General features: G+C 34.5%; 100 protein-coding genes and 1 pseudogene (1 of these 101 running past the window's edge). 50 read left to right on the top strand and 51 right to left on the bottom strand.

Features of this window, described 5'->3' with window-relative positions:
• Positions 1 to 249: pseudogene (locus tag NHE85_RS13990) on the top strand (hypothetical protein); the annotation flags it as partial.
• 308 nt (positions 250 to 557) lie between these two features.
• Here NHE85_RS13990 and NHE85_RS13995 read toward each other — a convergent pair.
• The 10 genes from NHE85_RS13995 to NHE85_RS14040 all read right to left on the bottom strand — a co-directional run bounded on the left by NHE85_RS13995 (position 558) and on the right by NHE85_RS14040 (position 10,959).
• Entirely contained in the window at positions 558 to 1,562 is a 1,005-nt protein-coding gene (locus NHE85_RS13995; RefSeq protein ID WP_252812764.1) for a type I glyceraldehyde-3-phosphate dehydrogenase, read from the bottom strand.
• Positions 1,563 to 1,564: 2 nt separating this feature from the next.
• Positions 1,565 to 2,731, bottom strand: coding sequence for an MFS transporter (locus tag NHE85_RS14000; protein ID WP_252812765.1), 1,167 nt, complete (start codon positions 2,729 to 2,731; stop codon positions 1,565 to 1,567).
• Between the two features lie 36 nt (positions 2,732 to 2,767).
• Positions 2,768 to 3,082: a phosphoribosylpyrophosphate synthetase gene (locus NHE85_RS14005; RefSeq protein ID WP_252812766.1), complete on the bottom strand. Its 315-nt coding sequence runs from the start codon at positions 3,080 to 3,082 to the stop codon at positions 2,768 to 2,770.
• Entirely contained in the window at positions 3,082 to 4,095 is a 1,014-nt protein-coding gene (locus NHE85_RS14010) for an alpha/beta fold hydrolase (RefSeq protein WP_252812767.1), read from the bottom strand. The genes NHE85_RS14005 and NHE85_RS14010 overlap by 1 nt, the downstream gene beginning before the upstream one ends.
• Before the next feature lie 157 nt (positions 4,096 to 4,252).
• Positions 4,253 to 5,830, bottom strand: coding sequence for a sigma 54-interacting transcriptional regulator (locus NHE85_RS14015; RefSeq protein ID WP_252812768.1), 1,578 nt, complete (start codon positions 5,828 to 5,830; stop codon positions 4,253 to 4,255).
• A 42-nt stretch (positions 5,831 to 5,872) separates the two neighbouring features.
• Positions 5,873 to 6,175 (bottom strand): GNAT family N-acetyltransferase, encoded by a 303-nt coding sequence (locus tag NHE85_RS14020; protein ID WP_252812769.1) that lies wholly within the window; start codon positions 6,173 to 6,175, stop codon positions 5,873 to 5,875.
• A 17-nt stretch (positions 6,176 to 6,192) separates the two neighbouring features.
• Complete coding sequence (locus tag NHE85_RS14025) at positions 6,193 to 7,563, bottom strand: sigma-54 dependent transcriptional regulator (RefSeq protein ID WP_252812770.1); 1,371 nt, start codon at positions 7,561 to 7,563, stop codon at positions 6,193 to 6,195.
• An 11-nt stretch (positions 7,564 to 7,574) separates the two neighbouring features.
• A complete protein-coding gene (locus tag NHE85_RS14030) occupies positions 7,575 to 9,803 on the bottom strand; it encodes a histidine kinase dimerization/phosphoacceptor domain -containing protein (protein ID WP_252812771.1) in 2,229 nt (742 codons plus the stop codon).
• A 4-nt stretch (positions 9,804 to 9,807) separates the two neighbouring features.
• Positions 9,808 to 10,479, bottom strand: coding sequence for a YoaK family protein (locus tag NHE85_RS14035; protein WP_252812772.1), 672 nt, complete (start codon positions 10,477 to 10,479; stop codon positions 9,808 to 9,810).
• A 6-nt stretch (positions 10,480 to 10,485) separates the two neighbouring features.
• Complete coding sequence (locus NHE85_RS14040) at positions 10,486 to 10,959, bottom strand: Dps family protein (RefSeq protein WP_252812773.1); 474 nt, start codon at positions 10,957 to 10,959, stop codon at positions 10,486 to 10,488.
• A 272-nt stretch (positions 10,960 to 11,231) separates the two neighbouring features.
• On the opposite strand from NHE85_RS14040, the gene NHE85_RS14045 reads away from it, so the two are divergent.
• Positions 11,232 to 13,043, top strand: coding sequence for a hypothetical protein (locus NHE85_RS14045; RefSeq protein WP_252812774.1), 1,812 nt, complete (start codon positions 11,232 to 11,234; stop codon positions 13,041 to 13,043).
• On the opposite strand, the gene NHE85_RS14050 is transcribed toward NHE85_RS14045, so the two are convergent.
• Complete coding sequence (locus NHE85_RS14050; RefSeq protein WP_252813313.1) at positions 13,027 to 13,707, bottom strand: Crp/Fnr family transcriptional regulator; 681 nt, start codon at positions 13,705 to 13,707, stop codon at positions 13,027 to 13,029. The two genes, NHE85_RS14045 and NHE85_RS14050, sit on opposite strands and share 17 nt — an antisense overlap.
• Before the next feature lie 105 nt (positions 13,708 to 13,812).
• Between NHE85_RS14050 and NHE85_RS14055 the strand changes: the two genes are divergently transcribed.
• The 8 genes from NHE85_RS14055 to NHE85_RS14090 all read left to right on the top strand — a co-directional run bounded on the left by NHE85_RS14055 (position 13,813) and on the right by NHE85_RS14090 (position 22,397).
• The gene (locus tag NHE85_RS14055) at positions 13,813 to 16,185 is read left to right on the top strand and encodes a heavy metal translocating P-type ATPase metal-binding domain-containing protein (protein WP_252812775.1); all 2,373 of its coding nucleotides are present in this window, start codon (positions 13,813 to 13,815) and stop codon (positions 16,183 to 16,185) included.
• 79 nt (positions 16,186 to 16,264) lie between these two features.
• The gene (gene ccoS, locus NHE85_RS14060; protein WP_252812776.1) at positions 16,265 to 16,438 is read left to right on the top strand and encodes a cbb3-type cytochrome oxidase assembly protein CcoS; all 174 of its coding nucleotides are present in this window, start codon (positions 16,265 to 16,267) and stop codon (positions 16,436 to 16,438) included.
• Between the two features lie 2 nt (positions 16,439 to 16,440).
• On the top strand, positions 16,441 to 18,633 hold the full coding sequence (gene ccoN, locus NHE85_RS14065) for a cytochrome-c oxidase, cbb3-type subunit I (protein WP_252812777.1): 2,193 nt from the start codon (positions 16,441 to 16,443) through the stop codon (positions 18,631 to 18,633).
• A 5-nt stretch (positions 18,634 to 18,638) separates the two neighbouring features.
• Positions 18,639 to 18,827: a CcoQ/FixQ family Cbb3-type cytochrome c oxidase assembly chaperone gene (locus NHE85_RS14070; protein ID WP_252812778.1), complete on the top strand. Its 189-nt coding sequence runs from the start codon at positions 18,639 to 18,641 to the stop codon at positions 18,825 to 18,827.
• A gap of 19 nt (positions 18,828 to 18,846) precedes the next feature.
• Positions 18,847 to 19,752: a cbb3-type cytochrome c oxidase N-terminal domain-containing protein gene (locus NHE85_RS14075; protein ID WP_252812779.1), complete on the top strand. Its 906-nt coding sequence runs from the start codon at positions 18,847 to 18,849 to the stop codon at positions 19,750 to 19,752.
• A 6-nt stretch (positions 19,753 to 19,758) separates the two neighbouring features.
• Positions 19,759 to 21,180, top strand: coding sequence for a cytochrome c oxidase accessory protein CcoG (ccoG, locus tag NHE85_RS14080; protein ID WP_252812780.1), 1,422 nt, complete (start codon positions 19,759 to 19,761; stop codon positions 21,178 to 21,180).
• 11 nt (positions 21,181 to 21,191) lie between these two features.
• The gene (locus NHE85_RS14085) at positions 21,192 to 21,641 is read left to right on the top strand and encodes a FixH family protein (RefSeq protein WP_252812781.1); all 450 of its coding nucleotides are present in this window, start codon (positions 21,192 to 21,194) and stop codon (positions 21,639 to 21,641) included.
• 54 nt (positions 21,642 to 21,695) lie between these two features.
• On the top strand, positions 21,696 to 22,397 hold the full coding sequence (locus NHE85_RS14090; RefSeq protein WP_252812782.1) for a sulfite exporter TauE/SafE family protein: 702 nt from the start codon (positions 21,696 to 21,698) through the stop codon (positions 22,395 to 22,397).
• 75 nt (positions 22,398 to 22,472) lie between these two features.
• Here NHE85_RS14090 and hemN read toward each other — a convergent pair whose 3' ends face one another.
• Positions 22,473 to 23,837: an oxygen-independent coproporphyrinogen III oxidase gene (gene hemN, locus NHE85_RS14095; RefSeq protein ID WP_252812783.1), complete on the bottom strand. Its 1,365-nt coding sequence runs from the start codon at positions 23,835 to 23,837 to the stop codon at positions 22,473 to 22,475.
• A gap of 222 nt (positions 23,838 to 24,059) precedes the next feature.
• On the opposite strand from hemN, the gene NHE85_RS14100 reads away from it, so the two are divergent.
• The 7 genes from NHE85_RS14100 to NHE85_RS14130 all read left to right on the top strand — a co-directional run bounded on the left by NHE85_RS14100 (position 24,060) and on the right by NHE85_RS14130 (position 38,813).
• Positions 24,060 to 28,250 (top strand): two-component regulator propeller domain-containing protein, encoded by a 4,191-nt coding sequence (locus NHE85_RS14100; RefSeq protein ID WP_252812784.1) that lies wholly within the window; start codon positions 24,060 to 24,062, stop codon positions 28,248 to 28,250.
• Between the two features lie 238 nt (positions 28,251 to 28,488).
• Positions 28,489 to 31,509, top strand: a complete 3,021-nt coding sequence (locus NHE85_RS14105) for a TonB-dependent receptor (RefSeq protein WP_252812785.1) — start codon at positions 28,489 to 28,491, stop codon at positions 31,507 to 31,509.
• Between the two features lie 10 nt (positions 31,510 to 31,519).
• Entirely contained in the window at positions 31,520 to 32,995 is a 1,476-nt protein-coding gene (locus NHE85_RS14110; RefSeq protein WP_252812786.1) for a RagB/SusD family nutrient uptake outer membrane protein, read from the top strand.
• 78 nt (positions 32,996 to 33,073) lie between these two features.
• Positions 33,074 to 34,132, top strand: coding sequence for a glycoside hydrolase family 130 protein (locus tag NHE85_RS14115; RefSeq protein ID WP_252812787.1), 1,059 nt, complete (start codon positions 33,074 to 33,076; stop codon positions 34,130 to 34,132).
• Positions 34,132 to 35,424: an MFS transporter gene (locus tag NHE85_RS14120; RefSeq protein WP_374676565.1), complete on the top strand. Its 1,293-nt coding sequence runs from the start codon at positions 34,132 to 34,134 to the stop codon at positions 35,422 to 35,424. The genes NHE85_RS14115 and NHE85_RS14120 overlap by 1 nt, the downstream gene beginning before the upstream one ends.
• Positions 35,425 to 35,442: 18 nt before the next feature.
• On the top strand, positions 35,443 to 37,164 hold the full coding sequence (locus tag NHE85_RS14125; protein ID WP_252812789.1) for a hypothetical protein: 1,722 nt from the start codon (positions 35,443 to 35,445) through the stop codon (positions 37,162 to 37,164).
• Positions 37,165 to 37,235: 71 nt separating this feature from the next.
• Positions 37,236 to 38,813, top strand: a complete 1,578-nt coding sequence (locus tag NHE85_RS14130) for an alpha-amylase family glycosyl hydrolase (RefSeq protein WP_252812790.1) — start codon at positions 37,236 to 37,238, stop codon at positions 38,811 to 38,813.
• A gap of 101 nt (positions 38,814 to 38,914) precedes the next feature.
• Here NHE85_RS14130 and pdeM read toward each other — a convergent pair whose 3' ends face one another.
• The 4 genes from pdeM to NHE85_RS14150 are packed head-to-tail and all read right to left on the bottom strand — an operon-like array spanning position 38,915 to position 44,736.
• Positions 38,915 to 39,565, bottom strand: coding sequence for a ligase-associated DNA damage response endonuclease PdeM (gene pdeM / locus NHE85_RS14135; protein WP_252812791.1), 651 nt, complete (start codon positions 39,563 to 39,565; stop codon positions 38,915 to 38,917).
• 52 nt (positions 39,566 to 39,617) lie between these two features.
• Complete coding sequence (locus NHE85_RS14140) at positions 39,618 to 42,077, bottom strand: ligase-associated DNA damage response DEXH box helicase (RefSeq protein ID WP_252812792.1); 2,460 nt, start codon at positions 42,075 to 42,077, stop codon at positions 39,618 to 39,620.
• Between the two features lie 20 nt (positions 42,078 to 42,097).
• Positions 42,098 to 43,702 (bottom strand): ATP-dependent DNA ligase, encoded by a 1,605-nt coding sequence (locus NHE85_RS14145; RefSeq protein WP_252812793.1) that lies wholly within the window; start codon positions 43,700 to 43,702, stop codon positions 42,098 to 42,100.
• Positions 43,699 to 44,736, bottom strand: coding sequence for a ligase-associated DNA damage response exonuclease (locus NHE85_RS14150; protein ID WP_252812794.1), 1,038 nt, complete (start codon positions 44,734 to 44,736; stop codon positions 43,699 to 43,701). The genes NHE85_RS14145 and NHE85_RS14150 overlap by 4 nt, the downstream gene beginning before the upstream one ends.
• Before the next feature lie 376 nt (positions 44,737 to 45,112).
• Here NHE85_RS14150 and NHE85_RS14155 point away from each other — a divergent pair, with 376 nt between their 5' ends.
• The 6 genes from NHE85_RS14155 (at position 45,113) to NHE85_RS14180 (ending at position 53,809) form a co-directional block, all read left to right on the top strand.
• The gene (locus NHE85_RS14155) at positions 45,113 to 46,156 is read left to right on the top strand and encodes an acyl-CoA desaturase (protein ID WP_252812795.1); all 1,044 of its coding nucleotides are present in this window, start codon (positions 45,113 to 45,115) and stop codon (positions 46,154 to 46,156) included.
• Between the two features lie 261 nt (positions 46,157 to 46,417).
• The gene (locus NHE85_RS14160; protein ID WP_252812796.1) at positions 46,418 to 46,837 is read left to right on the top strand and encodes a hypothetical protein; all 420 of its coding nucleotides are present in this window, start codon (positions 46,418 to 46,420) and stop codon (positions 46,835 to 46,837) included.
• 146 nt (positions 46,838 to 46,983) lie between these two features.
• Complete coding sequence (locus NHE85_RS14165; RefSeq protein ID WP_252812797.1) at positions 46,984 to 48,069, top strand: efflux RND transporter periplasmic adaptor subunit; 1,086 nt, start codon at positions 46,984 to 46,986, stop codon at positions 48,067 to 48,069.
• A 24-nt stretch (positions 48,070 to 48,093) separates the two neighbouring features.
• A complete protein-coding gene (locus tag NHE85_RS14170; protein ID WP_252812798.1) occupies positions 48,094 to 51,288 on the top strand; it encodes an efflux RND transporter permease subunit in 3,195 nt (1,064 codons plus the stop codon).
• Positions 51,281 to 52,720, top strand: coding sequence for a TolC family protein (locus NHE85_RS14175; RefSeq protein WP_252812799.1), 1,440 nt, complete (start codon positions 51,281 to 51,283; stop codon positions 52,718 to 52,720). Before NHE85_RS14170 ends, NHE85_RS14175 begins: the two co-directional genes overlap by 8 nt.
• A 102-nt stretch (positions 52,721 to 52,822) precedes the next feature.
• Positions 52,823 to 53,809, top strand: coding sequence for a phosphotransferase (locus tag NHE85_RS14180; RefSeq protein ID WP_252812800.1), 987 nt, complete (start codon positions 52,823 to 52,825; stop codon positions 53,807 to 53,809).
• On the opposite strand, the gene NHE85_RS14185 is transcribed toward NHE85_RS14180, so the two are convergent.
• The 5 genes from NHE85_RS14185 to NHE85_RS14205 form a co-directional block, all read right to left on the bottom strand.
• The gene (locus NHE85_RS14185) at positions 53,806 to 54,633 is read right to left on the bottom strand and encodes a sulfite exporter TauE/SafE family protein (protein ID WP_252812801.1); all 828 of its coding nucleotides are present in this window, start codon (positions 54,631 to 54,633) and stop codon (positions 53,806 to 53,808) included. The genes NHE85_RS14180 and NHE85_RS14185 overlap by 4 nt on opposite strands.
• Positions 54,634 to 54,645: 12 nt before the next feature.
• Positions 54,646 to 55,845 (bottom strand): alanine dehydrogenase, encoded by a 1,200-nt coding sequence (locus NHE85_RS14190; protein WP_252812802.1) that lies wholly within the window; start codon positions 55,843 to 55,845, stop codon positions 54,646 to 54,648.
• A 55-nt stretch (positions 55,846 to 55,900) separates the two neighbouring features.
• Positions 55,901 to 56,308, bottom strand: coding sequence for a tRNA (adenosine(37)-N6)-threonylcarbamoyltransferase complex ATPase subunit type 1 TsaE (tsaE, locus tag NHE85_RS14195; protein ID WP_252812803.1), 408 nt, complete (start codon positions 56,306 to 56,308; stop codon positions 55,901 to 55,903).
• Between the two features lie 13 nt (positions 56,309 to 56,321).
• Positions 56,322 to 57,872, bottom strand: coding sequence for a PglZ domain-containing protein (locus NHE85_RS14200; protein ID WP_252812804.1), 1,551 nt, complete (start codon positions 57,870 to 57,872; stop codon positions 56,322 to 56,324).
• A gap of 261 nt (positions 57,873 to 58,133) precedes the next feature.
• Positions 58,134 to 58,415, bottom strand: coding sequence for a hypothetical protein (locus tag NHE85_RS14205; RefSeq protein ID WP_252812805.1), 282 nt, complete (start codon positions 58,413 to 58,415; stop codon positions 58,134 to 58,136).
• 198 nt (positions 58,416 to 58,613) lie between these two features.
• On the opposite strand from NHE85_RS14205, the gene NHE85_RS14210 reads away from it, so the two are divergent.
• The 8 genes from NHE85_RS14210 to sucD all read left to right on the top strand — a co-directional run bounded on the left by NHE85_RS14210 (position 58,614) and on the right by sucD (position 66,099).
• Positions 58,614 to 59,858, top strand: coding sequence for an HD domain-containing protein (locus NHE85_RS14210; RefSeq protein ID WP_252812806.1), 1,245 nt, complete (start codon positions 58,614 to 58,616; stop codon positions 59,856 to 59,858).
• Positions 59,859 to 59,881: 23 nt separating this feature from the next.
• Complete coding sequence (lpxD, locus tag NHE85_RS14215) at positions 59,882 to 60,904, top strand: UDP-3-O-(3-hydroxymyristoyl)glucosamine N-acyltransferase (RefSeq protein ID WP_252812807.1); 1,023 nt, start codon at positions 59,882 to 59,884, stop codon at positions 60,902 to 60,904.
• Between the two features lie 11 nt (positions 60,905 to 60,915).
• The gene (locus NHE85_RS14220; RefSeq protein ID WP_252812808.1) at positions 60,916 to 62,304 is read left to right on the top strand and encodes a bifunctional UDP-3-O-[3-hydroxymyristoyl] N-acetylglucosamine deacetylase/3-hydroxyacyl-ACP dehydratase; all 1,389 of its coding nucleotides are present in this window, start codon (positions 60,916 to 60,918) and stop codon (positions 62,302 to 62,304) included.
• Positions 62,305 to 62,315: 11 nt separating this feature from the next.
• Positions 62,316 to 63,101, top strand: a complete 786-nt coding sequence (gene lpxA / locus NHE85_RS14225) for an acyl-ACP--UDP-N-acetylglucosamine O-acyltransferase (protein ID WP_252812809.1) — start codon at positions 62,316 to 62,318, stop codon at positions 63,099 to 63,101.
• A 92-nt stretch (positions 63,102 to 63,193) separates the two neighbouring features.
• The gene (gene efp / locus NHE85_RS14230) at positions 63,194 to 63,760 is read left to right on the top strand and encodes an elongation factor P (RefSeq protein ID WP_252812810.1); all 567 of its coding nucleotides are present in this window, start codon (positions 63,194 to 63,196) and stop codon (positions 63,758 to 63,760) included.
• Between the two features lie 55 nt (positions 63,761 to 63,815).
• Positions 63,816 to 64,745, top strand: coding sequence for a UDP-3-O-(3-hydroxymyristoyl)glucosamine N-acyltransferase (locus NHE85_RS14235; RefSeq protein WP_252812811.1), 930 nt, complete (start codon positions 63,816 to 63,818; stop codon positions 64,743 to 64,745).
• Positions 64,746 to 64,747: 2 nt separating this feature from the next.
• Complete coding sequence (locus NHE85_RS14240) at positions 64,748 to 65,110, top strand: nuclear transport factor 2 family protein (protein ID WP_252812812.1); 363 nt, start codon at positions 64,748 to 64,750, stop codon at positions 65,108 to 65,110.
• 116 nt (positions 65,111 to 65,226) lie between these two features.
• Positions 65,227 to 66,099: a succinate--CoA ligase subunit alpha gene (gene sucD, locus NHE85_RS14245; RefSeq protein WP_252812813.1), complete on the top strand. Its 873-nt coding sequence runs from the start codon at positions 65,227 to 65,229 to the stop codon at positions 66,097 to 66,099.
• 51 nt (positions 66,100 to 66,150) lie between these two features.
• Here the strand turns inward: sucD and ligD are convergent, their stop codons facing one another.
• The 3 genes from ligD to NHE85_RS14260 form a co-directional block, all read right to left on the bottom strand.
• Positions 66,151 to 68,724 carry a DNA ligase D gene (ligD, locus tag NHE85_RS14250; protein ID WP_252812814.1) on the bottom strand — a complete coding sequence of 858 codons (2,574 nt, stop codon included), beginning with the start codon at positions 68,722 to 68,724 and terminating at the stop codon, positions 66,151 to 66,153.
• A 5-nt stretch (positions 68,725 to 68,729) separates the two neighbouring features.
• Complete coding sequence (locus NHE85_RS14255) at positions 68,730 to 69,512, bottom strand: Ku protein (RefSeq protein WP_252812815.1); 783 nt, start codon at positions 69,510 to 69,512, stop codon at positions 68,730 to 68,732.
• Positions 69,513 to 69,573: 61 nt separating this feature from the next.
• Complete coding sequence (locus tag NHE85_RS14260) at positions 69,574 to 70,161, bottom strand: ferritin-like domain-containing protein (RefSeq protein WP_252812816.1); 588 nt, start codon at positions 70,159 to 70,161, stop codon at positions 69,574 to 69,576.
• A 149-nt stretch (positions 70,162 to 70,310) separates the two neighbouring features.
• Here NHE85_RS14260 and NHE85_RS14265 point away from each other — a divergent pair, with 149 nt between their 5' ends.
• Positions 70,311 to 70,799 carry a DNA-deoxyinosine glycosylase gene (locus NHE85_RS14265; protein ID WP_252812817.1) on the top strand — a complete coding sequence of 163 codons (489 nt, stop codon included), beginning with the start codon at positions 70,311 to 70,313 and terminating at the stop codon, positions 70,797 to 70,799.
• A 489-nt stretch (positions 70,800 to 71,288) separates the two neighbouring features.
• Positions 71,289 to 71,513, top strand: coding sequence for a hypothetical protein (locus NHE85_RS14270; RefSeq protein ID WP_252812818.1), 225 nt, complete (start codon positions 71,289 to 71,291; stop codon positions 71,511 to 71,513).
• 30 nt (positions 71,514 to 71,543) lie between these two features.
• On the opposite strand, the gene NHE85_RS14275 is transcribed toward NHE85_RS14270, so the two are convergent.
• From NHE85_RS14275 to NHE85_RS14300, 6 genes are read right to left on the bottom strand one after another with little or no spacing between them, the layout of a single operon-like run.
• A complete protein-coding gene (locus NHE85_RS14275) occupies positions 71,544 to 72,320 on the bottom strand; it encodes a TerC family protein (protein WP_252812819.1) in 777 nt (258 codons plus the stop codon).
• Between the two features lie 13 nt (positions 72,321 to 72,333).
• Positions 72,334 to 72,708: a DNA topoisomerase IV gene (locus NHE85_RS14280; RefSeq protein WP_252812820.1), complete on the bottom strand. Its 375-nt coding sequence runs from the start codon at positions 72,706 to 72,708 to the stop codon at positions 72,334 to 72,336.
• A 2-nt stretch (positions 72,709 to 72,710) separates the two neighbouring features.
• Positions 72,711 to 72,929: a DUF6095 family protein gene (locus tag NHE85_RS14285; protein WP_252812821.1), complete on the bottom strand. Its 219-nt coding sequence runs from the start codon at positions 72,927 to 72,929 to the stop codon at positions 72,711 to 72,713.
• Positions 72,916 to 73,731: an N-acetylmuramic acid 6-phosphate etherase gene (gene murQ, locus NHE85_RS14290; protein ID WP_252812822.1), complete on the bottom strand. Its 816-nt coding sequence runs from the start codon at positions 73,729 to 73,731 to the stop codon at positions 72,916 to 72,918. The genes NHE85_RS14285 and murQ overlap by 14 nt, the downstream gene beginning before the upstream one ends.
• Before the next feature lie 10 nt (positions 73,732 to 73,741).
• A complete protein-coding gene (locus NHE85_RS14295) occupies positions 73,742 to 74,458 on the bottom strand; it encodes a ZIP family metal transporter (protein ID WP_252812823.1) in 717 nt (238 codons plus the stop codon).
• Positions 74,458 to 75,189: a cyclopropane-fatty-acyl-phospholipid synthase family protein gene (locus tag NHE85_RS14300; RefSeq protein ID WP_252812824.1), complete on the bottom strand. Its 732-nt coding sequence runs from the start codon at positions 75,187 to 75,189 to the stop codon at positions 74,458 to 74,460. The genes NHE85_RS14295 and NHE85_RS14300 overlap by 1 nt, the downstream gene beginning before the upstream one ends.
• Positions 75,190 to 75,247: 58 nt before the next feature.
• Here NHE85_RS14300 and NHE85_RS14305 point away from each other — a divergent pair, with 58 nt between their 5' ends.
• A complete protein-coding gene (locus NHE85_RS14305; RefSeq protein ID WP_252812825.1) occupies positions 75,248 to 76,420 on the top strand; it encodes a class I SAM-dependent RNA methyltransferase in 1,173 nt (390 codons plus the stop codon).
• Between the two features lie 11 nt (positions 76,421 to 76,431).
• The gene (locus NHE85_RS14310) at positions 76,432 to 76,665 is read left to right on the top strand and encodes a hypothetical protein (protein WP_252812826.1); all 234 of its coding nucleotides are present in this window, start codon (positions 76,432 to 76,434) and stop codon (positions 76,663 to 76,665) included.
• Positions 76,666 to 76,697: 32 nt separating this feature from the next.
• On the opposite strand, the gene NHE85_RS14315 is transcribed toward NHE85_RS14310, so the two are convergent.
• The 3 genes from NHE85_RS14315 to NHE85_RS14325 all read right to left on the bottom strand — a co-directional run bounded on the left by NHE85_RS14315 (position 76,698) and on the right by NHE85_RS14325 (position 80,906).
• Positions 76,698 to 77,324, bottom strand: coding sequence for a hypothetical protein (locus NHE85_RS14315; RefSeq protein ID WP_252812827.1), 627 nt, complete (start codon positions 77,322 to 77,324; stop codon positions 76,698 to 76,700).
• 53 nt (positions 77,325 to 77,377) lie between these two features.
• Entirely contained in the window at positions 77,378 to 79,552 is a 2,175-nt protein-coding gene (locus NHE85_RS14320; protein WP_252812828.1) for a S9 family peptidase, read from the bottom strand.
• 151 nt (positions 79,553 to 79,703) lie between these two features.
• Complete coding sequence (locus tag NHE85_RS14325; RefSeq protein WP_252813314.1) at positions 79,704 to 80,906, bottom strand: aminotransferase class I/II-fold pyridoxal phosphate-dependent enzyme; 1,203 nt, start codon at positions 80,904 to 80,906, stop codon at positions 79,704 to 79,706.
• Positions 80,907 to 81,095: 189 nt separating this feature from the next.
• Between NHE85_RS14325 and NHE85_RS14330 the strand changes: the two genes are divergently transcribed.
• From NHE85_RS14330 to NHE85_RS14355, 6 genes are all read left to right on the top strand, one after another.
• Complete coding sequence (locus NHE85_RS14330) at positions 81,096 to 81,548, top strand: Lrp/AsnC family transcriptional regulator (RefSeq protein ID WP_252812829.1); 453 nt, start codon at positions 81,096 to 81,098, stop codon at positions 81,546 to 81,548.
• Positions 81,549 to 81,586: 38 nt separating this feature from the next.
• A complete protein-coding gene (locus NHE85_RS14335) occupies positions 81,587 to 83,218 on the top strand; it encodes a carboxylesterase/lipase family protein (protein ID WP_252812830.1) in 1,632 nt (543 codons plus the stop codon).
• A 127-nt stretch (positions 83,219 to 83,345) separates the two neighbouring features.
• Positions 83,346 to 84,752, top strand: a complete 1,407-nt coding sequence (gene lpdA, locus NHE85_RS14340; protein WP_252812831.1) for a dihydrolipoyl dehydrogenase — start codon at positions 83,346 to 83,348, stop codon at positions 84,750 to 84,752.
• Between the two features lie 98 nt (positions 84,753 to 84,850).
• On the top strand, positions 84,851 to 86,155 hold the full coding sequence (locus NHE85_RS14345) for an anthranilate synthase component I family protein (protein ID WP_252812832.1): 1,305 nt from the start codon (positions 84,851 to 84,853) through the stop codon (positions 86,153 to 86,155).
• A gap of 30 nt (positions 86,156 to 86,185) precedes the next feature.
• The gene (tilS, locus tag NHE85_RS14350; RefSeq protein WP_252812833.1) at positions 86,186 to 87,496 is read left to right on the top strand and encodes a tRNA lysidine(34) synthetase TilS; all 1,311 of its coding nucleotides are present in this window, start codon (positions 86,186 to 86,188) and stop codon (positions 87,494 to 87,496) included.
• A 1-nt stretch (position 87,497) separates the two neighbouring features.
• On the top strand, positions 87,498 to 89,486 hold the full coding sequence (locus tag NHE85_RS14355; RefSeq protein ID WP_252812834.1) for a thioredoxin family protein: 1,989 nt from the start codon (positions 87,498 to 87,500) through the stop codon (positions 89,484 to 89,486).
• A 32-nt stretch (positions 89,487 to 89,518) separates the two neighbouring features.
• On the opposite strand, the gene NHE85_RS14360 is transcribed toward NHE85_RS14355, so the two are convergent.
• Complete coding sequence (locus NHE85_RS14360) at positions 89,519 to 90,874, bottom strand: FAD-dependent oxidoreductase (protein ID WP_252812835.1); 1,356 nt, start codon at positions 90,872 to 90,874, stop codon at positions 89,519 to 89,521.
• A 247-nt stretch (positions 90,875 to 91,121) separates the two neighbouring features.
• Here NHE85_RS14360 and NHE85_RS14365 point away from each other — a divergent pair, with 247 nt between their 5' ends.
• Both NHE85_RS14365 and NHE85_RS14370 read left to right on the top strand, forming a co-directional pair.
• Positions 91,122 to 92,657 (top strand): YifB family Mg chelatase-like AAA ATPase, encoded by a 1,536-nt coding sequence (locus tag NHE85_RS14365; protein WP_252812836.1) that lies wholly within the window; start codon positions 91,122 to 91,124, stop codon positions 92,655 to 92,657.
• A 14-nt stretch (positions 92,658 to 92,671) separates the two neighbouring features.
• Entirely contained in the window at positions 92,672 to 92,902 is a 231-nt protein-coding gene (locus NHE85_RS14370) for a hypothetical protein (protein ID WP_252812837.1), read from the top strand.
• Between the two features lie 3 nt (positions 92,903 to 92,905).
• Here the strand turns inward: NHE85_RS14370 and NHE85_RS14375 are convergent, their stop codons facing one another.
• The 4 genes from NHE85_RS14375 to panB form a co-directional block, all read right to left on the bottom strand.
• Positions 92,906 to 93,760: a neutral zinc metallopeptidase gene (locus tag NHE85_RS14375; RefSeq protein WP_252812838.1), complete on the bottom strand. Its 855-nt coding sequence runs from the start codon at positions 93,758 to 93,760 to the stop codon at positions 92,906 to 92,908.
• Positions 93,761 to 93,877: 117 nt separating this feature from the next.
• Positions 93,878 to 95,236, bottom strand: coding sequence for a hypothetical protein (locus NHE85_RS14380; protein ID WP_252812839.1), 1,359 nt, complete (start codon positions 95,234 to 95,236; stop codon positions 93,878 to 93,880).
• 197 nt (positions 95,237 to 95,433) lie between these two features.
• Positions 95,434 to 96,123 carry an RluA family pseudouridine synthase gene (locus NHE85_RS14385; protein ID WP_252812840.1) on the bottom strand — a complete coding sequence of 230 codons (690 nt, stop codon included), beginning with the start codon at positions 96,121 to 96,123 and terminating at the stop codon, positions 95,434 to 95,436.
• A gap of 25 nt (positions 96,124 to 96,148) precedes the next feature.
• Entirely contained in the window at positions 96,149 to 96,967 is an 819-nt protein-coding gene (panB, locus tag NHE85_RS14390) for a 3-methyl-2-oxobutanoate hydroxymethyltransferase (RefSeq protein WP_252812841.1), read from the bottom strand.
• Between the two features lie 132 nt (positions 96,968 to 97,099).
• Between panB and NHE85_RS14395 the strand changes: the two genes are divergently transcribed.
• Entirely contained in the window at positions 97,100 to 97,531 is a 432-nt protein-coding gene (locus NHE85_RS14395) for a nuclear transport factor 2 family protein (RefSeq protein ID WP_252812842.1), read from the top strand.
• Between the two features lie 33 nt (positions 97,532 to 97,564).
• Here NHE85_RS14395 and NHE85_RS14400 read toward each other — a convergent pair whose 3' ends face one another.
• The 5 genes from NHE85_RS14400 to NHE85_RS14420 form a co-directional block, all read right to left on the bottom strand.
• On the bottom strand, positions 97,565 to 98,992 hold the full coding sequence (locus tag NHE85_RS14400) for an L-serine ammonia-lyase (protein ID WP_252812843.1): 1,428 nt from the start codon (positions 98,990 to 98,992) through the stop codon (positions 97,565 to 97,567).
• A 243-nt stretch (positions 98,993 to 99,235) separates the two neighbouring features.
• Positions 99,236 to 99,703, bottom strand: a complete 468-nt coding sequence (locus tag NHE85_RS14405; protein WP_252812844.1) for a thioesterase family protein — start codon at positions 99,701 to 99,703, stop codon at positions 99,236 to 99,238.
• Between the two features lie 68 nt (positions 99,704 to 99,771).
• A complete protein-coding gene (locus NHE85_RS14410; protein ID WP_252812845.1) occupies positions 99,772 to 100,356 on the bottom strand; it encodes a Crp/Fnr family transcriptional regulator in 585 nt (194 codons plus the stop codon).
• Positions 100,357 to 100,405: 49 nt separating this feature from the next.
• Positions 100,406 to 101,623 carry an RsmB/NOP family class I SAM-dependent RNA methyltransferase gene (locus tag NHE85_RS14415; protein ID WP_252812846.1) on the bottom strand — a complete coding sequence of 406 codons (1,218 nt, stop codon included), beginning with the start codon at positions 101,621 to 101,623 and terminating at the stop codon, positions 100,406 to 100,408.
• 66 nt (positions 101,624 to 101,689) lie between these two features.
• The gene (locus NHE85_RS14420; protein ID WP_252812847.1) at positions 101,690 to 102,562 is read right to left on the bottom strand and encodes an AraC family transcriptional regulator; all 873 of its coding nucleotides are present in this window, start codon (positions 102,560 to 102,562) and stop codon (positions 101,690 to 101,692) included.
• A gap of 93 nt (positions 102,563 to 102,655) precedes the next feature.
• On the opposite strand from NHE85_RS14420, the gene NHE85_RS14425 reads away from it, so the two are divergent.
• Positions 102,656 to 103,015: a DUF983 domain-containing protein gene (locus NHE85_RS14425; RefSeq protein WP_252812848.1), complete on the top strand. Its 360-nt coding sequence runs from the start codon at positions 102,656 to 102,658 to the stop codon at positions 103,013 to 103,015.
• A gap of 184 nt (positions 103,016 to 103,199) precedes the next feature.
• Positions 103,200 to 104,252 carry an oxidoreductase gene (locus NHE85_RS14430; RefSeq protein ID WP_308219360.1) on the top strand — a complete coding sequence of 351 codons (1,053 nt, stop codon included), beginning with the start codon at positions 103,200 to 103,202 and terminating at the stop codon, positions 104,250 to 104,252.
• 217 nt (positions 104,253 to 104,469) lie between these two features.
• Here NHE85_RS14430 and NHE85_RS14435 read toward each other — a convergent pair whose 3' ends face one another.
• From NHE85_RS14435 to NHE85_RS14445, 3 genes are read right to left on the bottom strand one after another with little or no spacing between them, the layout of a single operon-like run.
• Positions 104,470 to 104,907 carry a sensor of ECF-type sigma factor gene (locus tag NHE85_RS14435; protein WP_252812849.1) on the bottom strand — a complete coding sequence of 146 codons (438 nt, stop codon included), beginning with the start codon at positions 104,905 to 104,907 and terminating at the stop codon, positions 104,470 to 104,472.
• Between the two features lie 4 nt (positions 104,908 to 104,911).
• Entirely contained in the window at positions 104,912 to 105,316 is a 405-nt protein-coding gene (locus NHE85_RS14440; protein ID WP_252812850.1) for a hypothetical protein, read from the bottom strand.
• Between the two features lie 30 nt (positions 105,317 to 105,346).
• Positions 105,347 to 105,889: an RNA polymerase sigma factor gene (locus NHE85_RS14445; protein ID WP_252812851.1), complete on the bottom strand. Its 543-nt coding sequence runs from the start codon at positions 105,887 to 105,889 to the stop codon at positions 105,347 to 105,349.
• Between the two features lie 159 nt (positions 105,890 to 106,048).
• Between NHE85_RS14445 and NHE85_RS14450 the strand changes: the two genes are divergently transcribed.
• From NHE85_RS14450 to NHE85_RS14460, 3 genes are all read left to right on the top strand, one after another.
• Positions 106,049 to 106,363 (top strand): four-helix bundle copper-binding protein, encoded by a 315-nt coding sequence (locus tag NHE85_RS14450; RefSeq protein ID WP_252812852.1) that lies wholly within the window; start codon positions 106,049 to 106,051, stop codon positions 106,361 to 106,363.
• Between the two features lie 73 nt (positions 106,364 to 106,436).
• Positions 106,437 to 107,093: an HAD family phosphatase gene (locus tag NHE85_RS14455; RefSeq protein WP_252812853.1), complete on the top strand. Its 657-nt coding sequence runs from the start codon at positions 106,437 to 106,439 to the stop codon at positions 107,091 to 107,093.
• A 13-nt stretch (positions 107,094 to 107,106) separates the two neighbouring features.
• Positions 107,107 to 107,763, top strand: coding sequence for an HAD family phosphatase (locus tag NHE85_RS14460; RefSeq protein WP_252812854.1), 657 nt, complete (start codon positions 107,107 to 107,109; stop codon positions 107,761 to 107,763).
• Between the two features lies 1 nt (position 107,764).
• Here NHE85_RS14460 and NHE85_RS14465 read toward each other — a convergent pair whose 3' ends face one another.
• Both NHE85_RS14465 and NHE85_RS14470 read right to left on the bottom strand, forming a co-directional pair.
• Positions 107,765 to 109,048, bottom strand: a complete 1,284-nt coding sequence (locus NHE85_RS14465) for a deoxyribodipyrimidine photo-lyase (protein ID WP_252812855.1) — start codon at positions 109,046 to 109,048, stop codon at positions 107,765 to 107,767.
• Positions 109,049 to 109,060: 12 nt separating this feature from the next.
• Positions 109,061 to 109,522, bottom strand: coding sequence for an SRPBCC family protein (locus NHE85_RS14470; protein WP_252812856.1), 462 nt, complete (start codon positions 109,520 to 109,522; stop codon positions 109,061 to 109,063).
• Positions 109,523 to 109,669: 147 nt separating this feature from the next.
• On the opposite strand from NHE85_RS14470, the gene NHE85_RS14475 reads away from it, so the two are divergent.
• Positions 109,670 to 110,521 (top strand): DUF2911 domain-containing protein, encoded by an 852-nt coding sequence (locus tag NHE85_RS14475; RefSeq protein WP_252812857.1) that lies wholly within the window; start codon positions 109,670 to 109,672, stop codon positions 110,519 to 110,521.
• 71 nt (positions 110,522 to 110,592) lie between these two features.
• Here NHE85_RS14475 and NHE85_RS14480 read toward each other — a convergent pair whose 3' ends face one another.
• The 3 genes from NHE85_RS14480 to NHE85_RS14490 all read right to left on the bottom strand — a co-directional run.
• Positions 110,593 to 112,293, bottom strand: coding sequence for a sodium:solute symporter (locus NHE85_RS14480; protein WP_252812858.1), 1,701 nt, complete (start codon positions 112,291 to 112,293; stop codon positions 110,593 to 110,595).
• A gap of 165 nt (positions 112,294 to 112,458) precedes the next feature.
• Positions 112,459 to 114,945, bottom strand: a complete 2,487-nt coding sequence (locus NHE85_RS14485; RefSeq protein ID WP_252812859.1) for a PIG-L family deacetylase — start codon at positions 114,943 to 114,945, stop codon at positions 112,459 to 112,461.
• Positions 114,946 to 115,000: 55 nt separating this feature from the next.
• Positions 115,001 to 115,343, bottom strand: the 3' portion of a protein-coding gene (locus NHE85_RS14490; protein ID WP_252812860.1) for a Maf-like protein. 251 nt of this gene lie beyond the right edge of the window; only the last 343 of its 594 coding nucleotides appear in the window; its start codon lies beyond the right edge, outside the window — the gene reads right to left on this strand; its stop codon occupies positions 115,001 to 115,003.

A 115,343-nucleotide genomic window follows, 5' to 3' on the forward strand; every position in this document is an offset into this window, starting at 1 on the left:
GGGGGGGCAAATGATTATATTGCTTTAAGGATAGGCACAGGTATATCTCCCGATAACCAGACCAACAATGTTTTTTATAATTCAGCCAATTATAAATTAAAAACGAATAACATTGCGTTGGAGTATAGGCGGACAATTAAAAACAATATTATTCTTTTTGCTCAGGCTTCACTTGATAATCAGGAATATGCAAAAGATACAAGGGGTAACCAGATATCTTTTGGGGTAGGTGGAATTAAAAAATTTTAACTTAATAAGAAAAGAGGAGTTTCACATCTTTAGGTTTCCAAATGAATTTATTTAGTTAAATACTGATAATTAAACAAGTACATGCTTAATTTCATTACCTTACAAATAACAATACTTAAATTGTATAATTATGTCGAAAAGCCAGGATACTAAGAAGGGGAGTAAAAAAGAACCTCTTAAGACTGCTAAAGAAAAGAAGGAAGCTAAAAGAGAAAAGAAAAACACTAAACACTCTGAATAACTTTAATAAATCCCTGTAATTACAGGGATTTATGCATTTAAAAGGAACTGATAAACGGTAAAACAGATTATATACGTTTAAAAATATAGTCTGCAGTTTCGGCAAGTCGGTTTGAAAAACCCCATTCGTTGTCATACCATGCCGCAACCGATAATAAATTACCTTCTTTGGTTGTAAGAGGCAGATCGATAAGCGAAGAATGCGGATCGCCCACTATTCTTGCAGAAGTCCATTCTTCTTCCAATACATCAAGCACTCCTTTAAGCTGTTCGGTTTTGGCTGCTTTTCTGAAAGCTTCATTTACCTCTTCTACAGTACAATCTTTTTCGGTAATAAGGTTAAGTTCAGCAATACTTCCTGTTTTAGTAGGTATTCGGTATGCTTTACCTGTTATTTTAAGATCTTTCCATATAAACTGTAACGCTCTTGCTGCTCCGGATGATGACGGAATAATATTTTCTGCTGCTGCCCATGAATCTCTTCTGTCTTTCATTGGCTGATCTGTTAGCGACTGGCTATTTGTATAAGAATGCACAGTAGAGAATAAACCGTATTGTATTCCGAAATTTTCAAGTATTACTTTAACAACAACGGCCAAAGCATTGGTTGTACAGCTACCCATGCTTATTATCTTATGGTCAGTTGGGCTAAATTGCTCTAAATTAATACCTTTTAAAAGTACTGCATCGCAATCCGCCAGCGATTTGCTTGGTGCGCTTATCAGCACATATTTAGCACCTCGGTCTATGTGCGCCTGAGCTCCGGCTCTTGTAGAGGCACGACCTGAACAGTCTACCACCATATCAACACCCAAAGCTCCCCAATCCGGTATTTCGGTTTTAGAGTTCACGTAATTTATAGCGTGGTTTCCAATTTTAAGAACAGAATCCCCCTCAGTGGAAACAGATTCTTCCCAACGGCCATAGTTAGTATCAACACTTAAAAGGGCTGCCAAGGTTGGTAGCGGCTGTATGTCTGCAATATACGAAGGAAGTACGCTGTTATTTTTAACAGCTATCTTAAGAAACTGTCTGCCGATACGTCCAAATCCATAAAGTGCAATTTTTTTCATAATTATTTATTTTGGTTATTATTAATATTTAATGTGGTGATAACTGCAAGTACTATAAAGATAATCATTTGCAATAAAACTACATTCCATCCTCCATGTTTCCATGCTATTATACCTGCAAATGCTCCTAAAGAACCTCCTATAAAAAAAGAGGTCATATAAACGGTGTTTATCCTGCTGTTTGCTTTAGTATCCAGAGTATATATAAGTGCTATATTAGTTGTTTGTACTGCCTGAACCCCAACATCAATTAAAAGCACAGTAAGTATTAGAGCTATATTGGAAGCAGGGAATAAGTACAGTAGTATTATACTAACTACAATAAGAGTTAATGCAAGCAATAAAACTTTTTTGGGACTTTCGCCTTTATCAGAAATTTTCCCGATTAACGGAGCCATTAACGCGCCGCCTGCTGCAAGCAAGCCATACAAGCCAATAATATCCGGTTTATAATTAAACGGGGCTCCACTAAGGTAAAATGTAAGTGTTACCCAAAAAGAACTCAATGCTCCAAAAACCAGCGCACCTAATAATGCTGAAAGTCTTAATGTACGGAAACGCTTAAGCTGATGTATAACAGATGATAGCAGTTTTAAATAACTACCCTCAAACCTGTCTTCTACCGATGGAAAATCTGTTTGCATTAATATAGCTGTTACACCAACTATAGCAGCCGATATTAAATATACATATTTCCAGCCAATCCATTCGGTTATAAAACCGCTAAAGACCCTTGCAGTTAATATACCAATTAATATTCCTGTAAAAATTATACCTACTACTTTTCCACGGTTTTCTGTTACTAAACTTGCTGCCATTGGCAATATAACCTGAGCCGTAACAGCAAACAGACCTATTGCCAGACTGGCTGCATAAAGGCTAAGTAAACTTGTGGAAAATGACATGCCTATTAACGCAGCAATAAGTAATAATTGCAAATAAAGTATAAGCCGCTTTCTGTCAATTTTATCACCCAACGGAGTAATAAAAAGTAGTCCTAAACCATATCCTGCCTGAGATAAAGGAGCTATTATACCTACATCATCTCCATTTAGATTAAGAGATCTGGCTATCTCATTAAGAATAGGCTGGCAATAGTATATATTAGCTACGCAAACTCCGGCAGTTATTGCCATAATTAGAATTTGTATAGAGGATAATTTTTTCATGGTATAAATTTTAGATGATTGTTTTCAGCTAAGTTTTTAATGCACGGAAAGCTTTTTTATCATTTCGGAAGAAAGCGAATCTGCGTATGGGCCAAAAGCACTAGTGAGTACACCTTTAATGTTGTGAACATCTGAAGTTATACCATATACAATATCTTCATCTCCGGGATCTGTTTCACCTTCAAAACGAAAAACATACTCAATAGTAAATTCTTCAGGCGACATTGATTGCTGATTGTTATTAAAGCGGATGCAATTCTCGTCAAGATTAAAATTATAGGTAAATCCTTTTTCAGTAAGCCATGAAAGCGCTTCGGTCACAGTGTCAAAAGCAGGTTGTTGCGTATTCATTATTCTTTTATGAATTTTATTAATTCTTCGTTGAATTTATCTTTTTCTTCCACAAAAGAAGCATGACCGCTTTTTTCAAAAGGAACCAATTTAGAGCCTGCAATGCCTTTATTCATTTGTTCTGCAAGAGCATAAGCTACTATCTTATCTTGTATAGCATGAAGGATCAGGGTAGGTATTTTAATTTTTGGAAGATCACCTCTTAAATCCTCATCTCTTAATGCAATAAGCGCCTGTTCCATAGCATAAGGAGATGATTGCATTTCTATTCCGCCAAGCCAAGCCGCTATTCCCGGGGACAATGAAGTTGGAGATAGTGTGAAACGCTCACCTATAGCTGCTAATAGTGCAGGTCTGTCATTATTATTTAATTCTACCCATTGTGTAATATCTTCTTTGGTAAAGAATGGATAAGGGTAATCAGGCTTTTTAGTATGGCATGGTGCTGCTGCCGAAAAGAGAGCCATTTTGCTTACATGTTCACTGTTATATTTGGCAACATAATGTAACACAATAGCACCTCCCATAGAATGTCCGCCTATTACTGCATCTTTAATATCCAGCTTATCTAATACAACTTTAATATCATCAGCAAACTGATCATAGTTATACTTACCATAAGGTTTGTCAGATTGTCCAAAACCTCTAAGTGTAATACCAATAACCCTGTAACCTTCTTTTAAAAGAGCATTGTATTGGTATTCCCAGCAGGCATCACTAACTGGGTATCCGTGTATTAAAACTACGGGTTTTCCTTCACCCATATCAGTAACATGTAGCCTTACATTTGGCTCAACTTCAATATATTCTGCCCTGGCTCCGATTTTTTGTGCAATACTTTCAGCAACAACATTTTCTTTATTTTCTGTGGTTTTACTACAAGAAGTAACAATAATGAACATTCCTGCAATTAATAAATTTAAAGTAAGTTTTAAGACTGAAAGGTGCTCGGCTTTTTTTGAAATTACCCTATTTAGAGATAAAAGGGTTTTCTTGATAAATTCTGTTTTCATGTTTTAAGGTTTTAAATTAATATTATTACTTAAACATGAAGCGAAGAATATGCCTTGGATTTAAAATACTGATTATTAGTTATTTATTTGGTTCGTTGTGAATTTTAATTTACGATATTTCGTAATTACAGCAATACAATAGTATAGATCTAAAAAATTATTGGGAGAGATAATGTGTCTTTTTTATTCCTAACCGTATCATTCTTGATTGCAGAGTAGTAGGAGGCATACCCAAAAGTGCAGCAGCACCATTTGGCCCTGAAATTCTTCCGCTGCACTTAGATAATACCCAGATAATATATTCTTTTTCAAATTCAGTGAAAGGCTTAATAGTAAAAAGTTCTTGTTGCTTTTGTGTTTTGTCCTGTATAATTGTACTAAGCTGAATTTCTTTAATTACATTATCCTGTGATAACAGAACAGCTCTTTCTATAGTATGCTCTAATTCCCGAATATTACCTGGCCATGTATATATTTTCATGGCATTTAATGTTTTAGCGGCAATTTGTTTTATTTTATTTTTCCCTGAATATTTTTGTAGAAAAAACGCTGCTAATTCTTTCAGGTCACTGATACGTTCCCTTAATGGAGGGATATTTATAGGAAAAACATTTAGCCTGTAATATAAATCGGCTCTAAAGTTACCATTGGCAACCTCCTGCTGTAAATCACGGTTGGTGGCAGCAATTATCCTTACCTTAACAGGTATAGTAACATTTCCTCCAATACGTTCAATTTCTTTTTCCTGTAGTACGCGAAGTAATTTTACCTGTAATTCAGGAGATAATTCACCAATTTCATCTAAAAAAAGTGTACTATTATTGGCTCTTTCAAACTTACCTGTCTTTTGTTGTACTGCACCTGTAAAAGCACCTTTTTCATGTCCAAAAAGTTCACTTTCAATTAAATTTTTAGGAATTGCAGCACAATTTACTTTAATCATTTCTTTGTTGCTGTAGGCTGAATTGTCATGTATGGCCTTTGCGATCAGTTCTTTACCCGTACCGCTTTCACCCAACAATAAAACTCCTGAATCTGAGTTCGCTACGGTTATAATTTTTTCCTTTACAATTTTAATTTCCTTACTATTTCCAATTATAGCATCTAAAGATGAGGTTACGGTTTGATGAGAGATAGTATCATATGAAACCTTTGCACTTAAATCAGCGGGTTGTAAATATAATTGTTCTTTAAAATTTATATTATCTATAGTTATACCTATTTGCACAGATAGTCCTTTCAGTAAGCGCATTGCACTTCTGCTTAAAGTACCGGGCTTCTTTACACCTATAATAATAATTGAACTGCTTTCAGTAGTATTTGCAGGTATGCATATAACTTCTCTTATTCCGTTTTCGGTTGTGTTTTTTAAAAAAGCTGGCGTTGTATTATTTTTTTTAAAATCAGAAGCAGAAATTGTTATTGGTTCGGCAGAATTCTGGCAGGTGTTGTAAAAACCGTCTTTTATATCATAGACTTCGTTTTTATATTGCTCATATTCTTTATTACTATCATGGTAAAATAAGCTATATTGTTTTGTTTTCTCATTGCCTGAACATAGTATAAAGCTATCAAACAAAACATGTGGCTTTAAATGGTTCTGAATTGCATCATCCAGTTTTTTTATATCTGTGGCAGATGCAAAATACTGAGATAATGAGAAAAGAATTTTTAGTTCCTGTTCTCTTTCCTGAATACGTTGTAAAATACTATCGTGTTGCGAATTTATTCCCATTTTTAGATAATAAGCAATTTTACAAATTCTAGATAAACAATATTATTCTCCGCTATTTTTAAGCCAGATATCTGTGTATAATTCAGGATGTCTTTTAAATTGCGCATGTACATAAGGGCATAATGGTTTAACCATAAGATTATTATCCCTGCTGTATTTAACCATATCTTCTAAAAGTAATTTTGCATAATCTTTTCCTTCACCAGATGGATCTATTTCAGTATGATACACGGTAAGGACAGTGTCAGTAATACTTATTACCATTGTCCCTGTTTTATTTCCGTCTTCATATAAATTAAAAGCACCATGCTTTTTTGCGTCAAGTTCTAGTTTAATTTCCTGCATAATATTATTATATTAAGTTAAGAATGTGTTTGTTTAATACCATATTTTTTCATTTTTGAATATAATGATGTCGCGGGTATTTTAAGTATTTCTGCGGCACCACCCGGACCAAAAACTTTACCGTTACAAGATTCAAGTGCCTGTAGTATATATTCACGCTCCATATCTTCCAGCGATCTTAAATTTCCATTAGCAGCAACTGAAACAGGGGCAGGGGAGATACTTACAGGAAGTTCTATATTAGATATTTCAGTACCTGTTGCTATTAAGATGCTTCTTTCAATAAGGTGTTCTAATTCACGTATATTTCCGGGCCAGTTATAATTTTCAAGTTGCTGCAATGCATTGTTACTAAATCCAACAAGATTTTTTCTTGTTTTAGCATTGAACTTTTTAAGAAAATATTCGGCTAGTTGTTTAATATCTTCTTTACGCTCACGAAGAGGCGGAAGTTCAATAGGGAATACATTTAATCTGTAATACAGATCAAGTCGGAATCTTCCCTCAGCTACTTCATATTCCAGGTTTCTATTTGTTGCAGTAACAATACGCACGTTTACTTTTATTGTTTTGTCACCACCAATTCTTTCAATTTCTTTTTCCTGTAAAACGCGCAGTAATTTAACCTGGGCATCTAAAGGAAGTTCTCCAATTTCATCCAGAAAAACAGTACCGCCATCTGCCTGCTCAAATTTACCTATGCGGCGCGTGTTAGCCCCTGTAAAGGCACCTTTTTCATGTCCAAATAATTCTGATTCTATAAGCGAAATGGGCAATGCTGCACAGTTAACTATTACAATAGGTTTATTTTTACGATCTGAATTTTCATGAATAGCATGTGCTATTTTTTCTTTGCCTGTACCACTTTCTCCTAATATTAAAACAGAGGTATCTGTAGGTGCAACAACACTAACCTTTTTAAGTACATCATTTAAAGCTGTACTATTGCCTATTATTCCATCAAATTGTATGGTGTTCTTTGCGGTTTCATATTCTAAAGGTAAATGATGAACTAAATTATAACGGTAACGGGCAATGTCAAGCATTACAAGTAAATCTTTTTCCCTAAAAGGCTTAACCATAAACCCATAAGGCTGTGTTTTTTTTACATCCTCTAATGTAGTTTGGTTTGTATTGGCAGAAATAAATAAATATGGAATTTGCATTTCCATTAATTCCCAAGCCAGGTCTATACCTGTTTCGTCGCCTTTTACTATAATATCAAGCAGTACCCAATCTGGTTTTTTAGTACTAATAATATCTCTCGCCTGCGCAACAGACGAAGCAATGCCTATTACATTATAGCCTGCTTTTTTGAGAATCATTTTCAAATCGTTAGCAACTATGAATTCATCCTCAACAATCAATATTTTTTCTTTTGTATCCATTTTCATCAGGCTTAAATTTCAGCCTCTCTTTTTATAAAGTTAACAGTTATTATCACTCCGTTATCTGAAGCTATGTTAAAGCTTCCATCCAGTTGCTCTGCCAGGCCAATCATCAGATTCATTCCTAAAGAATCTCGTTCGGCACTATCAAAATCAGGCTGTAAACCAATTCCGTTATCAGCAATCTGTAAAGTATATTTGCAATTAGATTTCTCTTTTAATACTATACTGATTAATCCTTTATTTTCAGGAAACGCATATTTAATTGCATTACTTATAGCTTCGTTTAAAATAAGCCCTAAAGGAACAGCCTGAGCAACATCCAGTTCAATAGGTTCTGTTTCAAAAGTAAATTTAATCTTATTATCAGTACCAAAACTATCCTTTAAGTAGTTCACTAATTCCTGAATGTACCATGACATATCTATACTCGAAAGATTTTCAGTTTGATACAGTTTCTGATGAATAAGAGACATGGCGTGCATGCGATGCTGACTGTTTTGTATAGCCAGTAATGCATCTTCATTTTCAAGATACGCAGATTGCGTATTCAATAAACTTATTACTATCTGCAGGTTGTTTTTTACTCTATGGTGTATTTCTTTTAAAAGCCATTCTTTTTCATCAACAAGCTGTCTTAATTTTTTATTCTGCCTATTTATCTCGGCACGTTTTTGCTCTAATATAGTATTGCTTTTACGTTTCATACAGTATCTGCTGTAAAGCAAAATAGATAGAATAAATAAAATTATAAGGCCTGCAATAAACACATATCTTATAACAAGTTCGTTATGCAGTCTTGTTTCCTGTAATATTCCTTTCTGCTTTAATAGCTTTATATTTTTGTCCTTTTTATCGGTTTCATATTTAACCTGAAGATCAGATAATTGTTTTGTTCTTTCAAGGTTAAAAAGAGAATCATTTAATTGCTTATACATTTTTAAATGATTAAAAGCTCCCTGATAATTGCCGGTAGCAGAATCTGATTTATAGTATGTCCTTTCCAGCTGGGAAAGGTTATAAAGATCATTATTTAATTTTGCGAGTTCCTTTAATTTATTTATATATACATAAGTTTTATCTGCCTGACCTGTTTTTAATAAAAAATGTATCATTGCATAATACATTTTTTCCTGTTCAATATGATCTTTATATTTAAGATTATTTACATCATTACTACACTTTACTAACTGATCGTAGTACGGCTTGGCTTTATTATATTTTTTTAAGCTGCAGTAAACTAATATATAAAGTGATGGATATTCGGCATTGCAGTTTTTATCTGAATAGTATTTATAAGAACTATTTAAAACCTCCAGTGCTTCAGCATTCTTACCTCTGCTATAAAGCCCACGTGCTGTATTAAGGGTTATAGCATTTACAGCCTCTGCATCGTTACACTTTTTAGCTATTACTATTGCTTTTTTATAATATTCTACTGATTTATCGTAAATTTTTAACTCCGAATATATAGTTCCTAAAAGGTCATATATGAGGTTAAGCCACTTTTCATTACCATTTAAATTTTCGGTTATTTTTTCTGCTGCCAATGCATAAGACAAAGCATTTTTATAATTACCCTGAACTCTGAAATTCAGCGATAGCATGGTGTATTCTTTAAAAACATCATGTCTTTTAATACGCTTTTTTATTTTAATAGCCTGTTTTGCAAATTTTATAGATGTAGCAGGATCATCAATAGAATTATGAATGATTGACAGTTCAACAAATGTTTCCGCTTCATCATAAAATGCACCTGTTTCTCTGTATAACTGTATTGCCTTTTTATAATATTCTTCTTTTTTAGAAGTTTCATTCTCTGGCATATTATATCCTAAAGAAATATAAACAGCTGCCTGTTCTTTTTTAAGGTCATTTTTAATAGCATATTCTAAAGCTTTGTTTTTTAATTTAACTGCCAAATCCTTGTGCCCTCTTTCCTTTGCAATTTCGCCATCAAGCAGCATACTTTGTGCTATATTTTCCTTTAAATCAAATTTCCTGCTTATTTGTATTGATTGATTATTAAGTAATGAAGCACTGTCCAGATCGGTTTTAAATTCTCCTTCTTTTTCAAGACAATACCTTGCTGCTTTCAAATAAAGATCCGCTTTTTCTACATCATTTTTTTTATAAACTATACCTTTCATGACTTTATTAAAGTGCTCTTTATCCATTGACTGGCTTAAAACACTTAAAGTAAGAAATAAAGTAAAAAAGATTATTAATTTAAGTTTCATAAAATTACTGATTTTGTACAGCATGATTCTTTGATATAATATAACACACAAGCATAGATCCTCCTGCTAATAAAATAGCAGCTAAACCAAAATATTTTCCTGCAAAAGCACCGGTTAAACAGCCTAATAAAAACCCTGATATTGTTATAAGCTGTTTTTTAAAGCTTATAACATTCTCGGTACTTTTAAAGCCTTTAAAAAGCAATGCACCTAAATCCAGAGATGCCTGCGTAACATTGCCAGTCATCATTGTAGTTGGTCCATATGTAGCTTTGCTAAATAGTTTACCAAATGCATTTTGTAATCCTAATGCAAAAACAATAAGTAAAATTATAATATACATTACCAGCTTTTGTTCATTTTCCTGATTATAAAATAACGCAATAAAACCCGCTGCAATAAGCAATAAACATTCTACAAACAGTAGTTTATTACTTTTTACTTTGCCAGACATAAGTCCTCCGGTAATTACAGCTATAATAAATATGGGAAAGGTAATTAATTTTATCCATGCATCAATATCTCCACCTGTAGCCATTTGGTAAGCAAATACTATAAAGTTTCCCGTTACGTGTGCAGAAAAGATATTATCACCGGCTATAAAAGTTACGATATCACAATAGCCGGCTACAGCAGCAAGCATTAATGTAACAGTATTAATATTTTTCTGTTCCATATATCTTTATTTTAAGTGTGAGCGCAGCATCCAGGCCATTTTTTCGTGAGTTTCCATAAGTCCGGTAATATAATCGCTGGTGCCATAATCTTTTAGTTCATTTGCAAACCTTTGAATGTTTTCTCTCAGATAAATAATAATACTTTCATGGTCAGATAGCAGTTCTTTAATAAAACCTGTACTATCATTCTTCTCTCTTGATACTTCGCTTAAATGAGTTAACTGAAGAAACTCTTTTAAAGTGCCAGGAGTATGATGACCTAATATCCTTATTCTTTCAGCGACACTATCAACTATTTCTTCAAGCTCGGTATATTGTTGTTCAAAAAATAAATGCTTGTTATAAAAATCAGGCCCTTCAACATTCCAGTGTGCATTGCGGGTTTTTGTATATAATACAAACTCATCGGCTAAAACCTTACTTAATGTTTCAGTTACATCGACTAAATGATTTTTTTTAATTCCAACAAGAGATTCCATATTTTTTATTTAGTTGTTAATAATGACTATAATACCTGTTTCCAAAAATTTCTTATTTGAAAAATATTCTTGTAATACAGTTATCTATTACTTTGCCAAACACATAAATATTTTATTTATAGATATTTAAGTGTTTTACTTATTTTTAAATTTACGATATATCGTTAAATTGTTTTTTAACTTATAATAAGTAAATTTTTAATACATGATATTTATCAGGTTTTTACCGGCTTCAGAATTTAATATTTGCTGATTAATTTTAATCAGGAAATATGATAAACCGTAAATTACACAATTTCCATATCCCGGTTATGGGACTTGCCTATACTATTGATAGCCCTATAAAATTGGCTCATTTTGGGATAGATTCTGTTATTTCAATTATTGACGATGAATTGATGGAAAAAATGAATGCTTTTTATAGTGAAAAGTTTGATATTCCATACAGGCATATAACTACGAAAATAAATGATTACAGAGCAGAACGAATAACATCTTATTTAAATACAGTAGACAAAATAGTTAAAAAGAAATATACAGAATTTTGCACTGAACTTTCGGAAAACAAGCACATTCTTAATGATTTTATAGCTATGCTTCCGCCTATGTCAGCTATAAAGAAAGGATTACAATTTTATGTTTCCAGTCAGTTTAATAAGGCGAATGAGATTCGTAATTTTTTATCTCAATATTTTACTCCTGGCAATATAGATGTTAATATAATGACTAAAGTGGACAAAGCTAATTATAATAAAAACGAAGCTTTATCCACAATTTATAATGATGCCCATGCTTCTCTTAGAGGTTATGCTAATAGTAAGCTTTGTTCTTCCTTAGTGCTTTCGGCAGGTATGAATCCTTCATTATATAATTATATAGCAGATTTTGATGACTTTTTTCCTGATGCAAATGGAAGTATTAAGAAGAAGATTATACTTAAAGTCAGTGATTTTAGGTCGGCACTCATTCAGGGAAATTTTCTGGCTAAAAAAGGCATTTGGGTATCTGAATACAGGATTGAATCGGGTTTGAACTGCGGAGGCCATGCATTTGCTACTGAAGGTCTATTGTTAGGGCCAATTTTGCAGGAGTTTAAACAAAGAAAGAATGAGCTTATAAATATTTCACATGAATTATTAATTAAGGCTCTCTTACAGAAAAATAAAGTAGTCCCAAAAATTCCGATGGACTTAAAAATAACAGTTCAGGGAGGTATAGGTACAGCGAGTGAACATGATTTTTTACTAAAACATTATACTATTGATTCGGTAGGCTGGGGGTCTCCGTTTCTGCTAGTGCCCGAAGCTACTTCAACAGACACTGCCACCAGAAAATTATTGGCTGGTTCAGACTCTTCAGCATTTTACAGAAGTGAGATATCACCCTTAGGAGTACCTTTTAATACAGTAAAAGGTGCTACAAATGAGTATTTTAAAACTGAACGTATTATAAATAATAAACCGGGTAGCTCATGTCCTAAAAAATTACTGGCATTAAGCAAAGAATATGATGAAACCGGTATTTGCACAGCTTCGCACAAATATCAGCGCATAAAGCTTAGTGAGCTGGAAAATTTAAAAGATACTATAACCGAAGATGAATACAAAAACAGAAAAGATATTATTACAGTAAAATCTTGTTTATGTGTAGGGCTGGCTAATCCGGCATATATTGAAAACAATATTAAAATTAAAGGAGAAGAACAGGGAGTGGTTATTTGTCCCGGACCAAATATGGCTTATTTTGATAAAGAAGTTTCGCTTAAAGATATGGTTCGTCATATTTATGGATATCACTCTGTTTTGGCAAAAGGGTACCGCCCGAATATGTTTATTAAAGAATTGCAACTCTATATAGATTACCTGATCGAAGATATTAAAAAGAGTAGCAGCTTATATTCTATACAACAAATTAAAAAGTGGAGTGTTTTTAAAAATAATCTGCTAGAAGGAACAGAATATTATGAAAGCGTTTTTATGTCTGTAAATGACACAAATAATGTTGAAGAATTAAAACATTATAAAAAGAGGATAAAAGAAATCATGATCCCTGAGGCAGAAATTGTAACTAGCCTACAAGTTTAGATAATTTATTTCTGTCCGGTATAATTATTTTTTTGCCGGACAGTTTTATTACTCCTGTTTTATTAAAATCAGACAATAGTCGTATGCAGCTTTCAGTTGCGGTGCCAACTATTCCTGCCAGTTCTTCACGTGAAAGTTTAATTTTTAAGCTTTTATCATCTTCAAAACCAAAGGTATCATAAAGATATATCAACGTTTCTGCTAAACGTTGTTTTACGGATTTTTGAGCCATAGTTACCAAATGCTCATCGGCTTCTTTAAGGTCACCGCAAATAGTTTTCATAACATTCATTGAAAACTGGTTATTTTGGTTAAAAAGTCCCATTATCTCTGATTTAGGTATAAAGCATACCTCCATATCTTCAAGTGCAATTGCACTAAGATTTACAGGTTCTTCACTTATCATAGACCGTTGTCCAAGCAATTCACCTTTGGTAATAAGTTTCACAATCTGGTCGTTGCCATTAGCACTTAACTTTGTTAGCTTGCATACACCGTCTTTAATGCAAAAAATACCATTTACATTTTCACCCTCTGTAAAAATAGGTTCCCCTTTTTTTATGCTGTATGATGATTTACAATTGGCAATTTTGAGTAATTCATCTTTGTTCAGTGCTTTTAAAGAGCTGAATTCCCTAACGATACATTGTTCACATTTACTCATAATCATACCTGATTGTTTAGGCAAATTTACATAAGTTGTATGATAAATATCATATTTTATTGCAGGTAATCTCATCAATTTTGTTTCAGGTAAAATTGAGCAGATATGAACGCACAAAATTGTTTTCATTGTGGGTTGCAAATTGTAAAAAAGGGAGAAATAGTTTTTGATGATAAATCATTTTGCTGCAACGGCTGTAAAATGGTATATGAAATTTTTAGTCTGAACGGACTTACAGACTATTATAATTTTGAAAACTCTCCGGGTGCAACTCCACAAGATATTAAAGGTAAATATGACTTTCTGGATAATGAGGTTATAACAGACCGTCTTTTAGAATTTAAAGAAGAGTGTACTTATATTGTTACATTATATATACCTCACATACATTGCAGTTCCTGTATATGGATTTTAGAGAATTTAAATCGTTTATCTAAAGGAATAAGCAGTTCTCAGGTTAATTTTCATGAAAAGAAGGTACGTATTATTTTTAGCCCTGCAGAAACATCGCTCAAACAAATAGTTTATTTACTTAATTCTATTGGTTATGAGCCTTACATAAGTCTGGATAATTATAATAAACAAAGGAAAAAAACGGATCACTCACTTATTTATAAGCTTGGTGTTGCTTTTTTTTGCTTTGGTAATGTAATGTTGCTTTCTTTTCCGGAATATTTTGAAGTAGAAGAATATTGGCTTGATAATTATCGTGATTTTTTTCGATGGCTGATTTTTGCCCTTTCACTGCCTTCTTTCTTTTATTCTGCAAGCGGATATTATATATCTGCATTTAAAAGTATTAGGGCAGGTATTTTAAATATTGATATACCTATTGCTCTTGGTCTGGTAATAATGTTTATTCGGAGTACGGTAGATATCGTTTTTGGTTTTGGTCAGGGATTTTTTGACAGTCTTACCGGATTAGTATTCTTTATGCTTTTGGGTAAGCTCTTTCAGCAGAAAACGTATAATTTTTTGTCTTTTGAAAGAGACTTTAAATCCTATTTTCCTATTGCGGTCACTAAAATTGCTAAAAATGGCGATGAAACTTCTGTACCTGTTTATGATATAGTGGCGGGAGATAGATTAATTGTCAGAAACCAGGAACTTATATCTGTTGACGGGATACTTATTTCTGATGAAGCATATGTAGATTATAGTTTTGTAACGGGTGAAGCGGAAGCAATACCTAAAAAATCGGGGGATAAACTTTTTGCAGGAGGTAAGCAGCTTGGAGGTGTTATAGAAATGGATGTGTTAAGTTCTGTTTCGCAGAGTTACCTTACGCAATTATGGAGTAATGATATTTTCACTAAAAAAGATTCACGTACCTATAAAACACTTACCGATACCATAAGCAGGTATTTTACACCTATACTGTTGGTTATTTCGATCATCTCTTTATCGATATGGGTTTTTATTGATACTAAAACAGCTTTTAATGTATTTACTGCTGTACTAATAGTTGCCTGTCCGTGTGCTTTAGCCTTAAGTGCGCCTTTTACACTAGGGAATGTATTACGGATTATGGGTAAATGTAAACTGTATTTAAAGAATGCTGCAGTAATAGAGCAGATGGCTAAGGTTGATACTATAGTTTTTGATAAAACAGGAACTATAACTACCAATAAAAAAACAACAATTACTTATGAAGGTTTGCCAATAAAACAAACTGAAGAAGTTTTAATAAAGACTTTATTGAGAGGTTCAAACCACCCTTTAAGCAGGCGTTTATATGATTATTTGCCTTCAGTAAAACCTTTACAGATATCTGATTACGAAGAAATAACAGGAAAAGGTATTCAAGCCTGTGTTGATGGCTCTTTCATCAGGATGGGATCGGCCACATTTGTGAATAATAGTAATGACGATTCATTACAGACAGAAGTGCATGTTGCAATTAATAACAGTTATAAAGGAAAGTATATTTTTAAAAATCAGTATAGAGAAGGAGTAGGTAAACTATTTCATGATCTATCGCAAAAATATGATCTCAAAATACTTTCGGGTGATAATGAAGGGGAGTGTGATACTTTATCAAATTTACTTCCTGCCGCTACTGAATTTTATTTTAACCAGACCCCTGAGCAAAAACTGATTTTTATAGAAAATCTGCAAAAGCAAGGAAAAAATGTAATGATGATAGGCGATGGACTTAATGATGCCGGCGCACTGGCGCAGAGTAATGTTGGTATTTCTATATCTGAAAATGTAAATGTATTCTCTCCTGCATGCGATGGGATATTAGATGCTGTTCAATTTGAAAAGATAAACTGGTTCCTTAGGTTATCTAAAAACACTATCAAAACTATTAAAATGAGTTTTGTGCTGTCATTGCTGTACAATACTGTAGGGCTTTCATTTGCCATAACAGGAAAGTTAATGCCTTTAACTGCTGCTGTTATTATGCCTTTAAGTACAATTACCATAGTGAGTTTTGTAACTCTCATGAGTAATTTTTATGCTAAAAAACCTTAAAAATAAAGGCTATCCATGATAAATATCATGTTTTATAAGTACTACCAAACGTAGATTTGTTAACATAAATTTTAGAAGTATGAGCGTAATATATTTATTAATCAGTATCAGTATTATAGTCGCAGTACTGTTTTTATATGCCTTTCTAAGGGCGGTTAAAAACGGACAATTTGACGATGATTATACACCTTCCGTCAGAATTCTTTTTGACGATGAAACTAAAAAAAACGAAAACAAAACTAACAACAATTAATTATGGAAATGCAACAATTTTATTACGATAATAAAATCGTTAAAAAATTCCTGTATGCTACTATTATTTTTGGTGTAGTGGGTATGCTTGTAGGTTTACTTATTGCATCAATGTATATGTTTCCGGGATTAACCGACGGAATTTCATGGCTAAGTTATGGCAGGTTAAGGCCCTTACATACCAATGCTGTAATTTTTGCCTTTGTAGGTAATGCAACTTTTGCAGGTGTATATTATTCTATGCAGCGATTGCTAAAAACAAGGATGTATAGTAATTTGCTAAGCAATATTAATTTTTGGGGTTGGCAGCTTATTATAGTTGCAGCAGCAATATCGCTGCCTTTGGGTTATACTTCGTCAAAAGAATATGCCGAACTGGAATGGCCTATAGATATTGCCATTGCGGTTATATGGGTAGTTTTTGGTATTAACATGATAGGTACTATTTTAAGAAGGAGAGAGCGTCACTTATATGTAGCTATCTGGTTTTATATTGCCACATTTGTTACTGTAGCTATACTGCATATTTTTAACAGCCTTGCGCTACCTGTTAGTGCGCTAAAAAGTTATTCTGTATATGCCGGAGTTCAGGATGCCCTTGTGCAATGGTGGTATGGGCATAATGCAGTAGCCTTCTTTCTTACTACACCTTTTCTTGGGTTAATGTATTATTTTGTACCTAAAGCAGCAAACCGCCCTGTATATTCTTACAGGCTGTCTATAATTCACTTTTGGTCATTAATATTTATTTATATATGGGCAGGACCACACCATTTATTATATTCTGCATTACCGGATTGGGCACAAAATTTAGGGGTTGTATTTTCTATAATGCTTATAGCACCTTCCTGGGGAGGTATGATAAACGGTTTGCTTACACTACGTGGTGCCTGGGATAAAGTAAGAACAGAGCCAGTACTTAAATTTTTTGTAGTTGCTATTACAGGTTATGGTATGGCAACATTTGAGGGGCCTATGCTATCTCTTAAAAATGTAAATGCTATAGCCCACTTTACCGACTGGATTATTGCTCACGTACACGTGGGGGCTCTTGCATGGAACGGATTTTTAACTTTTGGTATGATTTACTGGCTTGTACCAAGAATGGCAAAAACCAAATTATTCTCTGTAAAACTGGCTAACTTCCATTTCTGGATAGGTACGTTAGGTATTATACTTTATACTTTACCAATGTACGTTGCCGGATTCACACAGGCTTCTATGTGGAAACAATTTAACCCGGACGGTACTCTTAAATATGGTAACTTTTTAGAAACCGTAAAACAAATAATGCCAATGTACTGGATGAGAGCTATTGGCGGTACTTTGTTTGTAATAGGTCTATTAGTACTTGTATATAATATTATAATGACTATTCGTCAGGGACAAAGCATTGAAGATGAATTGGCAAAAGCTCCGGCTTTACAAAAAATAACTACAAAAAGAGTTAAAGGGGAAAAATTCCACCCATGGCTTGAACGCAGACCAATACAACTTACCATTTTAGCTACTGTTGCTGTTTTAATAGGAGGTATAATTCAGATTGTGCCTACTATAATGGTAAAATCAAACATTCCAACTATATCCACAGTTAAGCCATATACTCCTTTAGAACTTGAAGGAAGGGATCTTTATATACGTGAAGGCTGTGTTAGCTGTCACTCACAAATGATAAGGCCTTTTAGGAGTGAAGTCGAGCGTTATGGAGAATATTCAAAATCGGGGGAATATGTTTATGACCATCCTTTCCTTTGGGGATCTAAACGTACTGGACCGGATTTGTTCAGGGTAGGTGGTAAATATAGCGACAACTGGCATTTTAATCACATGTGGGATCCGCAAAGTGTGTCTGAGGGTTCTATTATGCCTGCTTATAAATGGCTTTTTGATAATAAAAAGGCAGACTATAGCCAGATTCAGAAGAAAATGGAAGTAATGGTTAAACTGGGTGTACCATATTCTTTACAGGATATTGCCAATGCACCTACAGCTATAGCGCAACAAACAGCAGAGATTGAAAAGAACTTATATGCCGATCCTGATTTTGTAAAAAGCTATGAGGAAAGCAAAAAAGCAGCTATTGCAAGAAATGAAGAATTTATAGCAATGAAAGACCGTGAAATAGTAGCATTGATAGCTTACCTGCAACGCTTAGGTACAGATATTAAAATTAAAAATACAACGGATAAAAAATAATAGTTATGCTAAAGTTTATAAAACATAATTTGGAAACTATCTCAGGAATTGAGATTTATCCTATCCTGTCCTTACTTATATTTTTTCTGTTTTTTGTGGCTCTGTATGTATGGACTTATACCTATAAAAAAGAAAAAATAGATGAAATGAGCAGAATTCCGCTCGATGATAAACAAGAAACTGAAACTAACTGAATAGATAAAATTTAGGATTATGAAAAAATTTATTCCTGTATATATAAGGGTACCATTAATTTTTGCTTTGGTATTTATGGCTCTTGAGTTTTTTATAGACTCTGGTGACAGACCGGCCTTTTTAAAATATCCATTAGTTTCACTTTTTCTTGCAGTATTCCTTTTTATACAAATAGCCATAGAAATTGTTGTTTATGCAATAGATAAGGTTACTTATAGCTTGCTTACTGAAGAGCAAAAACGAAAATTAGCCGAAATTGATGCTATAGAATTTAAAGACACTAAATGGTTTAAAAAACTTAAAGGCTTTTTTATAAAAATCAGACCAATAGAGGAGGAGAATGAAATTTTACTGAATCATGATTATGATGGTATAAAGGAGTTAGATAATGTTTTGCCGCCATGGTGGGTAAACCTTTTTTATGGTTGTATTGTTTTTGCACTCATATATTTGGTTCGCTTTCATATACTGGAGGGTAAAGACCAAAAGGCTGAATTTGAAACCGAAATGGCCGAGGCAAAACTTGCTGTTGAAGAATACAAAAAAACAGCAAAAGATCTTATTGATGCCAATACAGTAGTTCAATTAACGGAACCTGCTGATATAGAGTCAGGTAAAAAGATATTTGACACAAACTGTATTGCATGCCATCGTCAGGATGGAGGCGGTGCTATAGGACCAAACCTTACAGATGAATACTGGCTTTTAGGTGGAGGTATTAAAAATGTATTTCACACCATAACTGAAGGAGGACGTGATGGTAAGGGTATGGTTGCATGGAAAGGCACATTAAAACCATCTGAAATACAATTAGTAGCAAGTTATGTGTTGTCTTTAAAAGGATCTAATCCGAAAGATCCTAAAGAACCTCAGGGAGATGTATGGGTGCAAGAGGATGAAAAACAGGCTGAACCTGCTAAATAAAAAACAATGACTGATATACATGAAGATGATGAATTTCGCGACAGGATAGCTACCATTAATCAGGAAGGCAAAAGACAGTGGATATATCCTAAAAAGCCAGCTGGTAAATTTTACAAATACAGACAAAAAGTCAGTTATTTTTTATTGCTTTTTTTAATAGTTTCTCCATTTGTAAAAATCAATGGAAATCAGTTTCTTATGTTCAATGTATTAGAGCGTAAGTTTAGTATATTCAGCTTTCCTTTCTGGCCTCAGGATTTCCATTTGTTTGTTATTTCTATGATAATTGGGGTGGTGTTTGTGGCCTTATTCACAGTGGTTTTTGGGCGTATATTTTGTGGATGGATCTGCCCCCAGACCATTTTTATGGAAATGGTTTTCAGGCGTATTGAATATTGGATAGAGGGAGATAGAAATGCACAAATTAAGCTTGATAAGCAGGAATGGAATACTGAAAAAATTAAAAAGAAAACATTTAAATGGTTTCTCTTCTTCATAATCTCATTTGGTATTGCCAATGTTTTTTTGGCCTATCTTACAGGTAGTGAGAAACTCCTGGAAATGGTTACAGAAGGCCCAGTTAACAACGAGGGAACTTTGATAGCACTATTAATATTTACAGGTGTATTTTATTTTATTTATATATGGTTTAGAGAGCAGGTGTGTATTATAGCCTGCCCGTATGGTAGATTACAAGGGGTTTTATTAGATAATAAATCCATTATAGTTGCTTATGATCATGAAAGAGGAGAGAAAGAAGCCGGAAGAGGTAAATTAATTAAAAATGAAGATAGAGCTGAGGTAGGGAAAGGTGATTGTATTGATTGTAAGCTTTGTATAGCTGTATGCCCTACAGGTATAGATATTCGTAATGGTACCCAATTAGAATGTATTAATTGTACAGCATGTATAGATGAATGTAATACTGTAATGAATAAGGTGGGTTTACCGGAAGGGCTTATTCGTTATGCAAGTGAGGATGAAATCACCAAAAAAGAGAAATTTGTTTTTACAGCCCGTATGAAAGGCTATGCTGCAGTATTATTTATTCTTACAGGTATTTTTATTGGGATGCTCTTTTTACGAAATGATGTAGAAGCTACAGTATTGCGCCTACCAGGGCAGTTATATGAGCATAAAGGAAATAAAATAAGTAATGTATTTACTTATAAGATAATAAATAAAACAGCTAAAGATTTTAACAGCGTGCATTTTGTACTTGAAAACCCTGAGGGAGATATAAAGCCGGTAGGAAAACCTGTTTTTAAAATAAAAGGCGAAAGTATTGTGCAGGGAACACTGTTTATTGAAATAGATCCTGTTTTATTGAAAAGTGACAAAACAAAAATAACACTTGGTGTATATGACGGGAATAAACGCATTGAAACGGAAACTACAAATTTTTTAGCACCAAGAAATTTTAATTAATACGAATAGCAATGAAAATAAATTGGGGTACGGGTATAGTAATAGCATTTTTAATGTTTATCAGTTTTATATTATTCTTTGTTTTTAAAGTGCAGAGTGACAGTAAATATGATAATGAGCTTGTTGTTGAAGAATATTATAAACAGGAACGAGGATTGGAAGCATTGCTTGACAGAGAACAGAATGCTGCAGATTTAAAAGATAAACTTCAAATAGATAATTCTAACGCTGATGTAATAAAAATTGTATTTCCTAAAGAATTTGATTTTAAAAATATAAAAGGGAAAGTGTCCTTATACAGGCCGTCTGACCGGAAGCTTGATTTTGAAACTCCAATTTCATTATCAGCGTCATATCTGCTCATACCTAAAAGTGATTTGGCAGGCGGCCGATGGGACATTACTATAGACTGGCAATATAATGGAAAAGGATATACTAATAAAATAATGCTTAATTTATGATTTTATTATTTTGAAATATAGGGTATTATGTTATTTTTAATAAAGTAAAACATTATGTTATATTCGGCATTATTACTTGGGCTATTATCCAGCTTACATTGTATAGGAATGTGTGGTCCTATTGCTATGATGCTTCCGCTTGACAGATATAATCCTGCAAAAAAAACAATTCAATTATTATTATATCATACAGGAAGGATAACAGCGTATGGAACATTGGGATTGCTATTTGGCTTTTTAGGAAGAGGCTTATATCTGGCAGGTATGCAACAGCAATTATCAATTATAGCAGGGTTACTTATGATAATGATTGTAATGATTCCAGAAAGGTTATTTGCACGATATAATTTTTCTAAACCTATTTACCTGGTTATAAGTAAACTTAAAACTAGTTTAGGCAGACAGTTTAAAAAAAGTAGCTATAAAGCAATTTTTGTAACAGGGCTTTTTAACGGATTTTTACCTTGTGGGCTTGTATATGCAGCGTTATTTGGAGCAATAGCTATGCAAAGCATACCATCAGGTGTGTTTTATATGATTTTATATGGCTTGGGTACAGTTCCGCTAATGAGTGTTGTAGTATATACATCAGGACTTATTAAAGATTCATTTCGTAATAGCTTTTCTAAAATAGTACCTTTTGTAGCCGTATTCATAGGTATGTTGTTTATTGTTCGCGGATTAGGTTTAAGTATTCCTTATGTATCTCCGGGTACTATGAGCTTGTATGTAGAAAAAGAATCTCATTGTAAATAATCGTAATTTGTAAAAATAGTAAAAGCCCTGATTGATTTAATAGTCAGGGCTTTTAGTTTTGTAACATGATTAAAATTATATCGTCATAGAAAATAATTGGGTTTCAGGAGCTTTTCGTTTTAGTCTTAAATCAAAGGCCATACATATATTACGAACAAATGCTTTACCATTTTCGGTAACTGTAATGCGGTTTTTTCCAAATTCCAGCAAATTATCATTTGCCATTTCATTTAAACTAAGTATTACTTCAGGTAACTCAGCAAACTGTTCATCTTCATTTTCCCATGAAGTTTCAAAACAACACATAAGGTTTAAAATATGTTTTCTGATTATGAGATCTTCATCAGTTAGTAAATGTCCTCTAAACACCGGTAGTTCATTTTGTTCAATTCTTTTATAATAATCCTCTAGTGTTTTTTCATTTTGCGCAAAACTATACCAGCTATCACTTATAGAAGATACACCTAAACCAATCATCAATTGTGTTTTAGAGGCGCTGTATCCCATGAAATTACGATGGAGCTTTCCATTATTAAAAGCAGAGAATAAACTATCTGTTTTAAGCGCAAAATGATCCATCCCTATTTCATAAAATCCTTTTTCAGATAATAGATGTTTACCTATTTCATATAATTTTCTTTTTTCATCGTCTTTTGGCAGGTTACTCTCATCAAACCCACGCTGTCCTAATCCTTTAATCCACGGAACATGGGCATAACTATAAAAAGAAAGCCTGTCAGGATTTAATGATTTTGTTTTTTCTATTGTATCGGCTATGTTTTCAATAGTCTGAAACGGCAATCCAAAAACAAGATCATGGCTAATAGAAGTATAACCTGTTTCTTTAGCCCAAAAAGTTACTTTTGCTACATTATGAAAAGATTGTAAACGATTTATAGCTCTTTGTACCGTTTCATCATAATCCTGAACTCCAAAACTTACTCTTCTGAATCCTAAATCATAAAGTGTTTGTAAATGTTCTCTGGTAGTATTATTTGGATGACCTTCAAAACTAAACTCATAACCCGGTGCTTTTACTCCTCTGTCAAAAATACCTGTAATAAGTATTTTTAAATTTTCAGGACTAAAGAAAGTAGGAGTGCCTCCCCCCAAATGCAGTTCTTTTATAAGAGGGCGTTGAGGTAAAATATCACAATACAAAGCCCATTCATTTAAAACTGCTGTAATATATGTTGTCTCTACTTCATGACGGCGTGTAATTCTTTTATTGCATCCGCAAAAAGTACACATGCTTTCGCAAAAAGGCAGGTGTATATAAATGCTGATACCTTCGGAAGTGTTAGTTTCTTTAAAAGACCTGATAAATGACTCCTGCCATTTTTCTGTACTGAAACCACTATTATCCCAATAAGGGACAGTAGGATAGCTTGTATATCTTGGTCCTGGAACATTGTATTTTTGTATAATTGAATTTTCCATAACATTTATCTTTTATAAATTCAAAATTATTAGACTTTACTATCTCAAAATATGATAAATGTCAGTATAAGAACTTAATTAACTCTTATGATATACTCCCATAAAAGCGTAATTAATTTTTGAATAATTAATTAATTATGGACTCTCAAAATGTTATTTTAATAAATATTTTGTTTATATATTAGCTAAGCACTAATATCATCTTATTTGAATAAAAATACTTTGAAAGCAAAATTTTTATATCTCATTTTAATAATTACAGTATTTATAGGATGCAATACTGCCAACGAGCGTTTGCCTTTAAATTTGGCTGAAAATAATGCTAAAACCGATTCAACGCATTTAAATACTGTTGAGAATAGTATTAAATATTCTTTAGAGCAGTTAGATAATACTAAAGGCCTTTCCAATAGCTCAATTAACTGCATTTTTCAGGATTCCCAAAATTTGCTGTGGATTGGTACCTGGGATGGCTTAAATAGATATGACGGTACTAATTTTAAAATTTTCAGGCCTGAGCCGGATAATAAAAATTCTTTAAGCAATCAGGTTGTCCTTAAAATAAGTGAAGATAATTCAGGTTACATTTGGATACTTACTATGCACGGAATTAATCGTTACAATAAAAAAACAGATACATTCCAGCGTTTCTATTTCTCCAGGAATAATACTACTCCATTATCTGAATCCCAGTTTAATATGACGCTGGATGAATCAAAACAGGTGTTTTGTGCTGTTAAAGGGTGGGGAATAGGATATTTTGACGGAATGAAGTTTCATATGCTAAGCAATGGCTTTGCTGATAAGACGGTCAAAAAGCTGGAATTTTCTACATCAGGTGAATTATTTGTATTATTAGATGATAACAAATTATATAGTTTATCAGTAAAAAACTCTGAGAACAAAAAAATTATTTCCGGGTCAAAACTAGTGTCTGATGGAATTCAAACATTTGGTGTTTTACCAAATAAAAATATAGTTACAGTATCAACTAACGGAGAGGCGGCGATACTATCAATTGCTTCCAAAAACAAAAAAAATCTTCCCGAAAAAAATATTGAGAATATTATTGGCAGTATTAAAGAGGGGCTGGTTCTATCGGGTAAATCCGGCTATTTTATTGTTGACGCTGTTGGAAAGCATATTATGTTACCATGGTCAAAATATCTAAAAAATCAAAAAATAACGACTTTAGTTCAGGGTAGTGAAAATGTAATATGGACGGGAACGGACGGAGACGGTGTTTTTAAAATGTATCCGCTTAAAAAGTCATTTAACCTGGTTTCAAAAGCACAAATACCCAAACTGGATGCAGGGATAGTTAGGGCATTTCTAAAAGCCGGAAAAAACTCTTTCTGGATCGGCACAAAAGGTAATGGCCTTTTCACCTGTAGTGCCGATTTTTATTTGGATCAGGAGAAGCCGATTGCCTATAAAAATTTTAATGAGAATAATAGTTCTATTAATAATTCTGTATTTGCTTTAAGTAAAGGAAATGAAAATCTTATTTTTATAGGTACTGATGGTGAAGGTATTACAGTATATGATCTTGAAAAATCAAAACTTATAAGCTGGCGGGAGATAATTGGAAGTAAAAACTATGATTATTTTAAATCGGTTTATACTATCTATCAGGATGCTAAAGGATTCATATGGTTAGGTACAAATGGATATGGAATGATTTGTTGCAAAATAATTCGTTCAGGAGAAAAATTAAAAATTACAGATTTTAAAAAATATACTGCAAATGCTGGTGGGAGTACTGCATTAAGCAGCAATATTATCTTTTCAATTGTACCAAGAAATGATGACCAGCTTTGGATTGGTACGCGTCTTGGCGGATTAAATCTGTTCAACAAACAAACGGAGGTATTTACTACTTATAAGAATAAAGCAGATGATCTGAATAGTTTGTCAAGTAATGATATTCTGTGTTTAGCTACTGATAGCCGAAACAGATTATGGGTTGGTACCAGCTTTGGACTCAATTTGCTTCAGAACTTTAAAGATGGAGAAGCTTCTTTTAGGAATTTTACAGTAAAAGATGGCCTTCCAAATAATACAATTCATGGGATTGTACCTGTAAATGAATCAAATCTGTGGATAAGTACAAATTTTGGGTTATCAAATTTTGCCGTCAATACCAGTAAGTTTACTAATTATTCTCAAAATGAAGGTCTTCAGAATAATGAGTTTTCCGATGGAGCATTTTATAGTGATCCTGAATCAGGATTTATTTTTATGGGAGGCATTAAAGGGTTTAATTATTTTCTTCCTCAAAAAATAAAAGAGTCATCTGTAATCCCTAACCTTTTTATAGATAAAATAAGCGGGCAGAATCAATCGGTTCCTTACTACCAGAGTTTGGTAATATCTTCTGATGCAGAAAGCTATCCTTCTTTAATACTGAAACATGATCAGAATTTTTTTGATATTCATCTTGCTGCATTAACCTATACTAATAATGAAAAGTGTCAGTATTCGTATCAGCTAAAGGGTTTTGATAAGGACTGGAATAATATAGATAACCGTAAAATTATCTCTTTTACTAATGTTCCGCGTGGTAAATATTCTTTGTGGCTAAAATGGTCAAATAGTGATGGTGTATGGAGCAGGCCTGTACATGCAGCCAACATTACTATTAAACCTGTATGGTGGCAATCTAATACTGCGATTATAATTTATTTAGTACTTGGCCTATTCTTTATTTTGTTTGTAAGGAGCTATTATTTAAAACGTCAGTCTCTTAAGCAAAATCTTCTTTTTATAAAGAATGAAGAAGAGCTGCATGAAAACAGGCTTACATTTTTTACAAATATTGCCCATGAATTTTTAACGCCTTTAACATTGATAGCGGGTCCTGTACAAAAAATGGCCGAGACTCGGAGTCTGGATCCGAAAAACAGAAAATTTATAAATATGATACAGAAGAATACCTCAAGGCTTCTGTTTCTTACTCAGCAATTACTTGAATTCAGAAAAGCCGAATATGATTATCTTGAAGTAACAGTTAAGAACTTTGATCTGGTTAATCTTATTGAGCAGATAGCAGAATTATTTGATGATTGGGCACTTGATAAAAATATAGATTATAGCCTTGATGTTTCATCTGAATTACCCGGATGGTTTGATAAGGATAAGCTGGAAAAAATTATCTTCAATTTAATGTCTAATGCTTTTAAGTATACGCCTAAAAATGGAAAAATTTATCTTAAATGCAGAATTGTAGAAGATGAAGGCGTCCAAAAACTTAATTTTAGTATAACCAATACAGGAAAGGGCATACCAAAAGAAAAATTAGATTCATTGTTTGACAGATTCTTCCTGTCAGATACAAATCAGACGTCGGATACTGAATTATTTAGAACTGGTATCGGATTAGCTTTTATAAAGAAACTTATAACAGTATTGAGGGGTGATATTTTGGTGTCAAGTATTCCTGATGCCGAAACAACATTTACTGTTTTAATTCCTTGTGAAAAAGAAGCATTTACTGAAAAGGAAATTGATAAAGAGATAGCATCTGTATTGATATCCCATCATTTTAAAAATATTTTGGAGGAAATCGAGGAAAACCCCGGAGTTGTTCCTGAAAAGATATCTGCCCTTGAAATAGTTGAAAATAACAGGAAGAAAATATTAATTGTTGAAGATGAGAAAGAAATTCATTTGTTTTTAAATGATTTACTTGCTGATAAATATCAAGTGATTTCTACTTACAATGGAATTGAAGCTTTGGAAGTTATGGAAAAAGAACTGCCTGATATTATTATTAGTGATGTAATGATGCCTTTGATGGACGGGGTAGAACTTTGCCAAAAAGTCAAAACTAATATAAGAACCTGCCATATACCATTTATTATGCTTACTGCTAAAAATTCAGTGGTGCATAGAATTGAAGGTTTAGAAAAAGGTGCAAATTCTTATATTCCCAAACCTTTCTATCCTGATCATCTTCTCGTTAGAGTTCAGAAACTTCTTGAAGAAAAAGAGCTTATCCTGCAGCATTTTACACAAGACGCTGTTATTGGCGATTTATCAGAAGTTCCTGTAAACAATGAGGAAAAAGTGTTTATAAAGCAGATAATAGACTTAATAAGAAAAAATATAGATAATGAGAATCTCAACAGTGCATTTATTGAAAAAACACTTGGTATTAGCAATTCTCAGCTTTATCGTAAAATTAAAGAGATTTTTGGGCTTTCCACAGGTGATCTTATAAGAACAATACGTTTAAAATATTCTGCAGAACTTTTGCGTAAAAACGAGCTTACGGTCTCTGAAGTATGTTATCAATCCGGCTTTAATAATCGCTCTTATTTTTACAGAGAATTTAAAAAAGTGTATAACACAACGCCAAAAAATTATCAGCTTCAATACAAATTAAAAAGTTCTCTCTTTTCAAGTAATTAAATAACAACACTTTAAAAATGGTGTACACTGTTGAAGAAATAGTGTACACCATTTTTTATGCCCTTAAATTACTTTTATAACGCAAACGATATAGTTACCAATTTCGCAATTAACTAACCAAAATTTTTACACACATGAAAACAGAAGTATTAATTATTAACAATTCATTATTATTAATATGAGTCAAAAAATTACTTACAATCTATTTCTGATATTGACAATTTTGATTGGAAATATCATGGAGGCCCAAACTGTGAAAGGTGTTATTTCAGACGCCAACGGACCATTACCTATGGTAAACGTATATGTAAAAGGAACATCTATTGGTACAGTTGCCGATTTTGACGGTAAATACACTATTAATGTTGCTGATGAAAATGCAGTACTTGTATTTAGTTATTTAGGTTACGAAACAAAAGAAATACCCGTGGCTGGTAATACAACTATCAATGTAATATTGGTAGAAGATTCTAAGAAACTGGATGAAGTTATTGTTACAGGATATGTTGGTCAAAAAAAGAGTTCAATATCAGGAGCTGTAGGTTTGGTAAACATAGAGAATATGTCCAAAACGAGAATACCAGATGTAGCTCAGGCTTTACAAGGACAAATAGCAGGTGTTTTTGTTGCCGCAAATACAGGAGCACCTGGCGATGGTATTAAATTAAGGATTCGTGGAGAAAGCACCTTAGGTAATAACGATGTTTTATATGTTGTAGATGGGGTGCCAACACGTGATATTTCGTCACTTAATCCGGGTGATGTGCAGTCTATATCAGTTTTAAAAGATGCTGCTTCTGCCGCTATATATGGATCTCGAGCTGCCGGTGGTGTAGTTCTTTTGACAACAAAATTAGGTACAGAAGGAAAACCTACTTTGAATGTTGATTTTTTTACGGGAGTATATAATGCAACTAATTTGCCGGATCTTCTTAATACAGATCAGTATTTAACAGTTAAAGACAGGGCTTGGCACAACACTATTGGTAATGACCCGAATGCTGAAAGTCCTTATGCTTTTGACAGACGAACAAGAACTGACCTCGCAGATACTGACTGGCTTGATAAATTGTTTACAACAGGTATATCAAACAATGTACATGTTTCTGCAAGTGGGGCAACAGATAAAGTGCGTTACTATATTTCAGGAGGATATTATGGTATAGATGGTATTGTTACTGAAAATAATGATAAATATAAACGGGTTAATTTCAGAACTAATCTTAGTGCTGATATTTCTGATAGATTTAAAGTTGGTACCAATTTTCTTATCAGCTATCAGTCACAGGATAAATTATCTTCAAGTGGTGATGCTCCGGGAGTTATCCGTCATGCTTTAATCCGTCCGCCGGTTCTGGGTGTATATAAAGATGTAAATGATCCTACCTATTCTGCAAATGATCCGTATACTGATTTGCCTTTTTATACAGGACCTAATGATGGATGGAGTAAAATTTACGAATATAGTTCCAATCCGTTAGCTATTGTTCATTTTACTGACGATAAAAGGAATACATTTCAAAATTTCGGAAATGTTTTTGCAGAATATAGTTTACTGAGGGATAAATCATTAAAATTCAGAAGTAATCTTGGCGTAGATCTTAGATTTTCACACAACAAGAATTTTGCTGAAAATTATGGAGATGCAAATATTAGTGATGCTGGTAATGTATATTATGGGCTGGGAAGAAATAACAGGCCAAACAGCTTAAATGAAAACAGAGGACAGGATGTTACCTTCACTTGGTCTAACACGCTAAATTATGTGAAACTACTTAATAATGTACATAGCCTTAATTTATTAGCAGGGTCGGAATTTATAAAAAATAAAGCTTCGGCTGTTGGTGGAAGCAGGTCAAATTTTGATGATACCAGCGATCCTTTCAGGTATCTGGATTATGGAGGATTAGGCAGTGCTAATACACCATATCCTTACAGCTCAGGATCTGAAACAAGGTGGAGTTTATTGTCTTTCTTCGGATCGGGAACATATGGGTATAAAGATAAATACTATGCAACAGCTACTTTAAGGGCAGATGCTTCTTCAAGATTTGGTCCAAATAACAAATGGGGATATTTTCCATCTGTTGCAGGTAACTGGATAATTTCAAATGAAGATTTTATGCGCGATATTAAATGGCTTTCTTTTATGAAACTTAGAGCTAGCTGGGGGCAGGCAGGAAATCAGGAAATCCCTAATAATGCATACGAAACACTTGTTTCTACATCGGGTGGCGTGGTAAATATTATCCGCTATGGAAATCCTGATCTGAAATGGGAAACTACTACACAAACAAACGTAGGGGTAGATCTGGGCTTTTTTAATGACAAGCTATCTTTTACAGCAGATTATTTTAATAAAAATACCGACAATATTCTTTTGAGTGTAGCATTACCCGCAGTATCTGTTGGGGTTATAGGAAGAACTTACGTAAATGCAGGTGAAGTTGAAAATAAAGGTTTTGAATTTGGGTTAAATTATAAAAATAATGATAACGAATTCAAATATAGCGTAAATGCAAACCTTGCAACACTTACAAACAACGTTAATAAACTGCAGGAATATGTACAAAATATACCTGACGATGCAACACACACCAGAACTCAGGTTGGCCAGCCTATAAGCTCTTACTATGGATATGTTTTTGATGGTATCTACCAGAATCAGGCAGAAGTAAACTCTTATTTGTTCACTAATGCCAATGGTGCACAGCCGGGAGATATGAAATTTAAAGATCTTAATAATGATGGGCAAATTAATGCAGATGACCGTACATTTATAGGAAACCCAATACCAAAAGTTACCTATGGCTTTAATTTCAGGGCTTCCTATAAAAAGTTTGATTTCTCATTCCTTTTCCAGGGGGTTCAGGGTGTTGACAGATATAATGATATGAAGCAAATATTAGATTATGATACAAGGCCTTTTAATTCTACTACTGATGTTTTAGACAGCTGGAATGGTGAGGGTACAAGTAATTCTACACCAAGGCTTACATTTAACAATAACGGGGGCTCAAATGTATCAAGCAAATTTATAGAAGATGCATCTTATTTACGATTAAAAAATATCGAAGTAGGTTACACTTTAAGTGGTTCTATATCAGCTATAAATAGTCTTAGATTGTATGTTTCAGCGCAAAATTTACTAACTTTTACTAAATATACAGGTTTGGATCCGGAATCAACTTCATTGATAGATAAGGGAACTTACCCACAATCAAGAGCATTCATGTTTGGAGCAAGAATAAACCTTTAGAAAAAAAATTATGAAAAATTATTTAAAAATAGGATTGATAATAGGTATTGCGTCACTTACTGCCTGCGAAGATGACCTTACTCAGGAGCCGATAGGACTAACTACTCAGGAACAGGCCAATACTACACCAACAATAGCTACGATTGAAACATCTGTAAAATCTTCTTATGATCTACTTTCCAACAGATTAAATATTCTGGGGGAATGGGACTGGACAGGCGGGCTTGTTTTTCAGAATGATTATATCCTTCAGGATATAGCATCAGATGATATGGAAAAAAAATGGGTTGGAGATGGCGACCAGCCCTGGATTGATGATATTAACAACTTTACGTTTACATCTACCAACGGCGGGCCAAATGGTTTATGGAAATATAATTATGAAGGTATTAAACGTCTTAATATTGCTATTGAATTATTAACCAAACCGGATATTGAAGCCATTACAGGTATTAGTGAAGCCAGAAAAAAACAGCTGCTTGGAGAGTCTTATTTCCTTCGCTCGTATTATTACTTTGCTTTGGTTACTAATTTTGGAGATGTTCCTTTAATTCTTGCACCTGTAAAAACATATCAGGAAGCATTTGATTTTGCTGTAAGAAAAGATAAAGCAGTAGTTTGGGATCAGATTAAAGCAGACCTGGCTCTTGCAAGAGATTTACTGCCAAATGCAAAATATTCATCAGACACAGAAAAATGGAGAGTTTCAAAAGGTGCTGTAATAGCTTTACTTGCAAAATCTAATCTATATACGGAAAACTGGAGTGCTGTACCTGCATTAGTTGATGAATTAGCGGGACTTGGATTTAGCCTTAATGCAAATTATTTTGATAGTTTCAGAACAGAATTTACAGATAATGAAGTGATTTTTGCTTTTGATCATCAGACTAATGCCACACCAAGAAGAGGTAATGGTATTTGTGCTCCGCTTGGTTGGGGATTTTTTGCCCCGAGTAACGACTTCCTTGATTCATTTGAACCTAATGACCCAAGAAAATTATATACTGTTGATGTTGCTAATCAAAACGTAAACAAAATGCTTGGCAGTCTTGACGGAACCAATAAGGGTAATGACGATGCCCCTAATAATAAAATATACATGCGTTATGGTGATGCTCTTTTGTGGAAAGCAGAAGCGCTTAACGAAACCGGAGATTATGCAGGTGCTATTAGTATTATTAATCAGATCAGGGAAAGAGCAAGAACTACTGTTGATGCTACAGGAGCTGTACCACCTGCTGGTACTCTGCCGGACAGGCCAGCTTCTAACGACAAAGCTACAATTAAGGCATGGCTGATTTCTGAAAGAAGGGCTGAACTTGGTTTTGAAAATCAAAGGATGCTTGATCTGAAAAGATGGGGGATCGCCAAAGAGGTAATGACAGCCCACGGTAAAAACTTTCTGGATAAGCATATGTTATACCCAATTCCTCAGGCAGAAATAGACGCATCTGCAGGGACTTTAACTCAAAATCCCGGATATTAAAATTTAAGTTTTTGGGTTGGCTCAGATCTTATAACAACGGGTCTGGGCTAACTCTTCTATTATTGCAATACATTTAATATGAAAGACATCGCAAAACGTTTTCCTCAAAATCCGCTACTATCTCCTAAAGATATTCCTGCCAGTAGGGAAGGGCTTGAAATTACCTGCCTTCTTAACCCGGGAGTATTTGAATTTAAAGGAAAAACCTGGCTCATTGTCAGGGTAGCCGAAAGGCCAGAGCAAAAGGACAATATTATTTCCTTTCCTATACTAACCGAGAGTGGAAGTATTACTATAATGGAAATCGCGACAAATCATCCCGAGCTGATTGCTACAGATGCCAGGGTAATTAATTATAAAGGAAACGATTATCTTACTACATTATCACATTTACGGCTTTTGTGTAGTGATGACGGAATCCATTTTGAAGAACCCGAAAATTATCCGTCTTTAGTAGGGGAAGGGATACTTGAAACATTTGGTATTGAAGACTGCAGGGTAGCTTTGGTAGAAGGGAAATACTATTTAACCTTTACATCGGTTTCAGATAATGGTGTTGGTGTTGGACTTCGTACTACTACTGACTGGAAAAGCTTTGAGAAGCACGGTATGATATTACCGCCTCACAATAAGGACTGTGCTATTTTTGAAGAAAAAATAAACGGGCTTTACTATGCTTTACACCGGCCAAGCAGTGTTGATATTGGTGGTAACTATATATGGATTGCATCGTCTCCTGATGGCATTCACTGGGGGAATCATAAATGTATTGTAAAAACAAGATCAGAATATTGGGACAGCAAAAGAGTTGGGGCAGGTGCCGCTCCTATAAAAACAAGTAAAGGCTGGCTGGAAATATATCATGGTGCAAATGAAAAACATCAGTATTGCCTTGGAGCTTTTTTACTTGATCTTAATGACCCTTCAAAAGTAATAGCAAGAACGGAAGATCCTATTATGGTACCGACTGCTGATTATGAGTTAAGTGGTTTTTTTGGAAATGTAGTATTTACAAACGGACATATTATTGAGCCGGACGGTGATACTGTAACAGTTTATTATGGCGCATCTGACGAATTTGTTTGTGGCGCAAAATTTTCTATCAGCGACATTCTTTCACTTTTAAAATATAATTAATGTTTAAAAAACTTATATCAGAAATTAACCATTTTAAAAGTCAGACGCATAATTTTCGAATACTGATTTTAACCAATTTGGTATATGCGCTTGTTTTGCCTGTAATAGATATTTTTGTAGCGGCATATATTATGAGAAATTCAAATGACACTTCAAAAGTTGTCATTTATCAGTTAGCAATTTATACCGGAATTCCGCTTACTTTTTTATTAAATGGCTTTCTCCTGAAACACTTTAATATAAGAAAATTGTATTCCACAGGCATGATGCTCAGCGGAATTTCTATGATTATAATGATGTCTTTAAAAACGCTGGATCTGGTAGGAATAGCGGTCGCAGGAATAACTATGGGTCTGTCCTTTGGGTTATATTGGTCTAACAGGGATTATCTTGCCGTATCAGTTACAAATGATGGGAACAGAAATTATTATTATGGTTTAGAAACATTTATTTATACCATAATAGCTATAATGGTACCTGCCGCAATTGGCTGGTTTATTCAGTCAAAAACAGGAGATGACCAAAAACACGGAGCTTATGTAATAATTACAGGAATTGTATTTTTAATAACATTTTTTGCGTCAGTGGTGTGCTTTAGGGGCAAATTTGAAAACCCGGTACAGAAAAAATATATATTTTTCAAATTCCATCCGCTTTGGTATAAATTATTATCGTTAGCGATGTTTAAAGGATTGGCACAGGGCTTTCTGGTAACTGCACCCGCCATGCTTATTTTTAAAATATTAGGTGAAGAGGGAGCGTTAGGTAATGCACAATCCATAGGAGCAATTCTTGCAGCAATTATAATTTATTTCATAGGGCGTTTTTCTAAACCTTCAGACAGAATTAAAACATTTTCTGCCGGGCTTATATTGTTTGCGCTTGGAGCATGCTTAAATGGCTTATTGTTTAATAAGACAGGAGTTATTGTATTTTTACTTTTATTGCTTATAGCAAAACCTTTAATGGATCTTGCTTATTTCCCTATTCAGCTGCGTGTGATTGATATTGTATCGAGAATAGAGAAAAGAGGTGAATTTGCGTATATACTAAATCATGAATCCGGTTTATATGCAGGCAGGCTTTTAGGAGCCGGTACCTTCCTTGTTTTATACTATGTAGTTTCAGAAGATTTTGCCTTACGATATGCAATCGGTATTATTGCGATACTTCAGTTATGCTCTATTTTTATAAGTAAAAAAATTATCGCACAGGGAGATAAAATAGCTCCGGAAATTGAAAACACAACAGAACCTAAGGTACTTGAAGAAACTGCTGCAAACTTAGTTTAATACCATAATCTATTAACCATGAATATTTTTTTTAGAGTTTTATTATTTTCCTTTTTACTGGCAGGCAATATTTTACTGGCTCAGGTAAAACAACAGCCAATTTCGCGTGTAGATGCAATGGCAGATATGCCAAAGCCATTTAAGATTATTGACTATAATAAACTTGCACATGATTTTGATAAAGTTGTTTATGATTTTGATGCAAAAGGAGAATTCTGGCCGATAGTATGGGTAGATAAATCTCATAAAAATTACCCACAGGATGTAATAGGTTTATATACAGCTATTGGCGATGTACGCCAGGGCCCCGATAATAACAATGGAATGTTTCATGAAGCATTAGCTACTATGGGGGCAACATTAGGGGCAACACTTGTTGGAATTGATAAGACTAACCAGCAAAGTCTAAATTATGTGGGCATGCTGAAAAATTATTTTAACAGCGAAACCGGCTGGAATATAATGATGAATAATACCTGTCCGGAAGTAGCCTTACTAGGTGGAGGATATGGTAGGGACTGGTGGTATGATGTATATCCTAATCTGTTATTTTATGCTATATATGATAAATATCCTAATGAACCGGGATTTGAAGATATAGCCAGAAAAATAGCTGATAAATTTTATGAAGCTGATGTTATACTTCAGGGCAACTATCATTATTCTTATTTTGATTATGGCAGGATGAAGCCAATGAAAAACAACATTTGCTCACAACCGGACGCAGCAGCCGGACATGCATGGGTTTTATATTCTGCATATAAAAAATTTGGAGAGGAAAAGTATTTAAAAGGTGCTATGTCTGCGCTTTCTGCATTGCAATCACAAACTACAAATCCTACTTATGAATTGCTTATGCCGTTTGGTGCTTACCTTGCAGCAAGAATAAATGCAGAAGAAAATAAGGAATATGACCTTAATAAAATGCTTCACTGGAGTTTTGATGGTACACCTGTTTGCCGTGAAGGATGGGGTGTATTGGTAGGCAACTGGAATGGGTTTGACATTTCAGGAATTGTAGGCAGTACTGTAGATCATGGCGGCTATGGTTTTCTTATGAATACTTACGATGCTGCATGGCCCTTAGTACCTATGGTGCGATATGATCAGTCATATGCAAATGCTATTGGTAAATGGATGCTTAATGCTGCAAATGCTTCAAAATTGTTTTATCCTCAATACATGCCTGACGATCATGAAGTGATTCCAACCCTTGCTGAAGCAGGTAAAAATGTTATTGCTTATGAAGGTATAATTAAAAAGTCGAATCAGGATCAGTATCAAAATATTAAAGCTCCGGTTGCACAGGGAGACGGACCGCTATGGGTACCGGGAAAAAATCCGCAGGAATCACAGTTAAGTGTGTATGGAAGCGGGCATGTTGGCATATTTGGAAGTATAATCAAAAATACCAATGTTGAAGGCATTTTACAATTAGACTTATTAGCAACTGATTTTTTTCATGATAAAGCCTATCCTACTTTTTTGTTTTATAATCCTTATAATGAAAATAAGACTATTAAAATAGCTGTTCCAAAAGGTAAGAAGGTTGATTTATATGATACAGTTTCAGGAACTTTTCTAAAAAAGAATGTTTCATCATGCGCTAAAATTGATCTCGGTTCTAAAAGTTCAGCAGTAATTGTAATGGTTCCGGCTTCGGGAAAAGTAAAATATTCTGGCACCAGGCTGCTTGTGAATGATATTGTGGTAGATTATAATGTTCAACAAAAAAGATAAATCACGTTGATGTGCTTAAGATTAAATTAATAGTAATAAAATTTATCTGCTTATTTATTTGTTTATCTGCTATGGCACAAAGCAGTGAAACTGTAAAAAAATGGTGGAAGGAAACTGTATTTTATCAAATTTATATGCCTAGCTATGCGGATAGTAATGGTGATGGTTATGGTGATTTTGGGGGCATCACCAATAGATTAGATTATTTGCAGGATTTGGGGGTTAGAGGTATTTGGCTAACCCCATTTTTAACTTCTCCCAAAGTAGATAACGGATATGATATTGCCGATTATTATACAGTAGATCCTACTTACGGGAGTAATGCTGATTTTGATGTTTTTTTAAAAGAAGCGCATAAGCGCGGTATCAAAGTTATAATGGATATGGTTTTTAATCATACATCAACAGATAGCAAATGGTTTAAAGAAGCTTCTAAGTCAGTTGATAATAAATATGGAGATTACTATATATGGAAAGATAAACCCAACAATTGGGAATCTTTTTTTGGAGGTTCTGCATGGCAATGGGATGCAAAAACACATCAGTATTATTATCATAAGTTTGATGTAAGGATGGCCGATCTTAACTGGTCAAATCCAAAAGTTGTTAGTGAAGCTCAAAATATATTAAGGTTTTGGCTGGATAAAGGTGTTGACGGATTTCGACTGGACGTTATTAATTTTCTTAATACTGATGGCATTACACAGGATAATCCTGTAAAAAACGGTAAGCAGGAACATGTATATGATATCGATCAGGACGGAGTAAAACACGCAATGCAAATTATAAAATCAACAGTAAATGAATATGCTGATCGTTTTATAGTAGGGGAGATAGGAAGCGATAAAATAGAGGTATTAAAGCAATATCAATCTGAAAAATTGCTTGATGTAGTTTTTAATTTCAATTTTGGCAGCATTCACGAATTCTCTGCGGAAAAAATCTTCAATGAGCTGATAAGTATGGAGAAAAATATGAGCAATTATCCTACTTTATTTTTTGGAAGCCATGACATGCCCCGTATGATAGACCGCCTGGCTGAAGGAAATAGTAAGAAAGCTGAAATTCTTGCTGTTTTAATGCTTACAGCAAAGGGAGTACCTTTTATTTACTATGGAGAAGAAATAGGGATGCATAATATTATTGCGTCAGATTTTAAAGAAATAAAAGATATACAGGGAAAAACGCAATATAATCTTGCAATTGCAGAAGGCAGATCACCTGAAGAGGCATTAAAAATGGGTAATCAACATAATCGTGATAAATCACGGAGCCCTATGCAATGGAATGCAAATAATTTTGCAGGATTTTCTACAAAGAGCAGTTGGATAAAAATAGGTAAGGATTACAAAGAAAATAATGTTGAGATTTTAAGTAAAAATTCAAACACGCTTCTTCATAAATACAAAGCATTGATAGCTTTAAGAAACAAAGAAAAAGTTTTGCAATACGGAAAATATGAAAAGCTTGAGTATAAGAACGGACAATTGGTTTTTACCAGAATTTTTGAAAGCAACAGTATTACAGTTGTGCTAAATTTAGCAAATAGTAATGATATTGAATTGCCTGAAGGATCAGAAATTTTATTAGGAAGCAGCGAATCTGAATTATATGACTATTTAATTTATAAAAACCATATTAAAAATTGACTTCTATAAAATAGTGAATGTTGGGTTAGTACTATTTTGGGATGAAGCAGGATTAAATCCTGCTTCTTTTTTTATCAGCCTGTTTATGTGTGTTTTATAAACTATCTTTGATTATCAAGGTTCACTTCTATAACATCTTGTTTTGTAATAACATAAACTCTGTCATCCTGTCCGGGATCCATAACATAAGAACCGGTAAATTCACCAAAAGCAGGTAATATCATTTGATCAGGCATACGGAAAAAGCAGGGTAGTTTTAAAAACTGGCGGCCTTTTCCTGCTAATACAATTGATGGGTGTATATGTCCTGAAAGCGTATAAAAACTATCCCGATTTTCCGGATGATGGGTAAGAAGAAACTTATCCACAAGCAATTCTGATACTACTGTTATGCCCAGTTCTTCATATTTATGATGTGAAATTATATCATGGTTTCCCGCTACTAATATTATAGGGGTAGCTGTAAGTTCTGTCCATTGTTTAAATAAAGTCCATTCGTTATTAAGTGTACTGTGAAAAAGATCACCTAAAAAACAAATAACTTCCGGCTTAAAATACTCTAATACACTATTCAGTTTTTTAAAATTTGAAAAAATTGCGTTTTCAGGCAGTGCTGAACCATGTTTTCTAAAATGTGATATTTTTCCCAGGTGCACATCAGACGCCAGTAACATGCGGCGTTCTACCCAATACAATGCGCCAGAGCAGTGTAATATAAAAGTTTGATTATTTATTTTTATTTCCAGAGTCAAATTATTATTGTTTAGTTGATTGAAGTCCTATTTGAAATGATAATGGCTTCAATTATTTCATATAGCTTGCTGTCATTTTTTTTATACGCTCAGCTAAAGTTTCGCTTGATAGCCGCTCTCTTAATCGGTCAGTTATAAGAGGAAAGCTGAAAGGGGTTGGTTTATCACATTGTTTCCAGATAATTTCCTGTTGTTTTATGCGCTCAAGTACTGTTAATAACCGCCCTTCTTCAAGCTGATGTTCAAATGTTTCCCTGTATGCCTGCTGAAATAACAGATTTTCAGGCTCATGGTCGCGAAACACTTCAAATATTAATTGAGAGCTGCTTTGCAGATGTTTAGTTTTAACAACTTTACCCGGATACCCTGTAAAAACCAAACCTGCTATAACGGCAATATCCCTGAATTTCCGACGTGCCATTTCGGTTGCATTTAAGCTTTGCTGTAAGTCATAATGTAAATGTTGGGGAGATAATAAGTTATTGTCAAGTACTTCTTGTATATCAATTTCTTTGTCAGATAAAAGCTCGAATCCATAATCATTATAGGCAAGTGAAAAGGTAATAGGGGTAAGCAGGCTTATGCGGTAGGCCATAAGGCTTGCAAGTGCTTCATGCACAAAACGTCCTTCAAACGGATAAAATATTGTGTGGTAGCCTTCTCTTGTCTTAAAAGTTTCTATTAAAAATTGTCCTGAGTCAGGTATGATAGACTCTTTTCTCTGACGTTCAAAAACGGGAAAAAGTGCCTGCATTTCAACAGACATATTATTGGTATTGGCGGCATATAATTCATTTCGCAAGAGTTCACTCATTTGTGCCGAAAGTGTCATTCTTCCCCCCATCCAGCTGGCATGCTGTGCTTTTGCTCCCGGATTGGCTTTTTTCACAAGTACTTCCATATTTTTAATACGGTAAAGTTCCAGTTTTCGTCCTGCAAAAATAAAAATATCGCCGGGACTGAGTTTAGAAATAAACCATTCTTCTATACTGCCAATGTAACCGCCTCCTAAATATTTTACATTCATTACAGCATCTCCTACTATGGTTCCCATTTGCATGCGGTGCCGTAAAGCAACTGCCCTGCTGTTTACTTTAAATAACCCGTCAGATTCTATCTCAACTTTTTTATATTCATCATAAGCCTGTAAACTCTGGCTTCCTCTGGTTATAAAATTTAGCACCCATTGCCATTCATCAAAAGTAACTCCCTGGTAACAAAAAGTACTTTTCACCTCATTAAATATTTCGGCAGGATAAAAACCATCACTTACTGCAAGCGTAATAAGATATTGCACTAATACATCCCAGCTGTTTAAATAGGGTATACGGTCTTCCACAACAGTTTCCTGTACCGCTCTTCGCAATGCCGATGCCTCTACCAGTTCAATGGCATGGGTAGCCAGAAAAAATATATTGCTTTCCTGTCCCGGTCTATGGCCGCTACGCCCTGCACGTTGTAAAAAACGCGCTACGCCTTTTGGTCCGCCAATTTGTATTACAGTTTCTACGGGCGCAAAGTCTACTCCAAGATCAAGACTTGAAGTGCACACTACAGCTTTTAACTGCTCATCTCTAATGGCCTGTTCTACCCATTGTCTTGTTTCTCTGCCAATACTACCATGGTGCATAGCCATATCACCTGCAAATTCAGGATGTTTTTCAAGCAGTGCCTGATACCAAATTTCACATTGCCCACGTACATTGGTAAATATTAATGTGGTACGGCTTTTCTTTATAATGTCTGCTACTTCATCTACTAAATGAAGCCCCATATGTCCACGCCATGGGTAAGTATCCATTTTCTCAGGAATTATAGACATAACATTAATTTTTTTATTAATGTGTGCCCTAACCATAACCGAATTTTTTAATGCTTCAGATTCCGGGCCTAAGAGTACTTCCATAGCTTGCTGAAGGTTGCCAATGGTTGCTGAAATACCCCAAATACGCATTTTTGGAGCAATAGTTTTTAACCTGCTCAATGCCAATTCTGTCTGTACTCCGCGCTTTGTCCCTAAAAGCTCGTGCCATTCATCAATTATTATTGCATTACAGTTTTTAAATATGGTGTCATATCCTTTAGAAGCCATCAGAAGCTGCATGCTTTCAGGGGTTGTTACCAAAAGGTCGGGCATTTTTGTCTTTTGGCGGCTACGCTCTGCAGATGTTGTGTCGCCGGAACGTATACCAACAGTTAATCCGGTTTCCAAATCATTAGCCACACGTTCTGCAGCCTGTTTTATTTCTACAGATAATGCACGTAGAGGTGTTATCCATATTGCTTTTAAGCCGGGTTTATGTTTGGTCTTATAATCGGGATTCTTTTTTATATAGTCTAAAACAACAGGCATCCATAATGCATACGTTTTTCCGCTTCCTGTTGGAGCATTCAACAGTCCATTTTTGCCCTGAAGATAAGCCTGCCAGGTTTGTGTCTGAAAAGGAAAAGGTTTCCAACCCTGCTTATCAAACCAGTCAGTTGCAATAGTAAATAGTTGTTCCCTGTTCATTGCTATGAAATGTTGGCTGCTTATTTAGGTATCATGTTTTTTAAATCTTCTAACGTATTGGCTTCCTCAATTGTTTTATCAAGCCTCCAACGCAATATTCGCGGAAAACGTGTTGCCACCCCGCTCTTATGCCTTCCGGAAAAAGTTATTCCTTCAAAACCTATCTCAAATACTAACTTTGGTGTTACACTTCGCACAGGGCCAAAACGTTCCAAAGTATTTTTTTTAATAAAATCATCTACCATGCGGAATTCTGCATCGGTTAATCCTGAATAAGCTTTTGCAAAAGTTACCAGTTCGCGGGTTCCGTCTTCATTAGTACGCCATAAAGCGAAAGTATAATCTGTAAATAAATTTGATCTTCTCCCATGGCCCCGCATTGCATAGGTAAGTACAGCGTCGATAGAGAAGGGGTTAAGCTTCCATTTCCACCAGTCGCCTTTTTTTCTTCCTACAAGGTATGGAGAGTCTGTACGTTTAAACATTAATCCTTCGCTGCGAAGTTCACGTGCTTTTTCTTTTTCTAAAACTGCCTGCTTCCAGCTTGTTAGTTTAATCCTTTCAGACAACTGTAATGGCAGGCCATATTTTTTCACCTCTTCATACAGTTCTTCAAGATGTTGACGGCGTTCATTAAATGGTAACTGCCTTATGTCTTTACCCTGCCATTCTAAAAGATCATAAGCTTTTATTATGACAGGTGTTTTTTTAAGCAGGTCAGGCGAAACTGTTTTTCGCCCTATTCGTGTTTGTAAATCATTAAAAGAACCAATATTTCCTTCTGTCCATGGTAATATTTCACCATCTATTACTGTTCCGTCAGGAATTATCCCTAAGAAGTTATTAAATTCAGGATATTTATCCGTAACCAGTTCTTCGCCACGGCTCCAAACATACAATGCCCCGTCACGGATAATAGTTTGCGAACGTATTCCATCCCATTTGTGTTCGGCACTCCAGTCTTCCACATTGCCCAGGTCTTCAGGTTCACCTTCTATAGCATAGGCCAGATAAAACGGATAAGGCTTAGAATGCATATCTTCAGCCTTTTCATCCAATACTAAACTTTGAAATGTTATAGTATCAGGATTCCATTCTCCCATTAGTTTGTAAGCAAGTATGTCCTCATCAACACCTGTAGCTTTAGATAGTGCCCTGGTCATTAATTTCTGACTAACCCCAATGCGAAAGCTGCCTGTAATGAGTTTCGTAAAAACGAAGCGCTCGTAATAGTTTAGTGCAAGCCAGTTAGTATGCAGATAATCGCGTTTTTCATTATCAGGCTTTTTTTTAAGAGCTATCATTTCTTTTACAAACTCTGTCAGACTTTTGTCACTCTGGTTTTTTGTAGCGGGAATAACAAGAGCTATGGTCTCGGCAAGATCGCCTACAATATGGTAAGATTCTTCAAATAACCATAAAGGGATATTAGCTAATTCGGCAGCCCATGTACGCAACAAATTAGTATTTACAGGACGTGGAGGCCGTCGATGCGATAATATAGCAATTGTCCATACTTTGTCTGTATCACCGGCATTCCGAAAGTATTCTGTGAGGGCATCTACCTTTACAGAAGTTTTGTTAGAGCTATCGAGGGTTTTTATAAGTTCGGCAAAATTTTTCATGATTCTCCTTCCTTTAATTCTGATTTTGCTTCACTATCGGTTGTTTCGCCTTCATCACCTTCATATTGTGTATGCTCAGTTCTTGCATCATATCCCTGTTCACGCAGATAAGCACTGAAAATGTCGCTGTAGCCATGAGTACAGATAATTTTTTCTGCCCCTGTAGCCTTGATACTTTCCAAAAGGCCTGTCCAGTCACAATGATCACTTAATACAAACCCTTTATCAATTGCCCGTCTTCGCCTGGCACCTCTAAAAGCCATCCACCCACTGGCAGATCCTGTAACAAAAGGTGTCATTTTACGTATCCATGTGCTTCCATGTGCACTTGGTGGTGCCAAAACTATGCTGCCGTTTAAATCTTCTTTTTTAGTATCTCTTGTTACAAGTGTGGTTTCCGGAAAATCTACCATTTGCCGGAGCACTTCGGTCATATTCTCAATTGCTCCGTGCGTATAAATACGCCCAATATCAGTATCAAGATGTTTAAGTAATCTTTGTGCTTTGCCTAAAGTGTAGCCAAATAATACAGATGTTTTACCTTCAGCTTTGTTTTGAGCCCACCATGTATTAATATCATTCATAACCTCCGACTGTGGCTGCCATTTAAAAGCGGGCAGCCCAAATGTGTTTTCAGTTATAAAATTATGACACTTTATTACTTCATAAGGTGTTGAAATTCCATCATCTTCAGTTTTATAATCGCCGGTAAAAACCCACACTTCCCCTTTGTATTCTGCCCGTATCTGTGCACTGCCTATTATATGTCCGGCAGGATGAAAAGAAAACATTACTCCGTTTATGGTAAAAGTTTCTCCCCAGTCTTTCCCCGTCACATTTATATTTCCCAGGCGATGTTTTATAATAGGTACATTCATATGCTGGGTAATATAATTTTTATGCCCCCAGCGTGCATGGTCACTATGTCCGTGTGTTATAAGGGCATTGTTTACGGGCCGCCAAGGGTCAAGGTATACATTTGCCTGGGCGCAGTATATTCCTTTATCGTTAAATGCCAGAAGAGGCTGTTTCATAATAATGTATTTACATTATCTTTAAAATTACAACGGACTACCTTTTTTTCGAAACACTTTTAAGCAAGTTTAACGTTTGTCTTCCTATGATCTTAAGTATATCTATTTTTAATATTATTGTTGGAGATTATTATGGACTGTAGAAAGATGGTTTTATAATTATAGTAAGAATAAAATATATGGCTTGCTTTTTGCGTTATATATAAATACTACAACAATACTCAGGTATTCCGAAAAAATTACGGCATTCCGATAATATAGAATTTCCTTTCCTTTAATCATAGTGTAGCTGATACCCCCGATTACTGATAGATGTTGCAGCAATACTGTTATGAGCACCCGTTTAAAATTTAATTCCCGATCCAAATCCTTATTTATGGCAACAGTGCGTGCCAGAGTTGAAGATTATTTTAAAGAAAGTAATCTGTCTCCCAATGCAAACAAAATGATGTGGATTAAGACTCTTATTTTTATAGGTGGTTTTATTGCGCTCTATATATTACTCATAAGTGATATTTTTAGTTTTTCCGGGCTGTTACCAATAGCTGCTTTACTGGGTGTGTTTAGTGCCTTCGTAGGGTTTAATGTTTGCCACGATGCTATACACGGATCTTTTTCATCCAGTAAAACCGTAAACAGGATTCTTAGCACGATCTTCCATTTTTTAGGTGCTAGTCCTTATGTCTGGACAATTACCCATAATGCTGTGCATCATACTTATACAAATATACCGGGCCATGATGAAGATATTGATATTGCACCGGGATTGATACGCTTATCCGTAGAAGAACCTATTAATAAAATTCAGCGTTTTCAGCATTGGTATGCTTTTCCACTTTATAGTCTGGCGTCTCTTTCCTGGGCTTTTAGAAAAGATTTTAAAAAATTCTTTCAGGCCAAAATAGGGCAGACTGTTATAAAACATCCTGCAATAGAATATTTTAGCCTTTTTTTCTATAAAATGCTTTATTACTTTCTGTTTATAGCTTTACCGCTTATGATTCTTTCTGTTTCATGGTGGCAATTCATAATTGTATTTTTAGTAATGCACATAGCTCAGGGTCTTACTATGGGTATGGTATTTCAGTTGGCACATGTTGTGGAAGGTACCGATTTTCCAACCCCTTCTTCTAATGGATGTATAGAAGAGGCATGGGCTGAGCATCAGATGAGAACTACAGCAAATTTTGCCACAAAAAGCAGGATGGCTTCCTTTTTACTGGGTGGGCTTAATCGTCAGATTGAACACCATCTCTTTCCCAAGGTCTGTCATATTCATTACGGAAAAATAGGGAATATAGTGAAGCAGACTGCAAAGGAATTCAATATTCCATACCTTGAAAGCCCCACTTTTTTCGCTGCTTTACGATCACATTACCGTGTTCTGAAAAAATTTAGCAAAGAAGCTGCATGCAACTAATAAGTATTTATGAATACCATTTGTTCATCAAATAAATAAAATTAATATTTTGATTAATTACTAATATATCTCTAATAATATTTTTTGGCATCATCTTTGATTTCGTGGCATGTCAATGGTTGTTGTTTTAACAATTCAGGTTTTATTTTTAAATCAGGAACAATAATCTAAGACTAACAAATTGAGAAAAGTAGTAATAATATTTATTTAATGATTACTACTTGCCTGTGTAATCAACTTTATGTAGTTTTGCACCCTGATATGAAGTTTTCAATTAAATTTTTTCTTTCGCTTTATATCCTGCTTTTAGGTGGGTATGGCCAGGTATATGCTAAAGTATATCAGGACTGTGTTTGCTATTCTTCATCAAAAACTATCGACTGGTCTGAACATGCAAGTGTAGATTCAGACCAAAATAATCAGACATTAATTACTAAATCAGGTCATTGTATTACAGAAAATGAAGAATACAAACTTCGTGCGACTGATAATGAAAATGAAGACGACGATCAGCTTTCAGTAAAAAAATATTTTGAAGCAGGTAATTATTTTCCTTCTGCCTTTTACGGTCAGTTACCTGGTTATTTTTTTAGCTACACTATTAAACGCTTGCCTCATTGTAAGCATTTTTCTTATTTCTCATCAGATACATATCTCAAATTACGGGTATTAAGAATTTGATAAAATCCTATCAGATAAATCTCTTTATCTGATATCTCTCATTAATCTGCACTTTCTGTTCACTTCTCATTGAGAGAATGTGCAATTGTATCGCATCGATACATCCAATTTCAAAAATTTATCACAAAAATCATATTTGTTTTATTATGAAGAGAATTCTTATGCTCATTGGCTTTTGCGTCTTATTGAGCAATACAAGCTGTCAGTCAAAAAAAGAAACTAAAGAAGAAGGAGAAAAATTTTTAGTTACAAATCCTATAATAAAGGATACTGTAATAACTAAAGAGTATGTATCTCAAATTCATTCCATACAACATATTGAATTGAGAGCGCAGGAGCGCGGATACCTGGAGAAAATTTATGTAGATGAAGGACAGGCAGTAAAAAAAGGTCAGCTATTGTTCCAGATCATGCCGAAACTTTATGAAGCTGAAATGCAAAAGGCTAAAGCCGAAGCAAGCTTTGCTGAAATAGAATTAAAAAATACGAAATCATTATCAGACAGAAATGTAGTTTCACCTAATGAGCTTGCCATGGCTCAGGCGAAATATGATAAAGCCAAAGCGGAATTAGCTTTGACTCAGGTTCACTTACAGTTTACTGAAATCAGAGCACCGTTTGATGGTATAATAGACCGTTTTCATGTAAGACAGGGTAGTCTTCTGGATGAAGGAGATTTACTTACTGAACTATCTGACAACAGCAAAATGTGGGTTTATTATAATGTACCTGAAGCGGAATATCTTGATTATAAATCTACCCTTAGTGCTAATGCAGATGCTATGAAGGTAAATTTATTAATGGCAAATAATCAGTTGTTCGGATATCCGGGTGTAGTTGAAACTATTGAAGCTAACTTTAATAATGAAACAGGAAATATTGCTTTCAGGGCTACATTCCCAAATCCTAAAGGACTATTAAGGCATGGAGAAACAGGTAACATAGTAATGACAGTACCTTATAAACATGCTATGCTTATACCTCAGAAAGCTACTTTTGAGGTGCTTGATAAAAAATATGTTTATGTGCTTGATAAAGATAATAAGTTAAGATCAAGAGAAATTACGATTGCGGCTGAATTACCTCATATTTTCATTGTAAAAGACGGTTTATCGGTAGATGATAAGATTCTGCTTGAAGGTTTACGTCTTGTAAAAGAAAATGAAAAAATTGAGTACAAATTAGAGAAGCCGGAATATGTAATATCGCATTTGGAGCTATATGCCGAGTAATGAAACAACTTAAAAAGAAAAAAAATGTTTAGTAAATTCATACATAGGCCTGTTTTTGCGATAGTAATTTCCATTATTATTGTTTTTATGGGCTCCCTGGCAATTACACAGTTGCCAATATCGCAATTTCCCCAAATTGCACCAACAACAGTAAATATTTTTATCGCATACCCGGGAGCTAGTGCAGATGTATTAGTTAAGTCAACTCTTATTACCCTTGAGAATTCTATCAACGGGGTTCAGGATATGAGGTATATGGCAACTGACGCAACAAGTGCGGGTGAAGCAACATTAAGAATAATTTTTGAACCGGGAACCGACCCGAACCAGGCAGTTATCAGGGTTAAAACAAGGGTTGACCAGGTTATGCCGCTCTTACCTGAACTTGTACAGAGGGAGGGGGTTGTAATTACGCCTATTCAGCCGAGTATGCTAATGTACGTGAACCTGTATGCCAAAGGCAAAAACATGGATGAAAAATTCCTGTATAATTATGCCAACGTTAAAATGATCCCTGAAATTAACAGGATTAAAGGGGTTGCAAGGACACAAATATTAGGTAGTAGAACTTTCGCTATGCGTATCTGGTTAAATCCCGATCGTATGAGGGCTTATAAAGTTTCTGTTGATGAAGTAATGGATGCTCTTGGTGAGCAGAGTATTGTTGGACGTCCGGGACGTATAGGACAAAGTTCGGGTATTTCAGCTCAGTCCTTAGAATATGTTTTAACCTATAAAGGTAGGTTTAGTGAGCCTGCGGAATATGAAAATATTATTATTCGTGCCAATGCAGATGGTGAGGCTATTCGTTTAAAAGATATAGGAAGGGCTGAATTGGGTAGTGAATTTTTTGATATCTACTCAAACTTAGACGGACATCCGTCGGCGTCTATTGTATTAAAACAGAATTATGGTAGTAATGCGAGTGATGTAATTGAGAAGGTAAAAGCCAAACTGGAAGAAATGAAAGAAAGTTTTCCTCCTGGGCTTGACTATAAAATAAGTTATGACGTTTCTAAATTCCTTGATGCTTCTATCGAACAGGTTGTGCATACATTGAGAGATGCCTTTATACTTGTGGCAATAGTGGTATTTATTTTTCTTGGAGACTGGCGCTCAACCTTAATACCTATTTTAGCCGTTCCGGTATCATTGATCGGGGCATTCTTTGTAATTCAGTTTTTCGGTATTTCCATTAACATGGTTACACTTTTTGCTTTAGTATTGGCAATTGGTATTGTTGTGGATGATGCTATCGTCGTCGTAGAGGCGGTACACGCCAAGTTTGAGGAATATCCTAATATAACTCCATATATGGCAGTTAAAAAAGTATTAGGAGAAATTAGTGGCGCTATTATAGCTATTACAGCGGTTATGGTATCAGTATTCCTTCCTATCTCTTTCATGTCTGGTCCGGTAGGAACATTCTATCGTCAGTTCTCTATCACAATGGCGAGTTCTATTGTAATTTCAGCATTAATCGCACTTACGCTTACGCCTGTATTGTGTGCAATGATGCTTAAGAATCATCATGGACATGAAAAGAAAAAAAATCTCCTTACAAAAAGCTTAGACAGCTTTAACAGGGTATTTGACAAGCTTACAGGAAAATATGTAATATTACTGAAGTCTATAGTTAGCAGGAGATGGCTTACGTTTGGAATATTATTAGCATTCTGTGCAGGTATATATTTTGAGAATCAGATCCTGCCATCAGGATTTATTCCAAGTGAAGACCAAGGTACAATATATGCAATTATACAAACACCTCCGGGATCTACACTTGAAACAACAAATCAGGTATCACAAAGACTTCAAAAAATTTGTGAACACATTGATGGTGTAGAATCGGTATCTTCACTTGCTGGTTATGAGATTATGACTGAGGGTAGGGGATCCAATGCAGGTACATGTCTTATCAACTTAAAACCATGGTCTGAAAGGGCACATAAAGTTACCGAGATTATGGAAGAGCTTGAAGAAAAATCTAAAGGTCTTGGAGCTAAAATTGAGTTCTTTGAACCACCCGCCATTCCGGGGTTTGGTTCTTCGGGAGGTTTCTCTATGCGTTTATTAGATAAAAATACTACCACAGATTACCAGGATTTTGATAAGATAAATAAAAAATTCATGGAAGATCTTGGCAAGCGTAAAGAGTTAGCAGGTCTGTTTACCTTCTTTGCAGCAAATTATCCTCAGTATGAATTAGAGATTGATAATAACCTTGCGATGCAAAAAGGGGTATCTATTGGAAAAGCAATGGAAAATCTGGATATTTTGATTGGTAGTACTTATGAACAGGGCTTTATTAAGTTTGACCGTTTCTTTAAAGTTTATGTTCAGTCCGATCCAAAATTCAGAAGGCTTCCATCAGATGTGCTAAATCTTTTCGTTAAGAACGATCATGGTGATATGGTTCCTTATTCTGCCTTCATGAAACTTAGGAAAACGCAGGGACCTAATGAGATTACCCGTTTTAATATGTACAATTCAGCAGCTATTCAGGGGCTTCCGGCAAAAGGTTATACTACTGCCGACGCTATTCAGGCTGTGCGTGAAGTTGCTAAAGTATCATTGCCAAAAGGATATGATATTGCTTGGGAAGGTCTTTCTTATGATGAGTCAAATCGTGGTAATGAATCTATTTACATATTCTTGATTGTATTAACATTCGTTTATTTTGTTCTGGCTGCACAGTATGAAAGCTTTATTATTCCTTTAGCGGTAATTTTCTCGCTGCCAGTAGGGGTTCTTGGTTCATTTGTATTGCTTAAAATAATGGGCCTTCAAAACGATATTTATGCTCAGATAGGATTGATAATGCTCGTCGGGTTGTTAGGTAAGAATGCCGTACTGATAGTTGAATTTGCAGTGCAGAAGCATCATGAGGGGGCTACCATACTAGAGGCAGCTATAGAAGGAGCTAAAGTACGTTTCCGTCCTATCCTTATGACTTCTTTCGCCTTTATTGCAGGATTAATTCCATTAATGGTTGCAACCGGAGCGGGGGCTATAGGTAACAGGACACTTGGTTCTGCTGCACTTGGCGGTATGCTCTTCGGAACTGTTTTCGGAGTTGTTATTGTTCCGGGTTTATATTACATTTTCGGATCACTTGCTAAAGGAAGAAAACTAATACGTGATGAAGAAGACAATTCTCTATCAGAAGTGTTTGTTCATCAAATAGATAATTTTACAAAAACTGAAGAAAATGAGTAAGATATTCAATAGATACAAAATCATATATGTAGGTATTGCCTGCATTATATTAACTTTTACAGGGTGTAAAACTCCTTCTTTAGTTCAAAAAACAGAAAATACTACAGTTCCTGCGAGTTATAATACTTCGCAGGATACTGTAAACTCTGCTTTGGTAAAATGGAAAGACTATTTTACAGATCCTAATTTAGCAGGTTTAATTGATGAAGCCTTGAAAAATAATCAGGAGCTGAATATTACTTTGCAGGAAATTGAAATTGCGAAAAGTGAAGTAAGAACTAGAAAAGGAGAATATTTACCTTTTATCGGATTGAGGGGTTCTGCAGGTTTTGACAAAGTAGGAAGATATACTAATATTGGAGCAAGCGAAGCAACTACAGATATTAAACCGGACACAGAAACACCTGAGCCGCTTCAGGATTATATGATAGGAGCTTATGCTAACTGGGAAATAGATATATGGAACAAGCTGCATAACGCAAAAAAAGCAGCAGTAAGCAGGTATTTATCTACTATTGAAGGTAGAAACTTTGCAATTACTAACCTGATTTCTGAAATTTCAAATTCATATTATGAATTACTTGCATTAGATAACCAGTTAGATATTGTACAGAAAAATATTGATATACAAAATAATGCTCTTGAAGTTGTAAAACTGCAAAAAGAGGCTACAAGAGTTACAGAACTTGCTGTTAAAAGATTTGAAGCACAGGTATTAAATACTAAAAGCCTTCAATACGGTATACAGCAGAGAATTATTGAGACTGAAAACAGGATCAATTTCCTTGTAGGTAGGTTTCCTCAAAGGGTAGAAAGAAGTTCAACTACATTTAATGATCTGGTGCCTAATATAATTCATTCAGGTGTTCCTTCACAGTTGTTAGAAAACCGTCCGGATGTTAAACAGGCCGAACTTGAACTGGCGGCTGCCAAACTTGATATTAAAGTAGCTAAAGCACGCTTCTATCCTTCATTAGGAATATCTGCAGGAATTGGCTATCAGGCATTTAATCCAAGTTATCTTATCAAGCCTCAATCACTACTTTATTCTTTAGCAGGAGATCTGGCTGCACCTCTAATAAACAGAAATGCAATAAAAGCAACTTATTATGCTGCAAATGCAAAACAAATACAGGCTGTTTATAATTATGAGCGTACTATTTTAAATGCTTATATTGAGGTTGCTAATCAGTTGGCAAAAATTGATAATATGGAGAAAACCTATAATTTAAAATTCAAGCAGGTTGAAGCTCTAAATGAATCTATTGATATTTCAAACAGCCTTTTCCGATCTGCAAGAGCAGATTATATGGAAGTATTATTAACTCAACGTGATGCTTTGGAATCTAAATTCGATCTTATAGAAACCAAAATGCAGCAAATGAGTGCTATGGTAAATATTTACCGTGCCTTAGGTGGTGGTTGGAACTAAAAATGTTTTACTGCTAATAATTAGCAAAACAATAAGAAAAAGCTTCAGTGAAAACTGGAGCTTTTTTCGTTTAAAAATAGAAATTGCGTATAACTTTGCAACATGAATATTTTTCCTACGCAATACTCCGTTTTGTCAGCAAGGGCTTTAAAATTATTTTTGTCTGAGCAATATGATTTTGTAGTTGATAAATGTACGCTTATTGTACACAATGTAAGCGATACTTACCTTGTTGAGGCTACTAACAAAAAGTACATCTTTAAAATATATAGAGATGCCCATAGGTCTTACGACGAAATTATGGGGGAGGTTGAATTATTAAATTTTTATATTAATAACGGAGCATCAGTGTCATATCCGGTTAAAGATGTATCTGGAAATTTTTTACAGTCTCTTAATGCTGCTGAGGGTATTCGTTATGGTGTTATGTTTTCTTATGCTGAAGGTAAACCTGTCTATGCTATGAATGACAAACAGCTTAAGTTGGTAGGTATCGAAATGGCTAAACTTCATATTCTATCTTCAAAAGTTACATTGAAACATAAAAGAAAAGAATATTCTATTCAGTCCACACTATTGAATCCTATCAAGGTAATAAAGCCAGCATTTGTAGAAATGGATGAAGAGTATGAGGTATTATGTGAAATAGTAAATAATACTGTGAGCAAAATGTCTAAATTAGATTTTAGTAAATTTAGTTATGGATACTGTCAATATGATTTTTTACCCAAAAACTTTCATTTTAAGGGAAGTGAGAAACTTACATTTTTTGATTTTGATTTCTCAGGAAAAGGATATCTTATAAATGACATAATGAGTTTTTATATACATTTTTTCCTCGAGGTTTATTATAAAAAAATGACAAGGGAAGAGGCTGACAGATGTTTTACTATATTCCTTGAAGCATATAGGTTGGTTAAACCGGTAAGTGATGAAGAGATCAACTCAATTAAATATTTTGGTTTAGGCTTCTGGATATTTTATTTTGGCTTTCATGTAGAAAATTTTGATGATTGGTCCAATATCTTTTTCACTCCAAATTTTATAAAAAGCAGAATACCATTAATACAGAATTGGATGGAATATTAAAAAGCTTTAAACAGTATTCTTAAACCTACAATTGCAAGACAAAAGGCCAGCGCTTTGATTATGGCACTACTTTTTATTTTATGAGAGAAGTATGCACCAAACTGAGCTCCGGGAATTACACCTAAAGCTAATAACAAAATCATTTTTATAATTTCCGGATCGTTATAGTTTCCATTTACAGCATGAGTAATTACACTAACTGTCGCCATAATTGCAAGTATAAAATGAGATGTTGCTGTAGCAATATGTACTGGGAATTTTAACCAGTTTACCATTGCAGGTACATGGATAATTCCGCCGCCGATACCAAGTAAAGGAGAAATAAAACCTACTATAACACTTATCGTATTACCATAGATCTCTTTATAATTATAGGTATAGATTGTTCCTGACTTATCGGTAATTGTTCTGGAAGTTAGTCCTTTTTTAGGGTTTACAAATACTGTTTGCTCAGTTGCTTTACTTTTTTTAGTCAGTAAATAAACAGAAAGTGCAATCATAAAAAATCCAAATAAGAAATTGAAAAAATTACCAGATATATATTCTGTTAGGAAAACGCCCAAAATAGATCCTGGTATAGTATATAAAGCAAACTTTATACCTGCTTTATAATCAATCCTTCCAGAACGGGCATAAGCAAAAGACCCTGAAATAGCATTAGCGGAAACTACTGCAATAGATATTGCAGTTATTATATCAGGGCTCAATTCCGGGTAAAAAATAAGAAGTAGGGGTACAAGAACAAAACCACCACCGGCACCTATAAGTGTTCCTGTAAATCCAATAAGTAGTCCTGCTAAAACGAGTAGTAAATATGCTTCCAAAAAAGAGCTTTTTTAAACTAAAAATAAATTGATGTCTCTGTATCCTAACGAAAACCAGTCTCCAATTGAACGATTTGTTAAAACACCATGATAGTAATAAATACCATGCTTTAATCCTAAATTGCATCGTATGGAACTTTCAATACCTCCATCTTCCGCCATTTGTAATAAAAAAGGACTGATTATATTACTTATAGACATTGATGCTGTTTTAGAATATCTAGACGGTATATTTGGAACACAGTAATGTATTACATTGTTTTTTACAAATGTAGGTTTTTCATGAGTAGTAACCTCAGATGTTTCAAAACAACCTCCTGTATCAATGCATACATCTATTATAACGGCTCCTTTTTTCATATGCTCAACCATGGTTTCACTAACTATAATAGGAGTGCGGTTTTTACCTTTCATAGCTCCAATAGCAACATCGCAACGCATAAGGGCTTTAAGTAACGATTTTTCCTGAATAGTAGAGGTGAAGATTCGTTCTTTAAGATTGTTTTGTAACCTGCGGAGTTTATTTATGGAGTTATCAAAAACCTTTACGCTTGCGCCTAATCCTAAAGCGGTTTTTGCGGCAAATTCGGCAACTGTACCGGCTCCAATAATTACAACCTCTGTAGGTGGAACACCTGTAATATTACCCATTAATAAGCCTTTGCCTATTTTTTGATTTATCATAAGCTCGGCAGCAATAAGCACCGAAGCTGTTCCTGCAATTTCACTTAATGATTTTACGGCAGGATAGGAGCCATCTTCATCTTTAATAAATTCAAAAGCAAGTGCAGTAATCTTTTTAGCTGCCAATGCATTAAAATATTCTTTCTTTTGGGTTTTTAATTGTAATGCAGAAATAATGAGGGTTTGAGGATTCATCATTTCAATTTCTGCAACGGAAGGTGGTTCAACCTTTAAAATAACAGGACAGCCAAATACTTTTTTTGTATCCTGTGTTATTTCGGCACCTGCTTCACTATATTCCTTATCGCTATAGCTGGAACTCATTCCCGCACCGGCTTCTATCATAACACGATGGCCATGTGCAGTTAAAGAATTAACCGCATCGGGTGTCAGGCATATTCTGCGTTCCTGATAGGAGGTTTCTTTTGGTATACCAATAAAAAGTTCACTCTTTTGACGCTCAACTTCAAGTTTCTCTTCCTGCGGCAGCAACTGCTGCTTTGTAAAAGGTGTTAATGACAATGACATGGCTGGTTGTTGGATATTTTGTTCTAAATTACAAAAAAAACTAAAGCTTACTTAACTATTTTACAGTTAGATGACGTTTACCGTCCGGTAATTGCTTTATACTGATTGACGTATGATCTATGGGTATAAGGTTAGGTGTTTTTTCAGGCCATTCTATAAGACATAAATTACCCGAATAAAAATATTCATCTAAACCCATATCATAACCTTCTTCTTCGCTGTTAATTCTGTATAGGTCAAAATGATAAAGAATATCGCCATTTTCAGTTTCATATTCATTAACAAGCGAAAAAGTTGGGCTTGATGTCATGTTTTTTACTCCCAGCTGGCGGGCTATAGCTTTTATAAACGTTGTTTTCCCTACACCCATTCCGGCATGAAAAAGTATTGTTTTTTTTATATTTTGTGCTAAAACCTGTTGTGCAGCTGCGTCAATTTCTTCTAAAGAAAATGTAATTTCCATATTGTGAAGATAATTATTTAGGGTTAAATACCAGGAAAGGTATAATCATTTCTTCTAATGAAATACCACCATGCTGATAACTGTTTCTATAATAGCTTACATAATGATTATAGTTGTTTACATAAGCCAGAAAGTAATCATTCTTAGCAAATATAAAAGAACTGCTCATATTGATAGTTGGCAGCTGAACTGCTTTTGGATCTTTAACATGATAAACATCACGATCTTCAAAAGTAAGGCTTCGGCCTGTTTTATATCTTAAATTAAGACTGGTGTTTTTGTCACCAATTACTTTACTTGGATTCTTCACATTTATAGTACCGTGATCTGTTGTAAGTATTAATTTCATACCCATTTGCTGTGCCTGCTGTATCATTTCCAGTAAAGGTGAATTACGGAACCAGCTTAATGTAAGTGAGCGGTATGCTTTATCATTAGATGCTAGTTCTTTTACAACATCCATTTCTGTTTTTGCATGCGACAGCATATCAACAAAATTGTATACTACTGTAGTAAGATCATTATCTTTTAGACCCTTAAAGTTATCTACGAGTTTTTTACCATCTTTAAAATTGGTAATTTTATAATATTCCTGTTTAATATTTAACCCCAGTCGGCGAAGCTGCTCTGTAAGGAATTCTGCTTCATAAAGATTTTTTCCACCTTCATCAACATCGTTTTTCCAGTATTGCGGATATTTTTTTTCCATCTCCAAAGGTGTCAGACCCGAAAATATTGCATTACGGGCATATTGGGTGGCTGTAGGTAAAATAGAATAAAAAGGGGCTTCTTTTTCAAGCTTGTAATGATTGTTTACAACACTTTCAAAGGCTTTCCACTGATCATAACGCAGATTATCGATAACTACAAAAAGTATAGGCTGTTTCTTTTTAATTTCAGGCACAACCAACTCCCTGAACAAATTATGGGAAAGTACAGGTTTATCGGCTTTTGGGTCGAACCAGTCTTCATAATTTTTTTCTATAAACTTACCAAATTGCGAATTGGCCTCAACTTTTTGTGATTCTAATATTTCAACCATGCTCTGGTCTTCAATATTTTCAAGCTCGAGTTCCCAAAAAATAAGCCTTTTGTACATGTCAATCCACTCTTCCCATGAATTTACCATACCCATATCCATAGCAATTTTTCTAAATTCCTTTTGATAATCTAAAGTTGTTTTAGAGGACACCAGGCGTGAATTGTCAAGATTTTTCTTTAATGAAAGTAGTATTTGATTAGGGTTTACAGGCTTGATAAGATAGTCGGCAATTTTAGACCCTATTGCATCTTCCATTATATATTCTTCTTCACTTTTGGTAATCATAATTACCGGAACGGAAGATTTCTTTTCTTTCATCATGGTAAGCGTTTCCAGTCCGCTAAGCCCGGGCATATTTTCATCCAGAAAAACGATATCAAAATTTTCCTGATCGAAGAGATCTAATCCATCCTGTCCGTTATTTGCTGTGGTAACTTTATAGTTTTTCTTTTCAAGGAAAAGAATATGGGGCTTTAGCATGTCTATTTCATCATCAACCCAAAGTATCTTAATCTCATTCATATTTTATGAGGCGTAATTTTGTTCTTAAATAATCCTGCAAGTTAGCGTAAAGTAAGGAAATTAATCCTAATTTTTTTATAAAAATATTAGGCCGCTCAATCCTGTTTCAGCTGTTATTACAACTAATAACTTCATTAAAAATTATTCGTTTTTTCTTTTAAAAATTAAAGAAAAATACCCTTGCATGTAAATAAACAAAAAAGCCCTGCAGATATGATCTGCAGAGCTCTCCTTCAATAACCTAAGTAACAAAAAATAACGTTATTGTTGTTTTCCAGGCTGTTTTGAAGTTTTTCTTGTAGAAGGTGTAGGTTCTAAATCAGAATTTACATTTTTGTCTTCTACTTTTTGTTTTTCTTCTTTCAACTCATTCTTTTCTTTTTCATGTTTTTTGCGTTCCTGCTTTGCTAGGGCGGCATCTTTTTCCACTTGTGCCTGAGTGATAGGAGGCGGCTGTTTCATGGTTCTGTCATTCTCTTCCTGTGCATGTATCTTAAAAGAACATGCAAAAAATATACTTATGGAAAATAACAGAATCTTCATGACAGTTAACTTATTTTGTACTATAAAATTAGGTATAATGTTCTTATTCAGTAGGCTAACTTTTTAGGATTAACCAATGTTTAACGCTTTTTTATTAATTTACGTTAATGGAGAGTAAGCTAACTGAGTTAAAAAACGTGTTTTTCGGGCTTTTGCCAGTACCTTAATTAGTATATTTGTGTAAAATTTAGCAGCACTGTGGGCGAAATAAACAAGCTTAAAATATTAAATGACCCCATTTATGGGTTTATAACAATAACTAATCCGCTGATATACGATCTTATTCAGCATCCTTATTTTCAAAGATTGCGGCGTATTTCTCAAATGGGAATGTCATATCTTGTTTATCCCGGCGCACATCACACACGTTTTCATCATGCCTTGGGGTGTATGCATATAATGCAAAAAACCATACAGGTACTTAAATTTAAAGGCACAGATATAAGCCCAGAAGAAGAAACCGCACTTAACATTGCTATTTTATTACATGATATTGGGCATGGGCCTTTTTCTCATGCTATGGAACATAGTATTGCAGAAGATGTACATCATGAAGCTATTTCATTATTATTTATGGACAGGCTTAATGAAATATTTGAAGGAAAGCTTAGTCTGGCAATACAAATATTTAAAGGAGAATACCATCGTCATTTTATGTTACAGCTTATTTCCAGTCAATTGGATATGGACAGGATGGACTATCTTAAACGGGACAGTTTTTATTCGGGTGTGGCAGAAGGAAATATAAATTCTGAAAGGCTTATTCAGATGTTTGACGTGCAAAACGATATGCTGGTAATAGAAGAGAAGGGGATATATTCTGTAGAAAAGTTCCTTGTTGCCAGGAGGCTAATGTACTGGCAGGCTTATTTACATAAAACAAGTGTTGCTGCAGAACTTATAATGACCAAAATACTTAAACGTGCAAAAGAACTTACTCAGGTAGGTATAGTATTACCTGCAAGTGAGCCTTTACAGTTTTTTATGCAAAATAAAGTTTCACTTGATGATTTTAATGACGATGTACTTGAAAAGTTTTCTTATCTCGACGACTTTGATATTATTAGTGCTGTAAAATCCTGGCAATTTAATGAAGATTTTGTACTGCGGGAACTTAGCAAGATGATAATTAACCGTGACTTGCTCAAAATAAGAATGCAGGCTGAAAAAGTTGATAAAACCGAAGTAAAGGCTTTGGTGAAACGATATGTGGAATTTTCAGGGCTTACTGAAAAAGAAGCTGAATATTTTGTCTTTAAAGGTAAAATAAAGAATCAGGCTTATAATAAAACCGGGGAGCCTATACATATATTAAAGAAAGACCGTACCATAGAAGATGTGGTAGACGCTTCTGACCAGTTGAATTTAAAGGCTTTGTCTAAACCTGTTACTAAGTATTACCTGTGTTTTCCAAAAGTGCTTTTGGAAAAAGCGGCATTTTAATTTAATTTTATATTTTTGTCGGGATGAAATTTACAGCAGAACAAATAGCAGGCATACTGGAAGGTGAGGTTGTGGGCAATCCGCATGCCGAAGTCTATAAACTTGCTAAAATAGAGGAAGGCACTAATGGTTCTCTTACTTTTTTAGCTAATCCAAAATACCTGCAATATATATACTCCACACAGGCATCTATTACTATTGTTAACAGGAATTTTGAGCCTGAAAATGATATTTATACCACACTTATTAAAGTTGATGATGCATATAAATCATTCTCTAAGCTTTTGGAATACTATAATCAGGTAAAGCTTATGAAATCCGGCATTGAACAGCCCTCAGTTATTTCTGAAAATGTTACCTATGGAGAGAATCTTTATTTAGGCAGTTTTTGCTATATAGGAAAAAATGTTATCATAGGAGATAATGTAAAGATATATCCTAACAGTTTTGTTGGTGATAATGTTATTATAGGAAATGATACCATACTGTTTGCAGGTGTACGTGTATATTCTGAAACAGAAATTGGAAACGGATGTACTATTCATTCCGGCGCAATTATTGGTTCTGACGGTTTCGGATTCGCACCTAATGATGAAGGAGTATATAGTAAAGTACCACAAATAGGAAATGTTATCATTGAAGATAATGTAGATATAGGATCCTGTACCACTATAGACAGGGCAACGCTTGGCTCTACAATAATAAAAAAAGGGGTAAAGCTGGATAATCAGATTCAGATCGCCCATAATGTGGTAATAGGTGAAAATACTGTTATTGCTTCACAAACCGGGGTTGCAGGATCAACTAAAATAGGTAAAAATTGTATCATTGGGGGCCAGGTAGGCATAGTAGGGCACATTACTATAGGCAATGGAGTACGCATACAGGCACAATCAGGAGTAGGGAAAAATATTCCGGATGGAGAAACTATTCAGGGAAGTCCTGCTTTAGGTTATTCTGATTTTAATAAATCCTATGTTCATTTTAGGAATTTTCCAAAAATTGTAGCCGACATAGATGAACTTAAACAACAAATCAAACAATAAATAGACAGGTAATGGTTAAACAAACCACAATCAAAAGTGATATTTCATTAAAAGGCGTAGGATTGCATACCGGTAAAGAAGTTACTATGACTTTTAAACCCGCACCTGCAAATAACGGATACACTTTTGTTAGGGTAGATTTAGAGGGGCAGCCGATAGTTGAGGCTGATGCTAATTATGTAGTGAATACCCAAAGAGGTACAAACCTTGAAAAGAAAGGCGTTAAAATACAAACATCAGAACACGTTCTTGCAGCATTTGTAGGTTGCGATGTTGACAATGTTATTATTGAGCTTGATGCTTCGGAGCCGCCTATAATGGATGGATCATCTAAATTTTTTGTAGAAGCTATAGAGAAAGTTGGCGTTGTAGAGCTGGATGCAGAACGTAAGGTATATGTTGTTAAAGAAGTAATATCATATACTGATGAAACTACAGGCAGCGAAATAATTGTTATGCCTTCTGACGATTACCAGGTAACAGCAATGGTTGATTTTGGTACTAAAGTATTAGGTACTCAAAATGCTACTCTTAAAAGTATTGGTGAGTTTAAAGAAGAAATTGCCTCATCACGTACTTTTAGTTTTTTACATGAACTGGAAGCCTTATTGCAAAATGGCCTAATAAAAGGAGGTGATCTTAATAATGCTATAGTATATGTAGATAAAGAAATTTCTCCTGAGACTATGGAAAACCTTAAAGTTGCTTTTGGAAAAGACAGTATTACTGTGAAGCCAAATGGCATACTTGATAATCTTACACTTCATTATCCTAACGAAGCTGCACGCCATAAATTACTTGATGTTATAGGTGATTTAGCTTTGATAGGTACAAGGATAAAAGGTAAAGTTATAGCAAACAAACCCGGCCATTTTGTAAATACCCAGTTTGCTAAAAAAATGTCGAAAATCATCAAAATTGAAGAGCGTAATCAGGTACCGGTTTATGACCTGCATAAAGAGCCTTTAATGGATGTGAACAAAATAATGAGTATGCTGCCGCATCGTCCGCCATTCTTGCTGGTTGATAAAATCCTTGAGATGAGCGACAATCATGTAGTGGGACTCAAAAATGTGACTATGAACGAAAGCTTTTTTGTTGGTCACTTTCCGGGAGCACCCGTTATGCCAGGTGTTCTTATTGTAGAGGCTATGGCACAATGCGGAGGTATCTTAATACTTAGCTCTGTTCCTGATCCTGAAAACTATCTTACTTATTTCATGAAAATTGACAATGTTAAGTTTAAGCATAAAGTGCTTCCTGGTGATACACTTGTGTTTAAATGTGATCTTATTTCACCTATCCGTAGAGGAATTTGCCATATGCAGGCGAATGCTTATGCAAACGGTAAACTTGTTGCCGAAGCAGAACTAATGGCACAGATTGTCAAAAATAGTTAAACAAAGAATTTATGAATCAACCATTAGCATATGTACATCCGGGCGCAAAAATCGCTAAAAATGTAGTGATTGAGCCTTTTACCACCATCCACAACAATGTGGAAATTGGTGAAGGAACCTGGATAGGTTCTAATGTCACGATTATGGAGGGTGCCAGAATTGGCAAAAACTGTAATATATTCCCCGGCGCTGTAATTTCTGCAGTGCCTCAGGATCTTAAATTTGGAGGTGAAGATTCACTTGCAATAATTGGCGATAACTGTACTATAAGAGAGTGTGTTACTATAAACAGAGGAACCATTGCTTCGGGACAGACAAGACTTGGTAATAATTGCCTTGTTATGGCAACAGCTCACATAGCGCATGATTGCCATATTGGCGATAATGCCATTATAGTAAATGGTGTTGCTCTTGCGGGCCACGTTACAGTTGGGAATTATGCAATTATTGGAGGTCTTGCTGCTATACATCAGTTTATAAGTATTGGTGATCATGCCATGATATCGGGAGGATCACTAGTCCGTAAAGATGTACCTCCTTTTACTAAAGCTGCAAAGGAACCTCTTTCTTATGTAGGTATTAATTCTATTGGCCTTCGCCGAAGAGGTTTTTCTCCGGAAAAAATAAGAGAGATACAGGACATTTACAGGATTTTATATCAAAAAAATTATAATACAACACAGGCTTTAAGTATTATAGAAGCTGAAATGGAAGCTACTCCTGAACGTGATGAAATAATCCTGTTTATAAGGAACTCTTCGCGAGGAGTAATGAAAGGTTATACAGGAATATATTAATAAAGATAATTGATCATTTGTGGATTAGTATTTGCTCATTCTACGAATTAACAATTTCACAAATCATATAAAATAAATAAACATTAAAAGTAATGGCAAGTACATCGGATATCAGAAACGGATTATGTATTAAATTTAATCATGATATATACAAAATAATTGAATTCCTTCACGTTAAACCGGGAAAAGGACCGGCTTTCGTAAGAACCAAATTAAAAAGTCTTACTACCGGTAAGGTATTGGATAATACTTTTTCCGCAGGTCATAAAATTGATGATGTAAGGGTTGAAACACACAAATTTCAGTTTTTATACCCCGAAGGAGATCAATATCACTTTATGCATTCTGAAACTTATGAGCAAATATCGCTTCATAGAGATATTCTTGATGCTCCGGATCTTTTAAAAGAAGGAGAAATGGTAATGGTTATTATTAATACTGAAACTGATGCTCCGCTTTCTGTAGATATGCCGGCTTCTGTTGTTCTTGAGGTTACTTATGCAGAACCGGGCGTTAAAGGCAATACCGCTACTAATGCTACTAAACCAGCAAAGGTTGAAACAGGTGCTTCTGTAAATGTACCTTTATTTATAAATGAAGGCGACAAAATTAAAATAGACACTGCTACAGGCCAATATTTAGAGCGTGTAAAAGAGTAAATTACATATTCACAGATTTTTATAAAGAAATCTGTGAATTTAATTACATATAAAAATGAAATTCCCAAGTGTTTATCCTTTAAAGGAAATAGCTGCCGTTATTGGCTGCGAATATGTGGGTGATGATAATTTCCCTGTGCATGGCATGAATGAAATTCATGTTGTAGAGCCCGGGGATATTGTTTTTGTAGACCATCCTAAATATTATGATAAAGCCCTTCAGTCTGCTGCTACTATTGTACTGATAAATAAACAGGTTGATTGTCCGGAAGGAAAAGCATTATTGGTATCTGATGATCCTTTTCGGGATTTTAATAAGCTTACAAAGTATTTCAGGCCATTTATGGCTTCAGGAGTTACAATCGCGGCTACTGCAGAAATAGGAGAGGGGACTGTTATACAGCCCAATACTTTTGTGGGAAATAACGTTAAAATAGGTAAGAACTGCCTTATTCATTCTAATGTAAGTATTTATGATAATACTATTATTGGAGATAATGTGATAATTCATTCGGGTACAGTTTTAGGAGGAGACGCTTTTTATTACAAAAAACGTCCTGAAGGATTTGATCAGCTTTTATCAGGTGGCAGGGTAATACTACATGATAATGTTGGAATTGGTGCGCTATGTACAATAGATAAAGGAGTTACAGGTGATACAACAATTGGTGAAGGCACAAAAATTGATAATCAGGTACATGTTGGCCATGATACGGTAATAGGTAAAAAATGTCTTATTGCCGCTCAAACAGGTATTGCGGGATGTGTTATTATTGAAGATGAAGTTACCATGTGGGGGCAGTCCGGTACAACAAGTGGCATAACTATTGGTACTAAAGCTGTTATACAGGCACAATCCGGTGTAAGCAAATCTTTAGAAGGGGGTAAGGTGTATTTTGGTTCTCCAGCTGAAGAAGCCAGAGAAAAATTAAAACAGATGGCATTTATAAAACGGATTCCTGAAATTTTGAATAAAATCAAATAACGATGGATGCAAAAGAAATAGTATCAGAGTATTACAATTCCGGAGCTTATAGAAAACCGGAAGCAATGAAAGTATATCTGCACGATGACCTTATTGTTTACTGGAATAGCTCTAAAGGTTATCTTCAATTAGAAAAAAGCGATTTATTAACACTCGCTGCTGAATTACAGAAATCCTATACATCTTCCAGGCTTGATATAAGCCATATTATCGCTGAAGGAAATAATGTAACTGTGCGCTACAATCATTATGTAAACCCTATTGAGAGCCCGAATGAAGAAATGATACTTGCTCACTTTGTTGTTATCTGGGAGATAAAAGATAAGAAGTTCTATAAGGGTTATTTGATGAGCCAAGTTGGTTAAACCTTATATTATCTTTTAGTAAAAATATCTTTATAAAAGTCGGTTAAAGCTTTAATTATATTTTACAAAAGCCTATTTTTGCATCACGATTTAAAAAATAATTTAAAAAATATATCATGAGTGTTTTAGTAAATAAAGATTCCAAAATAATTGTTCAGGGATTTACAGGTAGCGAAGGTACTTTTCATGCTACTCAAATGATAGAATACGGTACTAATGTTGTAGGTGGTGTAACACCTGGTAAAGGCGGTACAACTCATTTAGACCGTCCTGTATTTAATACAGTAAAAGATGCTGTAGATGTAGCAGGTGCAGATACAACTATCATTTTTGTTCCGCCGGCCTTTGCTGCCGATGCAATTATGGAAGCTGCTGAAGCAGGTATTAAAGTAATCATTACTATTACTGAAGGTATCCCTGTAGCAGATATGATAAAAGCTTATGATTATATTAAAGATAAAGATTGCCGTTTAGTAGGTCCTAACTGTCCTGGTGTAATTACACCGGGTGAAGCTAAAGTAGGTATTATGCCTGGTTTTGTTTTCAAAAAAGGTAGTGTAGGTATTGTTTCTAAGTCAGGAACACTTACTTATGAAGCTGCTGATCAGGTTGTAAAACAAGGTTTAGGTATTACTACAGCTATTGGTATTGGTGGTGACCCAATTATTGGAACTACTACAAAAGAAGCTGTAGAACTATTAATGAATGATCCTGAAACTGAAGCTATTATTATGATTGGTGAAATCGGAGGCCAGTTAGAAGCTGATGCGGCTAAATGGATCAAAGCAGACGGTAATAAAAAACCAGTTATTGGCTTTATTGCAGGTGAAACTGCTCCTAAAGGCCGTACAATGGGTCACGCAGGTGCAATTGTGGGTGGTGCTGATGATACTGCTGAAGCTAAAAAACGTATCATGAGAGAAAACGGAATTCATGTTGTTGACTCTCCTGCTGAAATTGGTAAAAAAGTAAAAGAAGTTTTAGGATAATTTTCCTAAAAAAAGAATATTAAAAGCCTCACATTGTGAGGCTTTTATTTTTTAACTCAACTTATTAAGAATGCTTTTTAAGTCGATTGCATTACTGAAAAAATCACTCCATAAATCTCCTTTTTCCTTTATTCGTGCTATTGTTGTTTTAATATTAAAGGATTTTAAATCCAGATTTTTGTTAAGTTCGTCCCATTCTAAAGGTGTACTTACTGTTGCTCCATCGCGTGGGCGAAGCGAATAAGCACAAGCCATTGTTTTTCCTTTGCCGTTTTGCAGAAAGTCAAGGTAAACTTTTCCCTTTCGTTTTGATGGCGATCTTTCTAAACTTGTAATATCTGGTAAAGCCTGATTAACGTGCTGACTTATTATATGCGAAAAATCTCTGGTCTGTGAATAGGTATATTTAGGTTTTACAGGAATAAAAATATGCAGGCCTTTTCCGCCTGACGTTTTTAAATAGCCTGTAATACCTAAGCTGTCAATAATTTCTTTTACTTTTTTGGCTGTTATAACAAGGTCATTGATGCTTGCCTCGTTTGGGTCGAGGTCAAATATTATATAATCAGGATTATTCAGGCTGCCCAAACGGCTGCTCCAGGGATTAATTTCTATGCATCCCCAATTAGCTAAAAAAAGTAATGTTTTCCTATCCTGACATATAAGATATTCTATAGTTTCACCTGTGGATTTAGATTTGAGTTTACGTGTTTTTATCCAGTCAGGAACTGCTCCGGCAACATCCTTCTGGAAAAATCCCTGATCTTTTATACCATTAGGATTTCGCCTTAGTGATTGCGGCCTGTCAATAATAAAGGGAAGAATATATTCTGCCATTTGATTATAGTAATCAATAACTTCTCTTTTTGTTATTTTTTCTTTTGGCCAGAAAATTTTATCAGGATTAGTAATTTCTACTTTATCATCAATTTCTTTCATCTTTTTAGAATTGTTGTTTTGCAAATCAGAATATTTCTCAGCATTAGTAGTTTTTACGTCGGGAGTAAGATTCTTTTTCGCTTCGCGGGTAACTTCTCTGGCATTTTTATCGTTTCTTAGAGCAATAAATACAGGATGCCTCAGGCTTCCGCTTTCTGTCCATTCAGAATATTTAATCTGGGCTACAAGAGAAGGGGTAACCCAATGCGCAGTTTTTTCTTCAGGTTCCTCTGTGAAAGGGCATGTTTTTCGCTCAATTTTTTCCAGTTTAGTATGTAATTCCTGTAATAAAGTATCATTAAAACCAGTACCAACTTTTCCGGAATAAATTAATTTATTATTATCATAGTATCCTAATAATAATGCTCCAAACCCCTTTCGAATACCTTGTGGTTCGGTAAATCCGCCTATTACCATTTCCTGTTCATTAGTTACTTTTATTTTAAGCCATTCCGAAGATCTTTTATTTATAACATAATGCGATGAAGATTTTTTAGCTATAAGCCCTTCACTGCCTCTTTCTTTAGCTTTTTTTAATGCTGTTATACCCTTGCCTGTAGTATGTTCTGAATATACTATATTATCTAATTTTGGAAGTAAAGCTTTTAATATTTTTTTACGTTGTAATAGTTCCAATTTTGTAAGGTCATAACCATTAAAATATAGAATATCAAAGATGTAGCATTTTAGTTTTCCCCTGCCGGGGTTGTCCTGATAATATTGAAGCCATTGGAAATGGCTTTTACCTTTGGAATCTTCAACTACAATTTCTCCATCTAAAATTACATCATTATTTATAGCAGCAAAGGCTTCTACTAATTCCCTATATTTTTTATTAAAAGAAATTCCTTTCCGCGAAACAAGATTTACTTTTCCTTCATCAATTTCTATAAGTGACCTGTAGCCGTCATACTTGTTTTCAAATATCCATTCATCATTGTCAAAAACTTCATCGGTTAAAGTTGCGAGTTGTGGCCGCCAATCATGAGGAAATGAATCTAATTTTTTTGCATTTATTACATCATCAGTAGTAAAAACGGGTGTAGAACTTTTTTCATCAGAAATATCGGTATTATTAGTTATCTTTTTTTTAGGAGAGCTGTCCCAGGTATCAGATTTTTTATCGTTTTCAATTTGATTTAAAGTTCTGCCGGTTAATACTGAATGCTGATCAAAAACTTTTTTTGTTGCAAACTCATCCCGTGATTTCATTAAGAGCCATTCTTTATCCTTACCTTTCATATGAATTAAATGGTAAGATCCTTTAAGCTTTTCTCCGTTTAATACTACTTTTATATTTCCTTCTGAATATTGTTTTTTTAGTATTTTTTCGCTTTCTACAGCATTTTCACTTCCTTCGGCTAAATAGGTACCTGTATCCCAAACCATTACAGTACCACCACCATACTGACCTTCTGGTATAGTGCCTTCAAAATCAATATAATCCATTGGATGATCTTCAACGTGCATAGCCAGTCGTTTTATAGAAGGATCGGCAGATGGCCCTTTGGGTACTGCCCAACTTACAAGCACACCATCTATTTCAAGCCTGAAATCATAGTGAAGATGTGAAGCATCATGTTTTTGTACAACAAAATGTAATTCTTTACCTGCCTTTTTTAATTTCCCCTTCGGTTCGGCAGTTTTATTAAAATCTCTTTTTTTATTGTATTCTGATAACTTCATAACTATTAGTTTTTAATAGCTGCGAGGCTGGCTTTTAGCTGCTCAAGTAAATCATCTTTGGCAGTTGCAGCTTTTCTTCTTTTTCTAGGAGCAGGTTCCTTTGTATCTGATTTTGCTGCAGCTTTCTTTTTAATCATTTTTATAAGTTCGGCTTTATAAGTATCTTTATATTTGCCGGGCTCAAATTTATCAGTTAGCTGATCTATTATAGACAGAGCCATATCAAGCTCTTTTTTCGTGATTTTAAGATCTGAAGGTATGTTTACTTCATGAGGATCCCTTAATTCATCATTAAATCTTATCTGAATTAAGAGTATTGCATTTTCCTCGACCTTAAGTATTCCCAAATGTTCGGTAGTGCGCATTACAAATTTACATAAGCCTACTTTTTCAGATTTTTTAAGAGCTTCACGCAGCAATGCATATACTTTTTTTGCTTCTTTTGAAGGCTCAATTATATAAGGCTTTTCAAGATATTTAGAAGGTATTTCTTCCTCTTTTATAAATTCAAAAATATCTATAGTCTGCGTTTTTTCAGGCGATGCTTTAGCAAAGTCACTTTTATCTAAAACTACATAGTCACCATTTTCTTTTCTGTAGCCTTTGGCAATTTCATCCCATGGAACTTCTTTACCGTCTTTTTTACATACCCGCACATACTGAATAGGGCACTGGTCTTTCTGTCTTATCATGTCAAGATTGATCCTGTGTGAATTTGTTCCGCTATAAAGCCTTACAGGTATATTTACAAGGCCAAAACTTATACTTCCTTTCCAGAGTGCTTTCATGATCTGATGTTTTTATAGCAAGTTATGGCCGGCTTAATACCGGCCATAACTATATTTATTACTAATTTTCTTCAGTAGCTTCAAAATTGATATTATTGTAAGCTCTTTCAGTTAAATTTAAATCGGCACCTTTTTCTTCTTCCAATGTTTCGTGAAGAATCTTAGCGGCATCATCATAACCAAGTGTTTTTGCAAAAGCACATAGAGTACCATATGTTGCAATTTCATAATGTTCTATTTTCTGAGAAGCGGCAATAATACCTGCATCTCGTACAGGACCTATCTCTGTACTTTCCATAATATCCTGTCCTTCTTTAATAAGGCCATCCATAGCTTCACATTTTTTTGCTACAGCTTTTTTCCCAACAAGTTCAAATACTCTTTCAAGTCTTGAAATTTGTTCTTCAGTTTCAGATAAATGTTCTTCAAGTACAGATATTAAGTTTTTATCGCTGGCGTTTTTGGCCATTTTTGGCAAAGCTTTTGTTAATGCTTTTTCTGCCCAATAGATATCTTTTAAACAATCTATATAAAATTCTTTAAGTCCATCAGCTGCTGTAGATTTTGCTTTTACACTGGCTGAGCGTGTAGTTGCTGGTGCTTTTTTAGTAGTTGTTTTTCGGGTTGTGGTTTTGGTTGCTGTTTTCATAATTTTTTATTTTAATGACTATAATTGTCTCTAAATTAGCTTACCTGTTATTAATGTTATGCTAACTATATCATAAAAATATATTCAGTAACAGTAGTTTAACTTAAAGTGTAATAATTTACACCGGTTATAACTTTAATTTTAACCTTATGAAAAAAGCATTTCCCCCTTTAATCAACATGCATTCTGAAATATTAATACTTGGTACAATGCCGGGAGAAAAATCTCTGGAATTGAATGAATATTATGGCAACAGGGGTAATCAGTTTTGGAAAATAGTTTTTACAATGTTTGACACACCGTTATCTCATAACTATAACGAAAAGAAAGAAATTTTGATTAATCATAATATAGCTCTTTGGGATGTATTGGCGTTGTGCGAAAGAATAGGCAGTCTGGATAGTAAGATTTTAAATGAAGTTCCCAATAATTTTGATGAATTTTACAAAATGCATCCAAATATCAGATATGTATTTTTTTCAAGTAAAAATGCCGCAGCTTACTATGATAAATATATCGGCAGGCGTGAAAATATATATTATGATATACTTCCTTCTCCAAGTGGCGCAAATGCAACAAAATCGTATCTTGAAAAACTTGAGATATGGAAAGAAAAAATTTTGCCATTAGTTAAATAATAACTAATGGCAAAATTTCTCAAAATAAGAACGGGTTTTTCAAGACATAAAATATCTTCTAAGCCTCCTTTGCTTGTAACTCCTTATAGCGTTGTGCATAAGTTGTTTAGCCCTCTGTTTTAAATTTCGCCATTTCATCTCTCTCGTAATTGTGGTTTGTGGGTGCAATTTCTTAGAAATTTTGACATGATGTGTATAAAGGAATGTTAAATATCTAAAATTTAACTTAAACTACTACAATTATAAAAGCTGAAATAACAGTCTTTACAAAAAATAATTATCATACTTTATTATTTTAACGTTATTATATTATTTTTTAACTTTTGCTTAAGTTTTTTTTGTAACTTTATCTCAAGAGCATTGGGGAACGCTCTTTACCATTATACACTACTCTAAAATTTATTATGAAGCGAATTTATAGCTGAAAGAACTAGCACCTTATAGTCCTTTCAAAAATTGTTTATTTCTAACTATTTAAAATATAGGATTATGAAGACATTTGGTTTTATTACTTCAGTTATAGCTTTTTTCGTATCATTGTTCTTTGCTATTATAGATTTTCCGGATCTTAGTAATTCTAACGGGATTATTTATCTCTCTATACAATTTATACTTATTCTTATATGTATAACTGGTATAATAATAAATATGCCTTCACTTTCCGGAATATTTAAAAAAAACAAAAAGAATAATAAATATAATATGCATATATAAAAAAACACCCGAGAGGGTGCTTTATATATACTATTCTTTTTTCTTTCTCATTTTCATGTTCAGAAATTCTACCGCAACAGAGAAAGCTATTGCAAAATACAAATAACCCTTTGGCACAGTACCAACATGTTCTCCTGCAAGTTCTGCTTCAGATAAATGCATGCTCTCAGTAATAAGCATAAAGCCTATTAATATTAAAAAAGCAAGTCCCAGTATCTGTATAGATGGATTTGCGTTTACAAAATTACCTACCGGAACAGCGAAAAGCATCATAATTCCTACAGATATAATAACTGCCGTTATCATTATCAGAAGAGCTCCCTCAAGTCCGTTTGTCATACCTACAGCAGTAAGAATGGAATCTATTGAAAATATGATATCAATCAGAAGGATTTGGAATATAATAGCTGTAAAAGATTTTTTAGCAGCTCCTCCTAAGGTTTTTTCTTCCTCTCCTTTATGATCTACTTTTTCATGTATCTCTTTGGTGCTTTTATAAATTAGAAAGACACCGCCTCCAAGTAATATTAAAGCCTGCCCTGTCAGATGTGCTTTAAACCAGCCCAGGTCAATACTAAATAAAGGTTCCTTCATAGCAATAAGCAGGGTTATGCCAAAAAGAAGGCCTATACGCATAAACATAGCCAGAAACAATCCTATCCTGGTTGCTCTTTTGCGGTCTTCTACAGGTAGTTTTCCTGTTACAATAGATATGAAAATTATATTATCTATACCTAATACAATTTCTAAAAAGGTAAGGGTTAATAATGCTACCCAGGCATTAGGGTTTAAGAAAACTTCAAACATTGGAGTTTATTTTTTAATTGAGTTTGGTTACGGTTCCTTTTTGTTTGTTGGCATCGCCCACAATTGAAAACTCAAATGTATATGAATTTTCTTTTGTTGTCAATATCCTCATCTGTACAGCTTTTTGTTCCTGCATATTTTTCGGATGTACTTTTTGAAGTATATATTCACAATCATTTACCCAACGCACTGTTGAAGTATCAGTTTTACCTTCAAAAGTTTCTATTTCAAGATTTTCTGTACGCTCAAAGTAGGTAGTCTTTTTTTTGCCGTTTATTTCATATTCAAAACTGAATTTTCCGGTTTTAAAGTCCTTGCAATTGCGCTCCTGCTGATAACATGAGGTAAGTAAGGGTAATGCTAATAACAGGTACATTATTTTTTTCATACTTAGTCAAATAGGCTTTTCATAATGGTTTTTATTCCCAAAAACATCAATAACATGCCTATTATGCATGTTATTATACCTAAACCCAAAACAGGTATAAACATAAAATGTTTCTGATTTTTAAAAGAAGAGTGTATAACTACAGGGCCTAAAAAAAATAATGGTAAGGCTCCGGCAAGGTATCTTATACCTTTTAATAATATTCTTTTATCTGTTGGCATATGCTTCAATAGCTTTTCTGACGTTTTTATGTTCGTTTAAAAGGGTAGTGGCAACTTCTTGTGAAACGCTAATTTCATCCATTATCATTCGTATGCCGCGATCAACAAGCTTATGGTTGCTTAATTGCATATCAACCATTTTATTCCCTTTTACATGGCCTAATTGTATCATTGTTGCTGTAGATATCATATTCAATACCAGCTTTTGTGCAGTTCCTGCTTTCATTCGTGAACTGCCTGTAACAAATTCAGGACCTGTAACAACTTCTATTGGATATTGAGCTACAGAAGACAGCGGACTACCCGTGTTACAGGTAATGCAGCCGGTTGTTATATCGTTCTGATTGCATTTTTCAAGGCCACCTATAACGTAAGGTGTTGTTCCTGATGCTGCAATGCCTATAACAACATCATTAGAATTAATCTTATATTCTGAAAGATCTTTCCATGCCTGTTCTTTATCATCTTCTGCAAATTCAACTGCCTTACGTATAGCAGCATCACCTCCGGCAATAAGTCCAATAACAAGATCAAATGGTACTCCGAAAGTTGGAGGACATTCTGAAGCGTCAACAATACCCAACCTGCCACTGGTACCGGCACCAATATAAAATAACTTACCGCCTTCTTTAAGCTTAAAAACAACCTGTTCAACTAATGTTTCTATTTGTGGCAAAGCTTTTTCTATTGCAAAAGGCACAGTTTTATCTTCATTGTTAATATTCTGAAGTAATTCTGCTACAGGCATCTTTTCCAGATGATCATATTTAGAGCTTTGTTCGGTAGTTCTTGTAAATGGCATAATTAGGCTTTTACGTAAAATTAAGAAAATAGGCCATTATAACTCCTAAAATAATAACAAGAAGTTTGGCAAGGTTAAATTTATGACCTTCGCTGCTCTCAAATATAATTGTAGATGATATATGGAATAATATACCAACAACTACTGCTGATATTTCCGCATAATAATGGCTTATAAAATCCATTTGCCCCGATATGAGGGTTCCAAGAGGTGTCATTATGGCAAAGGCAAGCATGAATAACATTACTGCTGTTTTATTTAGCCCTGAATTGATTAGAAAAGCCGTTAGTATTATTGCAATAGGGAAGTGGTGTATGGCTATACCCCAAGCCATGTCCGCATGGTGACTAACCGGCATGCCTTCTAAAAGTGCATGAATGCAAAGGCTTAGAAACAATAACCATGGCATTTTATGCAAATGCTCGTTTCCGTGAACATGAACATGGCCATGCTCCGCACCTTTTGAAAAATATTCCAGAATTATCTGAAAAACAATTCCGGCCATAATGAAAATACCAATAGCGTTATTATTGGCATGATCGTGGCCTTCATGGCTATGTGAGGCGCTCTCGTAAACTTCAGGAAGTAAATGTAATACCGTAAGAGATAGTAAAAAAGAGCCGCTAAATGCAAGCAACAGTTTAAGGCTTTTTTTATTGGCAGGTTTAACAATAAGTGCTATACCATAGCCCAGAATAACAGATAATAATGGAAGAATATATATCATTACTTAAATACCATAATTAAACGTTCCGATTCGTTTTTAAAGAATTTTTTAAGCTTGTAATCACCAAAAATATCCAAAAGGTAAATACCGGCTTCTTCCATCATTCCCTCAAAATCTTCAAGAGTAAGTGCTTTTACTTTTTCAGTAAAATGAAACTTTTTGCCATTGTCTTCAAAATCAATTTCCTTAAAAATATGATTATCTTTTACATAGCGCTTTATATAAAAATCTATACCGTCTACAGTTTTCGTTTCTTCGGGAATAAGATTTTTGATTACCTTGTTTACATTCATGAAATCAATTACACCAAATCCATATTCATTAAGGCTTTCGCAAATTGCTTTTAGCGTTACTGTATTATCACTATCATTTTCAAAATAACCAAAGCTGGTAAATAAATTAAATATTGCGTCAAACTTTTGTTCAAAAGGTTCACGCATATCGTGTACTGTAAAATGAAGTTTATCGTTAGCGGCTTTAGAAGCTATAGCAATACTGTTTTCTGACAGATCGGCTCCCGTTACATCATAACCCAACTGATTAAGATATATGGAATGGCGTCCTTTTCCACAGGCTAAATCAAGTATTTTTGCGTCTTCAGGAAGGTTAAGATACTGTGTTATATTATCCATAAAGAGTTGAGCCTCTTCGTAGTCACGGTCCTTATACAATATATGATAGTAAGGGGTATCGAACCAGGATGCAAACCAGTTATTTGTTTCTTTTTGCATATTCATTGAATGTAGCCGCAAAATTAGTTTATTTTTGCCAAGAATTTGATTCAGGCACATGGAAAATAATTATAAAATGATTGCCAAAACCTTTTTTGGTTTTGAAGAAATACTTGCCAAAGAATTGCAGGTTTTAGGAGCACAGGATGTTGAGCAGGGGGTAAGAATGGTAAGTTTCGTAGGAGACAAAGGTTTTATGTATAAAGCAAACCTGGCTTTACGTACTGCCCTTAAGATACTTAAACCTATTTACTATTTCAGGGCATATAATGAGCAAAGCCTTTATAAGGGTATTCGGGGTATAGACTGGTCTAAATATTTAAATGCAAATCAATCATTTGTAATTGATGTTACCCTGCATTCAGATCATTTTAATCATTCTCAATTTGTTGCCTTAAAAGCCAAAGATGCAGTTGTAGACCAGTTTAGAGACAAATATGGCAAAAGGCCTAGTATTGATAAAGATTTTCCTGACTTAAGAATAAACCTGCATATACACAATGATCAGTGCTCAGTCGCATTAGATACTTCTGGTAACTCTCTGCATCAGAGAGGATATAAAACAGCAACTAACATAGCGCCTATTAATGAGGTGCTGGCAGCGGGAATGTTGTTGCTTTCCGGTTGGGATGGGCAGGGTGATTTTATAGATCCTATGTGTGGCTCTGGTACTATTTTAGCTGAAGCGGCAATGATTGCCTGTAATATTCCTGCAAATATTAACCGTAAGGAATTCGCTTTTGAAAAATGGAACGATTGGGATAATGACCTTTTTGATACTATTGTGGAATCATTGCTTAAAAAAGTAAAAGAATTCCATTATACAATAAAAGGATATGATAAGGCACCATCGGCAGTAGCGAAAGCTAAAGACAATATACAGAATGCAAATCTTGACGATTATGTAACTATAAGCCAGCAGGACTTTTTTACTACAGAAAAAGAAACCAGAGGCCCACTACATATGGTATTTAACCCGCCTTATGGTGAAAGGCTGGATATTGATCTTGAACGTTTTTACAGGGAAATAGGTGATACGCTTAAACAAAGCTATCCGGGTACAAATGCGTGGTTTATTACTGCTAACCTTGAAGCTCTTAAATTTGTTGGGTTAAAACCTTCAAGAAAAATTAAACTGTTCAATGGTAAGCTTGAAACACGTTTTGTAAAATATGAAATGTATGAAGGGAGTAAAAGAACCAAATTTCAAAAAGAAAATACCGATTCTTAAAAAAATAGCAAATGAATAAACAGATAAAATCTTTTTTATACAACTTATTAGGATTTCTTCCTTTTTATGTAGTCTCTTATTTACTACTTTACAATTTTACAAACCTTACAGGTTTTTGGGTTCCGCTTAGTGCAGCAGTTATTACAACTATACTGGCTCCAAAATTTCAGCATGTAAGACAGGCAGGTGGTGATAAGATTTATATGAAATGGCTTTTTATAAAAGGTATTAAAGAGGTTAAATAATATATAAACCGGAGAGACTTTAAGCTTCCGGTTTACATTCTTTTAAATCCGTTTATCCAGCGTTTATTTTCGTACAATGTAGATCGGCTTATTCTGCCATCAGGATTTTTTGATGTTCCTTTTAAATGTTCCTTTATCGTATTATATATTTGTTGGGGCATTTGCTGGCTTATGGTTACTTTACGAATAATATTTAATGGAATATCAATCTCAAAGAAATCCATTTTTTCATTGGTTTCATAAATTATTCTATATTCTTCTTCAACACGATAAGGCCACCTTTTTGTGAATGGCATAGCATTAATTTCAACTTTAGTTTTTTCTATCTCAGGCAGTTTTTTATAATCTACAACTCCATGTTTCAATCCCGGAATTTTGTTAAGAATGGCAAATAATTTTTTAGCATCAAATTCAATTACACAGCCACTTGGCCCGTTAGAATATGTTTTCCAATGATGTAAGGTTTCATCGTTATGAGAAAAACATAGAGCAAATAAGTTATCTACTCCTTTACGGTTTTTATATTCAAGTATAATTTCGGCATCATTCCTGTCTTCCCAAAGTATTGGGTTGAGTAAAGTAAGTTTCTTTCTCTCCAACATATCCAAAAGAATAGGAAGAGTAGTGTAGCGATTGAGTCTTGAAATTGTGTTATCCATTAGATATTATTATATTCTAAACAAAAACGGAGGCTTAAGCCTCCGTTAAAATATTACTTTTTAAGATACGTATCAAAATAATCAGCAATTTTCTGATTTAAATGAATTCTGTCCCTTCCGCGTACGTTATGTTCATGAGTAGGATATAGAAAATAATCTACCTGTTTACCTGCAGTTATACAAGCGTTAATAAACTCCATGCTGTGCTGCTGAACAACCACATTATCCTGAGCTCCATGAATTACAAGTAGTCTGCCTTTAAGTTGTTTAGCTTTATCTATAACATTGGTTTTAGCATAACCTTCAGGGTTTTCCTGTGGCATATCCATATAGCGCTCTCCATACATAACTTCATAATATTTCCAGTCGCATACCGGCCCGCCTGCAACCCCAACTTTAAATACGTCACCATGATCAAGCATTAAAGATGTAGTCATAAAACCACCAAAACTCCATCCGGAAACACCAATCCTGTCCTGATCTACAAAAGATTTTGATTTAAGAAAATCAACACCTTTCATTTGATCGGCCATTTCATTTACTCCAAGATTACGGTGTACTATATGTTCAAAATCACGACCGCGTGCATCACTACCTCTATTATCCATAGTGAAAACTACATAACCCTGTTGAGCAAGATAATAGTCAAATAATGAAGCTCCTCCCAGCCATCTGTTAGCTACAAGCTGAGCATGAGGCCCTCCGTAAACATAAACTACAGTCGGGTATTTTTTTGAAGCGTCAAAATTAGCAGGATAAATAATTCTACCGTTAAGAGGTGTTTTTCCATCTGCGGAAGTTATAGTAACCAATTCCATTTTAGGAAGTTCAGTTTTTCCTGTATAAGGGTTGTCTGCTTTAAATATAGAAGTGGTTTTATTGTTTTTAACCGTAATGATACTTACATCATTTGGAGTAGTTGTATTGCTAAAGCTATCTAATGCCAACGTACCATCTGTACTTACAATAGCGGTGTGAGTACCTGAAACGGTAGTTATCTGTGTAGTTTTACCTGATTTAAGCTCTGCTTTAAATAGTTGTCTGTCAAGACCGTTATTAGCTGTGCCTATATAAAATATATTTTTAGCGTCTTTATCAAAGTTTAAAAGATCTGTTATTACAACATCTTTGAAACCTAATTTTTTAATTAGTTTGCCATCAGTATTGTAAAGATACAATTGCTCATAGCCATCTTTTTCAGTTCTGTATAAAAACTGATCGTTTTTACCGGGAACAAAAGTCAGGTCATGTAATGGTTCTACATAGGTAGTTGCCTGTTCTTCAAATAATGTTTTTTCAAAATTTCCGGTTAAAGCATCATATTTGTTAAGTTTCAGGTGGTTTTGTTCTCTGTTAAGTACACCTACATAAACTTTTTTGCTGTCCGGCGACCAGGTAACGCAGGTAAGAAACTGTTCTTTAGGCCCTTCTGTTTTAAGTGTAGTTGATTTTCCTGAAGCAATATCGTAAACAACAAGTGTAACTTCTTCACTTTTCATACCTGCCATAGGGTATTTAATGTCCTTTGTAGATGCAATACGCTCGTCCCAGTTTGTAAGTGGGTAGTTAGCAACCATAGTCTCATCCTTACGGTAAAATAATAGTTTGCTGCTATCAGCGCTCCACCACATACCTTTATCTATACCAAATTCCTGACGGTGAACATAATCACTACCGTTAACAATACCTTTATCAGTATCGTTAGTAACATTAATATCTTTTCCATTGGAAGTAATAACGATGTTATTGTCATTTAACCATGCAGCATTTTTGCCATTTGGAGATAGTACTTGTTGGGTTGCATCCTGTGGAATTGCAATAGCACTTTTAACTTCTTTTTTATCTGCATCAAAAAGTACTAAATAGCTTTTGTTTTTCCCTCCAACTTCCAGCGACAAGGTGTTTTTGTCTGACCATTTATAGTTATAAGGGAACATTTGAAGTTCAAAACTATCTGAAGGAAATTGCGCTTTTAATGCAGAAACCAATTGTGCTTTTGTAACTAATGTTGTTTCTTCCCATTTGCCTTCTTCACTGCGGGCCATAAGATTCTGATAGTTATTGTCCAGATATGTTATAGTTTTGGAATCCGGTCTCCATGCAGGAGCTACAAGGCTTTTGGGAGCATAGGCCTGATACTGGCCAAATGTGGCTTCCTGAATAGTTAGGTTTTTTTGTGCCGTGGCAGCTATTCCTGATAAAAGAAATAGCCATAATAGTTTTTTCATGTGTTTGTTGTTAGAATGGCGAATTTAATTAAACTATAATTTATCGCGAAATATTACTTTGTTAATTAGTAGTAAACAGACTGATTTAGTTACAAAAAAATCCGCTTCTATAGGAAAACGGATTTTTAAATAATTATATAAACTTTGAAAATTATAATATTCCAAGTTCCTGCATACAGCTTTTCATCATTTGGTAAGTTCTTTCAATATCATTATCTAAACCTATTGAGAAACGGATAAGGCCATCAGTTAATCCCATTTCTTTTTGTTCCTCAATAGGTATTTCACTTGAAGTAGATGTTCCCGGAGCACTAAATAATGTTTTGTAGAAACCTAAGCTCACTGCAAGGTAACCAAGGTTGCGTTCCTGCATAAGCTCCATAAGTTCATTGGCTTTGTCAAGTGTACCTACATCAAGCGTCATCATACCGCCAAAACCATATTCAGGATTTATCATGCTTTTATATAATTCATGGCTTGGGTGACTTTTAAGTCCCGGATATACCGCTTTAAGTCCGTCTTTTTCAAAACGATCTGCCAGATACATAGCATTATGGCTATGCTGTTTCATTCTTATATGCAGTGTTCTAAGGTTTTTAAGTACGCTTGCTGCACGAAGACTGTCCATTGTAGGGCCTAATAACATACTTGCGCCATCATTTACATTACGTAGCGCATCTATAAATTCCTGTGTACCACAAGTAACGCCGCCTACAGTATCACTGCTTCCGTTTATAAATTTTGTAAGACTATGAATAACCACATCTGCACCCATTTTTGCAGGAGAAACGGAAAGAGGTGAGAAGGTATTATCTACAACAAGTTTAAGATTATGCTTTTTAGCAATTTTAGCAAGACCTTCTATATCCGCTACTTCAAGAAGTGGGTTACTAACTGTTTCGCAGTAAAGTGCTTTAGTATCAGGTGTTATAGCTGCTTCAACAACGTCAAGTTTAGTTATATCTACAAAAGATGTTTTTATACCAAGTTTAGGCAGAAAATTTTTCATGAAGGCATAAGTTCCGCCATATATTGTACGACTAGAAACGATATGATCTCCGGCAGCACAAAGTTGTAATAATACAGGAGTAATTGCACCCATACCTGAAGCAGCTACATTTGCCGATTCCGTTCCTTCCATTGCCGCAAGTGCCTGGCCCAGATATAAATTACTTGGAGAAGAGTGACGTGAATATAAATAACATCCTTCAGCATTACCTTCAAAAGTATCAAACATTGTTTTTGCTGAAAGGAAGGTATATGTAGATGAATCTGATATTGAAGGATTAACTCCTCCAAATTCTCCAAAATATTGTAAATCCTGTATATTATCTGCCGGGTTGAATTTCATAATTAAATTTTTAAAATTTTAATGTCAGTTTTTGATAGATTTTATTCTATACAAATTGAATATTTTATAAACTAAAAATCAATACTTTTTGTTTTATTTAGATTTATAATCTATAATTTTGTTGTAAAGTAAATTAATTTACATTTATACACTTCACATTCCTTGTGATAAACGAAAATTTTACGGTATAGTATGGATATAATCGATAGAAAACTGCTTATGTTGCTGCAGCAAGACAGCACAAAAACAACTAAAGAATTATCATTAAAACTTAATCTTTCTGTTACGGCGATTTATGAGCGGGTAAAAAAACTGGAACGTGAGGGTGTAATAAATAAATATGTAGCAATACTCAATCAAAAAAAGGTGGATAAAAGCTTTGTAGTGTTTTGCCACATAAAACTGATTCAGCATACTAAAGAATATTTAACACGTTTTGAGCAGGAGATAACACAACTGGATGAAGTTTTAGAATGTTATCATGTAAGTGGAGATTATGATTATATATTAAAGATATATGTTAAAGATATGGAAGCTTATAGAGAATTTATGGTAACCAAGCTTACCACACTTCAGCATATAGGCAGTACTCACAGCACTTTTATGATAAGTGAAGTAAAAAATACAAACATAATAACATTGTAAAAGTTTATATTTGTTAGAAACATCTATAACAAATTATAATGAAAAGAAAGTATTCATTTTCAATTTTACTATTATTAGTTGCTATACAGCTTTTTGCTCAAAGAGGACCCCAGGCCAAAGTGGAACAGGGTATGCTTGAAGGTATAGTTCTTAAATCCGGAATAAAAACATATCGTGGTATTCCGTTTGCCCAACCACCTGTAGGAGAGTTACGCTGGAAAGCACCCCAACCGCCTAAAAAATGGACAGGTATTCGTAAAGCGGACACTTTTGGTGCTAATGCTATGCAGAAGCAGGTTTATGGTGATATGCATTTCAGGTCTCCATCAATGAGCGAAGATTGTTTGTATCTTAATGTTTGGACGCCTGCAAAATCGTCAAATGAAAAGCTGCCCGTTCTTGTTTATTTTTATGGAGGAGGTTTTGTTGCAGGAGACGGATCTGAAAGCCGTTATGATGGGGAAAGCCTTGCAGAAAAAGGAATAGTTACCGTTACACTTAATTACAGATTAGGTATTTTTGGTTTCTTTTCACATCCTGAACTTACTAAAGAATCTCCTAATAATGCATCGGGTAATTATGGGTTACTTGATCAAAATGCAGCTCTAATATGGGTAAGAAAAAACATAGCTGCTTTTGGCGGTGATCCTGATAAAATCACTATTGCAGGTGAATCTGCAGGTTCAATTTCAGTTTCTGCACAATTAGTTTCCCCTTTATCTAAAAAACTGATTGCAGGTGCTATAGGGCAGAGTGGAGCAATGATTAATCCAACCTTTAATGCTGTTCCGTTAGAAGAAGCCGAAAATAATGGTGCAGCATTTGCTGAAAAAGTAAAAGCAGGATCACTGCAAGAACTTCGTGCAATACCTGCCGCTCAGCTTTTAGAAGAGTCTTCAAAACCGGGTGCTTTTAACGCTAGGGCAACAATAGAAGGCTATTTTTTACCAAGTATGCCTTCTGATTTATTTGCGAGCGGCTACCAGGCTCAGGTGCCGATTCTTGTTGGATGGACATCTACAGAGATTCCTTATATGGCATTTATGCAGGGACAATATCCTAATCCTGAAAATTATAAAAAAAGGGTAGAAGATGTTTATAAAGACTGGGCTGCAGAAATATTAAAAAAGTATCCCGGTAATAATGAGAAAGAGGTTATTGAATCGGCTACTGCACTCGCAAGCGATGCATTTATAGTTTACAGTACATGGAAATGGGCTGAATTACATAAAAGTTCAACTAAAAAACCAGTATATGTTTATATGTTCTCAAAACAAAGGCCGCCTTTAAAATCAGAACTCGGAAATGTAAAAGAAGGATTGGCAGGAGGTATTAAAGAAGGGAATAGACCCGATGAAAAAAAGATGCCGGAATCTTTGCCGGGAGCTTCGCATGCTTCTGATATTGAATATGCTTTAGGTAATCTTGCGGGGAATCCTTTTTATAACTGGACTGCTTATGACTATAAAGCATCTGAAACTATGGAAAATTACTTTGCGAACTTTATTAAAACGGGAAATCCTAACGGTAAAAATCTTCCTGAATGGCTTCCCAGTCCATTTGATAATAGCTTAAATATAATGAATATTGATGCTGTGAGTAAACCTGTTGAAGAAGAGCATCGGGATCGTTATTTATTACTTGATAGTTATTTTTCAATTAAAAAATAGTTCTGAATTTAATATAAAATGTTAGATAATTAAAGAGGAATGGAAATTCCTCTTTTTTATTTATCCCATATTAATCATATTACCTAAATTTGCCTTACAAAAATAAATTTACACAAAAATATATATTATGAGTTCATTTGACGTAGTCGTTATAGGTTCTGGTCCCGGCGGATATGTAGCAGCAATCCGTTGTGCACAATTGGGTTTTAATACTGCAATTATTGAGAAATACCCAACACTTGGTGGTACCTGCCTTAATGTAGGATGCATACCATCTAAAGCATTATTGGATTCTTCACACCATTACCATGACGCTACTTCTCATTTTAAGGAGCACGGTATTGATATTGCCGGTGAAATAAAGGTTAATATTGAGCAGATGATTGCCCGTAAACAGGGTGTTGTAGATCAGAATGTATCAGGTATTAAATATCTGATGGATAAAAATAAAATTACTGTTTTTGAAGGTGTTGGCTCTTTTGAAGATGCTACTCATATTAAAGTCACTAAAAATGATGGTTCTTCTGAAACTATTGAAGCTAAAAATACAATTATTGCTACCGGTTCAAAACCATCGTCTTTACCATTTATTAAAATTGATAAAGAAAAAATCATTACTTCTACAGAAGCCCTTAAGCTTAAAGAAGTACCTAAACATCTTATCGTTATTGGAGGTGGTGTTATTGGGCTTGAGCTTGGACAGGTGTATCTTCGTCTTGGTGCTCAGGTATCTGTAGTTGAATATCTTGACAGAATTATCCCTGGTATGGATGCAGGCCTGTCTAAAGAGCTTACAAAAGTGCTTAAGAAACAGGGGATGAAGTTCTATACTTCGCACAAAGTAAAATCAGTAGAACGTAATGGAGAAGGAGTTCAGGTTCAGGCTGAAAATGCAAAAGGAGAAACTATTACTCTTGATGGTGATTATTCATTAGTATCTGTTGGTCGTCGTCCATATACAGATGGATTGAACGCTGAAGCAGCAGGAGTAAAAGTTACTGAAAGAGGGCAGATTGAAGTAAATGATCATTTACAAACAAGTGCTTCTAATATATATGCAATTGGAGATGTTATAAAAGGTGCTATGCTTGCTCACAAAGCTGAGGAAGAAGGTGTATTTGTTGCTGAAACTATTGCAGGACAAAAACCACATATTGATTATAATCTTATCCCTGGTGTTGTTTATACATGGCCTGAAGTTGCTGCTGTAGGTAAAACAGAAGAACAGCTTAAAGAAGCAGGTGTAGAATATAAATCAGGAAGTTTCCCTTTTAAAGCATTAGGTCGTTCACGTGCCAGTATGGATACTGATGGATTTGTAAAAATTCTTGCCGATGCTAAAACTGATGAAGTTTTAGGCATTCATATGATAGGCGCACGTACGGCTGACTTGATTGCTGAAGCTGTAACTGCAATGGAATTTAAAGCTTCTGCAGAAGATATTTCAAGAATGTCACATGCACACCCTACTTATGCTGAAGCTGTTAAAGAAGCTGCACTTGCTGCTACTGATAACAGATCAATACATATTTAAAAATATACAAATACAAGGTTATAACAAACCCACTCTACCATGAGTGGGTTTTGTATTTACACCTAATGTATGTACTTTTGAATGTTTAAATAAATGCTTTGAGAACTTCCAGATTTTTTACATTAGATAACCATGAACAGTATAAAATAAAGTTATTACACTGGGCACAGCAATTTCGTGAAGTCGTCTTTCTTGATAGTAATAATTATCATCAAAAATATACGTCTTATAATGCTGTTTTGGCTGTAGATGCTTTTACTTCAATTAAAACAGACTATCATAATGCTTTTGAAGAACTTAACGTTTATCAGCAAACTACAAAAGACTGGTTGTTTGGTTATTTATCATACGATTTAAAGAATGATACGGAAGACTTAAAATCTCAAAATTTTGATGGATTAAATTTCCCCGATCTTTTTTTCTTTCAGCCTAAAAAGCTTTTTCTATTAAAAGAAAATGGACTGGAATTTCAGTATCTGAACATGTGTGATGATGAAATTGAAAGCGATTATAATGAAATTAATAATTATGATTTATCTATTAACAAAGAATATGGAGATAAAGAAAAACAACCTTTAATAATTAAACAGCGGATTTCTAAGCAAAGTTATGGGGCTAAAGCTGAGCAAATGTTGACTCATATTCATAGAGGTGATATTTATGAAGCTAATTTTTGTATGGAATTTTATGCAGAGCATGCTGCTATTGATCCTTTGGAGATATACAAAAAACTAAATGCAATTTCAGAACCGCCTTTTGCTGTTTATTTTAAAAATCATAAACAATTTTTATTATCAGCTTCTCCGGAGAGATATATCAGAAAAGAAGGTGATAAATTAATTTCGCAGCCTATTAAGGGCACCGCCAGGCGTAGTTCTGATATTAAGGAGGATATTGCTATACAGGAAGAACTTTTACTAAATCAAAAAGAACGTTCTGAAAACATAATGATCGTAGATTTAGTGCGTAATGATCTATCTAAAACTGCTGCTAAAGGCTCAGTAGAGGTAGAGGAACTTTGTGGTGCATATACTTTTAAACAGGTGCATCATTTAATTTCAACAGTAGTATCAAAACTTGATGAAGGTAATTCTGCAGTTGATGCTATAAGAACAACCTTCCCGATGGGAAGCATGACAGGTGCCCCTAAAATATCTGCGATGCAGATCATAGAAAATCTTGAAGAAACTAAACGTGGCCTGTATAGCGGGGCGGTGGGATATTTTACTCCTGATGGAAATTTTGACTTTAATGTTGTTATACGAAGTATTTTATATAATGACGATAATAATTATGTATCGTTTTCCGTTGGTAGTGCAATAACTTCAAAGGCTGAACCTGAGAAAGAATATGAAGAATGTCTTTTAAAAGCTAAAGCTATGCGCAGTGTGCTTGAAGCATAATTATTTACCTTTAATTTGTTAACTTTGATTATGCTTTCAGAATTCAAAAATCATTTATCACAAAACCTTCCATTTTTAAAAGAATCCAAATTACTGCTTGCAGTTAGTGGAGGAATAGATAGTATGGTTTTGTTACACTTATTCCAGCAATTGAATTTTAATATTTCAATAGTACATTGCAACTTTAATCTCAGGGAGAAAGAGAGTGACGACGATGAAGATTTTATAAGATATTACGCTGCAAAAAACAGAATTAAAATTTTCATAACCGGTTTTGATACAAAGGCTTTTGCCACAGATAATAAACTATCAGTTCAGGTAGCGGCAAGGGAATTGAGATATGCATGGTTTAATCAGTTATTAGAAGAAAATGACCTGGAGTATCTTCTGACAGCACATCATCTGGATGATACTGTTGAAACATTTCTAATTAATTTTATTCGTGGAACAGGACTTGAAGGATTAACAGGGATACCTGAGCAAAATGATAAAATAATCAGGCCATTATTACCTTATACACGTAGTGAGATAGAAAGTTATGCGAAAGAGCATTCTATTGAATGGAGAGAAGATAGTAGTAATGTCTCAGATAAATATTTCAGGAATAAATTGCGACATCATATAGTTCCGGAATTAAAGAATTTAAATCCTTCATTTACTACCTCATTTAAACAGACATTAAAAAATATAAATCAAACGGCATCTTTGGCTCATGATGCTGCAATACTTATGTATCAGCAGGTTGTTTCAGAAAAAGAAGGCCAAAAGCATATTGATATACAGCAATTAAAGCGCTTGCCAAATTATAAAGCTTATTTATATCAATGGCTAAGTCCTTTTGGTTTTACCGCATGGGACGATATATATTTATTACCTGAAGCACAAGCAGGGAAACAAGTATTTTCACATGGTTACAGATTATTAAAAGACAGACAGGTTCTTATCCTTGAGCCGTTAAAGTTTTCAGATAAAAACATATATGAAATAAAAGAAGGTGTAGAAGAAATAACTCAGCCTTTAATAATGACACTTAAATTAAATGATAGCATTTCTGAAGATTCCACAAAAAACACCATTTTTGTTAATAATAACTTAATAAAATTCCCTTTATTTGTGCGTAAATGGCAGGAGGGTGATTATTTTTGTCCAATTGGAATGAACGGACAGAAAAAGAAGGTTGCTAAATTTTTTAAAGACGAAAAAATGTCTTTATCAGAAAAAGAAAATACCTGGCTTTTATGTTCTGATAATGAAATTATATGGATTATTGGCAGGCGTGCTGATGACCGTTTTAAAATACGCAATTCAACAGACACAATTTTAAAAATAGAAGTTTTATAAAATGAAAAAAGCGGCTTTATTATTCTTTTGTTTATTTGCTTTTTTAACGCTTCAGGCACAACCCCCGGGAGCTAATCTTGTAGATCCGGTAAAATGGACATCTAAAATTGAAAAAAAATCAGATACCGAATATATCCTAATTTTTGACGCAACGATTGAGGAAGGTTGGCATATGTATTCTCAATTTACTGCAGATGGCGGAGCATTACCTCTTGAAGTGCTGTTCAATAACGATAAGGATAATTTTGAAGCTGTAGGTAAAGCTGAAGAAAGTAAAACTGAAAAAGCTTTTAATGATACTTTTGGTGTTGATGAAACGTTTTGGAGCCATAATGCACAATTAAAACAAACTATAAAAATTACAAATAATGCTAATGATATTATTCAGGTAGAGCTTGCATACCAGGCATGTAAAGAAGTTTGCATACAAGGCAGTAATTTGTTTGTTTTTGATCTTAAAGCTTTAAATTCTAAAGAAGTAAAAAGTTTTGAAGAGGTTTTAACTCCTGTAAAATCAGAAAAAAAAAATGATAATTCACTTGTAACAGAGTCTCCTAAAAAGGATGAGCAAAGAGGTCTTTTTTCTATTTTTTTCCTGGCCTTTATTTCTGGCTTCGCAGCCTTACTTACACCATGTGTATTCCCTATGATACCAATGACTGTAAGCTTTTTTACTAAGCAAAGCAAAACTAAAGCTGCAGGCATTAGAAATGCATTTTTTTACGGTATTTCTATTATTGTAATTTATGTAATATTAGGTTCACTAGTAACGGCAATCTTTGGGGCTGACTCTTTGAACGCCCTGTCTACCAATGTATGGTTTAATATTATTTTCTTTGTACTTCTTGTTGTATTTGCCTCCTCGTTTCTTGGAGCATTCGAGATAATGCTTCCGAATTCATGGGCAAATAAAGTAGATCAACAGGCAGATAGAGGAGGTATTCTTGGAATACTTTTTATGGCTTTAGCATTAGCTATTGTGTCTTTTTCATGTACAGGTCCTATTGTAGGTACGCTTCTGGTAGAAGCTGCTTCAAAAGGAGGGATAGCGCCTATAGTAGGTATGTTAGGATTTTCTTCGGCATTGGCATTGCCATTTATGTTATTTGCAATGTTTCCGGGATGGCTTAATACGCTTCCTAAATCCGGAGGATGGCTTAATACAGTTAAGGTGTTTTTAGGTTTCCTTGAATTGGCTCTTGCTTTTAAATTTCTTTCAAATGCCGATCTTGTTTTACAGACACATTTACTTGAAAGAGAAGTGTTTTTAGCAATTTGGATAGCTATTTTTGGTATAATGGCATTTTATCTTTTTGGAAAAATTACTTTACCTCATGATAGTCCTTTACCGTATATTTCTGTAGGACGACTTTATTTAGGGATACTTGTACTTACTTTTACAGTTTATTTAATTCCGGGACTTTGGGGTGCACCATTAAAGCTTATTAGCGGTTTCCCGCCACCATCAAACTATAGCGAATCTCCTTTCGGATTTGAAGCTGCACCTGCTATGCCATCCGGGGAAGGTGCCTTACCTGAGGGTGCAAAACTTGCGGCTCATGGTATAATTGCGTTTGAAGATTATGATAAAGGACTGGCGTATGCAAAAGAAGTAAACAAACCAGTATTATTGGATTTTACAGGATATGCATGTGTAAATTGCCGTAAAATGGAAGATTATGTATGGTCTGACGAACGCGTACTTTCCATTTTGAAAGAAGAAGTAGTTTTAATATCATTATATGTAGATTATAAAAAAGAACTTCCTAAAGAAGAGCAGAAAGTATCTGAAACTACTGGAAAAATGATAAAAACTATTGGGAACAAATGGAGTGATTTGCAGATAAGAAAATATAAGGCTAATGCCCAGCCGTATTATGTACTTATGGGTCTTGACGAAGAAAACCTAAATGATCCTGTTGGTTATACACCGGATATTGAAGAATACCAGCAATGGCTTACTTCCGGTATAGCAAACTTTAAAAAATAAAAAAAATGCCTTCTGTTAAGAAGGCATTTTTTTTAAATATAGTTTATTAACTTTCTGGCTGCAGTTTGTACCGGATCCCAAACCGGAGAAAAAGGTGGCGCATAGGAGAGATCTAAGTCAATAATATTTTGCAGCGTAAGATTATGGGTTAATGCAGTTGCTAATACATCTATGCGTTTAGCAGCACCTTCTTCACCTATAATTTGTCCTCCTAATAATCTTCCGCTATTTTTTTCTGCTAAAAGTTTAACGGTTATATCTTTAGAGTCAGGATAATAATGAGCCCGGGTTTTACTTTTAATTGTAGCTGTTACAAACTCTATTCCTAAGCTTTTGAGATCTTTTTCAAGTAATCCGGTTCTGGCAACTTCATAACTGCATAGCTTGCAAACCGCTGTACCAACAGCTCCCGGGAAAATAGCTTTATTTCCCGCTATATTACTTCCTGCTACAAGTCCCGTTTTATTAGCTAAAGTACCTAAAGCAATATATACATGTTTATGACTTGTTAGATGTAATGTTTCGGTACAATCTCCGGCAGCCCATACATCTTTAATATTAGTTTGCATCTGCGCATTCACTTTAATAGCATTTTTAACCCCTAATTCAATTCCTGAATTTTTTATAAATTCAGTATTTGGAGCAGATCCCATTCCGAATATAACCATATCCGTTTTTATAGACTGTTTACTAGTAATAACTTCAGTTATAATTTTATCTGTTACTTTAAAAGCTTTTAATTCTTCTTCAGCATAAAGCTTTACTCCTAGATTACAGATTGCATCAGATACTATGGCACCCATATCCGGGTCTAATGTGTTCATTACCTGCTCCGAACGATTTACAATGCTTACATTTAAGCCACGTATTAGTAATGCCTCTGCCATTTCAAGGCCTATATAACCGCCACCAATAATGACAGCATTTTTAGGCTTTTTCTCTTCAATAAATCGTTCTATATTAATGCCGCTTTTTAGTGTAGTAACACCAAAAGCGTTGTCCGCATCGTGTCCTTCAATATCAGGGCAATACGCTTTACCGCCGGTAGCTATAAGGAGCTGGTCATACTCTTGCCAGAATTCTTCCTTTTTTTCTTTATTGAGAACTTTTATGCGTTTGCTTACAGTATCAACTTCTTTTACCAGGTGCATTGTTTTGACATCAATATTGTATTTATTCCTGAAAGTTTCGGGATCTCGGACAATTAATTCATCAGCGGATTTCACTTTCTCTGAAATAAAATATGGGATGCCGCACGCAGAATAGGATGTATAATTTGATTTTTCAAATACAATTATTTTACGGTTGGGCTGTTCCCTTCTTACTTTTGAAGCTGCTGACATACCTGCTGCATCACCTCCTATAATAACTAAAATGTTGTTTGTCATGATGGTATAAAAAAATAGCCAAAACGTTGCGTGTTCTGGCTAAGCTAGTATAGAATTAGGTTTAGATTGTTTAAATTTTCTTTGATAACAAACGTATTCATATCAAATTTTATTAAAAATAAGGAGTTATTTTATATTGGTAAAATTTAAAGGGATATTTTTATAAGAATTTTTAAGTAACCTATAAATTTCTTATTTTCGGCTTAGAATTAAGCTGAATATTATATACGCCATACAAATAAATTATATGCTAATAAAAGTCTTCGGTAGTGCTGTGTTCGGTGTTGAAGCAACTACTATAACTGTTGAAGTTAATATTGATAAAGGAGTTGGTTATCACCTTGTAGGACTCCCTGATAATGCCATTAAAGAAAGCAGCTACCGTATTGCTGCTGCATTAAAGAATAATGGCTATCAGCTTCCAGGAAAAAAAATAACAATAAATATGGCTCCAGCCGACTTGCGAAAAGAGGGATCTGCTTATGATCTTACTCTTGCAATCGGTATTCTTGCCGCTTCAGGACAAATAGTTTCAGATGAAGTTGATAAGTATGTTATTATGGGTGAGCTTTCACTTGACGGCAGCCTGCAACCCATAAAAGGGGCATTACCAATAGCTATAAAGGCCAGAGAAGAGGGTTTCAAAGGTTTTTTTCTTCCTAAGCAAAATGTAAAAGAAGCTGCAATTGTTGATGGCCTTGATGTATATGGTGTGGAAAATGTATTAGAAGTAATAGATTTTCTTGAGGGCAGGGGAGATTTACAGCCTACAATTTTTAACACCCGCGAAGAATTTTACAAAACACTTGATTTTCCTGAATTTGATTTTAGTGATGTTAAAGGGCAGGAAAGTATAAAACGATGTATGGAAATTGCCGCAGCAGGAGGGCATAATATTATTTTAATTGGTCCTCCGGGAGCAGGAAAAACCATGTTAGCAAAACGTTTACCAAGTATACTGCCTCCTATGACATTAAAAGAAGCGCTGGAAACAACAAAAATACATAGTGTAGCAGGTAAAGTGAAAGAAGGTGGATTAATGAATCAGAGGCCATTCCGCAGTCCACATCATACAATTTCAAATGTAGCACTTGTTGGAGGGGGAAGTTATCCTCAACCAGGCGAAATATCAATGGCGCATAATGGTGTTTTATTTTTGGATGAATTGCCTGAATTTAAACGTGAAGTTCTTGAAGTTATGCGGCAGCCACTTGAGGATAGGGAAGTGACTATTTCAAGGGCAAAATTTACTATAACTTATCCTTCATCATTTATGCTTGTTGCAAGTATGAATCCAAGTCCGGGAGGTTATTTTAATGATCCGGATGCTCCTGTGAGTTCTTCACCACATGAAATGCAGCGATATTTAAGTAAAATATCCGGACCTTTATTAGATAGAATAGATATCCATATAGAGGTAACGCCAGTACCTTTTGAAAAGCTTTCAGAAAAGCAAAAATCGGAAAGCAGTGTTGATGTAAGACAAAGGGTAACCACCGCGAGAGAAATTCAAACGGAACGGTTTGCACATCTTGAAAAAGTTCATTACAATGCCCAAATGAATACAAAACAAATAAGGGAATATTGTGAACTTGATGAAGTATCTTTACAATTATTAAAAACAGCAATGGAACGATTAAATCTGTCTGCACGTGCCTATGACAGAATTTTAAAAGTTTCACGAACAATTGCTGATTTGGACGGAGCTCAGAATATTGGTCAAAACCATATTGCGGAAGCTATACAATATCGCAGTCTTGACAGAGATGGCTGGTTAGGATAATTAAAAAATATACTATGAATAAGAAAAAAGAACTGGAGCAACTATTTAATGGTATGCCCGCAATTGTGCAGGAAAAGTTAAAACCTGTAATGGAAAATTTACTGGAAAGGGCAGAAGGTCTGGATGCAATGGGAATGGATGATCCTGATTACGAAGAAGAAGCCGAACTAATAAGGAAAGAAGTAAATAAAGTAAAATATCTCAATGATCAATGGCAGATAATGAATGCTAAAAAGAATAATTAAGCATTACTTTATTTCATCAAAAGTATCTCCCTGATTAATATCACCGGACTCAAACCCTTTTTTAAACCAATATACTCTTTGAGCAGAAGTACCATGAGTAAAGGAGTCGGGTATAACCTGGCCCTGTGAGCGCTTTTGAATTGCATCATCTCCTACGGCATTTGCTGCACTAATTGCTTCTTCAATATCTCCTTCCTCTAAAATGTTATTCATTTCCTGATTATAGCGCGTCCAGAGTCCTGCATAAAAATCAGCCTGCAGTTCTAAAGCAACCGAGAGTCTGTTAGCACCTTTTTCGTTGGTTTTAGCCTGTAAACTGCGTACTTTATCTGAAGTTCCCAGCAATGTCTGAACATGATGGCCCACTTCATGGGCTATAACATACGCTATTGCAAAATCTCCGCCTTTCGCCCCAAAACGTGATTGCAGTTCATCAAAAAAAGCCAGGTCCATATATACCTTTTGATCTGTTGGGCAATAAAATGGGCCGGAAGCAGAAGACGCGCCTCCGCAGGCAGTCTGAACAGCATCTCTGAATAATACAAGTTTAGGTTCTTTATAAGTAAGCCCATTTTCTTTAAAAATTTTAGACCATACATCTTCAGTATCTGCAAGTATAGTAGCAACAAATTGCCCCATTTCTTTATCACGGGCTGTCAGTTCTACCGTTTCCTGAGAACTGCTCTGCTGTAATTGAGAATTAATGTCATTAAGAATTTCAGTATTATCTCCTCCCATAAATAAATTTATTGCGAGTATAATAAGCCCTATAATACCGCCTCCGGCAACAATTTTTCCTCCTGAAAAACCTCGGCGATCTTCTACATTATCACTTTGTCTTCTACCTGACCATTTCATATTGATTGTTTTATATAATGAATTTACTCAATTTTATTAATTAAAAACTCTCTTTATAAATAAATTAGCATAAAAAAAGCCGCATCTCTGATGCGGCTTTTACTTTGTTGTATAGTATTAAAATCCGAAGCGAAAACCTAAATAAGCATCGGCTTGATTTGTATTACCAAGAGCAGCTGAAAGTATTGACCCTGAACCAATATAAAAACCACCAAGTCTAACACCCAAACCTGCAGTAAATCCTGATATTTCGTTAGACGAAATAGGAGCATAAGCTTCAAACCATTCTCCGGAATAGCGTGGAGTTACAGTAAATATATTTTGGGCAATTAACTGATCATTTTTACTTTCGTCACTAAGTCGCTGCTGTAAAAATCCTGTTACATACCAGTTATTATATACTTTAAAATCAGCATATGTAGATAATACTGCCGACTGCTTAACTTTAAAGTCAGATTTTGTATCCACAAATTGTATGTTAGGGTCACTTTGTAATATAGCTTCAACTTCTTTTAAATCATCTACTCCCTCAAACTGACTAAGATTAAATTCCTGAGCACCTGTTGTTTCTAAACGATAATTTTTAGACACATTATTGTTATCCTTGAAAGTCATGCTGCCAAGATTCCTTACGGATAATCCGGCATTTACTTTGTATCCTTCATCATTATTAGGATCTTTCCATCTATAGTTAAAACCAAAGTCAGTGGAAAAACCGTTAAGCCCTCCGGCAAAAAAATCGGTAAAGTTTCCTGCATCAGTAAAACCATCAGCCAAAGAGCCTGAATAAGCTACATTAATATCGGCATTTGCATTTTTTAATACCACATCTCCTGTATTAGCACCTGTGCCTAAAGCTATATCTCCGTTAAATTGGTCGGCGGCCATGTTAGCATAGGATCCGGGAAATATTAACTTAAAGGTTATACCACCTGAAAATTTATGTGTATCGTTTTCAAATATATCACGGGCGGCAGAAAAGCCTACTTCGCCCCATGAGGTGCCTGAAACTCTTTGGTTTGAACCTGCTGTAATATAGCTTCCGGCAATATCTAATATATCAGTGTCTGTAGTTAGTGCTCTTCCTAATCCTGTATCTACATCATGTATATCGGCTTTTATTTTTGCAGAAGTGGTAATAGCGAAAGCCCATTTATCTATTTTATAAGCAAAAGCAGGTCCTAAGATCTCTATATCTGCTTTCATGTTTACAGGTTCATTACCTGAAAATATCATATCTTCAAAATCATCAGATCCCCCGACAAGATCCCCAAAAGTCATTTTATTATTAGATACGTTAGCACTAAAATTAAATATATTAACCTCATATTTATTTTTAAGGTTTGTCAGCTCTGCAGGATTTACCGTTGCATTAATAATACCGGTCCTTCGGGAGGTATTAATTCCTGCAAAATGCTCCTGTGCATATAGCCCTGAGCTAAAAAGGGTTAAGACTAATAGTAATGATTTTTTCATATAGTATAATAGTGATTGTTTTACGGTTTAAATTTATTAATTTTTTTTTATATTAATAATATATTAACAATATAACATTTAATAATTAATTTACCCTAACAGTTTGTAAGCACAAATATCTAAAAACTTAAGTGGAAACAAAATACCTATATTTAGGTATTTTGATGTGTTTACATAATCATATTATTCTCATAACTTTAAATAGCATTCCAGATGCTATCCGAAGGTACGGGTGCAATAATTTGTATTTTTTCTTTTGATACAGGGTGGATGAAGTTTAGTTTTCTCGCATGGAGATGTATGCCACCGTCAGGATTACTTCGGTCAAAACCGTATTTAAGATCACCTTTTATAGGAGAACCCATTGCAGATAACTGTGAACGTATCTGATGATGCCTGCCTGTATGCAGGTTAATTTCGAGGGCAGTATAATTATTAAGCTCTTTTATAATTGTATATTCAAGGCTTGCCATTTTACTGTCCGGCACTTCTTTTATATAAGCTTTTGAAGTATTGCTTTTTTCGTTTCTCTTTAAGTAATGAACAAGAGTATCATTACTTTTGATTGGTTTGTTTTTAACTATGGCCCAATATGTTTTTTGGGTTTCACGATTTTTAAACAAATCGTTCAGTCTTGTTAGTGCTTTAGAGGTACGGGCAAAAATAACTATACCTGTAGTGGGTCTGTCCAATCGGTGGACTACTCCCAAAAAAACTTCTCCAGGCTTGTTATATTTATCTTTTAGGTATTCTTTTACAACATCACTAAGAGGCTTGTCACCGGTTTTATCTCCTTGTACAATATCGCCAACCCTTTTATTAACAGCAATAATATGATTGTCCTCATACAGGATCTGAAGATTGCTTTTGTTGGAAAGTACTTTCATTTAAAGGCTGAACAATTATTTTTAATTAATATTGCTCGTTCGAATTTGGAAAATCTTTTGATTTTACATCACTTACATACTGACCAATAGCATTTGTCATATCCTCATAAAGATTCATATACCTGCGCAGAAAACGGGGACTAAACTCATTGTTCATACCCAGCATATCATGAATAACCAGTACCTGACCATCTACGCCGCCTCCGGCTCCGATTCCTATTACCGGTATCGAAATGCTTTCAGCTACTTTTTTAGCTAAATGAGCTGGTATTTTTTCAAGAACCACAGCAAAACAACCTATGCGTTCCAGCATTTTTGCATCTTCCATAAGTTTTTCTGCTTCTGCATCTTCTTTGGCGCGAACAGTATAAGTTCCAAATTTATAAATAGACTGAGGGGTAAGTCCTAAATGCCCCATTACCGGAATTCCGGCATTAAGTATTTTTTTAATAGAGTCTTTTATTTCACTGCCCCCTTCAAGTTTTACAGCATGTCCGCCACTTTCTTTCATTATCCTGATTGATGATCGTAATGCTTCTTTCGGATCTGACTGATAACTTCCGAAAGGCAGGTCAACAACAACTAAGGCCCTGGTAATTGCTCTTACTACAGATGATGCATGATATATCATCTGATCAAGCGTTATAGGAAGGGTTGTTTCATGCCCTGCCATTACATTTGATGCTGAATCACCTACTAATATTACATCAACTCCTGCTGTGTCAACAATTTTTGCCATGGTAAAATCATAAGAGGTAAGCATTGATATTTTTTCACCATTGGCTTTCATTTCAATTAAAGACTTGGTTGTTATTCTTTTATAATCTTTTTTTGCTGTTGACATGACATTAAAAATTTAGAGGGGTAAAAGTACTAAATTGTAATAACAATAAGGCTTTCGTTTACTTTTTATTATCTAATTTATGTAACAAAAAACCTGATTAAACTACTATAGTATATATGTAAATTATTAGATATGAAAAGAACAATGCTATGCTTACTGTTGATGTTTACTTTTTGTGTAAACGCGCAGGATACAGAAATAAAAAAAACAATTGCGATATTTTTTGAAGGTCTGCATACTTCCGATACCCTAAAAATAAAATCTGTTTGCAGCAAAAACATGATTTTACAATCTATTTCAGAAAATGAACACGGAGTAAAACTTATAACTGAAGATTTAAATGAATTTTACAAAATGATCAGTGAAATTCCTTCTGATATTAAAGTTGAGGAAAGGCTCTTAAATTATAGAATACAAATAGATGGGAGTATGGCCAATGCATGGACGCCCTATGAATTTTATATAAAGGGAAAATTAAGCCATAAAGGCGTAAATTCATTTCAGTTATTTAAGGATGACGGTATATGGAAAATAATTTATATTATTGATACCAGAAGAAAATAAAAAAGTCATAGAGTTAATCTACGGCTCTTTATGTTAACAATCAGCATTATTCACCGTAACGGCAAGTCCGCCTTCAGATGTTTCTTTATATTTATTATTCATATCCTGTGCTGTCTTCCACATAGTATCAACTACTTTGTCTAAAGGCACTTTCGCATTTTTTGGATCAGTTTCCAATGCAAGTTCTGCGGCATTAATTGCTTTAATTGCTCCCATTGTATTTCTTTCAATACAAGGTATTTGTACCAATCCGCCAATAGGATCACATGTCATACCCAAGTGATGTTCCATAGCAATTTCTGCAGCCATAAGGCTTTGTTCCGGCGTTCCTCCCATAAGTTCGCAAAGTGCAGCAGCAGCCATTGCAGAAGATACACCAATTTCAGCCTGGCAACCGCCCATAGCAGCAGAAATTGTTGCTCCCTTTTTAAAGATACTGCCCACTTCTCCGGCCACCATTAAAAATTGTTTGATATGGCTTTCGTCAGCATCATGATTTTCAATTACCATATAGTACATAAGTACAGCCGGTATAACGCCTGCGCTTCCGTTTGTTGGCGCGGTAACCACACGGCCTAAAGCAGCATTCACTTCATTAACGGCCAGGGCAAAACAACTTACCCATTTTAATATCTGACGGAATTTTACTTCTGTTTTTCTTATAACTTTCAGCCACTCCCATGGATTGTTATATGGTAGTTCGCCAATCATATTCTTGTGCATATCAAAGGCTCTGCGTCGTACATTTAAACCACCTGGCAGCACACCTTCTGTGTGGCAGCCGGTGTACATACATTCCAGCATTGTATTCCAGATGCGCATAAGTTCTTTGTCAATCTCTTCTTCAGTGCGGATTGACTTTTCATTTTCATAAACTATTTCAGATATTTTTTTTCCTTCTGTCCTGGTATAATTTAAAAGCTCATCTGCTTTATCAACTGGGAAGGGGAAGGCGCATCTTATCTGTTCCTTTTCTTTGGCTACTGTTCTCTCTTCTTTAACAACGAAACCACCACCTATAGAATAGAATGTAGATTCATATTCCTGTTCATCATCTGTGAAAGCAGTGAACATAAAACCATTAGAATGAAAAGGAAGAAAATTTTTATTGAATATAATATCTCTTGAAATAAAAAAGGGAATATTTTTCTTGCCGTCAAGATTGATTTGATAGCTAACATTTATATTTTCTATTATTGAACCAATACTCTCAATAGGAACATATTCAGGGTCAGCACCACTAAGGCCAAGCATTACTGCAAGATCTGTAGCATGTCCTTTTCCTGTAAGAGAAAGTGACCCGTAAAGATCTACCTTAACGCGATTTACTTTATTGAAAATTCCTTCTTCATGAAGTTCTTTTAAAAAACGTTCGGCGCCACGCCACGGCCCAAGAGTGTGTGAACTTGAAGGTCCTACACCAATTTTGAGCATATCGAAAACAGAAATACATTCATTCATAGCAATTACAGCAAATTGTTGTAAAGATAGTTTATTTACAGCGTGCAAATGTATATAAATTGATACAACTACAACGATATAGGATTAAAATTGTTGATTTGCTAAATTGGAAATAACAAAGAAGCTCTAAGTTGTTATAAGTTTAATTTTAGCAGAGTGTTTTAATGCTAAATCATGATAGTTTTAATATAAAAAAAACCTCCGGAATTTCCGGAAGTCAGATTTAAAAAGGGGAGATTAACACTATCTCTTTACAAGCATTGCAAGCCTTTCGGTATGCGATTTTACATGGTGCAATGTTGTTTCTTCAAGGGGGGAGGCTAATTTTATAAACCAGTCAGGATGATTGCTTCTCTTACCTGTTTGCAGTTTAATATGAATAAATTTTGTCCATAATAAAGCCTTAAGTTGATTTTCCTGTTCGTTCCACATGGACATTTCTACAATGAGGCTGTCGTCCGCTAGTTTTATGAGTAATGATTTTATGCAAACATTTTCATTGTATAGGGCAGGAGCCAGGTATGTTATTTCGTGCCTGTTTACCATCCATCCGGAACCTTTTTCATACAAATCTGTCATATTGATGTTATGAAAATCATTAAGATGATCTTCACGTGCATTAAGCATGTAATCCAGATAGCCTGAATTATGAAGGTGCTTAAAAGAATCGCAATCGCTGAATCGTATTTTATAAAATGTTTTTAGTTCCATTTGCTTCAATTTTCTTAAAGCAAATTTGTATCAAAGTAAAAATATTTCCTTTGACAATTATCAAAAAATCAATTTACTTTAGATCTTATTCTGCTAAGTGTTTCATGTGTAATACCAAGATATGATGAAATAATACCAAGCGGTGCGCGCTGCAATAAAGTTGGGTTTGATTTAAGCAGATTTATATAGCGTTCTTCTGCAGTTTTAAACTGAAGGTCGCTCAGGCGTCTTTGCAGCGCTATTAAGTCAGCAGTAATAATATGCCTGCCCAGGCGCTCAATTTCATGATGATTGTCGTAAAGTTGCTCTAATTTTTCATACGGCATAGACCATATTACTGAAGGTTCTAAAAGTTCTATCTGTCTTCCATCAGGTGTATTAGTAAGATGTCCGGTCATTGAGCAGGTAAAAGAGTTTTCCGCACAAAATCTTTCAGTAACTTCTTTGCCTTCTTTAAGATAAAATGTTCGTGAAAGTCCTTTTTCTATATAATGCACATTTCTGCATATACCGCCAATAGGTACTAATATGTGCCCTTTTGGTAATGATTCTTTTACCATATGGGCCAGTAATATCTTTTTACTTTCTATGCTTAGCTTTACAAAAGGAGAAACACTATCAAAAAAACTGATGGGTTTTACTTTATTTTCCATACTCAAAGTTAATAAATAAAAAAACCTCCCTGTTAGGGAGGCTGTAATACTATTTGTTTTTTCTTTCGAGCAATGCCATGTAAAAACCGTCAAAACCACTTTCTGAAGCCAGTACTTTATTTTCTTTAATAAAGGTAAATTCTTTTCCAATTTCAGTAGTAAGGAATTTTTTGACCTGCTCTTCATTTTCTGATGGCAATACAGAGCATGTTGCATATACCATTTTTCCGCCCGGTTTTACAATTTTGGAATAACTTTCCAATACCTCGGACTGAACCTTCCTTATATTATCTATAAATTCAGGCTGAAGTTTCCATTTGCTATCAGGGTTGCGCTTTAATACACCCAATCCGCTGCATGGAGCATCTATAAGTACACGGTCTGCTTTTTCATGCAGTTTCTTTATAACTTTTGTGCTGTCTATAATACGGTACTCTATATTAAAGGCGCTGTTTCTTTTTGCACGTAATTTAAGCTGTTTCAGTTTGCTTTCATAAAGGTCCATAGCAATAAGCTGACCTTTATTTTGCATTAGCGATGCCATGTGCAATGTTTTTCCTCCTGCGCCTGCACATGTATCTACAACACGCATGCCCGGCTCTACTTCAAGGAAACGCGCTACTAATTGAGATGATGCATCCTGAACTTCAAATAAACCTTCTTTAAAAGCATCTGTAAGAAATACATTCGCTCTTTCTTTCAGAATAAGGGCATCAGGATAATCTTTATCAATAATAGTTTCTATATTTAAATCCATAAGAATAGCACGAAGCTTTTCCCTTGTGGTTTTAAGTGTATTTACCCTTAAAATAACTTTTGCCTGCTCATTTTGTGCAGCAAGTTCTTTTTCCCATTTGGTTTCACCTAATTCTTTAACGCCCAATTCATCCATCCAGTCAGGTATAGATTCCCTGTATTTTCTTGTTTTAGAAAGTTCATCAAAGCGCCCTTTTATACGACGCACAGGGGTGTCTTCAAAATATTTCCAGTCAGGCAGAGTGATACCTCTTAATACAGCCCAAACGGCAAAAATGCGCCAAAGCTTATCTCTGTCAAGAGGTTCTTTAACTTCTGCAATTTCAGTATATAAACGTTTCCAACGAACAATTTCATATATAGTTTCTGCTACAAATTTTCTATCGGCACTCCCCCAGCGTTTATCTTTTTTCAATGCGCGTGCAACTACCTTGTCGGCATATTCTCCATCATTAAAGATAAAGCCTAGTGAATCAATAACTGTAAAAACTAAGTTTCTGTGTAATCTCATTATTGTAATTTGAAGCTGCAAAGGTATTATTTTTTGGGCAGATACACTAAAATCAATTGTTTGTCATTAATACCTTTTTAAAAAGGTTGAAGGCGTATAGCCGGTTTTCTTTTTAAACAATCTCGAAAAGTAGGCGTAATCATCATACCCTAATGCATAACCTATTTCCGTAAAACTGCTTTTTTGAAGAATTAATGCCTTTTTTGCTTCAAGCATTATACGGTCAATTATAACATCAGATGCCGTTTTCCCTACTATAGTCTGTGTTATTCTATTTAGGTGTTTAGATGTTATATTCAGCATGTAAGCATAAGCCGCAGGTGATTTTATAGTTGTATAGTGCTCACCAACCAGTTCTTCAAATTTTCTGAACTTAGCATAATAAGTGTTCCTGTTTTCGCCGGGAATAATGTTTTGAGATATATAATTTCTAGTACTTTCAATATATATGCGATCTACTAAATTAATTATATATTCTTTTTTAAGTATATTATTATCTTCATTCTCTTTAATAATTTTTTTAAATAATTGTTTGATTTCCTTGTAAGTATCATTTTCGAGATGTATAAAAGGTGAATTATGCATACTAAAAAAGAAAGGAAAATGACTCAAGTGATTATTAGTGAAATGTAAGTCGTAAAACATTTTACTATGAAGAAAAATATATCCCTCTGTGTCATCTGATAGTTCCCAGTGATGTGTCTGTCCGGGATTTAAAAAGAATAAAGCCCCGGGCTCTACAGTATATACGGTAAAGTCCACCTCATGCGTGCCCTTTCCTTTAGTAAATAATATTCCCAGATAAAAATTATGAGAGTGGGGCAGTGCTATATCCTTATGCCTGGTGGCCAAATGATTTTCAAGTGTATTAGCATAAAAATCTTCAGGACTGTTATCACCCTGAAATTGCTGCATCTGAAGTATGGACACTTTTTTCATATTATAACTATTATGTCCTAAAAGTACAAATTACTGAGAATATATTTCATGGATTAAAATATCTTATAGATATAAATTTGTAATAAAAAAACAATGTCACAATTTACAGATATTATAGAAGAAAAATGTCCGAAATGCGGTCGGGGAAAAGTGTTTTACAAAAAGGGTAATCCGTTATTATTTCAAATGCCGGGAATGCATGATAATTGCAGGGTTTGTGGCCATAAATTTGAACGTGAACCGGGTTATTTTTTTGGATCAATGTATGTAAGCTATGCGCTAACTGTGGCAGAAATGATTGCCGTTTTTTTAGTAGCTCAGTTTTTTATTAAAAGTTATATTGGTATGATTAGCCTGATCGCAGTTTTTTCGGTACTCTTAAGTACTTTCAATTTCAGGCTTTCAAGAATGGTATGGATCTATATGTTTGACGGTAAAAAAAATAGAAGTTAGACATATAAAGAGTGTATTTCAGCGATAATATTTTCCTTTCAACTTCTTTGTATTTTAGGTCTCATCCTAATTAATTGAAGTAATTTTGAATTTTTTTCACAAAAAATAGCTTTTTTGTATATAAAATCTACTCATAACTTAATATGTGAGTAGATTTTTTATTATATTAGCATTCCAAATTTTTATGATGAAGAAAGTGTTATTTCTTTTAATAGCGGCATCATTTTTTTCCTGTAAAAAAAAGGAAAACATGGTTTACAACCCTTCTTTCAAAAATGTATCTGTAGATACTTTATTGAATGATGATATTAGTATAAGAGCTATTACTTTAGATGGTGACAGAGTTTGGTATGCCGGAAGTAAAGGAAAATACGGCTGGGTTTCATTATCAGGAGGAAAGAATTTTAGTGGAGTAGCTGCGCAGGATTCATTATTACCTGAATTTAGAGCCATAGCTCAAACCGGAAAAAATATTTTTATACTTAATGCCGGAAATCCGGCTTTACTATATAGGATATCTAAAGATGGCAAGCATACTAAACTTGTTTATACAGAAGATGGAGAGAAAGTGTTCTATGACAGTATGCAGTTTATTAATGATTTTGAAGGAATAGCTATGGGTGATCCTGTAGCCGGATGTCTGTCTGTTATTAAGACTACTGATGGCGGTACAACCTGGAGAAAAATTTCCTGCAATACTATTCCTGCTGTTTATGAAGGGGAAGCGGCATTTGCAGCAAGTAATTCAAATGTAATTGTAAAAGGAGATAATATCTGGATAGTATCTGGTGGAAAAAAATCAAGAGTTTTTTTCTCATCTGATAAAGGTGCAACATGGAAAGCTTATGATACACCTATCATACAGGGTAGGGAGATGACCGGAATATTTTCAGCCGATTTTTATGATCAAAAAATTGGTTTTGCCGTCGGTGGTGATTATGAACATTTAGATAAAAATTCAGGAAATAAAATATTAACGGTTGATGGTGGCAAGACATGGGAACTTGTAGGTGAAAATGCCGGATTTGGTTATGCATCATGTGTTCAGTTTCTGCCCAATAGCGATGGGAACGAACTTTTTACTGTAGGTCATTCCGGAGGATATTATTCCTTTGACAGGGGAGCAAGTTGGGAAAAACTGTTAGATGATAAAACTTTGCATACTTTACGATTTCTTAATGACAGCATAGCAATTGCAGCTGGTCAAAATAAGATAGTAAGATTGAAGTTTAAATAGAAAAATTATTAAATTTGTTTTATAACTTATATAAAATCAGGCGGATTGACGATATTTTTACGATTATCTCTTTGAAAAGGCTGAAAAAAAGTAGATTTATGGTTTAGATAAAAAAGAGAAAGAGAAGCTGTAACTTCCCTTTCCCAAACTTAAACTAAACATAAACTAACTAATTGGTTAATCATTTGATTAGATCCAATTAACTTTCATAAACTACTTAATCTTTTTTACCTTTATATTTATTGAGCAGAATCCTATTAAAATCGTCTTCCGCTGTTTTTAATTTTAAAATTTTCTTAGGTCCTATAACCGGCTTTAAATCATTAATTAATTTTTTTCGCAGGTTAAAAATCTCTTCTTCAGCATTCTCAAGCTGTATTACATATAAAAGGGCTTCTTTTTGTGAAAGGTCGTCAATTCCTTTTTCTTCAAGCTTATTATTTAGAGGCCTTATTTTATTGTAACGTATATCGTAAATTTTTTGCTCACAGTCAAGATATAATGGCCAAAATTTTCTCGACTCTGTGGCTGTTAATTTTAGCGCAGCATCTATATGTGCTGATTTTAGTGCCTTTATCTGATCTCTCCTGTCTGCCTGCCCGAAAGCGAACATGGTAAACAATAGAAAGAAAGATACAGCATATTTTATTTTCATAGCGTTATTCGTATAAATAAACGTCTTCATTCGATAAATATTCCTCAATAGCTTCAGGACTTACATTTATTGATTTTTGTAATTCATTCAAATCCTGTTTATCCAGATTTTTCTGCAGCTCATAAGAACTGATATCTGATTGATATACAAGATAATCTTCAATCGCTTTAGCATCAGGCATTACCGGTGCTGAAGCTTCTTTTTCAATAAATAAAAGTGAAAAAGACAACACAAAAGCCGCCGCTGCAGAAGTAACCCATACAGGTCTTCTTTTATATAAAGGAACTACCTTAACTTCTTTTAAAGAAAGGTTTAGCATTACCCTGTCGGCTAGGCTTTCAAAATATGCATCAGGGGCAATAAACCCTGATTTTATATTTGGCCTGCTATCTAGTTTAAAATCTTTCATATCATTTAGACTTAATTAATTGTAAAAGGTTTAATGGCTATTTATAAAATCTTCAATTTTTTTTACTGCATGGTGATAAGAGGCTTTTAAGGCTCCTACTGAAGTACCTAAAATTTCAGAAATATCTTCATACTTAAGATCTTCAAAATATTTCATTTTGAATACCAGTTGCTGTTTTTCAGGTAGGGAAGCTATGGCCTGCTGCAATTTTAGCTGCATGGCATCTCCTTCAAAATATTCATCGGCCTGAAGGCTATTCAGCGCTTTTTGTTGTACTTCTTCGTTAGAAATATTATTTTTTTTAGATTTAGTTGTAAGAAAGGTTATGGCTTCATTAGTCGCTATACGGTAGATCCATGAAAAAAGTTTGCTCTCACCTTTAAAATTCTTAAGGTTCTGAAATACTTTAATAAATGTATTTTGTAATACATCATCAGTATCATCATGATCTATTACTATATTCCGTATATGATTATATAACGGCCTGCTATATTGAGATACGAGCTGCCTGAACGCTATGTCCTGCGTTTTTGGGTTTAGCAATGATGCTATAAAGGCCTTCTCGTCCTGCAATTTTAAGTTGTGTTTTTATATTTGGACTAAAATTAACGCAAAAGGTTTAATTTGCTGTCTATTTATAATTTTATGCTGAAAGGTTTAACATAGCCTTAAAAGCCATACTGTTTTTAAAAATTAATTTTGTTAGAGTATCAAATTTAAAAACAGGATGTTATGAAAAACAATAATTTAATTAACGCTTGTCTGGCTTGTATTGCGGCTTGCGAATATTGTGCCTCACAGTGTATAAATATGGCAGATAAAGATCATTTAAGATGTATTTCTCTATGCAGGGATTGTGTAGAGATTTGCTATTTGTGTCTAAAATCAAATATCAGAGATTCTGAGTATGCTAAGCATATTGCAAATTTATGTGCTGATATCTGTTCTGCATGTGCTGAAGAGTGTGGTAAATTTAGCGGACACGAACATTGCCGTAAATGTGCTGAGGCGTGTAGTAAATGTGCTGAACAATGCCTTGCTGCTTAATTACCGGATATAAATAACAAAAAGGATAGGCGTAATGAGGTAATATCCTATTTTTGCAACTTTATATTAAAATATGATAAATACAGTAATATTTGATATGGATGGGGTTATTGTAGATACAGAGCCTGTACACCATTATGCCTACCATCAGCATTTTAAACACCTGAATATAGATGTTACAGGAGAAATGTATGCTTCTTTTACGGGTAACTCTACTAAAAATGTATATCAGCGGCTTAAAGAGACGTTTGACATACTTGATGAAGTTGAAAATCTTGTTCAGAAAAAAAGATCTCTTTTTAACGATGCTTTTGACGAAAAAGAGGATCTTGATTTATTGCCGGGAGTGCGTGAACTTATAGTAGATCTGCATAGTAACGGCATGCAATTAATATTAGCTTCTTCTGCTTCTAAAGTTACTATTGAAAGGGTTTTTAAACGTTTCAGTTTACACCAGTACTTTACACATATAGTCAGCGGAGAAGATTTTCCTAAATCTAAACCACATCCTGCGATATTTGAACATGCTGCATCTTTGTCTTTAGCTCCTAAAGAAGAATGTGTGATAATAGAAGATAGTACAAATGGTATTAAGGCTGCTAATGCGGCAGGAATTTACTGTATAGGATACATTAGTGAAAACTCCCGCCTTCAGGAACTGGCAGGTGCGGATATAGTGGTAAATCATTTTAATGATCTTAGTTTTAAAAGAATCAAAAATTTAAAATAATTATTTAGGAATTATGATAAAAGCGGTAATATTTGATATGGATGGTGTAGTGGTTAATACAGAACCTATTGGTTATCGTGCTAACCAGGAATTATATAAATCACTTAATATTACTGTGCCTGATGAAGTGTATGGGACTTTTATTGGCAATTCAGATAAAATGATCGTCCAAAAATTAAAAGATCTGTATCCATTATCATTAACGCATCAGGAACTGCTGGATGAAAAGTATAAATATTATTTTAATGCTTTTGATTCTGCTGAAGATCTTGAAATGCTGCCGGGTGTTAAAGATCTTATAATTGATCTTTATAAAAATGGTATGAAATTATTACTGGCATCATCTGCTTCAAACAGGAAAATTGAAAAAGTGTTTGCACGTTTTAATTTGCATCAATACTTTGATTGTACTATTAGCGGCGAAGATTTTGAAGAATCAAAACCAAACCCGGCAATTTTTAATGAAGCAGTTGCAAAATCAGGATTTACTAAAGAAGAATGCATTATTATTGAAGACAGTACCAATGGTATAAAAGCTGCTAAAGCTGCGGGAGTATACTGTATCGGGTATAATAGCGGGCATACCATGGGGCAGGATACATCATTGGCAGATAAAATAATAACCGATTTTAGTCAGGTTAATTTTGATATTATAAGTAACATTAAGTAGATTATTGTACGGCTTCTTTATAAACTTTTAAAGCTCTTTCCCTTGCTTCTTTATGATCTACAATGGGTTTATAATTAATATCCTGAAATTCAGGTACCCATTTTTTAATATATTTTAATTCTTTATCGAATTTTTTTATCTGTTCGGTCGGATTAAATATCCTGAAGTAGGGAGCCGCATCAACACCACTACCGGCAGCCCATTGCCAGTTACCAATATTGCTGGACTGTTCATAATCAAAAAGTTTTTTTGCAAAATAAGCTTCTCCCAGTCGCCAGTCAATTAAAAGGTGTTTGCACAGAAAACTTGCAACTATCATGCGCACACGATTATGCATATTTCCTGTAGCATTTAATTCCCTCATTCCTGCATCTACTATAGGGTATCCTGTTTTTCCCTCACACCATGCCTTAAATTCCTTTTCATTATTCCTCCATTTTATAGAATCATATTTTGGACGGAAACTTTTTGTTATGGTATGCGGGAAATGCCATAATATCTGCATGAAAAATTCACGCCAGATAAGTTCATTTAAAAATGTATCTTTACTATTATCTGCTGCTGTTTTTATTACTTTTCGGACACTTACAGCTCCAAATCTTAAATAAGGGCTTATATGAGAAGTACCTTTTAAAAAGGGAAAATCTCTTTTTTCTTTATAATCTGTAATTAGGGATTTTGAAATATCAAATGAATCGGGTTCTACATCCGATTTTGTAAAACCAATATCACTTAAACTTAAAAAAGGGTAGGAGTGAGCGGTAATATTATTAAGTTGATCTTGACTTTTAAATTCTTTAATTTCCTTTGTTTTAAACGCTTCTTTCCATTTTTTCATATATGGAGTATATACTACATAAGGAGATCCGTCATCCTTAACAATTTCATCTTTTTCGAACATTACCTGATCCTTAAACGTCCTGAAAGTAATATTGTTAGAGCTAAGCAGTTCATTTATTTGTTTATCTCTTTTTAGGGCATAAGGTTCGTAATCATGGTTTGTATATACATTACTTATACTGTTATTTTTTATAAGCTCTTTAAACACTTTTATAGGATCATCATGAAAAACCGCTAAAGAGCGATTTTCTTTTTTAAGATTATTCTGAATATCCTTTAAAAGCATCTGTATAAAAGTCACCCTTGCATCATCTTTTGGTAGCTCATCTAAAATATTCTTATCGAAAATAAAAATAGGGAGTACAGAATCACCTGCTTTTAATGCTTCAAAAAGCCCAACATTATCATTCAATCTTAAATCGCGCCTAAACCAGAATATCGTCATAGTTGATTTTAATTATCTCATTTCTCCGAAAAGTTCGCTAAGCTTCTTTTCACGATAGTCAAATATCTCCTTAAGTTTTGATTTTACCAAAAAAGGATGAACAATACGTCCCAAAACTCCTAAAGGCAGTTTGTAATGAACTATATCTTCCATTTCTACACCTCCCGGAATTTCTTTAAAAAAATGTTTATGATGCCAAAAGCTGTAAGGTCCAAATCTTTGTTCATCTACAAAGTATGTATTTTCCTTAACATGAGTTATTTCAGTTACCCATTCAATTTTAATACCAAGTAATGGTGTAATAGTATAATGTATTATTTGTCCACTAAACATTTCCCGGTCTTCACCGGATAATGTTACAAAACCCATTGATGCGGGTGTGATAGTGGCAAGATTTTTGGGATCTGACATAAAATACCATAATTGTTCTAAGGATACAGGCAATTTTTGTAACCGATGTAAAGTATATAACATATTTAAATAGAAAGTGATGCATAAAGTTAATGCACATTTCATCTATTACACCTCATAGCAAGAGTATTTTTAATATTTTTTAACAACCGTACAAAGTATAATCATTAATTTCGCAAAACAAATTAATAAAAAAATCACATCAAGTTTATGAAAAAAATATTCGCTACCGCAGCATTAGTGCTAACATTTATTTTAAATGGTTCAGCGCAAGTTGTTACACCACAAGCCAGCCCTAAGGCAGTTGTTGAACAAACTGTAGGCCTTACAGATGTTAAAATTGAATATTCACGTCCAAGTGCAAGAGGAAGAGCTGTTTATGGAGAATTAGTTCCTTTCGGGAGAATGTGGAGAACCGGCGCTAATGCAAATACTGTAATATCATTTAGTAATGATGTTGTTATTGCAGGAAAAACATTACCTGCAGGTCATTATGCATTATATACACAGCCAAAAGCCGATAGCTGGGATATTGTATTTTATGATGATACAAATAACTGGGGACTTCCTGAAAAATATGATGATAAAAAAGAAGCATTAAGAACCTCTGTTAAACCTGAATTCTTATCACGTAATGTAGAAACTCTTACTATCGGTATTAATAATCTGGACAGTGACTACGGTTATTTAGAAATCGCCTGGGAAAAAACCATGGTTGCTTTAAAAATTGAAGTACCTACTAAATCAACCGCTATGAAAAGTATTGAAACTGCAATGGCAGGGCCTTCAGCAAATGATCTTTTTGCTGCCGCTCAATATTATTATCAATCTAATGGTGACCAGGCAAAAGCATTAACATGGATAAACCAGTCTATTGCAAAATTTGGTCAGGAACCACCATTTTATATATTAAGACAAAAATCGCTTATACAGGCAAAAATGGGTGATAAAAAAGGAGCAATTGAAACAGCTAAACTTTCATTAGCGGCTGCTGAAAAAGCTAATAACAACGACTATGTTAAAATGAACAAAGACTCTATACAGGAATGGAGTAAAAAATAAACAGAACTTCTGATAAAAAAAGCGGACTGCCTTAATAGGCAGTCCGCTTTTTTTAAGTAATAATGTAGATGCTAACTCTGCACTGTTTTTGCTTTTGAATTGCCTATTATCATCTGTAAAAGTAAAGCAATTACTATTGTCATAGATGCACCTACAACATTAAGCCATAAATAACTCATTATTTCTAATTTATAAATCAAAATAACTACACTTTGGGTAACTAATGCACTCCAGAAAATTGCTTCTGCCTTTATGTATTTAATATAAAACGCTACAAGAAAAATCCCCAGCACTGTGCCATAAAATATAGATCCAATTATATTTACCATTTGGATAAGATTATCGAATAAAGAACCTATACAGGCAAATAATATTGCAATTACACCCCAGATCAGGGTAAATATTTTAGTTGCATCTACAAAATGTTTTTCTGTTTTTTCTATTTTGGTATGACGCATATATATATCTATTGTAGTTGTAGATGCCAATGCATTAAGTCCCGAAGCCGATGAAGACATTGCTGCTGAAATTATTACGGCTAATAATAACCCTATAAGACCCTTTGGTAAAAAATTAAGTATAAAGTAAAGAAAAACATAATCTTTATCATTAGTTTCCGCAGTTTTATCTGCTTTATTTATTAGTTCTTTAGCCTGATCACGTAAATCTTTTTCTCTCGTATTTAACGCAATCATTTTATTATGAAGTTCTTTGTTATCATAATCCTGGCTAAGCTGATCTACATAAAGCAAACTGATTTCTTTTTTTTCATTAGCTACAACATTTAGCTGGTCTTCAAGATCGTGGTATGATTCTTTATACTGGGATTTTTCAATTAGTCTGGTATTATTAGGGTTAAAATGCAAAGGGGCAGAATGAAACTGAAAAAACACAAATACCATAACGCCTATCAGTAATATAAAAAACTGCATAGGCACTTTTAATATTCCATTCATTATAAGCCCCATTTGGCTTTCTCTTACCGATTTTCCAGAAAGATAACGCTGTACCTGTGACTGGTCTGTGCCAAAATAGGCGAGGGCAAGAAAGAATCCTCCTGCAATCCCACTCCAAATAGTATATCTCTTTTCCGGATTTACAGAAAAATCGAGAATATTAAGTTTTTCATTTGCTCCGGCAATATGCAAAGCATTATTAAAATCAAGTTCTTGAGGTAGATAATTCAGGATTATAAAGAAAGTAATTACCATACCCGTAACTATTACAAACATTTGCTGTTTATGTGTAACATTTACAGCTTTTGTCCCGCCGGAAACAGTATATACAATTATCATAATACCTATTACAACATTCATCAGATTAAGATTCCAACCCAAAAGTGATGATAAAATAATTGCCGGCGCATAAATAGTAAAACCTGTGCCAAGTCCTCTTTGTACTAAAAAAATAAGGGCTGCAAGAGATCTTGTTTTTACATCAAAACGCTGTTCAAGGTATTCATAAGCAGTATAAACTTTAAGCTTATGATAAATAGGAATGAAAGTTATACAAATAACAACCATTGCTATAGGCAGGCCAAAATAAAACTGAACAAAGCCCATACCATCATGATAGGCCTGTCCGGGAGTGGAAAGAAATGTAATTGCACTGGCCTGCGTAGCCATTACAGATAAGCCTACAGTCCACCACGGCGTCTCATTGCTGCCTAATATATATTCATTTACGTTTTTACTGCCTTTTGTTTTTATTGCACCATAAGTCACAATAAAAAGAAGGGTGCATGAAAGAATAATCCAGTCTAATAACTGCATACTAATAAATTTGCATTATAAAATAGAACAGCACAATATACATGATGTTTAGAAGCAATACAATCGAATAGCTTTTTTTCCATCCTGAAGGATTATCTTTCATGTGTGTTTATTTTGGTTATTTATAAGACTCTGTTATTGTTATTTTGTTACAAGCATTATCTGTTATCTGCCAACTGCGATAAGGTTTGCCATAAGCCTGTAGGCTCCCGATACTCCTTCAGGTAACTCCCTGAAAAAGCTCAATCCGGTATAAATGTAATATCCTTTACCATATTTAGCTACTAGCAGTCCGCCTTTTTTTGTTTCCTCACCTTTGTCACAAGATTTAAATATCGGGGTAAATTCTTTAGCCCATTCATCAGGATAATATAATCCCTGTTCCTGCACCCAGCCTTTAAAATCATTATCAGTTATTTTGTTAGGATAATTTAGAACGGGGTTTTCAGGATCTAAGAAAGTAACTTTTGCATTTTCTTCCGTAACCCTGTCGCGTGATATGCGTAAAGTGTAAGGGGCAATATTCTGAGTAACCAAACTCCCGGTTGTGTTATATTGCACTACCATATTCCCGCCATTTTCAACATAATCAAATAATATATTTTGTTTGAAAGCTAATGCATCTAAAACATTGTACGCTCTAATACCTACTACTACAGCATCATAGTTTTTTAATGTTTCTGTTGTAATATCATTTGGAGTAAGAAGCGTTACATCATAGCCCATCTGTTTAAGGCTTTCCGGTATATTATCTCCGGCTCCCATTATATAAGCTATGTTTTGCCCTTTTATCTTCAGATCTGCTTTGGTAAACTTAGCTATAGATGGTAGTAAAACCTGCTGGCTTACTATATGTGGGTAGTTTATTATTATCTGATCCCTGTCAAACTCTTTTCCATCGATTGTAGCAATGCTTCTTACTGTAATTTCTGAGGGGGCAGAGGGCGGGGTAACTTCGAAAGTTACAGTGATTTCACTCCCTTTGGCTGAAAGATTAAAAGGAATTGAGACGGGGCTAACTTTCCATCCATCAGGTAATTCAAGTTTAAGAGAGCCTTCACAATTATCTTTTCCAGCCCGGATCACTACACTTGTAAACTGACTTTTATTATCCTTAAACAGTTGTACCCTGTTAATTATATGTGTGGTTACTGCAGGTATAACATCAAAAGGCTGATAAACTTCTCCTGCAACGGGATCATTATATTTATAAACTATAGTGCGCTCAAAAGGAATACTGGTTCCTTCAATATTTATATAGAAAGCGACTTTCATTTCTCTAATAATGTCCGGACGCCCAATTTTTTGTAAATCACTTACTTTGTACATTCCTGCATCACCTTTTTCAGTAAGCCAGTACGGGGAAGTATAGGCTGTTTTTAAAGGAACAATTGCATCAATTGTATTTTCATTACTTATATTATTTCCTAAATCAGCTTTTACCTCTATAGTTCTGTTTTCGGGTAATAAAGCAATAGTATTTAAAGTCATAGGTACGCTGCTTCGGTTTATGGCTTCCCATTTAATTTTTAAGCTGTTGCCCGGTGTTGCAGATTGTGTTTCAGCCACTGCTTCAATATATAAGCCACTACATCCGGCTATAATTTCTTTTATTTCCTGTTGTTTTAATTCTTTCCAGTATTCATCTTCAATCTTACCAATTTCAGAATATACTTTTACTAATGCAGGAACTGAAGCGGCAGGATTTTTAAAATCATAATTTTTAAGTATAGTAGTAATAGCTTCACCTATCGCTTTTCCTCCTTTTACGCGATTCCATGAAGTATCTATACCTTCAAATAGATTTTGTTTATCTTTTGGAGTTTCGCCTTTTATAATTTCAAGATATTCCATATCATCACCACGCACGCCTGTAGAGCCAAACCCCTGCGATTTATGTTTGCTTCGGCTTAAAGCAGCAATTTCCTGATTAGACACTCCAAGGGTAGGATAGTAGACTCCCGTTTGAAGGTTTATATATTTTGACTTATCCGCTTTATCAAATTTGTCTTTTCCTCCAAAAAACCACCATGAAACATTAAACATTACACGTTTTGGCTGCCAGACCTTTGTAAATTTAAGTTGTTCAGGTTCATAATTTGCATCGGCAGCAAGTGTGTATGCTTCCTGGGTAAGCATAGCTGAAGAGGTATGGTGTCCATGTGTGCTTCCCGGCGTACGGTGATCAAACCTGTTTATTATAATATCAGGCCTGAACTTCCTGATTACCCATACCATATCCTGAAGCACTTTTTCCTTATCCCATATTTGTAACGTTTCGTTAGGAACTTTAGAAAAACCGAAATCATTGGCACGGCTAAAAAACTGTTCGCCGCCATCAACTTTCCGGGCCTCTATCAGTTCCTGTGTACGAATTACTCCTAACAACTCCCTAAGCTCTAAGCCAATTAGGTTTTGTCCGCCATCTCCACGGGTTAATGATAAATAGCCCGTACGTGCCTTTACATCATTAGACAGAAATGATATAAGTCTTGTATTTTCGTCATCCGGATGAGCGGCAATATATAATGCTGTACCTAAAAAATTAAGTTTTTCAAGTTTGTTATAAATTTCAGCAGATGATGGTTTCTGTGGTTGAGCGAAACAAAAACTATAACTTAATAATATAAAATATAAGAATGTTTTTTGCATTGTATTCAATAGTAATTTTTTGTTATTCATGCCATGAGCATAATATGCTGATTGTTTATTTAGAAGTAGCAAATTGGGTTAAATACTGATATACTTTATCTACAGGCATACCAACTACATTCGCATAAGATCCTTCAATACGGGAAATGGCAACAAGTCCTATCCATTCCTGAATTCCATATGAACCGGCTTTATCATAAGGCTTATATTCTTCCAGGTAATAACTGATTTCCTCATCGGTAAGAATATTAAAAGTTACCCTAGTAGTTTCATTGAAAGTTTCGCTTTTATCAGCGTTTTTAATGCACACCGAAGTAATTACTTCATGGGTTTTTCCCGATAAAGATTTAAGCATTATAAAAGCATCTTCTTTATCTTTTGGTTTTCCAAGGGCTTTT

The organism is Flavobacterium sp. NRK1, assembly GCF_024054175.1.
GTDB lineage: Bacteria > Bacteroidota > Bacteroidia > Flavobacteriales > Flavobacteriaceae > Flavobacterium.

Excerpts from the sequence above, each read along its gene's own strand:
- NHE85_RS13995 (WP_252812764.1), bottom strand. The coding sequence starts at position 1,562 with ATGAAAAAAATTGCACTTTATGGATTTGGACGTATCGGCAGACAGTTT.
- NHE85_RS14000 (WP_252812765.1), bottom strand. The coding sequence starts at position 2,731 with ATGAAAAAATTATCCTCTATACAAATTCTAATTATGGCAATAACTGCC.
- NHE85_RS14005 (WP_252812766.1), bottom strand. The coding sequence starts at position 3,082 with ATGAATACGCAACAACCTGCTTTTGACACTGTGACCGAAGCGCTTTCA.
- NHE85_RS14010 (WP_252812767.1), bottom strand. The coding sequence starts at position 4,095 with ATGAAAACAGAATTTATCAAGAAAACCCTTTTATCTCTAAATAGGGTA.
- NHE85_RS14015 (WP_252812768.1), bottom strand. The coding sequence starts at position 5,830 with ATGGGAATAAATTCGCAACACGATAGTATTTTACAACGTATTCAGGAA.
- NHE85_RS14020 (WP_252812769.1), bottom strand. The coding sequence starts at position 6,175 with ATGCAGGAAATTAAACTAGAACTTGACGCAAAAAAGCATGGTGCTTTT.
- NHE85_RS14025 (WP_252812770.1), bottom strand. The coding sequence starts at position 7,563 with ATGGATACAAAAGAAAAAATATTGATTGTTGAGGATGAATTCATAGTT.
- NHE85_RS14030 (WP_252812771.1), bottom strand. The coding sequence starts at position 9,803 with ATGAAACTTAAATTAATAATCTTTTTTACTTTATTTCTTACTTTAAGT.
- NHE85_RS14035 (WP_252812772.1), bottom strand. The coding sequence starts at position 10,479 with ATGGAACAGAAAAATATTAATACTGTTACATTAATGCTTGCTGCTGTA.
- NHE85_RS14040 (WP_252812773.1), bottom strand. The coding sequence starts at position 10,959 with ATGGAATCTCTTGTTGGAATTAAAAAAAATCATTTAGTCGATGTAACT.
- NHE85_RS14045 (WP_252812774.1), top strand. The coding sequence starts at position 11,232 with ATGATAAACCGTAAATTACACAATTTCCATATCCCGGTTATGGGACTT.
- NHE85_RS14050 (WP_252813313.1), bottom strand. The coding sequence starts at position 13,707 with ATGAGTAAATGTGAACAATGTATCGTTAGGGAATTCAGCTCTTTAAAA.
- NHE85_RS14055 (WP_252812775.1), top strand. The coding sequence starts at position 13,813 with ATGAACGCACAAAATTGTTTTCATTGTGGGTTGCAAATTGTAAAAAAG.
- ccoS (WP_252812776.1), top strand. The coding sequence starts at position 16,265 with ATGAGCGTAATATATTTATTAATCAGTATCAGTATTATAGTCGCAGTA.
- ccoN (WP_252812777.1), top strand. The coding sequence starts at position 16,441 with ATGGAAATGCAACAATTTTATTACGATAATAAAATCGTTAAAAAATTC.
- NHE85_RS14070 (WP_252812778.1), top strand. The coding sequence starts at position 18,639 with ATGCTAAAGTTTATAAAACATAATTTGGAAACTATCTCAGGAATTGAG.
- NHE85_RS14075 (WP_252812779.1), top strand. The coding sequence starts at position 18,847 with ATGAAAAAATTTATTCCTGTATATATAAGGGTACCATTAATTTTTGCT.
- ccoG (WP_252812780.1), top strand. The coding sequence starts at position 19,759 with ATGACTGATATACATGAAGATGATGAATTTCGCGACAGGATAGCTACC.
- NHE85_RS14085 (WP_252812781.1), top strand. The coding sequence starts at position 21,192 with ATGAAAATAAATTGGGGTACGGGTATAGTAATAGCATTTTTAATGTTT.
- NHE85_RS14090 (WP_252812782.1), top strand. The coding sequence starts at position 21,696 with ATGTTATATTCGGCATTATTACTTGGGCTATTATCCAGCTTACATTGT.
- hemN (WP_252812783.1), bottom strand. The coding sequence starts at position 23,837 with ATGGAAAATTCAATTATACAAAAATACAATGTTCCAGGACCAAGATAT.
- NHE85_RS14105 (WP_252812785.1), top strand. The coding sequence starts at position 28,489 with ATGGAGGCCCAAACTGTGAAAGGTGTTATTTCAGACGCCAACGGACCA.
- NHE85_RS14110 (WP_252812786.1), top strand. The coding sequence starts at position 31,520 with ATGAAAAATTATTTAAAAATAGGATTGATAATAGGTATTGCGTCACTT.
- NHE85_RS14115 (WP_252812787.1), top strand. The coding sequence starts at position 33,074 with ATGAAAGACATCGCAAAACGTTTTCCTCAAAATCCGCTACTATCTCCT.
- NHE85_RS14120 (WP_374676565.1), top strand. The coding sequence starts at position 34,132 with ATGTTTAAAAAACTTATATCAGAAATTAACCATTTTAAAAGTCAGACG.
- NHE85_RS14125 (WP_252812789.1), top strand. The coding sequence starts at position 35,443 with ATGAATATTTTTTTTAGAGTTTTATTATTTTCCTTTTTACTGGCAGGC.
- NHE85_RS14130 (WP_252812790.1), top strand. The coding sequence starts at position 37,236 with ATGGCACAAAGCAGTGAAACTGTAAAAAAATGGTGGAAGGAAACTGTA.
- NHE85_RS14140 (WP_252812792.1), bottom strand. The coding sequence starts at position 42,077 with ATGAACAGGGAACAACTATTTACTATTGCAACTGACTGGTTTGATAAG.
- NHE85_RS14145 (WP_252812793.1), bottom strand. The coding sequence starts at position 43,702 with ATGAAAAATTTTGCCGAACTTATAAAAACCCTCGATAGCTCTAACAAA.
- NHE85_RS14150 (WP_252812794.1), bottom strand. The coding sequence starts at position 44,736 with ATGAAACAGCCTCTTCTGGCATTTAACGATAAAGGAATATACTGCGCC.
- NHE85_RS14155 (WP_252812795.1), top strand. The coding sequence starts at position 45,113 with ATGGCAACAGTGCGTGCCAGAGTTGAAGATTATTTTAAAGAAAGTAAT.
- NHE85_RS14160 (WP_252812796.1), top strand. The coding sequence starts at position 46,418 with ATGAAGTTTTCAATTAAATTTTTTCTTTCGCTTTATATCCTGCTTTTA.
- NHE85_RS14165 (WP_252812797.1), top strand. The coding sequence starts at position 46,984 with ATGAAGAGAATTCTTATGCTCATTGGCTTTTGCGTCTTATTGAGCAAT.
- NHE85_RS14170 (WP_252812798.1), top strand. The coding sequence starts at position 48,094 with ATGTTTAGTAAATTCATACATAGGCCTGTTTTTGCGATAGTAATTTCC.
- NHE85_RS14175 (WP_252812799.1), top strand. The coding sequence starts at position 51,281 with ATGAGTAAGATATTCAATAGATACAAAATCATATATGTAGGTATTGCC.
- NHE85_RS14180 (WP_252812800.1), top strand. The coding sequence starts at position 52,823 with ATGAATATTTTTCCTACGCAATACTCCGTTTTGTCAGCAAGGGCTTTA.
- NHE85_RS14190 (WP_252812802.1), bottom strand. The coding sequence starts at position 55,845 with ATGTCATTGTCATTAACACCTTTTACAAAGCAGCAGTTGCTGCCGCAG.
- tsaE (WP_252812803.1), bottom strand. The coding sequence starts at position 56,308 with ATGGAAATTACATTTTCTTTAGAAGAAATTGACGCAGCTGCACAACAG.
- NHE85_RS14200 (WP_252812804.1), bottom strand. The coding sequence starts at position 57,872 with ATGAATGAGATTAAGATACTTTGGGTTGATGATGAAATAGACATGCTA.
- NHE85_RS14205 (WP_252812805.1), bottom strand. The coding sequence starts at position 58,415 with ATGAAGATTCTGTTATTTTCCATAAGTATATTTTTTGCATGTTCTTTT.
- lpxD (WP_252812807.1), top strand. The coding sequence starts at position 59,882 with ATGAAATTTACAGCAGAACAAATAGCAGGCATACTGGAAGGTGAGGTT.
- NHE85_RS14220 (WP_252812808.1), top strand. The coding sequence starts at position 60,916 with ATGGTTAAACAAACCACAATCAAAAGTGATATTTCATTAAAAGGCGTA.
- lpxA (WP_252812809.1), top strand. The coding sequence starts at position 62,316 with ATGAATCAACCATTAGCATATGTACATCCGGGCGCAAAAATCGCTAAA.
- efp (WP_252812810.1), top strand. The coding sequence starts at position 63,194 with ATGGCAAGTACATCGGATATCAGAAACGGATTATGTATTAAATTTAAT.
- NHE85_RS14235 (WP_252812811.1), top strand. The coding sequence starts at position 63,816 with ATGAAATTCCCAAGTGTTTATCCTTTAAAGGAAATAGCTGCCGTTATT.
- NHE85_RS14240 (WP_252812812.1), top strand. The coding sequence starts at position 64,748 with ATGGATGCAAAAGAAATAGTATCAGAGTATTACAATTCCGGAGCTTAT.
- sucD (WP_252812813.1), top strand. The coding sequence starts at position 65,227 with ATGAGTGTTTTAGTAAATAAAGATTCCAAAATAATTGTTCAGGGATTT.
- ligD (WP_252812814.1), bottom strand. The coding sequence starts at position 68,724 with ATGAAGTTATCAGAATACAATAAAAAAAGAGATTTTAATAAAACTGCC.
- NHE85_RS14255 (WP_252812815.1), bottom strand. The coding sequence starts at position 69,512 with ATGAAAGCACTCTGGAAAGGAAGTATAAGTTTTGGCCTTGTAAATATA.
- NHE85_RS14260 (WP_252812816.1), bottom strand. The coding sequence starts at position 70,161 with ATGAAAACAGCAACCAAAACCACAACCCGAAAAACAACTACTAAAAAA.
- NHE85_RS14265 (WP_252812817.1), top strand. The coding sequence starts at position 70,311 with ATGAAAAAAGCATTTCCCCCTTTAATCAACATGCATTCTGAAATATTA.
- NHE85_RS14270 (WP_252812818.1), top strand. The coding sequence starts at position 71,289 with ATGAAGACATTTGGTTTTATTACTTCAGTTATAGCTTTTTTCGTATCA.
- NHE85_RS14275 (WP_252812819.1), bottom strand. The coding sequence starts at position 72,320 with ATGTTTGAAGTTTTCTTAAACCCTAATGCCTGGGTAGCATTATTAACC.
- NHE85_RS14280 (WP_252812820.1), bottom strand. The coding sequence starts at position 72,708 with ATGAAAAAAATAATGTACCTGTTATTAGCATTACCCTTACTTACCTCA.
- NHE85_RS14285 (WP_252812821.1), bottom strand. The coding sequence starts at position 72,929 with ATGCCAACAGATAAAAGAATATTATTAAAAGGTATAAGATACCTTGCC.
- murQ (WP_252812822.1), bottom strand. The coding sequence starts at position 73,731 with ATGCCATTTACAAGAACTACCGAACAAAGCTCTAAATATGATCATCTG.
- NHE85_RS14295 (WP_252812823.1), bottom strand. The coding sequence starts at position 74,458 with ATGATATATATTCTTCCATTATTATCTGTTATTCTGGGCTATGGTATA.
- NHE85_RS14300 (WP_252812824.1), bottom strand. The coding sequence starts at position 75,189 with ATGCAAAAAGAAACAAATAACTGGTTTGCATCCTGGTTCGATACCCCT.
- NHE85_RS14305 (WP_252812825.1), top strand. The coding sequence starts at position 75,248 with ATGGAAAATAATTATAAAATGATTGCCAAAACCTTTTTTGGTTTTGAA.
- NHE85_RS14310 (WP_252812826.1), top strand. The coding sequence starts at position 76,432 with ATGAATAAACAGATAAAATCTTTTTTATACAACTTATTAGGATTTCTT.
- NHE85_RS14315 (WP_252812827.1), bottom strand. The coding sequence starts at position 77,324 with ATGGATAACACAATTTCAAGACTCAATCGCTACACTACTCTTCCTATT.
- NHE85_RS14320 (WP_252812828.1), bottom strand. The coding sequence starts at position 79,552 with ATGAAAAAACTATTATGGCTATTTCTTTTATCAGGAATAGCTGCCACG.
- NHE85_RS14330 (WP_252812829.1), top strand. The coding sequence starts at position 81,096 with ATGGATATAATCGATAGAAAACTGCTTATGTTGCTGCAGCAAGACAGC.
- NHE85_RS14335 (WP_252812830.1), top strand. The coding sequence starts at position 81,587 with ATGAAAAGAAAGTATTCATTTTCAATTTTACTATTATTAGTTGCTATA.
- lpdA (WP_252812831.1), top strand. The coding sequence starts at position 83,346 with ATGAGTTCATTTGACGTAGTCGTTATAGGTTCTGGTCCCGGCGGATAT.
- tilS (WP_252812833.1), top strand. The coding sequence starts at position 86,186 with ATGCTTTCAGAATTCAAAAATCATTTATCACAAAACCTTCCATTTTTA.
- NHE85_RS14355 (WP_252812834.1), top strand. The coding sequence starts at position 87,498 with ATGAAAAAAGCGGCTTTATTATTCTTTTGTTTATTTGCTTTTTTAACG.
- NHE85_RS14360 (WP_252812835.1), bottom strand. The coding sequence starts at position 90,874 with ATGACAAACAACATTTTAGTTATTATAGGAGGTGATGCAGCAGGTATG.
- NHE85_RS14365 (WP_252812836.1), top strand. The coding sequence starts at position 91,122 with ATGCTAATAAAAGTCTTCGGTAGTGCTGTGTTCGGTGTTGAAGCAACT.
- NHE85_RS14370 (WP_252812837.1), top strand. The coding sequence starts at position 92,672 with ATGAATAAGAAAAAAGAACTGGAGCAACTATTTAATGGTATGCCCGCA.
- NHE85_RS14375 (WP_252812838.1), bottom strand. The coding sequence starts at position 93,760 with ATGAAATGGTCAGGTAGAAGACAAAGTGATAATGTAGAAGATCGCCGA.
- NHE85_RS14380 (WP_252812839.1), bottom strand. The coding sequence starts at position 95,236 with ATGAAAAAATCATTACTATTAGTCTTAACCCTTTTTAGCTCAGGGCTA.
- NHE85_RS14385 (WP_252812840.1), bottom strand. The coding sequence starts at position 96,123 with ATGAAAGTACTTTCCAACAAAAGCAATCTTCAGATCCTGTATGAGGAC.
- panB (WP_252812841.1), bottom strand. The coding sequence starts at position 96,967 with ATGTCAACAGCAAAAAAAGATTATAAAAGAATAACAACCAAGTCTTTA.
- NHE85_RS14395 (WP_252812842.1), top strand. The coding sequence starts at position 97,100 with ATGAAAAGAACAATGCTATGCTTACTGTTGATGTTTACTTTTTGTGTA.
- NHE85_RS14400 (WP_252812843.1), bottom strand. The coding sequence starts at position 98,992 with ATGAATGAATGTATTTCTGTTTTCGATATGCTCAAAATTGGTGTAGGA.
- NHE85_RS14405 (WP_252812844.1), bottom strand. The coding sequence starts at position 99,703 with ATGGAACTAAAAACATTTTATAAAATACGATTCAGCGATTGCGATTCT.
- NHE85_RS14410 (WP_252812845.1), bottom strand. The coding sequence starts at position 100,356 with ATGGAAAATAAAGTAAAACCCATCAGTTTTTTTGATAGTGTTTCTCCT.
- NHE85_RS14415 (WP_252812846.1), bottom strand. The coding sequence starts at position 101,623 with ATGAGATTACACAGAAACTTAGTTTTTACAGTTATTGATTCACTAGGC.
- NHE85_RS14420 (WP_252812847.1), bottom strand. The coding sequence starts at position 102,562 with ATGAAAAAAGTGTCCATACTTCAGATGCAGCAATTTCAGGGTGATAAC.
- NHE85_RS14425 (WP_252812848.1), top strand. The coding sequence starts at position 102,656 with ATGTCACAATTTACAGATATTATAGAAGAAAAATGTCCGAAATGCGGT.
- NHE85_RS14430 (WP_308219360.1), top strand. The coding sequence starts at position 103,200 with ATGATGAAGAAAGTGTTATTTCTTTTAATAGCGGCATCATTTTTTTCC.
- NHE85_RS14435 (WP_252812849.1), bottom strand. The coding sequence starts at position 104,907 with ATGAAAATAAAATATGCTGTATCTTTCTTTCTATTGTTTACCATGTTC.
- NHE85_RS14440 (WP_252812850.1), bottom strand. The coding sequence starts at position 105,316 with ATGAAAGATTTTAAACTAGATAGCAGGCCAAATATAAAATCAGGGTTT.
- NHE85_RS14450 (WP_252812852.1), top strand. The coding sequence starts at position 106,049 with ATGAAAAACAATAATTTAATTAACGCTTGTCTGGCTTGTATTGCGGCT.
- NHE85_RS14455 (WP_252812853.1), top strand. The coding sequence starts at position 106,437 with ATGATAAATACAGTAATATTTGATATGGATGGGGTTATTGTAGATACA.
- NHE85_RS14460 (WP_252812854.1), top strand. The coding sequence starts at position 107,107 with ATGATAAAAGCGGTAATATTTGATATGGATGGTGTAGTGGTTAATACA.
- NHE85_RS14465 (WP_252812855.1), bottom strand. The coding sequence starts at position 109,048 with ATGACGATATTCTGGTTTAGGCGCGATTTAAGATTGAATGATAATGTT.
- NHE85_RS14470 (WP_252812856.1), bottom strand. The coding sequence starts at position 109,522 with ATGTTATATACTTTACATCGGTTACAAAAATTGCCTGTATCCTTAGAA.
- NHE85_RS14475 (WP_252812857.1), top strand. The coding sequence starts at position 109,670 with ATGAAAAAAATATTCGCTACCGCAGCATTAGTGCTAACATTTATTTTA.
- NHE85_RS14480 (WP_252812858.1), bottom strand. The coding sequence starts at position 112,293 with ATGCAGTTATTAGACTGGATTATTCTTTCATGCACCCTTCTTTTTATT.
- NHE85_RS14485 (WP_252812859.1), bottom strand. The coding sequence starts at position 114,945 with ATGCAAAAAACATTCTTATATTTTATATTATTAAGTTATAGTTTTTGT.